The sequence below is a fragment of the Microbacterium candidum genome, assembly GCF_030315975.1.
GTDB lineage: Bacteria > Actinomycetota > Actinomycetes > Actinomycetales > Microbacteriaceae > Microbacterium > Microbacterium candidum.
In genome coordinates, this window is record NZ_JASXSZ010000002.1 from 114743 (window position 1) to 228113 (window position 113371).

The 113371-nt window shown below is 69.8% G+C and carries 112 protein-coding genes (2 of these 112 cut by a window edge); 17 read left to right on the plus strand and 95 right to left on the minus strand.

Annotated elements, in window-relative coordinates:
* Together QSV35_RS06905 and QSV35_RS06910 are read left to right on the plus strand one after the other, a co-directional pair.
* Positions 1–1479 carry the 3' portion of an alkaline phosphatase family protein gene (locus QSV35_RS06905; protein ID WP_286287929.1) on the plus strand. Its footprint begins 1326 nt before the window's first position, so 1479 of the gene's 2805 nt are visible here — the last part of the coding sequence; its start codon lies off the left edge, out of view; it ends in the stop codon at positions 1477–1479.
* Positions 1480–1669: 190 nt separating this feature from the next.
* Positions 1670–1921 carry a DUF4242 domain-containing protein gene (locus QSV35_RS06910; RefSeq protein WP_286287930.1) on the plus strand — a complete coding sequence of 84 codons (252 nt, stop codon included), beginning with the start codon at positions 1670–1672 and terminating at the stop codon, positions 1919–1921.
* Positions 1922–1980: 59 nt separating this feature from the next.
* On the opposite strand, the gene QSV35_RS06915 is transcribed toward QSV35_RS06910, so the two are convergent.
* Positions 1981–2898 carry an arylamine N-acetyltransferase family protein gene (locus QSV35_RS06915; protein ID WP_286287931.1) on the minus strand — a complete coding sequence of 306 codons (918 nt, stop codon included), beginning with the start codon at positions 2896–2898 and terminating at the stop codon, positions 1981–1983.
* A gap of 81 nt (positions 2899–2979) precedes the next feature.
* Here QSV35_RS06915 and QSV35_RS06920 point away from each other — a divergent pair, with 81 nt between their 5' ends.
* Both QSV35_RS06920 and QSV35_RS06925 read left to right on the plus strand, forming a co-directional pair.
* A complete protein-coding gene (locus tag QSV35_RS06920; protein WP_286287932.1) occupies positions 2980–5553 on the plus strand; it encodes an ATP-binding protein in 2574 nt (857 codons plus the stop codon).
* A 296-nt stretch (positions 5554–5849) separates the two neighbouring features.
* Positions 5850–6218, plus strand: coding sequence for a helix-turn-helix domain-containing protein (locus QSV35_RS06925; protein WP_419956821.1), 369 nt, complete (start codon positions 5850–5852; stop codon positions 6216–6218).
* 1 nt (position 6219) lies between these two features.
* Here the strand turns inward: QSV35_RS06925 and QSV35_RS06930 are convergent, their stop codons facing one another.
* Both QSV35_RS06930 and QSV35_RS06935 read right to left on the minus strand, forming a co-directional pair.
* Entirely contained in the window at positions 6220–6807 is a 588-nt protein-coding gene (locus QSV35_RS06930; protein ID WP_286287933.1) for a ClpP family protease, read from the minus strand.
* Positions 6804–7418 carry a ClpP family protease gene (locus tag QSV35_RS06935; RefSeq protein ID WP_286287934.1) on the minus strand — a complete coding sequence of 205 codons (615 nt, stop codon included), beginning with the start codon at positions 7416–7418 and terminating at the stop codon, positions 6804–6806. The genes QSV35_RS06930 and QSV35_RS06935 overlap by 4 nt, the downstream gene beginning before the upstream one ends.
* Before the next feature lie 321 nt (positions 7419–7739).
* On the opposite strand from QSV35_RS06935, the gene QSV35_RS06940 reads away from it, so the two are divergent.
* Positions 7740–8993, plus strand: a complete 1254-nt coding sequence (locus QSV35_RS06940; protein WP_286287935.1) for a DNA polymerase domain-containing protein — start codon at positions 7740–7742, stop codon at positions 8991–8993.
* Here the strand turns inward: QSV35_RS06940 and QSV35_RS06945 are convergent.
* Both QSV35_RS06945 and QSV35_RS06950 read right to left on the minus strand, forming a co-directional pair.
* Complete coding sequence (locus QSV35_RS06945; protein ID WP_286287936.1) at positions 8990–9679, minus strand: response regulator; 690 nt, start codon at positions 9677–9679, stop codon at positions 8990–8992. The two genes, QSV35_RS06940 and QSV35_RS06945, sit on opposite strands and share 4 nt — an antisense overlap.
* Positions 9676–10887: a sensor histidine kinase gene (locus QSV35_RS06950; RefSeq protein ID WP_286287937.1), complete on the minus strand. Its 1212-nt coding sequence runs from the start codon at positions 10885–10887 to the stop codon at positions 9676–9678. Before QSV35_RS06950 ends, QSV35_RS06945 begins: the two co-directional genes overlap by 4 nt.
* A 208-nt stretch (positions 10888–11095) precedes the next feature.
* Here QSV35_RS06950 and QSV35_RS06955 point away from each other — a divergent pair, with 208 nt between their 5' ends.
* The gene (locus QSV35_RS06955) at positions 11096–11797 is read left to right on the plus strand and encodes a hypothetical protein (protein WP_286287938.1); all 702 of its coding nucleotides are present in this window, start codon (positions 11096–11098) and stop codon (positions 11795–11797) included.
* 51 nt (positions 11798–11848) lie between these two features.
* Here the strand turns inward: QSV35_RS06955 and QSV35_RS06960 are convergent, their stop codons facing one another.
* The 15 genes from QSV35_RS06960 to groES form a co-directional block, all read right to left on the minus strand.
* Positions 11849–13417, minus strand: a complete 1569-nt coding sequence (locus tag QSV35_RS06960) for a glycosyltransferase (RefSeq protein WP_286287939.1) — start codon at positions 13415–13417, stop codon at positions 11849–11851.
* Between the two features lie 78 nt (positions 13418–13495).
* A complete protein-coding gene (gene guaA / locus QSV35_RS06965; RefSeq protein WP_286287940.1) occupies positions 13496–15082 on the minus strand; it encodes a glutamine-hydrolyzing GMP synthase in 1587 nt (528 codons plus the stop codon).
* The gene (locus tag QSV35_RS06970) at positions 15079–15621 is read right to left on the minus strand and encodes a DUF3817 domain-containing protein (RefSeq protein ID WP_286287941.1); all 543 of its coding nucleotides are present in this window, start codon (positions 15619–15621) and stop codon (positions 15079–15081) included. The genes guaA and QSV35_RS06970 overlap by 4 nt, the downstream gene beginning before the upstream one ends.
* A 40-nt stretch (positions 15622–15661) precedes the next feature.
* Positions 15662–16537 carry an SURF1 family protein gene (locus QSV35_RS06975; protein WP_286287942.1) on the minus strand — a complete coding sequence of 292 codons (876 nt, stop codon included), beginning with the start codon at positions 16535–16537 and terminating at the stop codon, positions 15662–15664.
* Positions 16537–17646, minus strand: coding sequence for a GuaB3 family IMP dehydrogenase-related protein (locus QSV35_RS06980; protein ID WP_286288458.1), 1110 nt, complete (start codon positions 17644–17646; stop codon positions 16537–16539). Before QSV35_RS06980 ends, QSV35_RS06975 begins: the two co-directional genes overlap by 1 nt.
* Positions 17647–17895: 249 nt before the next feature.
* On the minus strand, positions 17896–19608 hold the full coding sequence (locus tag QSV35_RS06985; RefSeq protein ID WP_286287943.1) for an ABC-F family ATP-binding cassette domain-containing protein: 1713 nt from the start codon (positions 19606–19608) through the stop codon (positions 17896–17898).
* 425 nt (positions 19609–20033) lie between these two features.
* Positions 20034–20525, minus strand: a complete 492-nt coding sequence (locus QSV35_RS06990; protein ID WP_286287944.1) for a hypothetical protein — start codon at positions 20523–20525, stop codon at positions 20034–20036.
* A 250-nt stretch (positions 20526–20775) separates the two neighbouring features.
* Positions 20776–21375 (minus strand): hypothetical protein, encoded by a 600-nt coding sequence (locus QSV35_RS06995; RefSeq protein ID WP_286287945.1) that lies wholly within the window; start codon positions 21373–21375, stop codon positions 20776–20778.
* A gap of 659 nt (positions 21376–22034) precedes the next feature.
* The gene (locus tag QSV35_RS07000) at positions 22035–23201 is read right to left on the minus strand and encodes a hypothetical protein (protein WP_286287946.1); all 1167 of its coding nucleotides are present in this window, start codon (positions 23199–23201) and stop codon (positions 22035–22037) included.
* 222 nt (positions 23202–23423) lie between these two features.
* Complete coding sequence (locus QSV35_RS07005; protein WP_286287947.1) at positions 23424–23813, minus strand: hypothetical protein; 390 nt, start codon at positions 23811–23813, stop codon at positions 23424–23426.
* Between the two features lie 199 nt (positions 23814–24012).
* Positions 24013–24432, minus strand: coding sequence for a type II toxin-antitoxin system VapC family toxin (locus tag QSV35_RS07010; protein WP_286287948.1), 420 nt, complete (start codon positions 24430–24432; stop codon positions 24013–24015).
* A complete protein-coding gene (locus QSV35_RS07015) occupies positions 24429–24668 on the minus strand; it encodes a type II toxin-antitoxin system prevent-host-death family antitoxin (protein WP_286287949.1) in 240 nt (79 codons plus the stop codon). The genes QSV35_RS07010 and QSV35_RS07015 overlap by 4 nt, the downstream gene beginning before the upstream one ends.
* A gap of 316 nt (positions 24669–24984) precedes the next feature.
* Positions 24985–26487 carry an IMP dehydrogenase gene (gene guaB, locus QSV35_RS07020; RefSeq protein ID WP_286287950.1) on the minus strand — a complete coding sequence of 501 codons (1503 nt, stop codon included), beginning with the start codon at positions 26485–26487 and terminating at the stop codon, positions 24985–24987.
* 177 nt (positions 26488–26664) lie between these two features.
* Complete coding sequence (gene rarD, locus QSV35_RS07025) at positions 26665–27579, minus strand: EamA family transporter RarD (RefSeq protein WP_286288459.1); 915 nt, start codon at positions 27577–27579, stop codon at positions 26665–26667.
* Positions 27580–27826: 247 nt separating this feature from the next.
* Positions 27827–28123 (minus strand): co-chaperone GroES, encoded by a 297-nt coding sequence (groES, locus tag QSV35_RS07030; RefSeq protein WP_286287951.1) that lies wholly within the window; start codon positions 28121–28123, stop codon positions 27827–27829.
* A 137-nt stretch (positions 28124–28260) separates the two neighbouring features.
* Here groES and QSV35_RS07035 point away from each other — a divergent pair, with 137 nt between their 5' ends.
* Positions 28261–29445, plus strand: coding sequence for a THUMP-like domain-containing protein (locus QSV35_RS07035; protein ID WP_286287952.1), 1185 nt, complete (start codon positions 28261–28263; stop codon positions 29443–29445).
* Between the two features lie 119 nt (positions 29446–29564).
* On the opposite strand, the gene QSV35_RS07040 is transcribed toward QSV35_RS07035, so the two are convergent.
* Genes QSV35_RS07040 through tsaB form a run of 4 tightly spaced genes read right to left on the minus strand, consistent with a single transcriptional unit; the run spans position 29565 to position 32456 of the window.
* Positions 29565–30248: a hypothetical protein gene (locus QSV35_RS07040; protein ID WP_286287953.1), complete on the minus strand. Its 684-nt coding sequence runs from the start codon at positions 30246–30248 to the stop codon at positions 29565–29567.
* Positions 30245–31306 carry a tRNA (adenosine(37)-N6)-threonylcarbamoyltransferase complex transferase subunit TsaD gene (gene tsaD / locus QSV35_RS07045; RefSeq protein ID WP_286287954.1) on the minus strand — a complete coding sequence of 354 codons (1062 nt, stop codon included), beginning with the start codon at positions 31304–31306 and terminating at the stop codon, positions 30245–30247. The genes QSV35_RS07040 and tsaD overlap by 4 nt, the downstream gene beginning before the upstream one ends.
* Positions 31297–31782: a ribosomal protein S18-alanine N-acetyltransferase gene (rimI, locus tag QSV35_RS07050; RefSeq protein WP_286287955.1), complete on the minus strand. Its 486-nt coding sequence runs from the start codon at positions 31780–31782 to the stop codon at positions 31297–31299. The genes tsaD and rimI overlap by 10 nt, the downstream gene beginning before the upstream one ends.
* Positions 31779–32456 carry a tRNA (adenosine(37)-N6)-threonylcarbamoyltransferase complex dimerization subunit type 1 TsaB gene (gene tsaB, locus QSV35_RS07055; protein ID WP_286287956.1) on the minus strand — a complete coding sequence of 226 codons (678 nt, stop codon included), beginning with the start codon at positions 32454–32456 and terminating at the stop codon, positions 31779–31781. The genes rimI and tsaB overlap by 4 nt, the downstream gene beginning before the upstream one ends.
* Before the next feature lie 88 nt (positions 32457–32544).
* Between tsaB and QSV35_RS07060 the strand changes: the two genes are divergently transcribed.
* Positions 32545–33708 (plus strand): hypothetical protein, encoded by a 1164-nt coding sequence (locus QSV35_RS07060; protein WP_286287957.1) that lies wholly within the window; start codon positions 32545–32547, stop codon positions 33706–33708.
* Between the two features lie 24 nt (positions 33709–33732).
* Here the strand turns inward: QSV35_RS07060 and QSV35_RS07065 are convergent, their stop codons facing one another.
* The 4 genes from QSV35_RS07065 to QSV35_RS07080 form a co-directional block, all read right to left on the minus strand.
* A complete protein-coding gene (locus QSV35_RS07065; protein ID WP_286287958.1) occupies positions 33733–35004 on the minus strand; it encodes an amidohydrolase in 1272 nt (423 codons plus the stop codon).
* A 129-nt stretch (positions 35005–35133) separates the two neighbouring features.
* The gene (gene tsaE, locus QSV35_RS07070) at positions 35134–35556 is read right to left on the minus strand and encodes a tRNA (adenosine(37)-N6)-threonylcarbamoyltransferase complex ATPase subunit type 1 TsaE (RefSeq protein WP_286288460.1); all 423 of its coding nucleotides are present in this window, start codon (positions 35554–35556) and stop codon (positions 35134–35136) included.
* 47 nt (positions 35557–35603) lie between these two features.
* Positions 35604–36653 (minus strand): alanine racemase, encoded by a 1050-nt coding sequence (gene alr, locus QSV35_RS07075; RefSeq protein WP_419956827.1) that lies wholly within the window; start codon positions 36651–36653, stop codon positions 35604–35606.
* Between the two features lie 56 nt (positions 36654–36709).
* Positions 36710–37066, minus strand: a complete 357-nt coding sequence (locus tag QSV35_RS07080) for a holo-ACP synthase (RefSeq protein ID WP_286288461.1) — start codon at positions 37064–37066, stop codon at positions 36710–36712.
* Positions 37067–37426: 360 nt separating this feature from the next.
* Between QSV35_RS07080 and QSV35_RS07085 the strand changes: the two genes are divergently transcribed.
* Positions 37427–38215 carry an endonuclease domain-containing protein gene (locus QSV35_RS07085; RefSeq protein WP_286287960.1) on the plus strand — a complete coding sequence of 263 codons (789 nt, stop codon included), beginning with the start codon at positions 37427–37429 and terminating at the stop codon, positions 38213–38215.
* Between the two features lie 225 nt (positions 38216–38440).
* Here the strand turns inward: QSV35_RS07085 and glmS are convergent, their stop codons facing one another.
* The 6 genes from glmS to QSV35_RS07115 all read right to left on the minus strand — a co-directional run bounded on the left by glmS (position 38441) and on the right by QSV35_RS07115 (position 44877).
* A complete protein-coding gene (glmS, locus tag QSV35_RS07090) occupies positions 38441–40294 on the minus strand; it encodes a glutamine--fructose-6-phosphate transaminase (isomerizing) (RefSeq protein ID WP_286287961.1) in 1854 nt (617 codons plus the stop codon).
* A gap of 69 nt (positions 40295–40363) precedes the next feature.
* On the minus strand, positions 40364–41317 hold the full coding sequence (coaA, locus tag QSV35_RS07095; protein WP_286287962.1) for a type I pantothenate kinase: 954 nt from the start codon (positions 41315–41317) through the stop codon (positions 40364–40366).
* Positions 41318–41443: 126 nt separating this feature from the next.
* The gene (locus QSV35_RS07100) at positions 41444–41617 is read right to left on the minus strand and encodes a hypothetical protein (protein WP_286287963.1); all 174 of its coding nucleotides are present in this window, start codon (positions 41615–41617) and stop codon (positions 41444–41446) included.
* 128 nt (positions 41618–41745) lie between these two features.
* Positions 41746–43287 carry a tripartite tricarboxylate transporter permease gene (locus tag QSV35_RS07105; protein WP_286287964.1) on the minus strand — a complete coding sequence of 514 codons (1542 nt, stop codon included), beginning with the start codon at positions 43285–43287 and terminating at the stop codon, positions 41746–41748.
* 7 nt (positions 43288–43294) lie between these two features.
* The gene (locus QSV35_RS07110; RefSeq protein ID WP_286287965.1) at positions 43295–43852 is read right to left on the minus strand and encodes a tripartite tricarboxylate transporter TctB family protein; all 558 of its coding nucleotides are present in this window, start codon (positions 43850–43852) and stop codon (positions 43295–43297) included.
* Between the two features lie 17 nt (positions 43853–43869).
* Positions 43870–44877, minus strand: a complete 1008-nt coding sequence (locus QSV35_RS07115) for a Bug family tripartite tricarboxylate transporter substrate binding protein (protein WP_286287966.1) — start codon at positions 44875–44877, stop codon at positions 43870–43872.
* Positions 44878–45046: 169 nt separating this feature from the next.
* On the opposite strand from QSV35_RS07115, the gene QSV35_RS07120 reads away from it, so the two are divergent.
* From QSV35_RS07120 to QSV35_RS07130, 3 genes are read left to right on the plus strand one after another with little or no spacing between them, the layout of a single operon-like run.
* Positions 45047–46624: an ATP-binding protein gene (locus QSV35_RS07120; protein ID WP_286288462.1), complete on the plus strand. Its 1578-nt coding sequence runs from the start codon at positions 45047–45049 to the stop codon at positions 46622–46624.
* Positions 46621–47304, plus strand: coding sequence for a response regulator (locus QSV35_RS07125; RefSeq protein WP_286287967.1), 684 nt, complete (start codon positions 46621–46623; stop codon positions 47302–47304). The genes QSV35_RS07120 and QSV35_RS07125 overlap by 4 nt, the downstream gene beginning before the upstream one ends.
* 17 nt (positions 47305–47321) lie before the next feature.
* Positions 47322–48254, plus strand: a complete 933-nt coding sequence (locus QSV35_RS07130) for a Ppx/GppA family phosphatase (RefSeq protein WP_286287968.1) — start codon at positions 47322–47324, stop codon at positions 48252–48254.
* 78 nt (positions 48255–48332) lie between these two features.
* Here QSV35_RS07130 and glmM read toward each other — a convergent pair whose 3' ends face one another.
* The 5 genes from glmM to QSV35_RS07155 form a co-directional block, all read right to left on the minus strand.
* The gene (glmM, locus tag QSV35_RS07135; protein ID WP_286287969.1) at positions 48333–49688 is read right to left on the minus strand and encodes a phosphoglucosamine mutase; all 1356 of its coding nucleotides are present in this window, start codon (positions 49686–49688) and stop codon (positions 48333–48335) included.
* Positions 49689–49696: 8 nt separating this feature from the next.
* Positions 49697–50170 carry a 30S ribosomal protein S9 gene (gene rpsI / locus QSV35_RS07140; RefSeq protein WP_286287970.1) on the minus strand — a complete coding sequence of 158 codons (474 nt, stop codon included), beginning with the start codon at positions 50168–50170 and terminating at the stop codon, positions 49697–49699.
* 26 nt (positions 50171–50196) lie between these two features.
* Positions 50197–50643: a 50S ribosomal protein L13 gene (gene rplM, locus QSV35_RS07145; protein ID WP_286287971.1), complete on the minus strand. Its 447-nt coding sequence runs from the start codon at positions 50641–50643 to the stop codon at positions 50197–50199.
* 243 nt (positions 50644–50886) lie between these two features.
* Positions 50887–51054, minus strand: a complete 168-nt coding sequence (locus QSV35_RS07150; RefSeq protein ID WP_286287972.1) for a hypothetical protein — start codon at positions 51052–51054, stop codon at positions 50887–50889.
* Between the two features lie 48 nt (positions 51055–51102).
* Positions 51103–51786, minus strand: a complete 684-nt coding sequence (locus tag QSV35_RS07155) for an endonuclease/exonuclease/phosphatase family protein (RefSeq protein ID WP_286287973.1) — start codon at positions 51784–51786, stop codon at positions 51103–51105.
* 92 nt (positions 51787–51878) lie between these two features.
* Here QSV35_RS07155 and QSV35_RS07160 point away from each other — a divergent pair, with 92 nt between their 5' ends.
* Entirely contained in the window at positions 51879–52319 is a 441-nt protein-coding gene (locus tag QSV35_RS07160) for a hypothetical protein (protein WP_286287974.1), read from the plus strand.
* Here QSV35_RS07160 and truA read toward each other — a convergent pair.
* Positions 52234–53079: a tRNA pseudouridine(38-40) synthase TruA gene (gene truA / locus QSV35_RS07165; protein WP_286287975.1), complete on the minus strand. Its 846-nt coding sequence runs from the start codon at positions 53077–53079 to the stop codon at positions 52234–52236. The two genes, QSV35_RS07160 and truA, sit on opposite strands and share 86 nt — an antisense overlap.
* Before the next feature lie 102 nt (positions 53080–53181).
* On the opposite strand from truA, the gene QSV35_RS07170 reads away from it, so the two are divergent.
* Together QSV35_RS07170 and QSV35_RS07175 are read left to right on the plus strand one after the other, a co-directional pair.
* Positions 53182–54351, plus strand: coding sequence for a glycosyltransferase (locus tag QSV35_RS07170; protein ID WP_286287976.1), 1170 nt, complete (start codon positions 53182–53184; stop codon positions 54349–54351).
* The gene (locus QSV35_RS07175) at positions 54348–55865 is read left to right on the plus strand and encodes a sugar transferase (protein WP_286287977.1); all 1518 of its coding nucleotides are present in this window, start codon (positions 54348–54350) and stop codon (positions 55863–55865) included. Before QSV35_RS07170 ends, QSV35_RS07175 begins: the two co-directional genes overlap by 4 nt.
* A gap of 141 nt (positions 55866–56006) precedes the next feature.
* On the opposite strand, the gene rplQ is transcribed toward QSV35_RS07175, so the two are convergent.
* The 44 genes from rplQ to QSV35_RS07395 form a co-directional block, all read right to left on the minus strand.
* Positions 56007–56657: a 50S ribosomal protein L17 gene (gene rplQ / locus QSV35_RS07180; RefSeq protein ID WP_286287978.1), complete on the minus strand. Its 651-nt coding sequence runs from the start codon at positions 56655–56657 to the stop codon at positions 56007–56009.
* Between the two features lie 77 nt (positions 56658–56734).
* Positions 56735–57724 (minus strand): DNA-directed RNA polymerase subunit alpha, encoded by a 990-nt coding sequence (locus QSV35_RS07185; RefSeq protein ID WP_286287979.1) that lies wholly within the window; start codon positions 57722–57724, stop codon positions 56735–56737.
* Positions 57725–57886: 162 nt separating this feature from the next.
* Positions 57887–58285 carry a 30S ribosomal protein S11 gene (gene rpsK / locus QSV35_RS07190; protein ID WP_029145883.1) on the minus strand — a complete coding sequence of 133 codons (399 nt, stop codon included), beginning with the start codon at positions 58283–58285 and terminating at the stop codon, positions 57887–57889.
* A gap of 34 nt (positions 58286–58319) precedes the next feature.
* On the minus strand, positions 58320–58700 hold the full coding sequence (gene rpsM, locus QSV35_RS07195; protein WP_286287980.1) for a 30S ribosomal protein S13: 381 nt from the start codon (positions 58698–58700) through the stop codon (positions 58320–58322).
* A gap of 186 nt (positions 58701–58886) precedes the next feature.
* A complete protein-coding gene (gene rpmJ / locus QSV35_RS07200) occupies positions 58887–59003 on the minus strand; it encodes a 50S ribosomal protein L36 (protein ID WP_005050492.1) in 117 nt (38 codons plus the stop codon).
* A gap of 81 nt (positions 59004–59084) precedes the next feature.
* Positions 59085–59306: a translation initiation factor IF-1 gene (gene infA, locus QSV35_RS07205; protein ID WP_013583992.1), complete on the minus strand. Its 222-nt coding sequence runs from the start codon at positions 59304–59306 to the stop codon at positions 59085–59087.
* Positions 59307–59465: 159 nt separating this feature from the next.
* On the minus strand, positions 59466–60899 hold the full coding sequence (locus tag QSV35_RS07210) for a choice-of-anchor A family protein (RefSeq protein ID WP_286287981.1): 1434 nt from the start codon (positions 60897–60899) through the stop codon (positions 59466–59468).
* 155 nt (positions 60900–61054) lie between these two features.
* Positions 61055–61669, minus strand: a complete 615-nt coding sequence (locus QSV35_RS07215) for a DsbA family protein (protein ID WP_286287982.1) — start codon at positions 61667–61669, stop codon at positions 61055–61057.
* Positions 61670–61838: 169 nt separating this feature from the next.
* On the minus strand, positions 61839–62522 hold the full coding sequence (locus QSV35_RS07220) for a DsbA family protein (protein ID WP_286287983.1): 684 nt from the start codon (positions 62520–62522) through the stop codon (positions 61839–61841).
* Between the two features lie 96 nt (positions 62523–62618).
* Positions 62619–63452, minus strand: coding sequence for a type I methionyl aminopeptidase (map, locus tag QSV35_RS07225; protein ID WP_286287984.1), 834 nt, complete (start codon positions 63450–63452; stop codon positions 62619–62621).
* Positions 63453–63467: 15 nt separating this feature from the next.
* The gene (locus QSV35_RS07230) at positions 63468–64073 is read right to left on the minus strand and encodes an adenylate kinase (protein ID WP_286287985.1); all 606 of its coding nucleotides are present in this window, start codon (positions 64071–64073) and stop codon (positions 63468–63470) included.
* Positions 64070–65398, minus strand: coding sequence for a preprotein translocase subunit SecY (gene secY, locus QSV35_RS07235; protein ID WP_286287986.1), 1329 nt, complete (start codon positions 65396–65398; stop codon positions 64070–64072). Before secY ends, QSV35_RS07230 begins: the two co-directional genes overlap by 4 nt.
* 158 nt (positions 65399–65556) lie before the next feature.
* The gene (gene rplO / locus QSV35_RS07240; RefSeq protein ID WP_286287987.1) at positions 65557–66117 is read right to left on the minus strand and encodes a 50S ribosomal protein L15; all 561 of its coding nucleotides are present in this window, start codon (positions 66115–66117) and stop codon (positions 65557–65559) included.
* Positions 66117–66302, minus strand: coding sequence for a 50S ribosomal protein L30 (gene rpmD, locus QSV35_RS07245; protein ID WP_106816569.1), 186 nt, complete (start codon positions 66300–66302; stop codon positions 66117–66119). The genes rplO and rpmD overlap by 1 nt, the downstream gene beginning before the upstream one ends.
* The gene (gene rpsE / locus QSV35_RS07250) at positions 66302–66997 is read right to left on the minus strand and encodes a 30S ribosomal protein S5 (RefSeq protein WP_419956822.1); all 696 of its coding nucleotides are present in this window, start codon (positions 66995–66997) and stop codon (positions 66302–66304) included. Before rpsE ends, rpmD begins: the two co-directional genes overlap by 1 nt.
* Entirely contained in the window at positions 66994–67353 is a 360-nt protein-coding gene (gene rplR / locus QSV35_RS07255) for a 50S ribosomal protein L18 (protein WP_286287988.1), read from the minus strand. The genes rpsE and rplR overlap by 4 nt, the downstream gene beginning before the upstream one ends.
* A 2-nt stretch (positions 67354–67355) precedes the next feature.
* Positions 67356–67892, minus strand: coding sequence for a 50S ribosomal protein L6 (gene rplF, locus QSV35_RS07260; RefSeq protein WP_286287989.1), 537 nt, complete (start codon positions 67890–67892; stop codon positions 67356–67358).
* A gap of 6 nt (positions 67893–67898) precedes the next feature.
* Positions 67899–68297: a 30S ribosomal protein S8 gene (gene rpsH, locus QSV35_RS07265; protein ID WP_286287990.1), complete on the minus strand. Its 399-nt coding sequence runs from the start codon at positions 68295–68297 to the stop codon at positions 67899–67901.
* A gap of 132 nt (positions 68298–68429) precedes the next feature.
* Complete coding sequence (gene rplE / locus QSV35_RS07270; RefSeq protein WP_286287991.1) at positions 68430–69020, minus strand: 50S ribosomal protein L5; 591 nt, start codon at positions 69018–69020, stop codon at positions 68430–68432.
* Positions 69020–69379, minus strand: coding sequence for a 50S ribosomal protein L24 (gene rplX, locus QSV35_RS07275; protein ID WP_286287993.1), 360 nt, complete (start codon positions 69377–69379; stop codon positions 69020–69022). Before rplX ends, rplE begins: the two co-directional genes overlap by 1 nt.
* A 2-nt stretch (positions 69380–69381) precedes the next feature.
* Positions 69382–69750 (minus strand): 50S ribosomal protein L14, encoded by a 369-nt coding sequence (gene rplN / locus QSV35_RS07280; RefSeq protein ID WP_286287994.1) that lies wholly within the window; start codon positions 69748–69750, stop codon positions 69382–69384.
* The gene (gene rpsQ, locus QSV35_RS07285; protein WP_286287995.1) at positions 69747–70073 is read right to left on the minus strand and encodes a 30S ribosomal protein S17; all 327 of its coding nucleotides are present in this window, start codon (positions 70071–70073) and stop codon (positions 69747–69749) included. Before rpsQ ends, rplN begins: the two co-directional genes overlap by 4 nt.
* Positions 70073–70390, minus strand: a complete 318-nt coding sequence (rpmC, locus tag QSV35_RS07290) for a 50S ribosomal protein L29 (protein WP_286287997.1) — start codon at positions 70388–70390, stop codon at positions 70073–70075. The genes rpsQ and rpmC overlap by 1 nt, the downstream gene beginning before the upstream one ends.
* Positions 70390–70809: a 50S ribosomal protein L16 gene (rplP, locus tag QSV35_RS07295; protein ID WP_029145865.1), complete on the minus strand. Its 420-nt coding sequence runs from the start codon at positions 70807–70809 to the stop codon at positions 70390–70392. Before rplP ends, rpmC begins: the two co-directional genes overlap by 1 nt.
* A complete protein-coding gene (gene rpsC / locus QSV35_RS07300; protein ID WP_286287998.1) occupies positions 70809–71579 on the minus strand; it encodes a 30S ribosomal protein S3 in 771 nt (256 codons plus the stop codon). Before rpsC ends, rplP begins: the two co-directional genes overlap by 1 nt.
* Positions 71579–71971 carry a 50S ribosomal protein L22 gene (rplV, locus tag QSV35_RS07305; protein ID WP_286287999.1) on the minus strand — a complete coding sequence of 131 codons (393 nt, stop codon included), beginning with the start codon at positions 71969–71971 and terminating at the stop codon, positions 71579–71581. Before rplV ends, rpsC begins: the two co-directional genes overlap by 1 nt.
* Before the next feature lie 26 nt (positions 71972–71997).
* Positions 71998–72279 carry a 30S ribosomal protein S19 gene (rpsS, locus tag QSV35_RS07310; protein WP_091703661.1) on the minus strand — a complete coding sequence of 94 codons (282 nt, stop codon included), beginning with the start codon at positions 72277–72279 and terminating at the stop codon, positions 71998–72000.
* Between the two features lie 12 nt (positions 72280–72291).
* On the minus strand, positions 72292–73131 hold the full coding sequence (gene rplB / locus QSV35_RS07315) for a 50S ribosomal protein L2 (protein ID WP_286288000.1): 840 nt from the start codon (positions 73129–73131) through the stop codon (positions 72292–72294).
* Between the two features lie 23 nt (positions 73132–73154).
* Complete coding sequence (gene rplW / locus QSV35_RS07320; protein ID WP_286288001.1) at positions 73155–73454, minus strand: 50S ribosomal protein L23; 300 nt, start codon at positions 73452–73454, stop codon at positions 73155–73157.
* Positions 73451–74113 (minus strand): 50S ribosomal protein L4, encoded by a 663-nt coding sequence (gene rplD / locus QSV35_RS07325; protein WP_286288002.1) that lies wholly within the window; start codon positions 74111–74113, stop codon positions 73451–73453. Before rplD ends, rplW begins: the two co-directional genes overlap by 4 nt.
* A 4-nt stretch (positions 74114–74117) precedes the next feature.
* Positions 74118–74777, minus strand: a complete 660-nt coding sequence (rplC, locus tag QSV35_RS07330) for a 50S ribosomal protein L3 (RefSeq protein ID WP_286288003.1) — start codon at positions 74775–74777, stop codon at positions 74118–74120.
* Positions 74778–74785: 8 nt separating this feature from the next.
* Positions 74786–75094: a 30S ribosomal protein S10 gene (rpsJ, locus tag QSV35_RS07335; RefSeq protein WP_045246810.1), complete on the minus strand. Its 309-nt coding sequence runs from the start codon at positions 75092–75094 to the stop codon at positions 74786–74788.
* Positions 75095–75607: 513 nt separating this feature from the next.
* Complete coding sequence (locus QSV35_RS07340; protein WP_286288004.1) at positions 75608–76690, minus strand: hypothetical protein; 1083 nt, start codon at positions 76688–76690, stop codon at positions 75608–75610.
* Between the two features lie 278 nt (positions 76691–76968).
* A complete protein-coding gene (locus QSV35_RS07345; protein ID WP_286288005.1) occupies positions 76969–78798 on the minus strand; it encodes a DUF4012 domain-containing protein in 1830 nt (609 codons plus the stop codon).
* Positions 78799–78918: 120 nt separating this feature from the next.
* Positions 78919–80112: an elongation factor Tu gene (gene tuf / locus QSV35_RS07350; protein WP_286288006.1), complete on the minus strand. Its 1194-nt coding sequence runs from the start codon at positions 80110–80112 to the stop codon at positions 78919–78921.
* Positions 80113–80284: 172 nt separating this feature from the next.
* Positions 80285–82399: an elongation factor G gene (fusA, locus tag QSV35_RS07355; RefSeq protein WP_286288007.1), complete on the minus strand. Its 2115-nt coding sequence runs from the start codon at positions 82397–82399 to the stop codon at positions 80285–80287.
* An 83-nt stretch (positions 82400–82482) separates the two neighbouring features.
* Positions 82483–82953: a 30S ribosomal protein S7 gene (rpsG, locus tag QSV35_RS07360; protein ID WP_286288008.1), complete on the minus strand. Its 471-nt coding sequence runs from the start codon at positions 82951–82953 to the stop codon at positions 82483–82485.
* Positions 82954–82958: 5 nt separating this feature from the next.
* The gene (gene rpsL, locus QSV35_RS07365; protein WP_286288009.1) at positions 82959–83327 is read right to left on the minus strand and encodes a 30S ribosomal protein S12; all 369 of its coding nucleotides are present in this window, start codon (positions 83325–83327) and stop codon (positions 82959–82961) included.
* A gap of 289 nt (positions 83328–83616) precedes the next feature.
* Positions 83617–84972: a DUF5684 domain-containing protein gene (locus QSV35_RS07370; protein ID WP_286288010.1), complete on the minus strand. Its 1356-nt coding sequence runs from the start codon at positions 84970–84972 to the stop codon at positions 83617–83619.
* A complete protein-coding gene (locus QSV35_RS07375) occupies positions 84969–87482 on the minus strand; it encodes a transglutaminase-like domain-containing protein (RefSeq protein WP_286288011.1) in 2514 nt (837 codons plus the stop codon). The genes QSV35_RS07370 and QSV35_RS07375 overlap by 4 nt, the downstream gene beginning before the upstream one ends.
* On the minus strand, positions 87479–88873 hold the full coding sequence (locus QSV35_RS07380; protein WP_286288012.1) for a DUF58 domain-containing protein: 1395 nt from the start codon (positions 88871–88873) through the stop codon (positions 87479–87481). The genes QSV35_RS07375 and QSV35_RS07380 overlap by 4 nt, the downstream gene beginning before the upstream one ends.
* On the minus strand, positions 88870–89847 hold the full coding sequence (locus QSV35_RS07385; RefSeq protein WP_286288013.1) for an AAA family ATPase: 978 nt from the start codon (positions 89845–89847) through the stop codon (positions 88870–88872). Before QSV35_RS07385 ends, QSV35_RS07380 begins: the two co-directional genes overlap by 4 nt.
* A 19-nt stretch (positions 89848–89866) precedes the next feature.
* Entirely contained in the window at positions 89867–95851 is a 5985-nt protein-coding gene (locus QSV35_RS07390) for an Ig-like domain-containing protein (protein WP_286288015.1), read from the minus strand.
* 41 nt (positions 95852–95892) lie between these two features.
* Complete coding sequence (locus QSV35_RS07395) at positions 95893–97023, minus strand: serine/threonine-protein kinase (protein WP_286288016.1); 1131 nt, start codon at positions 97021–97023, stop codon at positions 95893–95895.
* A gap of 144 nt (positions 97024–97167) precedes the next feature.
* Here QSV35_RS07395 and QSV35_RS07400 point away from each other — a divergent pair, with 144 nt between their 5' ends.
* Complete coding sequence (locus QSV35_RS07400; protein ID WP_286288017.1) at positions 97168–97833, plus strand: spermidine/putrescine ABC transporter substrate-binding protein; 666 nt, start codon at positions 97168–97170, stop codon at positions 97831–97833.
* Positions 97834–98029: 196 nt separating this feature from the next.
* On the opposite strand, the gene QSV35_RS07405 is transcribed toward QSV35_RS07400, so the two are convergent.
* The gene (locus QSV35_RS07405; RefSeq protein ID WP_286288018.1) at positions 98030–98509 is read right to left on the minus strand and encodes a hypothetical protein; all 480 of its coding nucleotides are present in this window, start codon (positions 98507–98509) and stop codon (positions 98030–98032) included.
* Between the two features lie 37 nt (positions 98510–98546).
* A complete protein-coding gene (locus QSV35_RS07410; RefSeq protein WP_286288019.1) occupies positions 98547–99551 on the minus strand; it encodes an ABC transporter in 1005 nt (334 codons plus the stop codon).
* Between the two features lie 149 nt (positions 99552–99700).
* On the opposite strand from QSV35_RS07410, the gene QSV35_RS07415 reads away from it, so the two are divergent.
* Complete coding sequence (locus QSV35_RS07415; RefSeq protein WP_286288020.1) at positions 99701–100297, plus strand: hypothetical protein; 597 nt, start codon at positions 99701–99703, stop codon at positions 100295–100297.
* A gap of 10 nt (positions 100298–100307) precedes the next feature.
* Here the strand turns inward: QSV35_RS07415 and QSV35_RS07420 are convergent, their stop codons facing one another.
* The 9 genes from QSV35_RS07420 to QSV35_RS07460 form a co-directional block, all read right to left on the minus strand.
* Positions 100308–100913: a hypothetical protein gene (locus QSV35_RS07420; protein WP_286288021.1), complete on the minus strand. Its 606-nt coding sequence runs from the start codon at positions 100911–100913 to the stop codon at positions 100308–100310.
* A gap of 167 nt (positions 100914–101080) precedes the next feature.
* Positions 101081–104956, minus strand: coding sequence for a DNA-directed RNA polymerase subunit beta' (rpoC, locus tag QSV35_RS07425; protein WP_286288022.1), 3876 nt, complete (start codon positions 104954–104956; stop codon positions 101081–101083).
* Positions 104957–105003: 47 nt separating this feature from the next.
* Positions 105004–108498, minus strand: coding sequence for a DNA-directed RNA polymerase subunit beta (gene rpoB / locus QSV35_RS07430; RefSeq protein ID WP_286288023.1), 3495 nt, complete (start codon positions 108496–108498; stop codon positions 105004–105006).
* A gap of 239 nt (positions 108499–108737) precedes the next feature.
* Positions 108738–109406 (minus strand): response regulator, encoded by a 669-nt coding sequence (locus QSV35_RS07435; protein WP_286288024.1) that lies wholly within the window; start codon positions 109404–109406, stop codon positions 108738–108740.
* Positions 109403–110611 carry a sensor histidine kinase gene (locus QSV35_RS07440; protein WP_286288025.1) on the minus strand — a complete coding sequence of 403 codons (1209 nt, stop codon included), beginning with the start codon at positions 110609–110611 and terminating at the stop codon, positions 109403–109405. The genes QSV35_RS07435 and QSV35_RS07440 overlap by 4 nt, the downstream gene beginning before the upstream one ends.
* Positions 110612–110618: 7 nt before the next feature.
* On the minus strand, positions 110619–111149 hold the full coding sequence (locus QSV35_RS07445) for a hypothetical protein (protein ID WP_286288026.1): 531 nt from the start codon (positions 111147–111149) through the stop codon (positions 110619–110621).
* A gap of 195 nt (positions 111150–111344) precedes the next feature.
* Positions 111345–111749, minus strand: coding sequence for a hypothetical protein (locus QSV35_RS07450; protein ID WP_286288027.1), 405 nt, complete (start codon positions 111747–111749; stop codon positions 111345–111347).
* Between the two features lies 1 nt (position 111750).
* Complete coding sequence (locus QSV35_RS07455) at positions 111751–112122, minus strand: hypothetical protein (RefSeq protein ID WP_286288028.1); 372 nt, start codon at positions 112120–112122, stop codon at positions 111751–111753.
* Positions 112123–112211: 89 nt separating this feature from the next.
* A protein-coding gene (locus QSV35_RS07460) for an Ig-like domain-containing protein (RefSeq protein WP_286288029.1) crosses the window boundary here: on the minus strand, positions 112212–113371 show its 3' portion. 760 nt of this gene lie beyond the right edge of the window; the window shows 1160 of its 1920 coding nt (coding positions 761–1920); the start codon falls outside the window, past its right edge — the gene reads right to left on this strand; its stop codon occupies positions 112212–112214.

Genomic DNA, 113371 nt, shown 5'->3' on the forward strand with positions numbered 1-113371 from the left:
CTGCCGAGCGACAAGGACATCGCGAAGTACACCGCGACGGTGTTCGCCCAGAACGGGTGGACCGACAACTCGGTGGAGCAGGCGAACGGCCAGAAGGCCGCCGCGGTGCCGGTGCCGGCCCGCATCGGCGACCCGTCGACGATCAAGCACGTGTTCCTGCTCGTCAAGGAGAACCGCACGTACGACCAGGTCTACGGTGACATGCCGCAGGGCAACGGCGACGCGTCCCTCGCGCAGTTCGGCGCGAAGGTGACCCCCAACCAGCACGCGCTCGCCGCGCAGTTCGGCCTGTACGACAACACGTACGACATCGGCACGAACTCGGCGGAGGGCCACAACTGGCTCATGCAGGGCGACAACCCCGCGTACACCGAGTCGAGCGCCGGCGAGTACACCCGCTCGTACGACACCGAGGACGACGTGCTCGGCCACCAGCGCTCCGGATTCCTCTGGACCGCCGTCCAGCAGGCCGGCGGCACGGCGCGAAACTTCGGCGAGTTCACGCAGTTCGAGACGAAGCCGTCGACGGCGTCGTGGCAGAACTACTACTGCACGACGAAGAGCGTCATGGCCGGGGGTGACCCCGCTCAGCTGACGGATCCGACGATCAAGCAGGACACCGAGTCGCCGATCCCGTCGCTCAACGCGATCACGAACCACGACTACCCGAAGTTCGACACCGCGATCCCGGACATCTACCGGTACGCGACGTGGAAGCAGGACTTCGAGAAGAACGGCCCGTCGTCGCTGAACATGATGTGGCTCTCGAGCGACCACACCGGTGGCACCGCCGACCCGGAGGCCCAGGTCGCCGACAACGACCTCGCCGTCGGCAAGATCGTCGACGAGATCTCGCACTCGAAGTACTGGGACAGCTCGGCGATCTTCGTGCTCGAGGACGACAGCCAGGACGGCGCCGACCACGTCGACGGCCACCGCTCGCCGGTGCAGGTCATCAGCCCGTGGGCGCAGCACGGCAAGACGGTGTCGACGTATTACTCGCAGATCTCGGCGGTCCGCACGATCGAGCAGATCCTCGGCGCGCAGCCGCTCAACGAGAAGGTCGCGGCGGCGACGCCCATGTTCGACGCGTTCTCCAAGAAGGCCGACAACACGCCCTACACCGCGGTCTCGAACCAGGTCCCGCTCACTGAGGGCGTCGTGACGGCACCCTCGTGCGGTCTGGACACGCTCGGTCAGACGGGAGCCGCAGCGGCGAAGGTGAACGCGGATGCGGCGGCCGCCGCATCCGTGCCCGCCAATGAGAAGGAGGTCGCCGCCAAGTGGGAGAAGTGGGCGCAGGGGCAGTCCCTCACCGGAAACGGCGCGATCCCCGACGAGGCGAACCCCGCACTCATGAACCGCTGGACCTGGTACCAGACCCACAACTGGACCACGCCCTACCCGGGCGACGGCAAGATCCTCCAGCCGCAGCAGGTCACGCCGTCCGCGGGCGGCCCGACCGACGCGGACGGCTGATCCGCCGGCCGCCGATGCGCTGATGCTGGTGCACTGACGCGCGAATCGGATGCGGATGCCCGGGGCCACGAGCCCCGGGCATCCGTGCATCTTCTTCCGAATATGGGTGGTTCGCCCCATGTGCCGGGCGGCGGTTCGGACTGGAATCGAAGGTGCGGCAGGAAGGCCGCTCCGACGAAAGGAACCCGACATGCCTCTCTTCATGGACGTGCACTCGCTCGACGGCCCCGTCACCGCGGCAGACGTCGCCGCCGCCCACGCCGCCGACCTCGCGCACCAGGATGCCTACGACGTCCACTACCTGCGCTACTGGGTCGACGAGGGCGGCGGCAAGATCTTCTGCCTCGTCGACGCGCCCGACTCCGAGGCGGCGATCACGGTGCATCGCGAGGCCCACGGACTCGTCGCGGACGAGATCCATCTCGTGAGCGAAGGCGCCTGAGTACGTCGCCGAACCTGTTCCGATGGCCCTGATCGGGCGTTCAACAGTCCGATAGGGGGCTAGGACGTCGAAGAGTCGTCCGCCGCCTGCCGCGCGGCCTGTGCGGCGCGCCATGCCTCCTCGGCGCGTTGCAGGCGGTCGAACAACGCCGCGCGCTCGGCGTCTCCGATGTCCGACAGGTCCAGCCGGAAGACATCCTCCGCGATCGCGAACCACTCCTCGGCGGACGTGACGACCCGTGTCGAGCGCCCGCCCGCGTCGTCGCGGGTCAGCTCGTCGTTGAGGATGAAGTCCGTACCGAGCGCATCGCGGCGGAAGAGCTCGCAGGTCTGGACGAACCCGGACTGCGGCGAGGTCGAGAGTTCGGCGTGATACCCGATGAAGTCCTCCCAGACGGCCGGTGCAAGCGTGAAGTCCATGCTGTGGAAGGTCGTCTGCACCGGATCCGTCAGGAACCGCCACGCGTCCGGCCCGACCTCCGGCAGCGCCTGCAGCCGGTAGGTGAACGGCCCCTGGACGTAGACGCCCTCCCGCAGCGGGATCGGCTCGTAGTGCGAGTTGGCCAGGCCGACGTCGATGGACCACCGCTCACCGTCGATCACGACGGTGAGCGCCATGTGGGTGCCGTACTGGTCGGGGGACGCCTTCGCGCGCTCGGCGCTGCCGTTGATCTGTCCGCGGTGGAGCGTGACGTCGTACCCGAGGGCGGTCAGCAGCGAGGCGAAGGCGTTGTTCAGGTTGAAGCAGTAGCCGCCTCGGCCCGCGAGGATGCGGTCGATGGATTCCTCCGGGCCGATGCCCTGAGGACGTCCGAGCTGGATGTCGATGTTCTCGAAGGCGATGCGCTCGACGTGCGCCCGGTGCAGTCGGCGCAGGGTGTCGAGTGTCGGCGGCCCGAGGGACTCCGGGGCATCGACGTCGAGCTTCGTCAGATAGGGCGCGACCCACGCGGGGCGGCTGGACGTCTCCGAGATCATGGCCTCGAAAGTCTAGGGCCTCCGAAGATCGGCGACCCGCACGCTCTAGCACTGCGCCGCGCGCGCGACGATGATGATCGCATGCTCGTCGAGCGCGAACGGCTCCTGGGGGACCTCGTCGCTGAGACAGACGACGCCGCGCGCATTGGCCGCGGCAGGCTCGTCTTCCTCGGCGGCGAGGCCGGCGTCGGGAAGACCGCGCTCGTCCGGGCCCTCGCGGACGCGGTCCGCGACCGCATGCCCGTCCGCGTCGGGCGTGCCGACAACGTCACGACGGCGGGCGCCCTCGCGCCGTTCAGCGAAGCGCTGCCGACGATCGACACGGCGGAGGGGGACCGCATCCGTCTGTTCCGTCGCATCCGGGATGCGCTGCAGGAGACGCCGAGCCTCCTGATCCTCGAGGACCTGCACTGGGCGGACGAGGCGACGCTCGACGCGCTGCGGTATCTCGGCCGACGGCTCGACGGGGTTCCCGCGCTCATCGTCGCCACCTATCGGGACGACGAGGTGGGGGCGCGGCATCCGCTCACCCGGCTGCTGGGCGATCTGGCGGCGGTCCCGGAGACGACCCGGATGCAGGTGCCGCCCCTCTCGATCGACGGGGTGGCCGCCCTGGCCGCGCATACGGACGTCGACCCCGTGCTGCTGCACGCACGCACCCGCGGAAACGCGTTCTTCGTGACCGAGGTGCTCGCCAGCGACAGCGAGTCGCTGCCGGCGACCGTGAGCGACGCGATCCTCGCGCGGGTCTCGGCTCTGGACGTGGCGGGTCAGGATGCGGCCGCGGCCGCCGCGGTGGTCGGGGCGGTGCTCGGCGCGCCTGCGGATCCAGCGCTCCTCGCCACGGTGGCCGGGCGGGATGTTGCCGCCGTCGACCAGTGTGCGGACGCCGGAGTGCTCGTCGCGGAGCGCGATGGCTTCGGGTTCCGGCACATCCTCGCCCGCGAGGCCGTCGAAGGAAGCCTCTCGGCCTCGCAGCGCAGGGAGCTGCACCGCCGCGCGCTCAGCGCCCTCGCGGAGCGCACACCCGACGACCACCGCACCCTCGCCCACCACGCCGCGGGCTGCGGAGACGATGCGGCAGCCGCGTGGCATGCAGCGCGGGCCGCCGAGCAGGCGGCCCGCCTCGGCGCCCACCGCGAGTCGGCCGAGCACGATCGCATGGCCTTGCGCCACGAGCTCGATCCCACTGCCCGCGCGGCGGTCTCCGTCGCCCTGTCATACGAGTGCTACCTGACCGACCAGCTGCCCGAGGCGATCGCGGCGCGCCAGCGCGCCCTCGAGCTGCACGAGGTCGCCGGGGACGCATCGAGCGTCGGCGACGACGAGCGATGGCTGTCTCGCCTGTCCTGGTTCCTCGGGCGGGGTGCGGATGCGGAGCGGTACGCGGCACGCGCGATCGCGACACTCGAGCCGCTCGCGCGCGACTCCCGGCTGGCCATGGCGTACAGCAACCTCGCCCAGCTGCGGATGCTCGCCAAGGACTCACCGGAGGCCGAGCGCTGGGGCGAGCAGGCGCTGCGGCTCGCACGGGAGCTCGGCGACGTCGAGATCGAGGTGCACGCCCTCAACAACCTCGGCACAGCGGCGATGGGCGCGGGCCGGGTGCCCGAGGGCGAGGCGCTCCTCACCCGGAGTCTCGACCTCGCGCTGTCCGCCGACATGCACGAACACGTCGCCCGCGCGTACACGAACCTCGGATGGCTCACGATGGAGCAGCACCGCTGCGCGGTGGCGCTCGCCCGGCTGGATGCCGGGATCGCATACTGCAACGAGCGCGACCTCGACTCGTGGGCGCGGTATATGCGATCCGGGCGCTGCCAGGTGCTCGCCGACATCGGTCGGTTCGACGATGCGCTCGCCGACGCGGCTGCCGTGCTCGACCACCCCGACACCGCGCCGATCTCGGCGATCCCGGCGGCGGCAGCGGCGGCGAGCATCCGGTCCCGGCGCGGTGAGGACCCTCGCGCGCAGCTCGAGAGCGCCGCCGCGCTCGCGGCGACGACGCGCGAGCTGCAGCGGGTGGGGCCGGTGGCGTGTGCCCTGGCGGAGGACGCGTGGCTGCGCGGGGACCTGGATGTCGTAGCCTCCGCCACCGACGTGGCGCTCGAGCTCGCCCTCGCACACGACGATCCGTGGATGACAGGAGAGCTCGCGTGGTGGCGGATGCTCGCCGGCATCCCCGCACCCGACGCTCCGATGGCGGAGCCGTTCGCGCTCATGATCGCGGGCTCGTCGGATGCCGCGGCGTCCGCGTGGGACGGACTGGGGAGCGCCGTGTGGGCCGCGTATGCGCGCGCGTTCTCCTCCGATGCGGCGACGGCCGCGGAGGCTGTCCGCACCTTCGACGCGCTGGGCGCATCCGCTGTGGTCACGGCGGTCCTCCGCACCCGCCACGAGCGCGGACTGCCGCTCCCCCGCCGCCCGCATGCGGCGACCCGCGCGCACCCGGGCCTGCTCACCGATCGCGAGCTCGACGTGCTCCGTCTGCTCGGCGAGGGCCTGTCCACGGCGCAGATCGCCGACCAGCTGGTCGTGTCGCCGCGCACCGTCGAGCATCATGTCTCCGCTGTGCTGCGCAAGCTCGGCGAGCCGACGCGCGCCCGGGCGGTCGCCGCCGCCCGGGCGCCGGGCGGCGCGCTCGCCGCATCCTGAGCTCAGACGTTCCGCAGGGAGCTCACCGCGTTTCGACTCGGTCGTTCCTCCCTCGCTCAACGACCCGCACGAGAGACGCATCCCTCGTGGTCGTTGAGCGAGCGAAGCGAGACGAAACGCAGCAACCCCCCGGTCGTCGAGCGAGCGAAGCGAGACGAAACGCAGAGGCTCACGAGAGGGAGCTCACCGCGTTTCGACTCGGTCGTCCCTCCCTCGCTCAACGACCGGCGCGACACACGTTCCGCCGTGAGCGGAACGGACAGACGGATGTCGCATCCCCGGCCTATCGTGACGACATGGCCGAGATCATCCCGTTCCCCGTCCGCGAGTCTGCGCCGGTACGCACGGCACCGGCCCGCACCGCCCCCGCGCCGGCGACACCGCATCCCTCTCCGACTCTGCCCGCGGTGGAGCCGCTGTGGCGGGTGGCCGTCGGCGATGTGCTGCGCACTGCCCGGCATGACCGCGGCGAACGCCTCGCCGACACCGCCCGGCGATCGGGCGTGTCGCCGCAGTACCTGTCGGAGATGGAACGCGGTCTCAAGGACCCGTCGAGCGAGATGATCGCCGCGGTCGCCGGAGCGCTCGAGCTGACCCTCGGAGATCTCACCCGCTCGGTGACCGAGCGGGTCTCCCCGCCGGCCGCGATGCTCCGAGCGGTGTGACTCACGCCCTCTCGAGCACGCGGTCGACGAGTCCGTAGGCCACGGCGTCCGTCGCCGTGAACACGCGGTCCCGGTCGGTGTCGGCACGCAGGCGCGCCGCATCCTGACCCGTGTGCCTGGCCAGCAGCTCCTCGACCTCCGCACGCACCCGTACGAGTTCGTCGGCCTGGAGGATGAGATCCGGGATCGCCCCGCGCCCCTGGCCCGCCGGCTGATGCAGGACCACCCGGGCGTGCGGCAGCACGGCGCGCTTCCCGGCCGCGCCGGCGGCGAGCATGACAGCCCCGACGCCGACGGCCTGTCCGATGCACGTGGTCGCGACATCCGGGCGCACGTGCTGCATCGTGTCGTACACGGCGAGCATCGCCGCCTCGTCGCCGCCCTCGCAGTTGATGTAGAGCTGGATGTCACGGTCAGGGCTGTCCGCATCGAGATGCAGCAGCTGCGCGATGAGCGCGTTCGCGACGCCTGCGTCGATCGCGGTGCCGAGATAGACGACCCGCTCGGAGAGCAGGTGCGAGTACACGTCCATGATGCGGTCGCCGCGCGGATCGCGGGCGATGACGTTGGGGATCGAGTAGGTGCTCATGCCGCCACTCCCAGCCCGGCCGGGCGCTTGCGCTGCGGCGAGACCTCGCCGAAGTCGGACACGATCGCATCGATGAACCCGTAGTCGAGGGCCTCGGATGCCGTGTACCAGCGGTCGTGCAGCGAGTCCTCGAAGATGCGCTCGATCGGCTGGCCGGTGTCCTCGGAGACGAGTCGCAGCACGGTGTCGCGCGTGTAGCGCAGGTCGTCGGCCTGCACCTCGACATCGACGACGGTGCCGCCGATCCCCGCCGAACCCTGGTGCATCAGGATCCGCGCGTGCGGCAGCGCTCGCCGTTTGCCCGGAGTGCCGGCGGAGAGGAGGAACTGCCCGGCGCTGCACGCGAGTCCGAGCGCGAGCGTCGCGACGTCGTTGGGGATGAGGCGCATGATGTCGCGGATCGCGAGCATCGATGGGACGGATCCGCCCGGCGAGTGGATCCAGAGGGCGATGTCGGATGCCGTATCCTCTGCCGCGAGGCCGAGCATCTGCGTCGCGAGGAGGGTGCCGTTGTCGTCATCCAGCACCCCGTCCAGGACGAGCACGCGCTGCTGGTACAGCTCGCGCCGCGCCTCCCCGCCGAACACGGGGATCTTCATTTCTTCTGCCATGGACCCACTGTCGCCCGGCCCGCGGCGGTGCGGGTCGGGTTCGTCCGCGCGCGGATCCGCCCGGCGAGGATCCGCTTCAGGCAGATCGACAGAGACCCAGATCGGGGCAGCCGTTCAAGCATGTCCCAGAACGTGCGAGCTGAGGCCGCCGCATCCCACACGTTCCGAGACGCCCCGCAGGCGGCAGCGTCAATCCAGTCGGCCCCCGCGGAGCATGTCCCACAAGAAGTGAGCTGAGGCCGCTACATCCCGCACCTTCTGGGACACGGCCGAGACGAGGATGCGGCGAATGGGTCGACGACCCCGAGTAGCCTGACCCTCATGGCAGGGCGAGCCGAGACGTTCCTCGACATCGACGGCCGCGAGGTGCGCGTGTCGCACCCCGACAAGGTCGTCTTCCCGCACGCGGGGCCGGATGGCGCCGGCATCACGAAGCTCGACATCGTCGAGTACTACGTCGCCGTCGCCGAAGGGGCGCTGCGCGGCGCCGGCGGACGGCCGATGGTGCTCAAGCGCTTCGTCAAGGGCATCGACGCGGAGCCGTTCTTCCAGAAGCGCGTCGGCGACCACCCCGACTTCATCGGCACCGCAGTGCTGAACTACGCCTCCGGCCGCTCGGCCGAGGAGGCGGTGGTGACGGATGCCGCGGGCCTCGCCTGGGTCGCGAACCTCGGATGCCTCGACCTCAACCCGCACGCCGTCAGGGCCGACGACCTCGAGCATCCGGACGAGCTGCGCGTCGACCTCGACCCGATGCCGGGCGTCGATTGGTCGCAGATCGTCGACACGGCCTTCGTCGCGCGCGAGGTGCTCGACGACCACGGCCTCGTCGGCTGGCCGAAGACGAGCGGATCGCGCGGGATGCACATCCTCGTCCGCATCCGCCCCGAGTGGGACTTCAAGGCGGTGCGCCTCGCGGCCGAGACGCTCGCGCGCGAGGTCGAGAACCGCGCACCCGGGCTCGCCACCGCCCGCTGGTGGAAGGAGGAGCGCGGCGAGAGCGTGTTCGTCGACTTCAACCAGAACGCGAAGGACCGGACCGTCGCATCCGCGTACTCGATCCGACCGCTCCAGGATGCGCGCGTGTCCACGCCTCTCGCGTGGGACGAGGTGCGGATGCGGCGGCCGGAGGAATTCACCCTCACGACCGTCCGGGAACGGTTCGCGGAGATCGGCGACCCGCACGCCGGGATCGATCGGGATGCCGGTTCCCTCGATGCGCTTCTGGCCCTGGCGAAGGAGCTCGGCCCCGCGGAGAAGCCGCCGCGTGCCGGCGACGGCTCGGGACGACGCGTCTCGACGATGCCGCTCATCGAGGTCGCTCGCACGAAGACGAAGCCCGAGGCGCTCGACGCGCTCGAGACGTGGAAGGCGTCGCACGCGGCGACCGCCGAGCTGCTGCAGCCCGCCGATGTGCTCGTCGACGGCATGCGCGGCTCGAGTTCGCTCTGGTACCGCGTGCGCATCAACCTGCAGCACGTTCCCGAGGACGAGCGACCCGCGCAGGAGGAGCTGATCGCCGACTACGACCCGTGGGCCGGCCGCACGTGGCCCGGCCGGGAGGACGGCGACTAGCGAGGCACCGCGCCCGGGTCCGCCCCGCCGACAGTCACGAGCCCGCTCTCGAACGCGAACACCACGGCCTGGACCCGGTCGCGGAGGCTCAGCTTCGCGAGCGCGCGGGAGAGGTACGTCTTGACCGTGGTCTCCCCGAGATAGAGGTGCGCCGCGATCTCCGCGTTGGAGCACCCCGCCGCGACTTCGCGCAGTACGTCGCGTTCCCGGTCGGTGAGGGATGCGGCGAGCGCCGCGAGCCGAGCGTCCGGCCGCGGTGCGCGCGCGAACGACTCGATCACCCGCACTGTGACGGCGGGGTCGAGCAGGGCGTTGCCGTCGGCCACACCGCGCACGGCCGCCAGCAGCTGCTCGGGCGGGGCGACCTTGAGGAGGAACCCGCTGACCCCGACGCGCAGCGCCCGCGCGAGGGTCTCGTCGTCGTCGAACGTCGTCAGCAGCACGACCTTCGTCTCGGTGTCGGCGACGATCGCCTGTGCGGCGGCGATGCCGTCCTGGCGCGGCATCCGGATGTCGAGCAGCACGATGTCCGGCCGAGTACGACGGACCATCGCGACGGCGTCGATGCCGTCCGCCGCCTCGCCGACGACCTCGAGGTCGGGCTGGTGCTCGAGCAGCATCCGCAGCCCCGCGCGGATCATCGCCTCGTCGTCGGCCAGGCCGATCCGGATCACCCGTTCGGTCATGCGCCGCCTCCGCTCGGCAGGACAGCCAGGACGCGCCAGCCACCGTCCGGCGTCGGGCCCGCCTCGAAGGCGCCGCCGACCAGCGACACCCGCTCGCGCATCCCGACGAGGCCGTGACCCGCGGCACTCGGATCCAGCCCCGACGCCGCGCGAGCCGGACCGTTGCGCACCTCGACCTCGACCCCGGAGGGCGACCAGCCGATCCGGACCTCGGCCGTCGCGCCGGGCGCGTGCCGCAGCACGTTCGTCAGTGACTCCTGCAGGACGCGGTAGGCCGACACGTCGACGGTGCGTGCCAGCGGCACCGGCTCGCCCTCCGAGCGCATGACGACGTCGAGGCCGGCCGCCCGCACCTCGTCGAGGAGCTCCTCGGCTCTGTCGAGCGACGGCGGACGCGATGTGGCGCCGTCATCGGCCGTACGGCGGAGGATGCCGACGGCACTGCGCAGTTCTGCGACCGACTCGCGGCCGAGCCGCTCGATCCCGAGCAGCATGTCGAGCTGCGGCGCATCCGCGGGCAGCGTCGACCGCACGGCTCCGACTTGCAGAGTCATGACGCTCACGGAGTGCGCGACGGAATCGTGGAGGTCGCGGGCGATCCGCTGGCGCTCCTCGGCGAGGACAGCCTGCTCGCGCGCCTCGCGCTCCGCATCCAGCGCCGCTGCGAGGCGTTCGGCGCGCACTGCCCGATTCCGCGCGCTCCTGGCCACGACACCCACCGCCCACGACGCCCACGCGAGCGACGAGAAGAACAGGTTCTCCCACACCGCGGCGCCGAGGTCCGGCGGAACGATCGTCGCTGCGTTCGGCCCCACCGCTGTCGCAGCTCGCGCGGCCGCCTCCACCGCTGCCCCGATCGCCACTCCGAGCGTCGCCATCACCTGCGCGGCCAGCGGCGCGATCCACGAGCGGCGCACATCCCGGCGGTAGCCGGCCCACCCGGGCAGCAGGAAGTACGCGAGGACGCCGACGCCCGTCGGGCCGTCCAGCCCGAGAGCCGTCGCGACCGGGAACAGCGCCGCCACGATCGTGCTGCCGGTGATCGGCGCGACCGCGGCGACGAGGGTTCCGACCACCACGAGAGCGAGGACGAGCATCGGGGCGCCCGGAGCCGATCGGAATCCCGGATCGAGCACGATCTCGAGTCCGCCGATGACGAGGAAGCCGGCTGCGGCGATGACCGGCGGCATCCATTCGCTGCGTTTCACGTCCCCTCCTCCCGCGCGCGATGGACTCCACGGTAGGGGATGCCTCCCGGCGGCCATGTCATCCGAAGGGATGACACGTGCGGCGCCGCTGTCGCCCACCGGGTCGGCCGGTCGGGCCGCAGGGAGGGTTCGGACGAGGGCGCTCGATTCCTACCGTTGTCCCGTCGCCATCCGAGGCGACTCACCGACCCGACTCGAAGGAGCTCGCATGTCCACCGAATCCGCCCAGCTCGAAAGCGCCCCGGCCCCGTCGTCGACGGCTCTGCGTCCGACCGCCCGCGCTCTCGCCGTCGCCGGCGGCGTCGCCCTGCTCGCCGGCCCTGCGCTCTTCTTCGCCGGCCTCGCCACCTCCCCCGTCCAGCTCGGGGAGGACAAGGCGAGCTACATCGACTCGCTCATGCGCGACCCCATGCTGACGCAGATCTCGGCGCTGCTGCTGCACTACGGCAACCTGCTGATGGGCCTCGGCGTGCTGGCGCTGCCGTGGCTCGTGCGGGACCGGCGCGGCGCGATCCCGGCGGTCATCGGCGCGTTCCTCGCCTCGCTCGCCCTGCTGGGCAACTCCGGTGCTCTGTTCGCGGACTGGATGCATCTCGAGCTCGGCCGAGCGCTCGGCGCCGCGGATGCCGCTCCGGTCAGCGCGGCGGTCTTCGCGCACCCGATGATGCAGCTGTCGTTCGGCATGGCGCCGCTCATCGCCGTCGGGCTCGTCCTCTCGGCGATCGGCCTCGTCCGGGCCGGCGTCGTCGGCTGGTGGACGATCCCCGCCGTCATCGTCGGCCAGCTCGGGCTGCTGTTCCTGCCGTACTCGATGCCGATCCTCCCGGCGCTCGGCACGCTGCCGATGCTCGCCGTGCTCGTCGTCGGCGGTCTGCGCGTGCTCGGACGGGTGCGCATCGCGCGCGGCTGACGTGTGCAAGTCCCGGCCCGGCGACGCAGGTCGCCGGGCCTTCTGCTGTCGTCAGCCTCGATGCGACGGCCGGGCCACCGCGTCGGCGATCGCCTGCGCGAGCAGGTCGCGCACCACGTCCGGCTCGAGCACGGCTGCGGCGTCGCGGGCACGGGCCGCCAGCGCGGCCCGCTGCTCGTCGTCACGCAGAAGCAGGATCACCGCGGCGGCGAGGGCGTCGATGTCGCCGGACGGCACCAGGGCACCCGCATCCCGGATCGTCTCGCGCGGTCCGTATCGGACGTCGTAGGACACGACCGGGATGCCGCGGGCCAGTGCCTCCGCCGTCGACAGGCCCTGCCCTTCGTAGGCGGGCGAGGCGAGGAACAGCGCGGCGCCGGCAAAGGCCGCATCCCGATCGTCGACATGACCGTGGAGCGTGACCTCGTCGGCCAGGCCGAGCTCGTCGATGAGGTCCTGCAGCGTCGCGCGGAGCGGGCCGTCGCCGTAGACGTCGAGGTGCGCGCCGGGGAGATCTGCGACCACGTCGACCCAGGCGCGGATGGCGTGGTCGACGCGCTTCTGCGCGGCCAGGCGATTGAGCATGACGACGTGGTGATTTCCGGTGGCTGAGGCCGTCGACGCGTCGCCGGGAATGTGCGGCGGCGAGTGCGACCCCTCGACAGGCTCGGGGACCGGACCGAGCTCGGGGACCGGATCGGGCTCGGGGACCGGATCGGGCTCGCGGACCGGATCGGGCCCGGGGACCGCATCGGGCTCGCGGACCGGATCGGGCCCGGGGACCGCATCGGGCTCGCGGACCGGATCGGGCCCGGGGACCGGATCAGGCTCGGGGAGCGATCGGCGATCGGGAACGGGCTCGACGGCGTTCGGCACCACGACGTACGTGTCGTGGGGCCCGAAGCGGGCGGAGACGTCCGCACGCTGCGCCGCCGTCGGCCACAGCACGGCGTCGAACGACCCGGCGACCTCGAACCAGCGGCGCCACAGCTCTCCGATGGGGCCATCCGGATCGTCGTACGGCGGCTCGAGGTGCGAGTTGTGGATCGTGTGGATGATCCGCACACCGGGGTCGTCCCAGTCGGCGATGAGCTCGCCGAGCTGCCGCGACTCGCACACGACCACGACGATCCGCTCCGGGGCATCCGCGCGGAGCCCGGCCACGATGTGCTCCAACCAGGCGCGATACAGCCCACGGAACCCGACCAGCACGCCCGCACCGTGGACGACGACCGCAGCCTCCGTGAGGTGCCAATCCGGGTTGCCGGGGATCACCGGGATGGACACGACATCGCCGATCGACCGGTACTCGACGCCCGGTGTCGGCGCTCCCTCGACCGCCGCGGATCGCAGCCACGAGGGGTCGGCGAGGGCCTCGTCGAAGAGATTCCGGAAGCGATCCGTGGATGCCGCATCCCCCCGCCGCACGAACTCCGCCCGCTGTTCGGCGTGCGCCTCGGGCGTGCCCGGGTCGAGCGTCAGCAGCGCCACTGCCCCAGCGCCCGCATCCTCGAGCAGCCGCGCCCGCGCGAGCGTCGCGACGGTGAACCCGCCATCGAGACCCGGGATCAGCCGGCTCGACAGCGAGACGTATGCGGCATCGGGCAGATCAGCGCTCACCGGTCCATCCTCCCCCACCGCGCTCTCCGACCGCAGACGACGGATGCCGCGGCCTCGCGGCCGCGGCATCCATTCGGTTCACTCCCACTCGATGGTCCCCGGGGGCTTCGACGTGACGTCGAGCACGACCCGGTTGACCTCGCTCACCTCGTTGGTGATGCGGTTCGAGATCTTGGAGAGCACGTCGTAGGGCAGGCGCGTCCAGTCGGCGGTCATCGCGTCCTCCGACGAGACCGGACGCAGCACGATCGGGTGGCCGTACGTGCGGCCATCGCCCTGGACGCCGACCGAACGGACGTCGGCGAGCAGCACGACCGGGCACTGCCAGATCTCCTGATCCAGGCCGGCCGCGGACAGCTCGAACCGCGCGATCGCGTCGGCTTCGCGCAGGATGTCGAGACGCTCGCGGGTCACCTCGCCGATGATGCGGATGCCGAGACCCGGGCCGGGGAACGGCTGGCGTCCGACGATCGCCTCGGGGATGCCGAGCTCGCGGCCGATCGCGCGGACCTCGTCCTTGAAGAGGGTGCGCAGCGGCTCGATGAGGTCGAAGTCGAGGTCGTCGGGGAGGCCCCCGACGTTGTGGTGCGACTTGATGTTCGCGGTGCCGGTGCCGCCACCGGACTCGACGACGTCCGGGTACAGGGTGCCCTGCACGAGGAACTTGATCGGCGCGCCGCCTTCGGCCTTGGCCTCCTCGACGAGGTCGCGCTGCACCTTCTCGAACGCGCGGATGAACTCGCGCCCGATGATCTTGCGCTTCTCCTCGGGGTCGGTGACGCCGGCGAGGTGGCCGAGGAAGGTGTCCGCGGCATCCACCGTGATCAGGCGCACGCCCGTCGAGGCGACGTAGTCCTTCTCGACCTGCTCGCGCTCGCCCTTGCGCAGGAGCCCGTGGTCGACGAAGACCGCGGTGAGCTGGTCGCCGATGGCCTTGTGCACGAGCGCCGTGGACACGGCGGAATCGACGCCGCCGGAGAGCGCAGAGATGACGCGCGCGTCGCCGACCTGCTCACGGATGCGCTCGACCTGCTCCGCGATGACGTTGCCGCTGTTCCAGTCGGCGGGAAGCCCTGCGGCCTTGTGCAGGAAGTTCTCGATGACCTGCTGGCCGTAGTCGGAGTGCTTGACCTCGGGGTGCCACTGCACGCCGTACAGGCGCTTCTCGTCGTTGCTGAACGCGGCGACCTCGGTCGCGCCCGTCCGGGCGTGGACCGTGAAGCCCTCGGGCGCGCGGGCGACCTGGTCGCCGTGGCTCATCCACACGTTCTGCTCGGTGGGCTGGCCGGCGAGGATGACGCCGCCGTCGTCGATGATCGTGGCATCCGTCGCGCCGTACTCGCGGAGTCCGGTGTTGGCGACCTGGCCGCCGAGGGTCTGGGCCATGATCTGGAAGCCGTAGCAGATGCCGAGGGTCGGGACGCCGAGCTCGAAGACCTCCGGGTCGAGGCGCGGAGCGCCTTCCTCGTAGACCGACGAGGGGCCGCCGGTGAGGATGAGCCCCACCGGGTTCTTCGCCGCGATGTCTGCCGCGGTCGCCTCGTGCGGGACGATCTCGCTGTAGACGCCGGCCTCGCGGACGCGCCGCGCGATCAGCTGCGCGTACTGCGCGCCGAAGTCGACGACGAGGACAGGGCGCTGCGAGGTCTCGGGCTGGTCGGTCATCGCACTCCTTCGGTCGCCGAGGAGCTCGCCCCGGCCTCATCGGTCCCCGAGTTCGTCGAGGCGGCCTGATCGGCCCCCGAGCCTGTCGAGGGGGCGGCTGCCTCTGTCGCCTCGCGGTCGGCGAGGTACTTCTTCACGTCGCGGGCGACGCGTGCCTCCATGATGAAGGACAGGAACGGCACGACACCGCCGAGCGCCAGCAGGATGAAGCGCGGGAACGGCCACCGCATGAGGCTCCACACGCGGAAGCACGAGAAGAGGTACACGACGTAGAACCAGCCGTGGACGACCAGGATCGACATCGAGACGTTGAGTCCGTCGCCCGACGACTCGGTGCCGCGGGGGCCCTCGATGACGGGCGCGAAGTACAGGAAACCGCCGGATCCGCCGAGGAACAGCTCGTATCCGAGGGCGTACTTGACGATCATCTCGGCGCACAGCAGAAGCAGGAACGTACCCGTGATCACCGAGCAGATCTGATAGAACTTCAGCGCGCCGCGGATCGCCGGGAATGAGGCGATCTTGGGGGCGGGAGGCATACCAACATCCTACCCGCCGCTGATTTCGGAGAATCCCGGGCTAACTCGGGTCTCCGCCGCCATCCGGTCCGGATTCCGTGGGATTCTCCGACTTCGGGATGCCGGCTGCCGCGGCCTCCTCGAGCTCTTCGATCTCCTTCTCCCACGCGTCCTTCGCGAGGCGGTACCAGAGGTAGAACGCGAAGCCCGCGAACACCGCCCACTCCGCCGCGTAGAAGAGGTTCAGCCAGTTCACGCCCTGGTGCTCCGACGGCGCCGGCGACGAGATCGCCTCGAGTCCGCCGAGGGGCTTCTCGCTCGTCAGGTACGGCCGGTAGACGTTCAGCCCCTTGACGTGGTGCCAGCGGCCGAGAAGCGCGGCCGGCGACATCGTCGTCAGCTCGTACGGCCGCGCCTCGGGCGGGGTCACGGGCCCCTCGTCGGAGATGAGGCGCCCGGTCACGTCCGCGGTGCCGCCGGAGGCGTTGAGCGCGGATGCGACGGAATCCGCCTTCGCGCGATCCGGCGTCCACCCCACCGCGACCGCGATGGAGGTCGGAGCCGCCGTGTCGGCGACACGCAGCTGACCGGTCACCCAGTAGCCCTCGACGTTGTCGTTGAAGCGTGAGGAGACCACGATGAAGTCGCCCGGAACCCACGAGCCCGAGACCGCGACCTTCTGCCCGACGAGTCGGTCGTCGAGGTACTCCCCCGGCTTCACGACGTCGGCGATCGGCTCCACGTGCTCGGTCGTGCTGGGCGCGACCGGTGCGGTGTCGATCGCCCGACCGAGCTGCCACTGGCCGAGCCACGCGAACACGCCGGCGACGACGAGGCACAGCAGGAGCATCGCGATCCAGCGCGGACGCACCATGACCTCGCGAAGGGTCGGCGGGAAGACCTGCTGCTGCGGGGCCGGCGCGGAAGGCTCTGTCATCAGTACGGCGCGACGACGACCTCGACGCGCTGGAACTCCTTCAGGTCGGAGTACCCGGTCGTGGCCATGGACTTCTTGAGCGCGCCGACGAGGTTCGCGGTGCCGTCGGCGACCTGCGCCGGGCCGTACAGGATCTCCTCGAGCGAGCCGACCTGGTCGACCGCGACGCGTCGGCCGCGCGGCAGGTGCGGGTGGTGCGCCTCGGCTCCCCAGTGGAAGCCACGGCCCGGGGCATCCGTCGCACGCGCGAGCGCGACGCCGAGCATGACGGCGTCCGCGCCCATGGCGACGGCCTTCACGACGTCGCCCGACGTGCCGACGCCGCCGTCGGCGATGACGTGCACGTAGCGCCCGCCCGACTCGTCGAGGTAGTCGCGACGCGCGCCTGCGACGTCGGCGACCGCGGTCGCCATCGGCGCGTGCAGACCGAGGGTCGCGCGGGTGGTGGATGCGGCGCCCCCGCCGAACCCGACGAGCACGCCCGCCGCGCCTGTGCGCATGAGGTGCAGCGCGGCGGTGTAGGTGGCCGCGCCGCCGACGATCACCGGGACGTCGAGGTCATAGATGAACTTCTTCAGGTTCAGAGGCTCCGCGACCGAGGAGACGTGCTCGGCGGAGACGGTGGTGCCGCGGATGACGAACAGGTCGACGCCGGCCGAGACGACCGTCTCGTACAGCTCCTGCGTGCGCTGCGGGGTGAGGGCACCGGCGACCGTGACCCCGGCGGCGCGGATCTCCGCGATGCGATCGCGGACGAGCTCGGGCTTGATCGGCTCGGCGTAGATCTCCTGCATCCGACGGGTGGCGTCCACCTCGTCGAGGCCGGCGATCTCGGCGAGGAGGGGCTCCGGGTCGTCGTAGCGGGTCCACAGGCCCTCGAGGTCGAGGACGCCGAGCGCGCCGAGCTGGCCGAGCATGATCGCCGTCTGCGGGCTCACGACCGAGTCCATGGGGGCGCCGAGCACCGGGGTGTCGAACGAGAACGCGTCGATGGTCCACGCCGTCGAGACGTCCTCCGGGTTGCGCGTGCGCCGCGAGGGCACGACGGCGATGTCGTCGAACGTGTAGGCCCGCCGCGCGCGCTTGCCGCGGCCGAGCTCGAGCTCCATGGTCACAGGTTCAGCCTACCCTCCGGCCTTATGCGTCCCTGAGACCCGTCGGTCGTTGAGCGAAGGGCGCTCTCGCGCGGCTCAGCGTCCGACAGATGGCTGCGCAACCCCGAGCCCCGCCGGTCGTTGAGCGAAGGGCGCTCTGGCGCCCGAGACGAAACGCAGTGATCGGACCTCGAACGCTCACCGCGTTTCGTCTCGGTCGTTCCTCCCCCGCTCAACGACCCGCGAACGGATGCGGAGCGCGGATCAGCGGGCACGCACGACGCGGGACTCGTCCCACACCGGCGCGTCGGACTCGTACACCCGCCCGTCCCCGCCGAACACGAGGAACCGGTCGAACGACTTGGCGAACCAGCGGTCGTGCGTCACTGCCATCACCGTCCCCTCGAAGCGGTCGAGGGCCTCCTCGAGCGCCTCTGCGGAGACGAGGTCGAGGTTGTCCGTCGGCTCGTCGAGGAGCAGGAGCGTCACGCCGGACAGCTCGAGCAGCAGGATCTGCAGGCGCGCCTGCTGCCCGCCGGACAGCGTCTCGAAGTTCTGCTCGGCCTGGTGGACGAGCCCGTACCGGTCGAGGGCGGAGGATGCGGCATCCCTCGGCATACCCGGGCGTTCCGCATCCCCGCGATGCAGGATCTCCAGGAGCGTGCGGCCGACGAACTCGGGATGCCGGTGGGTCTGTGCGAACCACCCCGGCACGACCCGCGCACCGAGCGACACGCGGCCCGTGTGCGGCACGGGCTCCAGGTCGGCGCCGACCGTGGTGATGTGGCCGAGCAGGGCATCCGGGTCCGTGCCGCCGCCCGCGAGCAGTCGCAGGAAGTGCGACTTGCCGGAGCCGTTCGAGCCGAGCACGGCGACGCGGTCGCCGAACCAGACCTCGAGGTCGAAGGGCTTCATGAGGCCCGTGAGCTCCAGTTGCTCAGCGACGACGACCCGCTTGCCGGTGCGCGATCCGCGCAGGCGCAGCTGGAGGTCCTGCTCCTTCGGGCGCTCCTCCGGGGGCCCCGCCTCCTCGAACTTGCGCAGACGCGTCTGCGCGGCGCGATAGCGCGAGGCGAACTCGTCACTGTTTGCCGCTTTCACGCGCAGCGTCGCCACGAGCGTCTTGATCTTGGCGTGCTGCTCGTCCCAGCGCCGGCGCAGCTCGTCGAGCCGCGCCATCCGGTCCTCGCGAGCCTGGTGGTAGGTCGCGAAGCCGCCGCCGTGCACCCACGCCGTGCTGCCGGCAGGGCCGACCTCCAGCGTGACGATGCGGTCCGCGGCGCGAGCGAGCAGTTCGCGATCGTGCGAGACGAGGAGGACGGTCTTGGATGTCGCACGCAGCTGATCTTCGAGCCAGCGCTTCCCCGGGACGTCCAGGTAGTTGTCCGGCTCGTCGAGCAGGAGCACCTCGTCGGGTCCGCGCAGCAGCGCCTCGAGCGCCAGCCGCTTCTGCTCGCCGCCCGACAGCGTCTCGAGGTCGCGGAACCTCGCGCGCTCGAACGGGATGCCGAGGGCAGCGACCGTGCACGCATCCCACACGGTCTCGTGCTCGTAGCCGCCGGCGTCCGCGTAGTCCGCGATGGCGGAGGCATAGCGCAGCTGGGTGTCGATGTCGTCGCGCTCGATGAGTGCGTCCTCGGAGGCCTCGAGCTCCTCAGCGGCGGCCTTGATGCGGTCGGGTGCGACCGACACGAGCAGGTCGTGGACGGTCTCGCCGGCACGGCCATGGCCGACGAACTGGTCCATGACGCCGAGCCCGCCGCCGATCGAGATGGCTCCGGAGTCGGGCTTCTCGCCGATCTCGTCTGAGGCGCCTGCGGCGCGGCGGATGATTCGCAGCAGCGTCGTCTTGCCCGCGCCGTTCGCGCCGATGAGGGCGGTCGTGCGCCCCTCGGAGACGCGGAACGTCACCTCATCCAGCAGGGGCCGGCCATCCGGCAGCCCGAACGACACGGCGGCCACATCGATGTACCCCACGGCGCAGCATCCTTCCGCCCCGCTTCGTCCATCGAATGTGCAGAGCCGATCAGACTACCGCATCCGGCGCGCATCCGCTCGTCCGTCACAATCCGAGCCCGCGACCACACATCGTGACGGACGAACGCCGCCGCAGACCGGACCGATGTTAGGGATGAGTTGAAGATGTGCATCTCACCGGTGACTTGTCCACCCGGTGTCCAGCGGGACATCTCGTGGCGTTGACTGGTTCTGCTGGGCACCGTCTCCGGGATGGGTGACGTTCAGATCGCGTGTTCCAGTTGACGCCCCCCGTCACCGGGCATTTCATCGGGCGGGTCTTACGGGCATCCCAGCCCGCTAAGTCTCGTGACCTGCGGTCGGCCTCTCATCCTGCGCGCGAGAGGACCGGCTTTCGCACGGCAATCGACGGGCTCGGGCGCCCATCAGCAGGTGAGAATCTTTGCCAGGTCCAAGTCCTGGTAATAGACCGGTTCACCGCCGCCCCAGAAGATGCGCAGTCGACTGCCGCTGTCGACGTCTCCCGGCCGTCCACGTAATAACAGAACGACCCTTGAGGGTCGATCCCGAGGGACTTTCGAGCCGAGCCAGACCTTGTCCACGTTCTTCGTCATGGCTTCGAGGACCTTGTCGCCCGGCGGCGCTTTCGTTGTGAACGGAGCGGCACCGGATCCGAGCAGGTCATCGCCCGTGATCATCACGTGTGGTGCGTCCTGAAGTTTGTATCCGACGATCAGTGGGTCCCACCCGAGGACATCACGCCCGCGAACTTCGAACTGGACCAGCGCGTCGCCGCTGGAAGGTTCGACTGAGCAGGTCGACGTCTGGAGATCAACGTCTAGGCCCTTGGAAGGGGAAGCACCGACGTATGGCCCGCAACTGGTGAGTCCGAGCGCGAGGAACGGGACCAGCATCACCCATGCCCACGGTTGCCTCTTCACATGAGAAACATGTCAGAGGGTCAGCAATCCGAAGTTAGGATCGGCCGATCTGACCGCTAATCGTTACGAGAGGCTCGACGGGAACCCGCTTCGTGGGCGCCGCCACCACTGCTACACCGCGTCTTGCCCCGGATCTGCAATGCGTCTCACGGCTTGTGCGACGCGCGTAGGACAACCCACCTGCGCACCCGTTTTCTCTGGGAATGTGAGCGCCGGCCGGGGTCTTTTAGGGGATGTCGCGCGGGTCGCGTTCTGAGAACGGCGGCTCGGGATCATCCGGGTCATGAGGTACCCCGGGCCAGAACGTTCGTTTGATCTCTCCGAAGCTGGCGTAATGACCGAGCACCCATGGCGTGCCGTCAACATCGGGGCCCGACCGCGTGTTCACTGTCTTGACCGGTTCCGTGGCTTTTGGTTCGCGGAGGCGGACGACCCCGTCCGTCGGGGACGCGACCACCGTCATGTCGGCGAGAGCTGCGCTTCCGGGCGGTCCGAGCACCACCGACTTGCCGGTGGCCATCGCCAGCTTCGACATGAACGATGCCACACGCGCCCAGGAGCGCTCGTTCTGCACGAGGTCGATTCCGACCTCGAAGTCGACACCGCAGCCGAGCTCGGGCTGCGACCAGAACGACATCGGGATCGGCAAGCCCCGCACGAGGAGCGCCGTGACGCCGGTCGACATGTGTGCATCCGCGGATACCCACCGCTCGTCGACGAGCGCACCAAATGCCCGGCTCTGCGTGTCGTGATCTGCGTCGACGATCTGGCCGGTCGCGACGCCAGGTCCGCCGAGACTGCTCACAAGGTTGCGCCAATGCCACACGGGTCTCACCTTTCGAACGCGAAGCCCACCGCTCTGCAATCCGCCCGCGAACAGGCGCTGCGAATCACCGCGGTACGGGTTCGCCGCGGGGCGTCAGCGAGGAATCGCCTTCAAGTAGACATCACCAACGCTCACCAAAGTCGCATCGCCGCGCGCCAAGGGACCGCTTAGGGACTGAGGAGAGACGGCACCCCCTGGCCGTTGCATGATCGGATCGAGTGGGGACCCATGCAGCATCTCCGCGTGAGTGGACTTGTAGTCAGAATGCCGGCTCAGGAGAGCGAGCCGAACATGTCAAACAGAAGCCAAAGTACGACGAACGGCGCTCGGATGATGAATAGAACCTGCTTGCGCCTGGGCAGATCCGCCCACCTAATCTTTTGCGTGTTCTTGTATGGCGCCGGCGGTAAGAGGTCCTCCGGTGCGGCCTTCTTCGTCATGAAGGCACCCCGGCAGCTGCCACGCCTTCGGCGTCGAACATCGATCTCAACTGCGCTTCATCCACCCTGGCCTCCAACAGCCACACAACCCGTGATGATCATCTCAGTGATGAGGTTCGAGTCCTGTGCAACCAACGACAACAGGCACGATGCCCGATCGCCATGAGAGCGCTCGAGATTCGTCGGGTTGAGCGCCGACCTGCGTCGAGAGGGGACGGTTTACGGGTTACGAAAGGGCGGGTGCGGCGGAAGGTCGAAACGCTCCTGAATGCGGTATAGCAGTGTCTCGAAGTCACGAACGGCGAGGGCTCTCGCTTTGTCTGGGTCCTCCGGGATCGAGTCCACCGGGCGGTAGCGCACCGCGGTGAGACGATCGCTCGCTTTCCGGATCGTCGTCTTCCATCTATCGCCGTCGTACCACAGCGGTAGATAGGCCTCGGAGACTCCGACCAAGCGCCACCACTCCGTCCACTCGAGGTTCTCGGTCATCGAGGTGTGCAGCTGATCTGCGCGCTCGTCATACACCTCGGTCCGGTCCGACGTCGGCCCCGACCCGCCGAGCAGAACGATTTCCGGGGTTCCCCGCTTCACCACCACGGGTAGCGGGACTGGTGGCGGCCCGCCGTCGCCGTTGTTCCGGCGGGGTTCGATAGTCGGCTCGGTTGTCGTGATGGCACCGTTGGTCGGATCGGCGGTGACCACGACGTCCTGCCAGTCCCAATACGACCCGGTCGAGAATGTGAGGCGGCCGGTGTCGTCCCAGCGCATCGATCGTGCCGCACGATCGAATGACTTCTGAGAGTTCCAGCCGCGCACCAGCTCTGTGATCGTGACGGTCCCGGTGGCCGCCTCGGTGAACTCTGCCGACAGCCGACCGTACCCGTCATCCACAAGTTCACCGCGCAGCCGGGCCACCACCCGGCGGTCGCGTCGCTGCTTCACAGGCCCGACCCAGCGATACTCGAACGTGGTACTCCGGGCTCTGTCCATCGCGGCGGTGATCAGGGACGCATTCCACCCGCGCAGTTCGGCCAGTCGGAGAACACCCGTCTCGACGGCGGCAGCCACTAGCCCCGCACGAACCGATGCCTCCAAGTTGTGGAAGCCGCGCGGCACATACACGTGACCAACCTCCAAGCTGCTGCGCTGCTCGACGACGGACACTTCCAGATCAGGCGCCTCACCGGGAAGAGCGAAGAATCGGACCTGCGACGACCTCGCTTCGACCGGCTCAGAACTCAATTCCCGGCTGAAGGATTCGCATACCCGGACCGACGTGCGAAGGAACGAGTCGACCTCCTTCGTTGCCGTACCGTCCAGGGTCTCCCACAGCTGATCCGGCGCACCCATTCCCGGCCACACCCACACCATGCGCAGCGCGGGCACTGTCAACGCATCCCCGAGCCGAATCGCGACGACACTCCTGCGTTATCGGGTCCACTCATGGGCAGATGCTAACGAAACCAGAACCGGGCGGCGAAACAGGACCAACTCTCAAAGGACCGCGCTCTCAAGGATCGACGAGCGTACAGGCCGCCGGCTCTGCGTGTTGCAACGGTCTTGCGATGTGGGGCGCGGAAGCGCGTGTCGACATACGCGCGGCGGTGCTCAAGCCCGACGTGGGAATCCGTACATTGCCGGGTTGGCAAGGACCGAATCGACTGTCGCCGTGGCCTGGCCCTCGTCGAGCCGGACTTGACGGAGGATGTCGATAGCGACAGCTCGGTGGCGTTCGTTGATCGCGGTGTCCCATTCGTCTAAGAACCTCGCGACGAATAGTCGCTCGTTGACGGTCATGGCCGCGTACTCTTCGCGGCGGTTCCAGACCTGCTCGAATTCGGTGTCGGAGATGTTCCACGGCATCCACTCGTCGGGATCGTCGAACGCTGCCTGTCCGAGCTGTCCGAAGTGGTCCTCCAGGCGTGCTAGGTCGTAGCGGAGCGTGGGGCCATTCTCGTAGAGCTCGATCTGTCGTGAGGCGAAGTCGTCATCTCCCACTTCGAAGTAGTACGTCGCAGGGCCCCATCGAGCGAAGTCGTCGCCGCGAGATTAGTCCCAGGGTCGCTTGTAGTACCGAGTCGCCACAGGCACAGCATCACATTGCTGAGGCGCCCTCGTCTACGAATTGCCCGACCGGGCGCGCGAGCGCGCCAGCGAACGCACGAGGATCCGTCAGCGGGCCAGCGCGTGTGGTCCGTCACGCCTCCCATGGATTGAAGACCGCTACGCCCGTCGGTTCGAAATCGGAAACGTTCCTGGTTGCGACGGTCAGACCGTGGACGAGCGCCGTCGCGGCAATGTAGGTGTCGCGTTCCGGTCGGGGATCGGGGACGTGCATGCGCGCGGCGAGCTGGGCGACCTCCCGATCGACCGGAAGGATCCGTCCGGCGAAGGCGTCGAGCACGACCTCGTCGAACCAGCGCCGCAGCGTTGCTGCTTGGGCTCTGTCTCGGCGCTCGGCTTGCACGATTCCGAGCTCCACCTCGAACACGGTGATCGCGCTGAGGAACTGGAGGTCGGCGTCGAGTGTCCCGCCCCATGCAGCGACGTTCCGGTCGATGCGAGTCACGCTCTTGCGCAGCTCGCTGACGACGTTCGTGTCCAGGAGGTAGCTCACAACTCGGCCGCCCGCGGCAGGGCGCGCGAGACCACCGGCTCGAGGTCGATGTCATCCTTCGCCTGAAGGAGACCCGTCAAGCTCCGCCGTGCGCGAATCGCTCGATACTCGCTGATCGACAGGAGCACGTATGCCGGGTTGCCCCGGTCGGTGATCACGACAGGCCCGTCATCCGCGGCCCGCTTGGCCGCGCTCACATCCTGGTTGAACGAGCGTGCGCTGATTGTCGTTGCCATCAGGTCCCCCTTCCACCACGCAAATGTAGGTACGTATCTACGTTACCACGATGCACACATCCCGGACCGCTCGTCTGCACGAAGATGGATCCCATCACGGGCAGGTCGACGGTGGAGGAGTTCGCCACGTACGGACAACAACACCGGCCGCCCGGGCACGGACAAGTCGCATCCCGCTTGGCGCCCCACTCCGGATATCGCCGTCGGTGAGTCGCCGGACCTCCCGGACCGGGCGGATGTCTGTGGGCGCTCCCTGCAACCGAGGAAACGCAGCGGCCGCGACATCCATCGGATGCCGCGGCCTTCATCGCGATTCCTACTTCTTGTAGTTGGGCGCCTCGACGACGATCTGCACGTCGTGCGGGTGGGATTCCTTCAGGCCCGCGGCGGTGATGCGGACGAAGCGGCCCTTGACCTTGAGCTCCTCGACGGTGCGGGCGCCGACGTAGAACATCGACTGACGCAGGCCGCCGACGAGCTGGTACGCGACGGCCGAGACAGGCCCGCGGTACGCGACCTGGCCCTCGATGCCCTCGGGGATCAGCTTGTCGTCGCTCGGGACATCCGCCTGGAAGTAGCGGTCCTTCGAGTACGACGTCTTCTTGCCGCGCGTCTGCAGCGCGCCGAGCGAACCCATACCGCGGTACTGCTTGAACTGCTTGCCGGCCTGGAAGACGATCTCCCCCGGGCTCTCGTCGGTGCCCGCGAAGAGCGACCCGATCATGACCGCGTCCGCGCCGGCGACGAGCGCCTTCGCGATGTCGCCCGAGTACTGCAGTCCGCCGTCGGCGATGACCGGGACCCCGGCGGGACGGGCGGCGAGGGATGCCTCGTACACGGCGGTGACCTGGGGCACGCCGACACCCGCGACGACGCGCGTGGTGCAGATGGAGCCCGGCCCGACGCCGACCTTGACGGCATCCACGCCTGCGTCGATGAGCGCCTGCGCCCCCTCGCGGGTCGCGACGTTGCCGCCGATGACGTCGATGTGGTCGAACGTCGGGTCGGCCTTGATGCGCTTGACGATGTCGATCACGCCGGCGGACTGGCCGTTGGCGGTGTCGACGACCAGGACGTCGACGCCCGCGTCGCGGAGCGCCTCGGCGCGCTGCCAGGCGTCGCCGAAGAAACCGATCGCCGCTCCGACCCGGAGGCGACCCTGCTCGTCCTTGGTGGCGAGCGGGTACTTCTCGCTCTTGTCGAAGTCCTTGATGGTGATGAGGCCGGCCAGCTTGCCGTCGTCGTCGATGAGCGGCAGCTTCTCGACGCGATGCTTGGCGAACTTCGCGATGACCTCGCCGGCGCCGATGCCGACGTGGCCGGTGACGAGGTTCTCGCTCGTCATGACGTCCTTGACGAACGTCGACTTGCGCTCAAAGCCGGAGACGAAGCGCATGTCGCGGTTCGTGATGATGCCGACGAGGTGACCGTCGCCGTCGATGACGGGGAGGCCCGAGACGCGGTACTGCGCGCACAGCCGGTCGACCTCGTCGACGGTGGCGTCCGGCGTCGTCGTGATCGGGTCGGAGATCATGCCCGACTCGCTGCGCTTGACGCGGTCCACCATCGAGGCCTGATCCTCGACGGAGACGTTCCGGTGGATGATGCCCAGCCCGCCCTCGCGCGCGATCGCGATCGCCATGCGCGCCTCGGTCACGGTGTCCATCGCGCTCGAAATGAGCGGCGTGGCGACCGTGATGCGTCGCGTCACGCGCGACGACGTGTCGGCTTCGCTGGGGATGACGTCCGTGTGCCCCGGCAGGAGCAGGACGTCGTCGTAGGTGAGACCGACGAAACCGAACGGGTCAGGCTGCTCCATATGGATACCTCCGGGAGGCCGCGGTGGAGGTGGTTCCCGCGGCGGGTGGGACGACGACGACCAGGGCGCGGGAGGGTGCGCCCGCGTGTGAAAAGTCTAAGCGCGCTGCCTGAGCGTTTCATTCCCGCGCCCGTCACCAGAGCACCACCAGTCGCGCCGGGTCACGTCGCCGAGCCCTCAGACCGCCGCACGCTCCCGTCGCGCGGTGCGCAGCGAGTCGACGATGAGGAGGATGAGGGCCACCCAGACGAGGCCGAAGCCGATCCAGCGCGCCGGCGGCATCGGCTCCTTCAGGATCGCCACCCCGACGATGAACTGCATGATCGGCGTCACGAACTGCAGGAGGCCGACGACCGTCAGCGGCACCCGGCGGGCGCCCGATGCGAACAGCAGGAGCGGCACCGCGGTGACGACGCCGGCGAGCAGGACGAGCACCGCGTGCCAGGCGCCGTACCCGAAGATGGTGAGGCCCGACGTCACGCCGACGACGATGAGCTCGACGATCGCGATCGGCAGCAGCCAGAAGGATTCGAGCGTCAGCCCGCTGACCGCATCCACCGCCGGACCGACGCGCTTCTTCACCAGCCCGTACAGGCCGAACGAGAAGGCGAGGATGAGCGCGATCCACGGCACCTCGCCGTATGCGACGACGCTCACGACCACGGCAAGGACCACGATGCCGATCGCGACCCACTGCATCACGTCGATGCGCTCGCGCAGGACGAGGACGCCCAGCAGCACCGTCACGATCGGGTTGATGAAGTAGCCGAGGCTCGTCTCGATGACGTTTCCGGAGAGCGTGCCGACGAGGTATGTCTGCCAGTTGACATAGATCAGGATGCCGGCGAGGGCCGTCAAACCGAGCAGCCGCGGCTGTCGGAGGATCGCCCGGAGCTTGCCCCACGTACGTGTGACGGTCAGCAGCAGCAGGCAGAAGACGAACGACAGGATGATGCGCCACGCGACGATCTCCCACGGACCTGTGGGCGCGAGCAGCAGGAAGTACAGCGGGAAGACACCCCACAGCAGGTACGCCGTGAAGGTGTAGATGATGCCGCGCCGCCGCTCACGGTCGGACGCGACGACCGGCACGCCGCCGGTGCCGAGCACCTCGGTGCTCTCCGTCAGCGCATCCACGCGAGTCTCGTCGCGCGCCCCCTCGGGCGGGGGCGACGATTCCGGGCGACTCACCGTGCCAGCCTACGCGCGGTCGACGCGGCACTGGCCGCAGGCTTCCGCATCCCTGTCGCGCGCTCCCGGGGCTTTCGCACTCGCGCCCGGGAATGCACGAAGACCCGGATGCGCGGCATCCGGGTCTTCGAGAAGCAGGTGTCGCCGATCAGCGGACGACGACCGCCAGCACGTCGCGCGCCGACAGGACGAGGAACTCGTCGCCGCCGAACTTGACCTCGGTGCCGCCGTACTTGCTGTAGATCACGCGGTCGCCCACGGCGACGTCGAGCGGGATGCGGTTGCCGTTGTCGTCGATGCGGCCGGGGCCTACGGCCACGACCTCGCCCTCCTGGGGCTTCTCCTTGGCGGTGTCGGGGATGACCAGACCGCTCGCGGTGGTCTGCTCGGCCTCGACCTGCTTGATGACAATGCGGTCCTCGAGCGGCTTGATGGAAACCGACACGGTGTACCTCTTCCTTCTTGGAGTGAAGACTCGTTAGCACTCAGCGCATGCGAGTGCTGATCAAAGTCTAGGACGGGCACTGGCACTCATGCAACGCGAGTGCCAATTCTGCGTCACGCATCCGTAGGCTGGACGACGTGGAGATGAGCGAGCTGAGAGCCCTGCTGACCCCGGAGGGGCTGGCGCTCCTGGACGAGACGCGGGCAGCCGGCATCCCGGATGTCGCGCGCGCCGTGTCCCGGCTGCGCGCGGCGGGGCACTCCGCCGACCTCGTCTCGGCCGTCGTCGGGCAGGCGCGCCTGCGCGAGAAGGCGGTCGCGAAGTTCGGGCCGTTCGCATCCCGGATGCTGTTCACCCGCGCGGGGCTCGAGCAGGCCACGCGTCTCGAGGTGTCCGCCCGGCATGCGGGACGGTTCCGTTCAGCAGGGCTGCAGAGCGTGGCGGACCTTGGATGCGGCATCGGCGGCGACTCGCTCGGCTTCGCCGGGATAGGCCTGCGCGTGCACGCCGTGGATGCCGACGAGGTCACCGCCGCGATCGCCGCCTACAACCTGGCTCCCTTCGGCGACGCCGTGTCGGTCGCGCACGGGCGCGCGGAGGACGCCGACTTGTCCGGGGTGGATGCCGCCTGGCTCGACCCCGCGCGACGCACGGCCGGGCACACCGAGACCTCGCGGGTCTCCGCGGCGGACTACACGCCGTCGCTCGACTGGGCGTTCGACCTCGCGGGCAGGCTTCCGACCGGCGTGAAGCTCGGCCCTGCGTTCGACCGCGACCTCATTCCGCAGGATGTCGAGGCCCAGTGGATCGGCGTCGACGGCTCGACGATCGAGCTCGTGCTGTGGTCGCGAGAGCTGGCACGGCCCGGCGTCCGTCGTGCCGCGCTCGTCGTCCGCGGCGCGGCCGCCCATGAGCTGACCGCGCAGGAGGATGCTGCGGACGAGCCTGAGCGCGAGCTCGGCGCGTTCGTCCACGAGCCCGACGGCGCCGTCATCCGCGCCCGCCTCATCGGCGATGTCGCGCGGTCGCTGCAGGCGGGCATGGTCGCGCCCGGCATCGCGTATCTCACCGGGGATGCGGCGCTGACGTCGCCGTTCGTCTCGAGCTTCCGCGTGCGCGAGACGCTGCCCGCCGACGTCCGTGGGCTTGCCCGCGCCCTGAAGGAGCGCGGCATCGGGCGCCTCGAGATCAAGAAGCGCGGCGTCGACGTCGACCCCGCGAAGCTGCGCACGTCGCTGAAGCTGAAGGGCGACGAAGAGGCGACCCTCATCCTCACCCGGGTGGGCGGGAAGCACCTCGCAATCCTCGCCGACCGCGTCTGAGCGGCTCGCCGCGTTTCGACTCGCTGCGCTCGCTCAACGACCCGCGGGGACCACATACCTGCGGGTCGTTGAGCGAGCGAGGAACGAGCGAGACGAAACGCAGATGGCCCCGCCGAGGATCAGCTGCCGGCGAAGGCGCCCTGCGTGGCAGCGAACACCAGCCATCCGGCGCTGTAGAGGATCGACACCGCAGCGAGCACGATCGCCCAGATCGCCATCGCACGCGCCTCGTCACGTCGGAGCGAAACAACCCCCGCGATGATGCCGACGATGCCGAGGAGGAAGCCCCAGCCGACGAGGAACGACACCAGCAGCCCGACGATCGCGAACCCGAGCGCCCATGCCGCGAAGCGCACGCGCGGCGACGGCTGTGCCCACTCCGCGGGGGTGTAATCGAGTGCGTCCTCCGTGCCGGGCTCGATCGGCGCCGACTGGATCGTCACTCCGACCGGGCCGGTCAACTCGCGCGAGAAACCGCCACGGTGGGCACCCGGAAGGGATGCGGCATCCATCGTCGGAGCGAGGTCGGAAGCCGGGGGCGCGACACCGCTCGCCGGACCCTGGCCGTTCTCGCCGTTGCGGACGATCGGCTCCGCCGACGCATCGGCGCCAGCATCCTCATCCGATTCGTTCTCTGCCTCGATCTCACCCGCGCCGTCGCCGGCTACGGAATCTCCGGGCGCCGCTGCGCCCGAATCCGATCCGGACGGAGCGCGGGCCTGGCCAGCAGCGTGGCGGGCATCCTCTGCCGGTTCAGTCGCCTCTTCCCCGGGACTCTCGCCGACCGGCTCGGGCACGCTCACGGCACGGCCACCGTCTCGGCGACCTGGATCTCCGTCACCGGCAGGGTCGAGTCGGCGCCGAACTCGAGGGTCGAGGGACGACGACCGGAGGCGATCAGCTCGGCCGCGAGGCCGGCGATCATGGCGCCGTTGTCGGTGCACAGACTGAGCGGCGGGATCCGCACGGTCACGCCGGCAGCCGCCCCGCGTTCGAGCGCGACGTCACGCAGACGCTTGTTGGCGATGACGCCGCCGCCGAGGAGCAGCCGCGGCACGCCGTAGTCGGCGCACGCCGCGAGCGCCTTCGTCACGAGGACGTCGACGACCGCTTCGCGGAAGGATGCCGCGACGTCCGCGACCGGGAGCTCGCCGTCGTGCTGCTCGGTCCAGCGGGCGACAGCGGTCTTCAGACCGGAGAAGGAGAAGTCGTAGCGATGCTTGTCGAGGTCGCTCGCGCGCGACAGGCCGCGGGGGAAGCGGATGGCGTTCGGGTCGCCCGTTGCGGCGGCCCGGTCGATCTCGGGGCCGCCCGGGTACGGCAGGCCGAGCAGCCGCGCGACCTTGTCGAAGGCCTCGCCGGCCGCGTCGTCCACGGTCTCGCCGAGGAGTTCGACATCCGTCGTGAGGTCGCGCACGAGCAGGAGCGACGTGTGCCCGCCGCTCACGAGGAGCGCGACGGTCGGAAGCACGATCTCGTCGCCGGTCAGCAGATCGGCCGCGATGTGCCCGACGAGGTGGTTGACGGCGTACAGGGGCTTGCCGAGCGACACCGCGAGCGCCTTCGCCGCGCCGATGCCGACCATGAGCGCGCCGGCCAGTCCCGGGCCGCTCGTCACCGCGACGGCGTCGAGGTCCTCCAGCGCGACGCCCGACTCGGCGAGCGCGGCCTCGATGGACGGCTGCAGCTCCTCCAGGTGCGCGCGGGCTGCGACCTCCGGCACGACGCCGCCGTAGCGGGCGTGCTCGTCCATGCTGGAGGCGATGGTGTTGGACAGCAGCGTGCGGCCGCGCACGATCCCGATTCCGGTCTCGTCGCAGCTCGTCTCGATGCCGAGAACCAGCGGTTCGCTCACGTGCACACTCCTCCATCCGCCGTCGCCGCATGCGCCCAGGCGCGCAGGTCGAGCCGCATGACGACGGCGTCCACGTCGTCGGGCTGGTAGTAGCGCGGACGACGGCCCATCTCCGCGAATCCCTCGGACTCGTACAGCGCCTGCGCCACCGGGTTGTCGGCACGCACCTCGAGGAACACCTCGGCCGCTCCGCGCTCCTGAGCGGCGTTCAGGAGGTCGCGCAGCAGCGCTCGGCCCCTCCCCCGGCCGCGCGCGGCGGCGTCGATCGCGATCGTCTGGATGTCGGCATCCTTCGCCCGGCGCGGCGCGCGCACGCCCCCGTATCCGACGATGCGCCCCGCCTGTTCGGCGACGACGTACGTGTTGTGGGGCGAGGCGAGCTCCTCGCGCATCATCGCCTCGGACCACGCGTCGGTCGGGAAGGATGCGCGCTCGAGCGCCATGATCGCGCCCAGGTCGTCCGCCGTGGCCGCGCGGGTCATGCGCTCACCTTCTTCGGGCCGGCGGGGAGAGTGACATCGGGCGAGCGGAGGTAGAGCGCGTCGGAGGGGCCGATCGAGCGGCCCGCGGCGAGGGCGCGGGATGCAGCGAGCCCGATGAGCGCCGCGGGAACGGCGTGCGCGTCCAGGCGCAGAGCGCCGAGTTCGGCGAGACGCGCGTCGAGGTCGTCGCGCGGGATGAGCGCCGGCTCCGTCGCGCGGACCGGCAGGCCGTCGGCATCCATCCCGTCGTAGACCGTGTAGGCGAACTCGCGACGGCGCGCGTCGGTGACGACGGCGAATCGGACGTCCTCCTCCACGACCATCGCGGCCTGAAGGAGTCTCCCGAGCGCGACGGCGTCGTGGCTCACGACGGGGACGACCGGGATGCCGCGCCCCAGCGCGAACGCGCGCGCTGCAGCGATGCCGACCCGCAATCCCGTGAACGGTCCGGGACCCATGCCGGCGGCGACATACGAGATCTCGGTGTCGTCGGAGAGCGCGGTCACGCCGAGAGCCGGCGTGACGGCGGCGGTCTCGAGCGCCCGCGCGATGAGCGTGCCGATGACCTCCGCGTGGCCCAGCGGGTTGTCGCTCGATTCATCCGCGCGGACCACGCCGTCGGCGTCGACGACCGCGACGCTCGTGCCGACCGAGGTGTCGATGCCGAGGATCATGCCTTCCAGGGTAGTCGGGGCGTCTGGGCACCCGGCGAGCCGACGGAACGCCTTCCCTCGCCGAGCGGACGGTCGTAATGTCGGGCGCGTGCGGTCCACGAGCAGGCGAGGACGGGCGGCGCTGATCGCCGCCGTGTGCCTGCTCGCCCTCACGGCGTGCACGAACGTGTCGCCCCCGCCGCCGTCGACCAACCCCACTGCCGTCGCGCCGACGCACATGAGCGCGGGGTGGACAGAGATCGCCGCCCCCGCGCCCGGCGCCCGCGTGCTGACGATGGTGGCGACCGGTCGGACGCTCCTCGCCTTCGGCTCGGTTCCGACAGGCGCCGCCCGGGCACCCGCCGCGTGGACGACCACCGATCTCGGAACGTGGACGCGTCTGGAGACCCACGCCGTCACGGCCTACGGCGAGGTCGCGCAGTTCATCATGGGGGCGGATGCCGACGGGCGCGTCGTCGCGTTCGGGCAGGCGTACGGCGGCGCACACAGCAATCCGAGGCCGACGACGTGGGCGGGCGACCTCCACCGCCTCGACGAGCACGAGCAGCCGTACACGCTGTTCGGCGGCGAGGACGCGATCGGCGTCACGGCGATGGCATCCTCGGGCGGCATCGCCCTGATCTCGGGCGCTTGGGACGGGCCGCACGGCTACGGCGCCGCCGTCTGGCTGACGAAGGACGGCGTCCGCTGGACGAGGATCGCCGACGCGCCCGGACTCTCCTCCGCTCCGGGCGAGCAGACGTTCGCCAACTCCGCATCCTGGGTCGCGGACGGCTTCGTGCTCGCCGGGTCCGTCATGAGCGCAGGAACCACGAAGCCGCTCGTCTGGCGCTCACCCGACGGCATCCATTGGACGCGCTCCGCTCTCTCGTCGCCGACGGATGCGGCAGCCCTCGCCTCCGCGTGCGGCACCGCGGGCTGCACGACCGTCGGCGCCACGCTCGCCGCCTCGCAGCAGCTGCGGTGCTGGCGCACCGACACCGCCGGTACGCAGACCGCGCAGTCATCCGGTCCGGGTCACGGACTCATCGACGTCACACAGGTCGTGCTGTTCGGAGATCGCGCCCTCGTCGTCGGTTCGATCGACCACGTCGCGACGCTGTGGTCGGTCGGCGCCGACTGCTCGGGATGGTCCGCGATCCCGACGCCGGCGAGGTCAGAGGATGCCGCGGCCGCCGTCCTCGGCGGCCACCTGATCCTGGCGACCACCGGCCCCGACGCCAGCCGGCTCTGGACGGCGCCGACCGGCTGACCCGACTCCGCGCGGGCGCCTCCCTCAGACGCCGAGGAGTTCGAGCATCGCGTAGGACGCGATGCGGGCACCCATCGGGATCGCGGCGAGGTCGACGTAGAACTCCGGACTGTGCTGCGTGTACGGATAGTCCTTGCCCTGCACCCGGGCCTCCGCGAAGACGTCGGGATCGACGACTCCGACCATGAGATACGTGAAGTCGATGTCGTCGTGCGGCCCCTTGAGGAGGTGGGCGTCCTCGGAGCCCAGCTGAGCCGGGAACTGCCGGACGACCGAAAGCTCGCCGAGCGCCCCCGCGAACGCGTCCGCGAGACGGGTCGACAGCGCGGGGGTGTTCACGAGCGGGGTCGATCCGCCCTTCATCGTGTACACCGGCATCCGGTCGTCGGTCACCTGGTAGGTGCGGACGATGCCGTCGGTGACGTCGTGGATGCCGCGCAGCATCCGCTCCCGCACCGCGGGTTCGAACCAGCGCAGATTGAGCTTGAGGAGCGCTTCGTCCGGGATCACGTTGTTGTCCGCCCCGGCGTGGATCGCGCCGACGGTGAGCACCGCCGTCGCGCTCGGATCGATCATGCGAGCGACGATCGACTGGTACTGCACGATCGCCTCGGCCGCCATCGCGATGGGGTCCTTGGAGCGATGCGGCGAGGATCCGTGCCCTCCGGCACCGCGGATGAGGACGTCGAGCTGGTCGGTGCCCGCCATCAGGGTTCCGCCCGCGCACACGAGGGTGCCGACGGGCATCGGCGCCGTGTGCATCCCGATCATCTGGTCAGGCACCGGCACGATGTCGTAGAGCCCGCCCTCCACCATGGCCTTCGCCCCGGTGATCGGCTCCTCCGCCGGCTGCCCGACGAGCACGGCCGTACCGGCCCACAGGTCGGTGCGCTCCGCGAGCAGCTGCGCCATCGACAGCATCCAGGTCACGTGGGCGTCGTGGCCGCACTGGTGGGCGACCGGGCTCTCCGTGCCGTCCGGACGGACGACGCGCACAGTGCTCGCGTACGGGCGGCCGGACGCCTCCGCGACGGCATTGGCATCCATGTCGGCGCGGTACAGGACGGTCGGTCCATCGCCGTTGCGGAGGACTCCGACGACACCGGTGACCCCGATGCCGGTCGTGACGGAGTATCCGAGCTCGCGCAGCCGGTCGGCGACGACGGCGGCGGTGCGCTCCTCCATGAACCCGAGTTCGGGATGCCGGTGGAGGTCGATGAACCTCTCCACGTCGGCGTCGGTGTGCTCGGCGATCGCAGCGTCGATGGCGGCGATCGCGGTCGAGGTCAGGGCCATCCTCACTCCTCTGATCCGCGCGGCGGTGCGCGGCTTCAGCGTATCCCCCGATCAGGCGCTCACCATCTGATCATCCTGCGGCATCAGATGGTGAGGCGACTCCGAGGGGCCATCAGATCCGGAAAGAGGTCAGGGCCGGCGGGTGATCGTCACGATGCGCGGGGAGTCGGCATCCAGCTCCTCATCGGCGTCGGCCGGACGGGCCGCATCCCGGTCGAGCTCGACCTCCCACCACCGCTCGCGGAGGCCGTCGATCATCCCGCGACCCCACTCGACGACGACGACCGAGTTGTCGACGTCGATGTCGAGGTCGTCGAGCTCCGCGGCCGAGCCGAGCCGGTACGCGTCGACGTGGACGAGCGGCGCCCCGCCGATGAGGGAGGGATGCGTCCGCGCGATCACGAACGTCGGGCTCTGCACCGGCCCGCGCACGCCGAGGCCGGCGGCGAGGCCGCGGGTGAGCGTCGTCTTGCCCGCCCCGAGCGGGCCGGTCAGCACGACGAGATCGCCGGGATGCAGCATCCGCCCCATCCGCTCGCCGAGCGCCTCCATCGCGTCCGGCGTGGCGATCTCGTGACGGCCCTGCAGCTCGCCGAGGCTCACGACCGCACCTGCCGGCGTGGCACGCGCGGGCCGATGCGCGTCACGATCTCGTAGTTGATCGTGGACGCCGCATCCGCCCACTCCTCCGCCCCCGGTGCGCCGAGCGTCGGATCGCCGAAGAGCACCACAGGGTCGCCGACGTGCACGGGGGTGTCGCCCACGTCGACCACGAACTGGTCCATCGCCACACGTCCGGCGACCGTGAAGCGCTGGCGGCCGATGACGACGGGGCCGGTGCCCGAGGCCTGCCGCGGGATGCCGTCGGCGTAGCCCACCGGGACGAGCGCGAGCGTCGTCTCGCGGTCGGTCGTGTACGTGTAGCCGTAGGAGACGCCGTGGCCTGCCTCCACGCGCCGCACGGCCGCGACTTCGCTGCGGAGCGTCATCGCGGGGCGCAGCCCGAGGTCGCTCGACGTGCGGTCGGCGAACGGCGACAGCCCGTACAGACCGATGCCGATGCGCACGCAGTCCAGGCGCGACTCGGGCAGGTCGATCGCGGCGTGCGTGGCGGCGATGTGCCGCAGGCTGGGGTGAATGCCGAGGCGAGCCGCCTCATCCACGCCCTCGAGGAAGGCCGCGAGCGCCCCTCGGTCGTCGTCGGGCGACGTGTTGGAGAGGTGGCTGAAGAGGCCCACGATGCGCAGCCGGCCGATGCGTTCGAGGCGCGCAGCCTCGGAGAAGACCGCGGCATAGTCGGCGGGCGGGATGCCGTTGCGCCCGAGCCCCGTCTCGAGCTTCAGGTGCACGCCGACGGCGTACTCGGAGGATGCGGCGGCGGCCGCCGCCTGCAGCTGGTCCATCGTCGAGACGCCGATCTCCACACCGGCGGCGGCGGCTTCGGAGAACGTCTGCCCCGGAGCGTGCAGCCACGCGACGATCGGGGCGTCGATCCCTCCGCGGCGCAGGGCCAGCGCCTCGGTGACGTCAGTGACGCCGAGGCGGGTCGCGCCGCCGGCGATCGCCGCGGCGGCCGAACGGACGGCGCCGTGCCCGTACCCGTCGGCCTTGACGACCGCCATGACGTCGACGCCGGTGAGGCGACGCATCTGCCGGGTGTTCTCCTCGATGGCGCTGACGTCGATGAGCGCTTCGCGCAGGACGCTCACGGGGCGCCCTCGGCGATCACGTACGCGGTCGCGAGCCCCGCGTCATGCGAGAGCGACAGATGGAGCGTGTGGATGCCGCGTTCCGCGACGACCGCGGCGGTCGAGCCGCTGAGGGCGAAGACGGGCTTGCCCGACGGCTCGGAGCCGATCTCGATCTCGGTCCAGTGCACGCCGTCCGACCCTCCGAGTGCCTTGATGAGCGCCTCCTTCGCCGCGTACCGGGCCGCGAGCGAGTGCGGCTTCAGCAGACGCTCCGCGTCGGAGAACAGTCTCTCGAGCAGCTTCGGCGTGCGCGCGATCAGCGCCTCGAACCGCGGGATGTCGACGAGGTCGACACCGATCCCGATGATCATGTCGCCTCCCGCTCCGCTCACCCGGTTCCCGAGCCGCATCCGGTCCCCGAGCTCGTCGAGGGGCGGCATCCTCGACCCTATCGCGGGCGTGCCGCTCCTCCCCTCGCGAGCTCCCGCCGCAGGTCCCGCTGCCCGCTGCACGGATGGCAAGAGAATCCACGCCTGGCGACCGCATCCATCGAGAATCTCTCGCCATCCGTACAACTTCTCGCCAGCGGTTCGTGGAGATGTTCTCCACAGACTGGGAACCGGCGGCGGCCCATCCACAGGTTCTCGGAAAGACGGTCATCGGACACGTTCGCCGACGACGATCGGAACATGCTCTCGCCGCGATCCGTCATACACGCGCGGGGAGGTGTCATGCGAGGCAGACACCTCGCCTCCTACGGCTTCACGCGGCGCGAGCTCGCCGACACCGTCGCGCACGGCGAGATCCGCCGCATCCGTCCCGGCGTCTTCGCAACGCCGACCGCTGACATCGACGTCGTCGCGGCCGCGGCGCATGGCGGTTCGCTGACGTGCGCGCGTGCGCTCCGCGCGCACGGGGTCTGGGTGCAGGAGGACGACGAGCATCCGCATGTGTGGCTCGGCGCTTCGGGGCGCAGCCACACACACACGGGTTGCGCCTGCGTGGAGCACTACCGGCCGGGAACGATGCATCTCGGCGTGACGGAGGTCGAGCAGGCTCTCATCCACTCATACGGATGTCACGGCGCGGAGTTCTTCCTCGCAGCGTTCGAGTCGGCCTGGAACCGCCGACTGATCGGCGCGAGCGCGATTCGCCGCATCCGCGCCGCCCTTCCACACGGGGCGCGCTGGCTCGTCGACTTCGCACGATCGGATGCCGACAGCGGACTCGAGTCGATTATCCGGCTTCGGCTGTATCTGCAGGGCATCTCCGTCGAAACCCAGGTGACACTGCCCGATGTGGGACGCGTGGACTTCGTGGTCGCGGGGCGAGTGATCCTCGAAGCCGACGGGCGGGAGAACCATGACAACCCGACGAACCGACATCGCGATCTCAGACGGGATGCTGCTGCATCCGCGCTCGGTTTCGAAACCTTGCGGTTCGACTACGCGATGATCATCCACGACTGGCCGACGGTCCTGACTGCGATCCTCGCCGCGCTCGCCCGTGCGCGGCCCTGACCGCCCGTCGATACGCGCCGACGCGCGCATGGGCCCTTACGGATGGCGAGAGAATCCACGCCGGGCGACCGCATCTACGCACAATGTCTCGCCATCCGTACAATCTCTCGCCATCCGTCCCTCGAGACGAGGTCGGAGCCTGAGAGAGGCCGGGACAGCGACAGGCCGGGCCAGCGAGAGGCCGGAGTCTGGGAGGGGCCGGGCCGAAGGCCGGGCCGGCAGCGCCTACTCGACGGTGACCGACTTCGCGAGGTTGCGGGGCTGGTCGACGTCGAGACCGCGCGCGTTCGCGAGGCCCATCGCGAAGATGTGGAGCGGGACGACGGCGAGGAGCGGCTCGAACAGGGCGCCGGCGAGCGGGATGTGCAGCACCTCGTCCGCGAACGGGAGGACTGCCGCATCCCCCTCCTCCGCGACCACGATGACGCGCGCGCCGCGGGCCTGGATCTCCTGAATGTTGGAGACGACCTTCGCGTGCAGGAGCGCGGAGTGGCGGGGCGACGGCACGAGCACGAAGACGGGCTGGCCGGGCTCCACGAGCGCGATCGGGCCGTGCTTCAGCTCGCCGGCGGCGAAGCCCTCGGCGTGGATGTAGGAGATCTCCTTGAGCTTGAGCGCACCCTCGAGCGCGATCGGGTAACCGACGTTGCGGCCGAGGAACAGCACCGAACGGGTGTCCGCCATCCAGTGCGCGAGCTGCTCGATGTGCGCCTGCTCGGTCTCCAGCACCCGCTGGATCTTCCCAGGGATCGCCTCGAGCTCACGGACGTGCTCGGCCGCCTCGACGGCGGAGACCGTGCCGCGGATGCGGCCGATGTGCAGCGCGAGGAGGTACTGCGCGGTGATCTGCGCGACGAACGCCTTCGTCGAGGCGACCGCGACCTCGGGGCCGGCGTGCGTGTAGACGACGGCATCCGATTCGCGCGGGATGGTGGCCCCCTGCGTGTTGCAGATCGACAGCGTCTTCGCCCCGCGCTCCCGCGCGTACTTGACGGCCATCAGGGTGTCCATCGTCTCGCCGGACTGGCTGATCGAGACGATCAGGGTGTCCGGGCCGATCACGGGCTCGCGGTAGCGGAACTCGTGCGCGAGTTCGACGTCCACCGGCACGCGGGCCCACTGCTCGAGCGCGTATTTGCCGACCTGGCCCGCGTACGCCGCGGTGCCGCACGCGATGATCACGATGCGCGACAGCCCGGCGAAGAGGTCGTCCAGGCCCTCGAGCTCGGGGATCACGACGGCGCCGTCCTGGATGCGGCCGCGCAGCGTGTTGGCGACGGCCTCGGGCTCCTCGGACACCTCCTTGGCCATGAACGACGGCCAGCCGCCCTTCTCGGCGGCGGCCGCATCCCACGTCACTTCGAAGGGCTCGGGCTGCACGGGGTTGCCGTCGAAGTCGGTGACCTCGACGCCCTCGGGCGTGATGGCGACGATCTCGTCCTGGCCGATCGCGAGGGCATTGCGGGTGTGCTCGACGAACGCGGCGACGTCCGAGCCGAGGAAGTTCTCTCCATCGCCGAGGCCGATCACGAGCGGCGAGTTGCGGCGCGCGCCCACGACGAGGCCCGGGTGGTCCTGGTGGACGGCGAGGAGCGTGAATGCGCCCTCCAGCTGCCGCACGGTCGCGCGGAACGCGGCGCCGAGGTCGCCGCCGGCCTCGCGGTACTCGCGGCCGAGGAGAACGGCGGCGACCTCCGTATCGGTCTCACTGCGGAACTCGTAGCCTTCGGAGAGCAGATCGGCCTTGAGCGCCGCGAAGTTCTCGATGATGCCGTTGTGGATGACGGCGAGCTTGTCGTCGTCCGCGAGGTGCGGGTGCGCGTTCAGATCCGTGGGGCCGCCGTGGGTCGCCCAGCGGGTGTGGCCGATGCCGGTGGTGCCGTCGGGCATCGGGGCGCCCTTGAGGTCCTCGCGCAGCACGCCGAGCTTGCCCGCGCGCTTGCGCATGTCGAGCGCGCCGTCACCGTCGATGACGGCGATGCCCGCCGAGTCGTACCCGCGGTACTCCAGACGGGCGAGGCCCGAGAGGAGGATGCTCTGGCTCTGACGGGGGCCGACGTATCCGACGATTCCACACATGCCATCAAGGGTAGGCGGAGGCGATTGGGAGGCCCCCGAACAAACCCCGGCGTTGGTGGGACCGGCTCGTTACAACTTGCGGAGCAGGACGCTTTCGACCTTGTGGTTCGCGGCCTTGCGCAGGATGAGGGATGCACGGTGCCGGGTCGGCAGCACGTTCTCCTCGAGGTTCGGGAGGTTGATGTCGTTCCAGAAGCCCATGGCCCGCTCGACGGCCTCCTCGTCGCTGAGCTCGGCGAAGACACGGAAGAACGACGTCGGGTTGGCGAACGCGCTCTCGCGCAGCGCGAGGAAGCGGTCGACGTACCACTGCGCGATGTGGTCGGCATCCGCATCCACGTAGACCGAGAAGTCGAACAGGTCACTGACGGCGATGTCGTTCGGCGAGGGCGGCGGCTGCAGGACGTTCAGGCCTTCGACGATGACGACGTCCGGGCGGCGGACCGTCGTGTGCGCATCCGGGATGATGTCGTACCGCACGTGCGAGTACACCGGCGCGTGCACCTCGGGATCTCCGGACTTCACGGCCGTGAGGAACTCGACGAGGGCGCGGCGGTCGTAGGACTCGGGGAAGCCCTTGCGGTCCATGAGTCCGCGCCGTTCGAGCTCCGCGTTCGGGAGCAGGAAGCCGTCGGTCGTGACGAGCTCGACCCGCGGGGTGTCGGACCACCGGCTCATGAGCTCACGCAGGAGGCGCGCGATCGTGGACTTCCCGACGGCGACGGATCCCGCGACGGCGACCACGAAGGGCGTCGTGACGTCCGGCTCGCCGAGGAACGCGCTGGTGTCCTCGCCGAGTCGCTTCGTGGACTTGGCATACAGGGACAGCAGCCTCGAAAGCGGCAGGTAGACCTCCCGCACCTCGTCGAGGTCGAGGCGGTCCCCGAGGCCGCGGATCTGCACGACCTCCGTCTCGCTGAGCGGCTGCGTCATCCCTGCGGCCAGGCGCGCCCAGTCGCCCCGGTCGATCGATCGGTAGAGCTGCGGCACGGCGGCGGTGCCGGCGGAGAGGTCTGCGGACATCGCCGCTCATCGTACCCGGCCGGACGTAGCACACACGCACCCGCCCGCTCTCGGGGCCCCGGACAGCGGCGAGCCCGCATCCGGTCCACGCGGATCGGATGCGGGCTCGCCGGTCGGAGGCGTGCGTCAGCGCGAGGCGAACAGTCGCGAGAAGAAGCCCGCGCGGGCCGGCGACTCGTCGGCGGTGTGTCCGTTGCACCACTGGGATGCCGGGACGCCCCGACGGACCTCACCGACGTGCTGACCGCATCCGGCCCACGTCGTCTTTCCACACGTCTTGCAGGACACTGCTCGACACATCTTCGCCTCCTGGTTTGCGCTCTTCGGGTGAGCAGGACCAGTATACCCCCGGGGGTATACTGGTCCTGTCAGCATGTCCTCAGGAAGCAGCGGACGCCTCGCCGAGGCGCCGACATCCCGCTCCCCGCTCAGGCGTCGACGCGCTCCGCCTCGATCTCCGAGATGTCGAGCGCATCCTCGTAGCGCCGCTGCCGGCGCTTGAGCCACAGACCCCCGACGATGAGGACCACGAGCACCGCGTAAGCCGTCGCCGCGAACGGGTGCATCACGAGCGACACGAGGCTCCCCTCGCTCAGCTGCAGGGCCTTGCGCAGCTGCTCCTCGCCCATCGGGCCGAGGATCATCCCGACCACGAGCGGCGCGACCGGATACCCGTAGCGGCGCATGAAGAAGCCGAGCACCCCGATGACGAGCAGGATCAGGACATCGACGGGCTGGAAGTTGACGGCGAACGCGCCCAGCACGGCGAACGTCATGATCCCCGCGTAGAGGTAGGGCCGCGGGATCCGCAGCACCCGCGCCCACATCCCGACCAGCGGCAGGTTCAGGATGATGAGGATGACGTTGCCGATGTACAGCGACGCGATGAGCGCCCACACGAGCTCCGGCTGGCTCTGGAAGAGCCGCGGACCGGGCTGGATGCCGTACGACTGGAAGGCCGAGAGGATGATCGCCGCCGTCGCCGTCGTCGGCAGCCCGAGTGTGAGCAGCGGCACGAGGACCCCGGCCGCGGCCGCGTTGTTCGCCGATTCGGGGCCGGCGACGCCCTCGATCGCGCCCTGGCCGAACTCCTTCTTGTGGCGCGACAGCTTGCGCTCGGCCGCGTATGAGAGGAAGGTCGCGACATCCGCGCCGCCCGCGGGGATCGTGCCGATCGGGAAGCCGATCGCCGTTCCGCGCAGCCACGGCGCCCACGAGCGCTTCCAGTCCTTCCGGCCCATCGAATGCCGCCAGGACTGCGCCATGGGAATGACGTCCACGGGGCCGTGGCGGAGGCGGGCGGCGATGTACAGCGTCTCGCCGACCGCGAAGAGGCCGACCGCGACGAGCACGACGTCGACGCCGTCCGCGAGCGGGAGCAGGCCGAACGTGTACCGCGCCTGCCCGGAGAGCAGGTCGGTGCCGATGAGCCCGAGGAAGAGGCCGAGACCGAGCGAGGCGAGCCCGCGCGACACGGATGAGCCGAGCAGCGCGCCGACCGTCACGAACGCCACCACGATGAGCGCGACGTAGTCCGCGGGGCCCAGGGTCACCGCGAACGACGCGAGCACCGGGGCGAGGAGCGTCAGCCCGACGGTCGCGATGGTGCCCGCCACGAACGATCCGATGGCCGCGGTCGCGAGCGCGGTCGCGGCCCTGCCCGCCTTGGCCATCTTGTTGCCCTCGATGGCGGTGATGATGGATGCCGATTCCCCGGGCGTGTTCAGCAGGATCGACGTGGTCGACCCGCCGTACATCCCGCCGTAGTAGATGCCGGCGAACGTGATGAGCGCCGCGGTGGGGTCGAGCGAATAGGTGAGCGGGAGCAGCAGGGCGACGGTCATCGCCGGGCCGATGCCGGGCAGCACGCCGACGGCCGTGCCGATCAGGACGCCGATGAAGGCGAACAGGAGGTACTGCCACTGCAGCGCGGTGGCGAAGCCCTCCAACAAGAGGTTCAGATTGTCCATTGCGAACTCAGATAAGAGCGGAGATCCACCCGAACAGGGGACCTGCGGGAAGGGAGAGGCCGAGCAGTTCGCCGAAGACGACCTGCACGACGAGCGCGAGCACGAAGCCCACAAGGAAGCCGAGCCACCAGCGGCGGGTGCCGAGCGTCCACGCCACACCGCCGAAGAGGAGCGTGGCCGCGGGCGTCCAGCCGATCGGCGTGAGGAGAAGCAGGAACGCGACGACGAGCCCGACGATCTTCGCCAGGGTCATCCAGTCGGTCTTCGCGTTCGGGTCGAGGTCCTCGCTCTCATCCGGGGTGCCGTAACGACCGCGCAGCACCCCGACGAGGATCACCGCGCCGGCCGCGAGCAGCAGGACCGACACGAACGCGGGGAACACGGTGGGCCCCACCCTGGCGCCCGCGGGCACACGGGTCGTGAACACGCCGACGAGCGTGACCACGCCCACCACCAGGACGACGAGCGCGAAGATCAGCTCGCCGCGGCGGCGCGGGTGGGCGGCCGCGGTGCCGGCAGCGCCCCCGTCGCCGGGGGCGGTGCCCTCCTCGGATGAGGAGGGCACCGCGGCATCCGGGTTCGTCACTGCACGAGCCCGATGTTCTTGAGGGTCTTCGTGACGTCGGTGACGTTCTCCTTCACGAAGGCGCCGAATTCGTCTCCGGCGAGGAACGCGTCGGTCCACGCCTTCTCCTTCAGCACGGCCTTCCACGCGTCCGAAGCCGCGAAGTCCGTCGCGAGCTTCGTCAGCGCCGCCTTCTGCGCGGCCGTGATGCCGCCCGGGGCGAGGACGCCGCGCCAGTTGGTCAGCACGACGTCGTAGCCGGCATCCGTGATCGTCGGGACGTCGGGAAGGAGCGGGGATGCCTCGTCCGAGCTGACCGCGAGCGCGCGCAGCGACCCGTCCTTGACGAACTCGGCGAACTCGCCGACGCCCGAGATGCCCGCCTTGGCGTTGCCGCCGAGGAGCATCGTGACGGCCTCGCCGCCGCCGGAGTTCGGGACGTAGTTGAGCTTCTCGGCGATGTCGGCCTGCTCGAGCCCCGCCTTGCCGAGCAGGAGGCCCGCGAGGATGTGGTCCGCGCCGCCGGCGGAGCCGCCGGTGATCGTGACCTTCTGGCCGTCCTTCTCGACGCCCTGCATGAGGTCTTTCAGGGTCTTGTACGGCGAGTCCTTCGGGACGACGACGACGAGCGGCTCCTCGGTGAGCCGCGCGATCGGGGTCGTGTCGGCGATGCGGCTGGCCGAGGCGTTGAGCTCCTGCGCGCCGACCATCACGAGACCGGTGACCATGAGCGTGTGCGGGTCCTTCTCATTGGCGAGCTTCGCGAGGCCCACCGTGCCGCCGGCTCCGCCGATGTTGGTGACCGGCGCCGAGCCGACGAGCTTCTCATCGACGACGACCTTGCTGATGGCACGGCCGGTCTGGTCCCACCCGCCGCCGGGGTCGGCCGGGACGATGATCTGGACGTCTTTGACCGTGTCGGCGGCGGCTCCTCCCGTCGATGCGGGGGTCTGCTGGCCCGAGCAACCGGTCAGGGCCAGCGCGGCCGCGGCGACGACGGCCGCGGTGATCGCGAGCTTCCTCATTCCACTCCTCCTCGAGTGCCGCGGAGGTCCGTTCCTCCGCGTTGCTGTTCCAGCGAGGCTAGGGATGCCGCGAGCGCCGCCGAGGGTTCGGAAACTAACGGTCGGGTTCGGTAACTATTGGTCGCGATCGGCTCCCAGGAGGCCTGCCTACACTCGTGAGGTGCCATCGATGTCACTGCGTGCGCAGCTGCTCGTCCTGCAGGCGCTCATCGTGCTCGTGGCCACCGTTCTCACCGGCACGATCGCCGCGAGCCTGCACGCGACGGCGATCCGCGAAGCGTACAAGGACCGCCTCATCGGGGTCGCGCAGTCGATGGCGCGGCTGCCCGCGGTGGTCGACGCTCTGGACGACGCGGATCCCGCATCCGTCGTCCAGCCGATCGCCGAAGTCATCCGCAAGGCGTCCGACGTCACGTACGTCGTGGTGACGGATGCCGACGGCATCCGTCTTTCGCATCCTGATCCCGCGCGCATCGGCGAGAAGGTGTCCACGGACCCGTCGGTGCCCCTCGGCGGGCAGACGTACGTCGGCACGCAGCGCGGCACGCTCGGCGAGTCGTGGCGCGTGAAGGTCCCGATCTTCCAGCCCGGAACGTCTCAGGTCATCGGCACCGTGTCGGTCGGCGTGCTGGAGTCGCAGCTGAACTCCGACTTCCTGGAGGGGATCCCGTGGCTCCTCCTGGCGATGGCCGGTTCCGCGGTGGTCGGGGTGTTCGGCGCGGCCTGGGTGACCTCGATCGTGCGCCGCCGCATCTTCCGCCTGGAGCCTGCCGAGATCGCCACGCTCGTCGAGCAGCAGGAGACGATGCTCCACCGCATCGGCGAGGGCGTCGTCACGGTCGGCGCCGACGGCGTCATCACCGTGGTCAACGACGCCGCCGTCCGCCTGCTCGGCCGCGACGACCTCGTCGGCCGCCGCGCGGACGAGGTGCTGGAGCCGACGCTGCTCGAGGTGCTGCACCGTGGCGAGCCCGACGGTCAGCTGGCCCTCGCCGGCGAGCGCGTCCTCATCGCACGCAGTACGGGCGCGCGCCTCGACGGCACCCCCGTCGACGCGACGCTGCTGATCCGCGACCACACCGAGCTGCATGCCGCCCTCCGCGAGATGGATGGCGAGAAGTCGCTCACCGAGGGGCTGCGCGCGCAGGCGCACGAATTCGCGAACACCATGCACGTCGTGTCATGGCTCGTCGAGACCGGCGACCGCGACGAGGCGCTGGCGTACATCGCGTCGGTGACCGGCGGCGGCGCGCTCGCCGGCGGAAGCGCGGCGCTCCTGGGTGAGCCCGAGCTCGCCGCCCTCCTCGCCGTGAAGACCGCGCAGGCGCGGGAGCTCGGCATCGCCCTCGACGTCGAGGACGCCGCGGGGCCGCTCGATCTGCCCCGGGGCCTCGGCCCCGATCTCGTCACGCTCGTCGGCAATGTCGTCGACAACGCGATGGAGGCGTGCGGCGCGGGCGACCGCATCCTCGTCCGCGCGGAATGCCACGGCGGCGCGCTCGTGCTGCTCGTCGACGACGACGGCCCCGGCGTGCCGGCGGCGGACCGCGTGCGCGTGTTCGTCTCGGGGGTCAGCACGAAGACGACGGATGCGGCGGGCCCGCACCGGCGCGGCATCGGCCTCGCCCTCGTCCAGCGAGTGGCGCGGCGCCGTGGCGGCACGGCGGTCGTCGCCGAGTCCCCGTTCGGCGGCGCGCGCGTGCGGATCGAGCTGCCGCTCCCCGTCCCCGCCGAGGCCGCGCCGTGACGCTGCGCACCGTCATCGTCGAGGACGAACCCGCCGTCGCGCGACTCCACAAGCGCTTCCTCGAGGCGCAGGGCACCTGCACGGTCGTCGCGGTCGCCGCCACCGGACCCGCCGCCGTCGCCCTGATCGCCCAGCTCGAGCCCGACCTCGTGCTCCTCGATATCCACCTCCCGGGCATGTCGGGTCTCGACGTGCTGCGAGCGGTGCGTGCCGGCCGCGGACCGCAGCCCGAGTTCATCGCCGTCACCGCGGCGCGCGACTTCGACAGCGTGCGGGATGCGCGCCTCGCCGGCGTGCGCCATTACCTCGTGAAGCCGTTCGCGCCGGGAGACCTCGCCGACCGGATCGACGACGTCGCGCGCGATCTCGCCGGCGCGCGCTCCGGCGCGCTGGATCAGTCCGAGATCGATTCGCTCATCCGTGCGACCGCTCCGATCCCGGTGCTGCCGAAGGGGCTCAGCATCGAGACGCTCGCCGCCGTGCGCACAGCCGTGGCATCCGCGCCGTGGTCGTCCGCCGCCGACATCGGCGGACTCGCCGGGGTGTCGCGCGTCAGCGCCCGGCGGTATCTGGAGTACCTCACCGCCACCGGCGAAGTGCTGCGCCGCCTCGACTATGCGACGAGCGGACGCCCGGGAGCGCGCTACGGCCCGTCATCCACAGCGCAGCGGGAGGGCTGAGCCGGTACGCTTCCTCCGTGCGCCTCGGAGTTCTCGACATCGGATCGAACACCGTCCACCTGCTCGTCGCGGACGTCCGCCCTGGCGGCCGCCCCCTCGCGACGACGAGCCAGCGCACGGTGCTCCGCCTCATGCGCTTCGTCCAGCCGGACGGCTCCATCAGCCAGACGGGCATCCAGGGCCTGGTGGATGCGGTGGCCCAGGCCCGCGAGATCGCCCGCGCGGAGCGTGTCGACGAGCTGCTCGCGACGGCCACCTCCGCGGTGCGCGAGGCGACCAACGGCGACGCGGTGATCGCCCGCATCGAGGAGACCCTCGGCCAGCCGCTGCAGGTCCTCGGCGGCGAGGCGGAGGCGCAGTACACGTTCCTCGCGGTACGCCGCTGGTTCGGCTGGTCGGCCGGGCAGATCCTGCTGTTCGACATCGGCGGCGGCTCGCTGGAGCTCGCGTCCGGTCCCGACGAGCTGCCGGAGGTCGCTGCATCCGTCCCCCTCGGCGCGGGGCGCATGACGATCCAGTTCCTCCCACACGACCCGCCCGGCGAGGACCCCGTCGAAGCGCTGCGCGAGCACGCGCGCGCCGTGCTCGCACCGGCCGTGGCGACATTCGACTCGCAGTCCCGGCCGGATCACGTCGTCGGGTCGTCGAAGGCGATCCGCTCCCTCGCCCGGCTCGCGGGCTATCCGGTCCCCGGCTGGAGCGGCATCGAGCGCATGCTGCTCCCCCGCGCCTCGCTCGGCTCGTGGATCCCCCGTCTCGCGCGGATCCCCGCATCCGCCCGTCAAGAGCTCCCGGGCATCACGCCCGACCGCACGTTCCAGATCGTCGCCGGCGCGGTCGTGCTGCACGAGGCGATGCTGGCGATGGACGTCGACGAGCTCGAGGTGTCGCCGTGGGCGCTCCGCGAGGGTGTGCTCCTGCGCTACATCGAGTCGCTCGCCTGGTCGTAGACCGGCACGCTCGTGACTGAGGGACGGTAGAGAGAACGCCGCCGCCCCGAAGGGCGGCGGCGTCCTCGTCTGCGATTCTCAGAGAGCGATGCGCTGGCGCACGACGTCGGCGAGGCGGTGGGCGATGCCGTCGGCGATCTCCTGATCGGCGGCCTCCACCATGACCCGGACGAGCGGCTCGGTGCCGCTCGGGCGCAGCAGCACGCGCCCGGACACGCCGAGCTCGGCCGTCGCCTGGGCGACCGCCTCCTGCACGCCCTCGTCGCCCACGCGTGCACGGTCGACGCCCTTGACGTTCACGAGGATCTGCGGATACACCGTCATGATCGACGCGAGCTCCGCCAGCGACTTCTTCTGCCGCGCCATCTCGGACAGCAGGTGCAGACCCGTCAGGAGCCCGTCGCCGGTCGTGGCGTACTCGCTCATGATGACGTGCCCGGACTGCTCGCCGCCGAGGGCGAACCCGCCCTCGTTCATGCGCTCGAGCACATAGCGGTCGCCCACCGCCGTCTGCTCGACGCGGATGCCGTGGGCCTCCATCGCCTTGTGCAGTCCGAGGTTGCTCATGACGGTCGCGACGAGCGTGTCGTCCGTGAGGTGCCCGCGCTCCTTCATCGCGACCGCGATGATCGCCATGATCTGGTCGCCGTCGACGATGTTGCCGTCCGCATCCACCGCGAGGCAGCGGTCGGCGTCTCCGTCGTGGGCGATCCCGACGTCCGCCCCGATGCGCACGACGTGCTCGGCGAGGGACGCGAGGTGCGTCGATCCGACGCCGTCGTTGATGTTGACGCCGTCCGGGTCCGCGCCGATGACGGTGACGCGCGCGCCCGCATCGCGGAACGTCTCGGGAGAGACGCCGGATGCGGCGCCGTTCGCGCAGTCGAGGACGACGTGGATGCCGTCGAGACGGTGCGGCAGCGAGCCGAGCAGATGCACGACGTACCGGTCTTCGGCGTCGGCGAACCGGCGGATGCGGCCGACGTCCGGGCCGGTCGGCAGCAGCTTCGGCCCGGCCATGGCGTGCTCGATGCGCTGCTCGACGATGTCCGGGAGCTTGACGCCGCCGCGGGCGAAGATCTTGATGCCGTTGTCGGGCGCCGGGTTGTGCGATGCGGACACCATGACGCCGAAGTCGGCGTCGCGGTCGCCCACGAGGAACGCGGCGGCGGGCGTCGGGAGCACCCCCGCGTCGAGCACATCGACGCCGGATGCCGCCAGCCCGGCCGAGACGGCCGCCGAGAGGAACTCGCCGGAGATGCGCGGATCGCGCGCGACGACGGCGGTGAGGCGCTTGCCTGCGGCCTTGCGAGCCTCGGCAGAACGGCCCTGGCCCAGGACGACGGCAGTCGCCTGGGCCAGGGTGAGCGCGAGATCGGCGGTGAGGGGGCCGTTGGCCAGTCCCCGCACCCCATCCGTGCCGAAGAGGGGCATCGGGTCGATCAGCGCTTCGAGTACTGAGGAGCCTTGCGGGCCTTCTTGAGACCAGCCTTCTTGCGCTCCTTGACGCGAGCGTCGCGCGAGAGGAAGCCGGCCTTCTTGAGGGTCGGGCGGTTGTTCTCGACGTCGATCTCGTTCAGCGCACGGGCGATGCCGAGGCGGAGCGCACCTGCCTGGCCCGAGGGGCCGCCGCCCTGGATGCGGGCGATGACGTCGTAGGCGCCGGTGAGGTTGAGCACCGTGAACGGGTCGGTCACGAGCTGCTGGTGCAGCTTGTTCGGGAAGTAGTCCTCGAACGTGCGGCCGTTGATCGTGATCGTGCCCGAGCCGGGGACGAGACGAACGCGCGCGATGGCCTGCTTGCGGCGGCCGACGGCCGAACCGGGCACGCTGAGCACGGGGCGCTCGACGACGACGGCAGCCTGGTCGGCCGGCGTCTCGGTGGAGTAAGAGGTGGTCTCTTCGATGTCTGCCACGAGTGTGTCCTTATTCTTGACGGCGCTTACTGGGCGACCTGGTCGAAGGTGTACGTCTTGGGCTGCTGCGCGGCGTGCGGGTGCTCAGCACCGGCGTACACCTTCAGCTTCGACAGCTGCTGGCGGCCCAGGCTGTTCTTGGGGAGCATGCCGCGGACGGCCTTCTCGACGGCGCGGACCGGGTTCTTCTCGAGGAGCTCGGCGTAGTTGACGGCCTTGAGACCGCCCGGGTAGCCGGAGTGGCGGTACGCCATCTTCTTCTGGAGCTTCTGACCCGTCAGCGCGACCTTGTCGGCGTTGACGATGACGACGAAGTCGCCGGTGTCGATGTGGTTCGCGAAGGTCGGCTTGTGCTTGCCGCGGAGGAGGGCGGCGGCGTGCGAGGCGAGGCGTCCGAGGACGACGTCGGTCGCATCGATGACCAGCCACTCGCGCTGGGTCTCGCCAGCCTTCGGGGTGTAGGTGCGCGTCACGATAGTGCTGCTTTCTTGATCGAACGGAGAGGTTCGTGAATCCCACTCCGGGGTGGTTCCGCCGTTGGTCCCCGGCCGGTTCCCCGAGATTTCCTCGGATCCCCGCCCGGTCCCCGAGCTTGTCGAGGGGTGGAACACGCCAGTGGAGGGCTCACGTTCGCGGTGTCACGCCAGCAGGGCGCGGACACCAAAGAGAAAGCTTACGCGAAGAAGGATGCAGACGCCAATCGACGCTGCGCGGGCTTACTTGCGGAGCGAGTGGCGCGAGGCGTGGATCGGGATGCCCAGCCCGACGCAGACCGCGAGCAGACCCAGGATGAAGAACAGCGCCTGGAACGGAACCAGCGAGAACGACAGGCCCATGAGGATGATCCCGCCGACGAACAGGATCAGGCAGACGATGAACATCATGGGAGGACTCCTCGGGTCGGTGCTCCCCCAGCCTACCGTCACGCAGGGTCAGACGACGGCGCGCTCCACGAGCTCCGCGGTCACCAGGATCGGCAGGTGATCGCTGAGCCCCTGCGGGAGCGTGCGCACCCGGTCGATCTCGAACCCGAAGGACGTCGCGAAGTCGTAGTGCCCGCGGAAGAACCGGTAGCGCGTGTACGTGTGGGCGTCGCTCAGCGTGAGCTCGTACCCCTGCTCGCGCACCTTCTGCCCGAGGTTCTCCTTGAAGACCGGATAGTTGTAGTCGCCGACCATGAGCGCGGGAAGACCCGGGCCGAGCTCCTCGAGCTCGGCGAGCGCCGAGCGGATCTGGTGCCGGCGCAGGGAGTTCAGCGCGGTCAGGGGGGCCGCGTGGAAGGACGCGACGATGATCTCGCGCCCCGCGTCGATGTCGTGCAGGCGCACGCCGAGCATCCGCTCCTCCGCGGGCTTGAGCACCCGGTCGTGCATCGACTTCTTCAGCGCCATCGACCGCACCTCGAGCGCGCGGTACGTGTTCTCGCGGTAGTACACGGCAAGACCGAGGCGGTTGCGCTGAGTCGAGTCCGCGAGCCGCAGCCCGGCGATCTCGAACGGCATGTCGGTCGTGTCGCACTCCTGCAGGCACAGGATGTCGGCGCCGTGCGCCTCGACGATCGCCGCGAGTTCGCTCGCGGCGCGATGTTTGCGCAGGTTGTACGAAATGACCCTCATGCCGACTCCCACACTACGTGGGAACGCGTCGCTGGGAACGCGTTCCCGAGGGGACCCATAGCCGTCGTCCATCGACGGCAGAGGAGGAAGAGATGAGCCGTATGGACAGCCACGCCCGGGAAGCGGTCACGGCGGCGCGCGAGGCGCGCGAGCAGGCCGAGCGGACCCTGCGGGCGAGCCGTCACGCACGGAACACCGCGGCGCGCGCGCTCGAGCACGACATCTATCCGATGACGATCGACGAGGACGAGCGCGCCCGACGGCGTGTCGCCGTATACGAGGCGGACGCCCTCGTCGCGGTCCACGTCGAGACGGTCCGTCGTGCGCGGGTCATCGAGGACGCCGCGATCGCTCTCGTCGCCGCCGTCACCGGAACCGACCGCAGCGAGAAGGCGATCGCGTCCTCGATCGTCGACATCCTCGGCGGTCGCGTGCCGGTGCCCGCGCTCAGTCGATCTCTCGTCGAGCACGAGTCTGTTCGGCTCGCGTCGCGAGCAGTTCGTCGGCCGGGTACCCGACCTCAGCGAGCGTGAGCCCGCGGGCGGCGAGCACCTTGAAGTCGCTCGTGCGCTCCCCCGCATCGCGCAGGAGCGCCACGTCGGCGACATCGAGCCTGCCCTCGCCGACCGCGGCGCACGCGCCGACGAGCGCGCGCACCATGGAGTGGCAGAAGGCGTCCGCACGCACGTTCGCGACGAGCACGCCGTGGTCGTCGCGCCGCCAGTCGAACTCGAGGAGGGTACGGATCGTCGTCGCCTCCTCGCGCGGCTTGCAGTAGGCGGCGAAGTCGTGCAGGCCGATGAGGCTGCGGGCGGCCGCATCCATCGCCTCGACGTCCAGACGTCCGCGCACCGTCGTCGTGCGGTGCCGCTCGAGCGGGTCGTAGCCGGCGATCTCGTCCGCCATCCGGTACTCGTAGCGGCGCCAGATCGCGGAGAAGCGGGCGTCGAAGCCGTCCGGCGCGCGCCGGGTGCGGGAGACGGTGACGTCCGAATAGGCACCCACGACACCGCGGATGCGGGCGGCGAGCGCCTCGATCGGATCGTGCCCCGCCGCATCCTTCCGTCGCGGCGCGAGCCGCAGCTCCTGCTCCTCCGTCACGTCGAGGTGCGCGACCTGGTCGAGCGCATGCACGCCCGCGTCGGTGCGGCCCGCGACGACGAGCTGAGGGCTCCCGCCGAGGATGCGGGTCAGCCCCTCTTCGAGGGTGCCCTGCACGGTGCGCAGGCCCGGCTGGCGGGCCCAGCCGCGGAAATGCGACCCGTCGTAGGCGATGTCGAGACGGATCCGCATTCTCTCAGGTTATCCCGATGTCGAATCCGCGATCGGGCGGGTAGACTCGCGAACAGAACGCACTCTGGGGCTTGTGCGTCCGGCAGCTGTACCGCATGTGGGATGTGGTTTCAGTGCGTCGGAATCATCGTCGTGTCCCCAGGGGTCTGCTGGGGAGGCGGTACGTTTGTGGGCTCTATCGTCGTTGCTCACGACTATTTGACACAGCGTGGTGGGGCTGAGCGAGTGGCGCTCGAGCTCACATCGCAGCTGCACACGACACAGGTCGTCACGTCGGTCTATCGTGCCGATCGGACGTTCGCGGGGTTCGCGGACCTCGCCGTCATGCAATCGCGCTCGCACGTCGTGCAGGCGTTCGGGGAGGACCCGAGGCGCGCACTGCCGTTCCTCGCGTCGGCCTGGTCGCACATGACGCCGATCGATGCCGAGGCCGTCGTGTGCAGCAGTTCAGGCTGGGCGCACGGCGTGCCCGTGTCAGCCGGTACGCGCAAGATCGTGTACTGTCACAACCCCGCTCGCTGGCTCTATCAGTCCGACGACTATCTGCGAGGCCGAGGCGCGCCCGCGCGCGCCGCGATGACCGCGCTCGGGCCGGGGCTCCGCCGCTGGGACCAGCACGCCGCCGCATCCGCCGACGTCTATGTGGCGAACTCGACGAGCGTGGCCGCGCGGATCCGCAGCGTGTACGGACGCGATGCCGAGGTCGTGCACCCCCCTGTCTCGATCGACGTCGCCGGGGCGCAGCATCCTGTCGACGATGTCGAGCCGGGCTTCTTCCTGACCATCGCCCGCGCCCGCGGCTACAAGGGGACGCGTGCGCTGTGCGACGCCTTCGCGCGCATGCCCGGCAAGCGTCTCGTCGTCGTCGGCATGCCGGCGACGGCGGCGCTGCCGCCGAATGTGACCGCGCTCGGCGTCGTCGACGACGCCGTCGTGCGCTGGCTGTACGCCAACGCCCGCGCGCTGGTGTCGGTGTCGCACGAGGACTTCGGCCTGACGCCCATCGAGGCGAACGCGTTCGGAACCCCGGCGCTGGTCCTGCGCGCCGGCGGCTTCCTGGACACGACGCTGCGCGGCGAGTCGGGCGACTTCATCGCCGACGACTCCCCCGAAGCCGTCATCGCCGCCGTTCAGGGGTTCTCCGACGACTGGGACCGTTCGTCGGTCGCCGCGACGGCGGAGCGCTTCTCCTCTGTCGCGTTCGGCGCCCGCATGCGTGAGATCGTCGTCGCGTCGTCCACGCGCGCCCGGCCGCGGATGGTGATCGCATGACCGCCAGCGAGCCTCTCCTCGGGCTGCGCCGCAGCGCCCTCGCCGCCTCGCACGCGTCTCGCGTGCGCGCACCGCGCTCGGCCTGGCAGCAGCGACTCACCCACCGCCTCTGGGTCTCGGACCTGCTGATCCTGACCGGGGTCACGTTCGGCACCCAGCTCGCGTGGTTCGGATTCGCCGACAGCGAGGTCGTCACCCGCTCCGACACGCCGTTCAACGGCATCCCGTACTGGATGTTCTCGTCGATCCTCGTGGTCGCATGGATGTGGTGCCTGTCGCTGACCGATGCGCGCGGCGCGCGCGTGGTCGGGGTGGGGAGCCTCGAGTACGTGCGCATCGTGTCGGCGAGCTTCCGACTCTTCGGGACGATCGCCATCCTGGCCTTCATCTTCCATGTCGACGTCGCACGCGGATATCTGCTCATCGCACTGCCGGTCGGCGTCGGCGTGCTCGCGCTCTCGCGCTGGGTCTGGCGGCGCTGGCTCGTGCGTCGCCGGACGGCGGGCGAGTATTCGGCGCAGGCGGTGCTCGTGGGATCGACGGCCTCCGTCCGCCACATCGCACGTGAGCTGGCGTCCTCGCCCGACGCCGGCTATCACGTCGTCGGCGTCTGCGTCGACGACCGTGTCATCGGCAGCACGCTCGCCCGCGACTGCGACGTGCCCGTCCTCGGCGACTTCGAAGCGATCGAACGCGTCATGGCCAGCACCGGCGCCGACACGGTGATCGTGACCAGCGGGCACGACCTTCCGCCCGAGCGCGTGAAGCGGCTGTCGTGGGGCCTGGAGGCCGGACGCCAGAGCCTCGTGCTGGCGCCCAGCATCATCGACATCGCCGGCCCGCGCCTGCACACGCGACCGGTCGCCGGCCTGCCGCTGATCCACGTGGAGACGCCGCGCTTCAACCCGGGCCAGCGCATCGCGAAACGATCGTTCGACCTCGTGCTGTCGAGCTTGCTCATCCTCATCCTGAGCCCGCTCCTGCTGGCGCTCGCGATCGCCGTGCGGTTCTCCAGCGACGGCCCCGCGCTGTTCACGCAGACGCGCGTCGGGCACAACGGCCAGTCGTTCCGGATGATCAAGTTCCGGTCGATGGTACCGGATGCCGAGGCCCTGCTGCCCGACCTCGTCGCCCGTCGCGACGCCGGCAACGAGGTCCTCTTCAAGCTCATCGACGACCCGCGGGTGACGCCGCTCGGGCGCTTCATGCGCCGCTACAGCCTCGACGAGCTGCCGCAGCTGTTCAACGTCTTCCTCGGCAGCATGTCGCTCGTCGGGCCGCGTCCCTCGCTCCCGAGCGAGGTGTCGAAGTATGCCGACCACGTGCACCGCCGCTTCATGGTGAAGCCGGGAGTCACCGGCGCCTGGCAGGTGGGCGGGCGATCGACTCTCACGTGGCAGGAGTCCGTGCGCCTCGATCTCTCCTACGTCGAGAACTGGTCCCTCGCCGGCGACGTCGTCATCATGCTGAAGACGTTCCGGGCGGTCATGGCTCCGGGAGGCACAGCTTCCTGAGTCGTTTCCCCCACCCGCACGGAGCCGTGCGTCCCCCAGCGCGGCAGGCCCGCAGCGCAGAAAGCCCCCAACGCGGAGAGCCTGCCAAAGCGGAAGGCCCGCATCCCCCAAGGGATGCGGGCCTTCTCGCGGTTGAGGGGATTACGCCTTGTCGGCGTCCTCGACGGCTTCGACAGCCTCGGCGTCCGCCTCAGCGGCGACCTCGTCGGCGGCGTCGGCGATCTCAGCGGCGACCTCGGCCTCCTCAGCGGCCTCTTCGGCGGCCTCGACGGCCTCCGCAGCAGCCTCGGCGGCGATGACGGCCTCGGCGGCCGCCTCTTCGGCGACCTCGTCAGCGGCCTCCGCAACGACCTCGGCCTCGACGGCCTCGACGACGGCCTCTTCGGCCTTCGCAGCCTTGTCGGCCTTCTTCGCGGGCTTCGCCTTCGGGGTGACGGGCTCGAGGACGAGCTCGATCACGGCCATGGGCGCGTTGTCGCCCTTGCGGTTGCCGATCTTCGTGATGCGGGTGTAGCCGCCCTCACGGTGCTCGACCAGCGGCGCGATCTCGGCGAAGAGGACGTGCACCGCCTCCTTGTTGCCGAGGACCGACAGCACGCGACGGCGCGCGTGCAGGTCGCCGCGCTTGCCGAACGTCACGAGACGCTCGGCGAGCGGACGCAGGCGCTTGGCCTTGGTCTCGGTCGTGGTGATGCGCTTGTGGATGAACAGGGCCGAGGCCAGGTTCGCCAGCAGCAGACGCTCGTGGGCGGGGCCGCCTCCGAGGCGGGGACCCTTCGTGGGCTTGGGCATTCTCAGTTACTCCAGGTGTATAAAGTCGGTACACGCGCCGCTGTCTTCAACCGACAGTCGCGATGTGTGGACACTGCTCAGACGGTCTCGTCGTCGTATCCGCCGTAGAAGTGCGCGCCGTCGAACCCGGGGACCGAGTCCTTCAGCGACAGCCCGAGCGAGATGAGCTTGTCGCGCACCTCGTCGACCGACTTCTGACCGAAGTTGCGGATGTTCATGAGCTGCGTCTCCGACAGGGCGACGAGCTCGCTGACCGTGTTGATGCCCTCGCGCTTGAGGCAGTTGTACGAACGGACCGACAGGTCGAGGTCCTCGATCGGCATGGACAGCTCGTTCGAGAGGACGGTCTCGACCGGCGCCGGGCCGATCTCGATGCCCTCGGCCTCGACGTTGAGCTCGCGCGCCAGACCGAACAGCTCGGTCAGGGTGCGGCCGGCCGACGCCACCGCGTCGCGGGGGGCGATCGAGGGCTTCGTCTCGACGTCCAGGACGAGCTTGTCGAAGTCGGTGCGCTCGCCGGCACGCGTCGCGTCGACGCGGTAGCTGACCTTGAGCACCGGCGAGTAGATCGAGTCGATCGGGATCTGACCGGCCTCGGCGTACTCGTTGCGGTTCTGCGTGGCCGAGACGTAGCCGCGGCCGCGCTCGATCGTGAGCTCGAGCTCGAAGCGGGCCGAGTCGTTGAGCGTCGCGATGACGAGCTCGGGGTTGCGGACCTCGACACCCGCCGGAGCGGAGATGTCGGCGGCCGTGACCTCGCCCGCACCCGTCTTGCGCAGGTACGCGGTGATGGGCTCGTCGCGCTCGCTGGAGACGACCAGCTGCTTGATGTTGAGGATGATCTCGGTGACATCCTCCTTCACACCCGGGATGGTGCTGAACTCGTGCAGCACGCCGTCGATGCGGATGCTGGTGACGGCGGCGCCGGGGATCGACGACAGGAGGCTGCGGCGCAGCGCGTTGCCGATCGTGTAGCCGAAGCCGGGCTCGAGCGGCTCGATGACGAACCGGCTGCGGAACTCCCCGATCTTCTCCTCGGTCAGAGTGGGACGCTGTGCGATGAGCACTATGGTTCCTTTCGATCACGTGCCCGCTATATGACACGTGCTGTGGGTGAGGTGTTGAGTTGTTGATCCGGATGCCTCGACGCTTCGACAGGCTCAGCGACCAGGCATCCGCGAAGACACGCGTGTGCCGGGACGCTCCCTGAGGAGCATCCCGGCGACGGATCAGACGCGGCGGCGCTTGGGCGGGCGGCAGCCGTTGTGCGCCTGCGGCGTGACGTCCTGGATCGAACCCACCTCGAGGCCGGCGGCCTGCAGCGAGCGGATCGCGGTCTCGCGGCCCGAGCCCGGGCCCTTCACGAAGACGTCGACCTTCTTGACGCCGTGCTCCGCAGCCTGGCGGGCGGCCGACTCGGCGGCCATGCCTGCGGCGTACGGGGTCGACTTGCGCGAGCCCTTGAAGCCCACGCCACCCGAGGACGCCCAGCTGATGACGGCGCCCGACGGGTCGGTGATCGAGACGATCGTGTTGTTGAACGTCGACTTGATGTGGGCCTGGCCCAGCGCGATGTTCTTCTTCTCCTTGCGGCGCGGCTTGCGCGCAGCGGTCTTGGCCTGTGCCATGAGTCTTCTTCTCTCCTAAACCTTCACGCGCCGCTTACTTGCGGCCGGCCTTCTTCTTGCCGGCGACCGTGCGCTTCGGGCCCTTGCGGGTGCGCGCGTTGGTCTTGGTGCGCTGGCCGCGCACGGGGAGGCCACGGCGGTGACGCAGGCCCTCGTAGGAGCCGATCTCGACCTTGCGGCGGATGTCGGCGGCCACCTCGCGGCGGAGGTCGCCCTCGACCTTGTAGTTGCCCTCGATGTAATCGCGCAGCGCGACGAGCTGGTCGTCGGTGAGGTCCTTCACGCGGATGCTCTCGTCGATCTCCGTCTGCTTGAGGATCTCGATCGAGCGGGTACGGCCGATGCCGTAGATGTAGGTCAGGGCGATGACCACGCGCTTGTCGCGCGGGATGTCGACGCCGGCGAGACGTGCCATGCGGCTCTCCTAGGAGTGTCGTGGAGGTGTGGAACAGGATCGGTGCCCGGGCCTCCGCCCCGAGGTGTCCCCCATCCCGAAACGGTCCCCGAGCTTGTCGAGGGGTCGCGGGGCGGGTTCTGATCCTGCTGGTTGTTTCGTGTTGAGTTGTGCGAACGGGATGCGGCGGAGTCCGCCGCATCCGGTTCAGCCCTGGCGCTGCTTGTGACGCGGGTTGCTCTTGCAGATGACCATCACGCGGCCGTGGCGGCGGATGACCTTGCAGTGGTCACAAATGGGCTTGACGCTGGGGTTGACCTTCATGTCTTTTCCTTATCGCTGTCTTCGCCGGGCGGGCGCGGCTCTTCTCGGAACCGATGCCCGGGGCGTTACTTCCCGACCGGTCTAGCGGTAGCGGTAGACGATGCGTCCGCGCGTGAGGTCGTAGGGGCTGAGCTCCACGACCACGCGGTCCTCCGGAATGATGCGGATGTAGTTCTGCCGCATCTTGCCGGAGATCGTGGCGAGCACCTTGTGTCCGTTGGTCAGCTCAACGCGGAACATCGCGTTGGGCAGCGCCTCGGACACTGTGCCCTCGATCTCGATGACACCGTCTTTCTTGGCCATAGCCTCGCTATCGCTTCTGCAGACCGGTCGGTCTGCGGTGGATGGATGGGTTCAGTGTTCCGCCTTGCCTGGACACGCCGAAGCAGGCGCAAAGCACCAAAGATCAAGTGTACGTGATAGTGGATGCCGCGGCAACTCGGGCCGCGGCATCCATCGTCGTCAGGCCTTGCGACGGCGCGCCGTGAGCCAGAGGGCGAACCCTCCGCCGACGAGGAGCGCGATGCCCGCCGGGACCAGCCACACCGCGACGGTGCCGCCGGTGCTGGCGAGGGATGCCGACTCCGCTGCCGCCGCCGGGGCCGTGGTGGCCGCGGCGGGGGTGTCGACCGGCGCGGCGGGCTGGTTCGGCACGACAGCGCCACCGGGCACCTCGGGCGTCTCGGGCTGCACGGGGACTTCGGGCGTCTCGGGCCGCACCGGGACCTCGGGCTGTGCCGGCGTCGCCGGCTGGACGGTGCAGCTGAGCACACCCGTGTTGAACGGATAGTTGTGCAGCTCGTTGCCGACGCCGTCCATGACGATCGAGCCGTTGGTCATGATGCGCCCGTTCGTGCTCGCCGTGATCGTGAGCGTCGGGGCGGGGTCCGCCGGGTTGACGTGCGGAACGAGGACCGAGCCGAGGATCTGCGAGGTGCCGCCGAGCGTCACATCCGTCGCGTCCGCGAAGTTCCAGATCGTGCGCTGAGCGAGCTTGCCGTACAGCGGCGAGGCGAAGTCGTCGGCGCGCACGCCGTCGTCGGAGAAGTAGGTCGGCGCCCAGGCGACGGGCGCGGCGCCGACGACGTTGACGATGACGGACTGCGCGCCCGCCGGGATGCCGACGAAGTGCACCTCGCTCGTCGCAGCGAGCGTGGCTCCGCTCACGGTGAAGACCTGCGGGTCCGCCGCGGCGTTCGTCGACGTGAGCGTCAGAACGCTGCCCGCCGCCGCCGTGCCCGTTGCCGCACGGGCGCCGAAGTCGGCCGAGAGGGCCGTGAGGGTGTCACCCCACCCGGCCCACGGCGCGGTCGCGGCGACGCCCTGCTTCTCGGTCAGCGTGCCGCCGTTCATGAAGTAGGGCGTCACGTCACCGGGCCCGGCGTATGTCGGGGCGGTGCTTCCGCCCACCCGCACGTCCCCGCCGGTGGTGGCTGGCGACCCGCCGTCGGTCGCGCCGGCGCCGACGTCGATGTGCGCGGTGCCCGGGTTGCCGATGGCGAGGTTCCCGCCCACGGCGAGCATGACCGAGCCGGCCGACGGCCAGACGCCCGATCCGACGCCGGCGGTGCCGATGTTGAACACGCCTGCCTCGCGACCGATCGTCGCGTTCCGCCCGACGACGAGGAGCCCCTCGACCTCGGCGGCGTTCGCGCCGCTGGTGAAATCGCGGCCCGCGTACACGGCGACGCCGTTGTCGGTCCAGGTCGACGCGTGGCTGTTGGTCGCGCCGGGGATCGTGCCGGGCGGGCACACGTTCTGCTGGCTTGCATCGGTGGCGGCGGACGCCGCTCCCGCGGCTGCCAGCACGGAGCCGAGCCCCAAGGCGGTGGCGACTCCAATGCCGGCGGCGAGCACCGCGGGTCGTTTCAGGGCGCGACGGCGCGACGAATTCATGTGGTTCCTTCCCCCAAGGAGCCGGTCGGGTACCGGCCGAGCGCGCGAGCGCGCGCTGTATTTGTTAATCGTACTGCGTTATTTGGGTGGAACCTGCGAGACGACACGAAGAGGGGTGGATGCCGTGGCATCCACCCCTCTTCGCAGGCTTCGGGTTACTTGAGGCGCCCGATGATGTCCGTCTGCGGGTCCATCGTGACGGCGATGAGCTTGTCGTTGACGAGCACGGTCGGCGTTCCCGTCGTGCCCTGCGGCAGCTGCGTCGACTGCGCGAACTTCTGGTAGGTGTGCGTCTTGATCTCCTTCTCGAGATCGCTCGTCATGTTCACGCCGGCGTTCTTCGCGACGTCGATGATCTGCTGGTCCGACAGCCCGGCGGATCCCTCCTCCGGCTGGTTCGCGTACATCGCCTGCAGGAAGTCGTAGGCATGCGCATAGTCGTGGATCGCGATCGAGTACATGGCGGATGCTGCGCGGCTCGAATAGCCCGCGGGGTTCGAGCGAGTGTCCAGGACACCCATCGGGAACACCTCGAGCGAGGTCTTCCCCTCGTCGATCTTCTGCTTGATCGTGGGACCGACCGACTGCTCGAACTGATTGCAGTACGGGCACAGGAAGTCGACGTAGGTCGTCACGCTGTTCTGCGTCGAATCGCCGAACGTGATCGCGCCCGCACTCGTGATGTGAGCGCCGGCCGGCGTCGCGCCCGGACTGTTCGCCGTGCTGTTCATCAGGACGACCAGCGCCGTGACGCCAATGAGAACTACCACGACGGCAATGCTGATCCAGACTGCGAACCAGTTCGTCTTCTTGACCGCGGTCGCCATGCCACTCCGTCCCCGTACGTACGTGGTCTCCATCATCCATGACTCTGACGCGCCGGCCCGACACGAAGAGGGGTGGATGCCGTGGCATCCACCCCTCTTCGCAGGCTTCGGGTTACTTGAGGCGCCCGATGATGTCCGTCTGCGGGTCGCCCGTGAGGCTGACCTGCGTGCCGTTGACCACGATGGTCGGGGTGCCCGTCGCGCCCTGCGGCAGCTGCTGGGACTGGACGTACTTCTGGTACTTGTTCGACAGGATCTCGCTCTGGAGCGCCGGCGTCATGTCGACGCCTGCGTTCTTCGCGATGTCGACGATCTGCTGATCGGTGAGGCCCGGGCCGGTCTCTGCCGGCTGGTTGGCGTACAGCGCCTGCATGAAGTCGTACGCGTGGGCGTAGTCGTGGATCGTGACTGAGTACATCGCCGATCCGGCACGGCTCGAGTAGTTGTTCGCACGGGGAGAACCATCGGGGTTCGCATCGAGGATGGCGACCGGCTGCACCTGCAGCACCGTCTTGCCCGCGTCGACCTGCGCCTTGATCGCGGAGCCCTCCGCCTTCTCGAACTGGTTGCAGATGGGGCAGAGGAAGTCGATGTACGTCGTGACGTTGTTGGTCTTGGAGTCGCCGAAGACGATCCCGCCCGTGTCGGTGATGTGGGAGCCGACGGGCTTCGTGCCCGTGTCCACCGGCTTGTTGTTCATCATGATGACCAGCACGGTGACGGCGCCGAGCACCACCACGACGGCGATGCTGACCCAGATCGCGAACCAGTTCGTCTTCTTGGCTGCGGTTGCCATGTACGTCTCTCCATTCAGGCGTATGTAGAAGTCATCATCCCCGAGATCCCTTTGCCGATCCCGTGAGCGACCTGAAGGCCGCGTAACGAATGCGTGTCAGTCCAACGGCTGCGGCACGACGCCGAACGGCGCGAGCCCGGCCGCTCCCCCGTCGGGGGCCGTGAGCACCCAGATGCCGTTCTCGTGAACCGCGACGGAGTGCTCCCAGTGCGACCCGTCCGAGCCGTCCACCGTCGAGACCGTCCAGTCGTCGTCCTCGACGAGCGTCGCCTCGGAACCGGCGACGACCATCGGCTCGATCGCGATGGCGAGTCCTGGGCGCACCTCGGGGCCGGCGTCGGGCACGCGGTAGTTGAAAAGCGACGGCGATTCGTGCATCTTGCGGCCGATGCCGTGTCCGACGTAGTCGCGCAGGATGCCGTAGCCGTGACCCGCTCCGACGATCGCATCCTCGATGGCGCCGCTCACATCGCCGAGGTGCTTCGCGGTGGCAAGCGCCGCGATGCCCGCCCAGAGCGACCGCTCGGTCACGCGGGAGAGCTCCTCGCGGGCGGCGACGAGTTCGGGACGGGAGTCATCCGGCACCACGATCGTGATGGCCGAGTCGCCGTTCCAGCCCTTGAACTCGGCTCCCGCGTCGATCGAGACGATATCGCCGGGCTCGAGCGCGCGGTCACCGGGGATGCCGTGCACCACCTGCTCGTTGACGGACGTGCACACGGTGTGCCGGTAGCCGCGGACCATCTGGAAGTTGGACAGCGCGCCACGGCCCGTGATGACCGCGGAGGCCGCGGCATCCAGCTCCAGAGTCGTGACGCCGGGCGCCACGAGCGCGCGGACGGCGTCGAGCGCGGCCGCCGTGATCAGGCCAGGCTCCACCATGGCGCGCAGCTGCGCGGGCGACTTGTAGATCGAACGGCGGAAGCCCATGACGGGAGACCGGCGTCAGGCCGCGGCGCGGCGCACGAGCCCGCGCGCCTCGAGGGCGGACACGATGCGGTCCGTGATCTCGTCGAGCGTGCCGACACCGTCGATCTCGTCGACGATGCCCCGCTCGCGGTAGACGTCGAGGATCGGCGCGGTCTCGTTCTCGTAGATCGAGAGGCGGTGCGCGATGGCGCCCGGGGTGTCGTCGGCGCGGCCCTGCTCCTTCGCACGCACCGAGATGCGGGCGATGCTCTCGTCGCGCGGGACGCTCAGCTCGATGACCGCCGTCAGCTGCACGCCGCCCTCGTCGAGGAATCCGTCGAGGTCGGCCACCTGGCCGAGGTTGCGCGGGTAGCCGTCGAGGAGGAACCCGTGTGCCGCATCCGCCTGGCCGATGCGGTCGCGCACGACCTCACCGGTGAGCGCGTCGGGCACGAGGTCGCCGGCCTGGATGATCGCCTGCACCCGCTTGCCGAGCTCCGTTCCGCCGTTGATGTTGGCGCGGAAGACGTCACCCGTCGAGATCGCCGGGATGCCGAACATCTCCGCGATGCGGGCGCCCTGCGTTCCCTTGCCGGAGCCCTGCGGCCCGACGATCAGCAGACGTGCGGGGGTGCCTGTCATCGAAGAAGCCCTTCGTAGTGCCGCTGCTGCAGCTGCGAGTCGATCTGCTTCACGGTCTCGAGGCCCACACCGACCATGATGAGGATCGAGGTGCCGCCGAACGGGAAGTTCTGGTTCGCGCTCACCGTCGCCAGCGCGATGAGCGGGATCAGCGCCACGAGGCCCAGATAGATCGAACCCGGAAGCGTGATGCGCGTCAGCACGTAGTCGAGGTACTCGGCCGTCGGGCGACCCGCACGGATGCCCGGGATGAAGCCGCCGTACTTCTTCATGTTGTCGGCGACCTCGACGGGGTTGAACGTGATGGCCACGTAGAAGTACGTGAACCCGACGATCAGCAGGAAGTAGAGGAGCCAGTACAGCGGGTGGTCGCCCTTGGTGAGGTAGTTCGTGACCCACACGACCCACGCCTGCGGCGTCTCGCCGGCCTTCGGCTGGTTGAACTGCGCGATGAGGGCGGGGATGTAGAGCACCGACGAGGCGAAGATGACCGGCACGACACCCGCCATGTTGACCTTGATCGGGATGTACGTGTTGGTGCCGCCGTAGGTGCGGCGCCCCACCATCCGCTTCGCGTACTGCACCGGGATGCGCCGCTGCGACTGCTCGACGAAGACGATGAGGGACACGATCACGATGCCGATCAGGATCACGAGGAGGAAGACCTCGAAGCCCTTCGCCTGCCAGATCGCGAGCATCGCGGCCGGGAAGGACGCGGCGATCGACGTGAAGATGAGGATCGACATGCCGTTGCCGACGCCCTTCTCCGTGACGAGCTCGGCGAACCACATGATGAGGCCGGTGCCGGCGGTCATCGTGAGGATCATGAGGAGCATCGCCCACCAGGCGTCGTTGGTGACGAGCTGGTCGCACGCCGGGACGCCCTGGATGCCGAAGAGCTGGCTGCCGCCGGCGCGCGCGACGGTGACGAGTGTCGTCGACTGCAGCAGCGCGAGGGCGATCGTGAGGTAGCGCGTGTACTGCGTCAGCTTGGCCTGGCCGGCCTGACCCTCTTTGTAAAGGGTCTCGAAATGCGGGATGACCACGCGCAGCAGCTGGATGATGATCGTCGCCGTGATGTACGGCATGACGCCCAGCGCGAAGATCGAGAGGTGCAGCAGCGCACCGCCCGAGAAGAGGTTGACGAGCGAGAGCAGGCCGGTGGCGCCGCCACTGGCAGCCAGACACTGCTGCACGTTCTGGAAGTCGACGAACGGCGTCGGAACGTGCGCGCCGAGGCGGTAGATGGCGATGATCGCCAGGGTGAAGCCGATCTTCCGCCGCAGGTCGGGAGTGCGGAAGACCCGCGCGATGGCGCTGAACAAGAGGATTCCTCCAGGGGGGATGCCGGCGCGGAGCAAATCGTCATGCAGGGCGCACAGACAACCAGCGTAACCCAGGGCGGGGCATACCACCGCACAGGTCTCCGCAGCCGGATATGACAGCAGGGGCCGGGAGGATTCCCCCGGCCCCTGCCATTCGATTACTTGACGGTGCCGCCTGCGGCGACGATCTTCTCCTCGGCGGAACCCGAGACCTTGTCGACCGTCACGTTGAGCTTGACCGAGATGTCGCCGGTGCCGAGCACCTTGACCTTCTCGTTCTTGCGGACCGCGCCCTTCGCGACCAGGTCGCTGACGGTGACGTCGCCACCGGTCGGGTACAGCTCGGCGAGCTTCTCGAGGTTGACCACCTGGTACTCGACGCGGAACGGGTTCTTGAACCCGCGCAGCTTCGGAGTGCGCATGTGGAGCGGCATCTGGCCGCCCTCGAAGCCGACCTTCACCTGGTAGCGGGCCTTGGTGCCCTTGGTGCCACGGCCGGCGGTCTTGCCCTTCGAGCCCTCACCGCGACCGACACGGGTCTTCGCGGTGTTGGCGCCGGGGACCGGACGCAGGTGGTGCACCTTCAGGACGCCGGGGCGGGACGCCGGGGCATCCTTCTTCGCGGCAGCCTTCGCCGGAGCCTTCTTGGCGGCCGGCTTCTTGGCGGCGGGCTTCTCGGTCGCGACGGCCTCGACCGTCTCGTCCTTCTTGTCAGCCATTAGTCGATCTCCTCAACCTTCACGAGGTGTGCGACGGTCCGGACGTAGCCGCGCGTCTGCGCGTCGTCGGGACGGACGACGGAGTCGCCGATCCGCTTCAGACCGAGCGAACGCAGCGTGTCGCGCTGGTTCTGCTTCTCGCTCACCTTGGACTTGATCTGCGTGACCTTCAGACGCGCAGCCATCAGACACCTGCCTTCTGCTCGCGCGCCGCTGCGGCCGCTTCGGCCTCGGCGCGGATGAGACGTGCGGGCGCGACCTGGTCGAACTCGAGGCCACGGCGCGCGGCGACCGCACGCGGCTCCTCGAGCTGCTTCAGGGCCTCGACGGTCGCGTGCACGATGTTGATCGTGTTCGACGAGCCGAGGGACTTCGACAGGACGTCGTGGATGCCGGCGCACTCGAGCACGGCACGCACGGGACCGCCCGCGATGACACCGGTACCGGCGGCAGCCGGACGCAGCAGGACGACGCCTGCAGCGGCCTCACCCTGCACCGGGTGCGGGATGGTGGAGCCGGCGCGCGGGACGCGGAAGAAGTTGCGCTTGGCCTCTTCGACGCCCTTCGAGATCGCCAGCGGCACCTCACGGGCCTTGCCGTAGCCGACGCCGACGACGCCGTTGCCATCGCCCACGACGACGAGCGCCGTGAAGCTGAAGCGACGACCGCCCTTGACGACCTTCGACACGCGGTTGATGGTGACGACGCGCTCGAGGAACTGGCTCTCGTTGCGGTCGCGCGAACCGCGGTCGCGGTTGGGGTTGCGCTCGCGCCCGCCGCGGCGGGGCTCGCGCTCGCCCTGCGCCTGCTCGGGCGCAGCAGCCTGCTCGGTGGCAGTCACTTCGGTCTCCACATTCTGGTTCTGCGTTGCGTCGCTCACAGGTTCAGTCCTCCCTCACGCGCGCCATCGGCGATGGCGGCGACGCGACCGGCGTAGCGGTTGCCACCGCGGTCGAACACGACATCCGTGATGCCGGCGGCCTTGGCGCGCTCGGCGACCAGCTCGCCGACCTTGCGGGCCTTGGCGGTCTTGTCACCCTCGAACGAGCGAAGGTCGGCCTCGAGCGTCGACGCGGAGGCGACGGTGTGGCCCTTGCTGTCGTCGACGAGCTGCACGAAGACGTGACGCGACGAACGGTTGACGACGAGACGCGGACGCGACTCGGTGCCGACGATCTTCTTGCGAAGGCGGGCGTGACGACGCGCGCGGGCGTCGGACTTCGACTTCACAGCCATGGTTACTTACCAGCCTTTCCGGCCTTGCGACGCACGACCTCGCCGGCGTAGCGCACGCCCTTGCCCTTGTACGGCTCGGGCTTGCGGATCTTGCGGATGTTCGCAGCCGCCTCGCCGACGGCCTGCTTCGAGATGCCGCTGACGGTGAGCTTGTTGTTGCCCTCGACCGTCAGGGTGATGCCGGCCGGCGGCTCGACCAGGACCGGGTGCGAGAAGCCGAGCGCGAACTCGACCGCCGAACCCTTCTGGGCGACGCGGTAACCGGTGCCGACGACCTCGAGGCCCTTGGTGTAGCCCTGGGTCACGCCGATGATGTCGTTGTTGATCAGGGTGCGGGTAAGACCGTGCAGCGAACGCGAGGAGCGCTCGTCGTCGGGACGGGTCACGACGACCTGGCCCTCTTCGATCTTGACCTCGATGGGGCGCGCCACGGTGAGCGAGAGCTCGCCCTTGGGGCCCTTGACGGAGACGTCCTGGCCGTCGACCGAGACGGTCACTCCGGCGGGGATGTCAATGGGAAGACGTCCGATACGAGACATGAATCGTCACCACACGTAGGCGAGAACTTCTCCGCCCACGCCCTTCGACTCGGCCTGACGGTCGGTGAGAAGACCGGAGGAGGTGGACAGGATGGCGACGCCGAGGCCACCCAGGACCTTGGGGATCTCCGTGGACTTCGCGTACACGCGGAGACCGGGCTTGGAGACGCGCTTGATGCCGGCGATCGACCGCTCGCGGTTCGGGCCGTACTTCAGCGTCAGCGTGAGGTTCTGGCCGACGCGGGCGTCGGTCACCTCCCACGTCGCGATGTAGCCCTCCTGCTTGAGGATCTCGGCGATGTGCGTCTTGAGCTTCGAGCTCGGCAGCGTCACGGAGTCGTGGTGCGCCGAGTTCGCGTTGCGCAGACGGGTCAGCATGTCTGCGACCGGGTCTGTCATCGTCATGATGGTGTTCCTTCGTTCATGAGGTTTCGGCAGCCGTTACGCGACTGACGACCTGCAATGAGATGCCATATTCAGTTGTGGTGACACAGGGATGCCTGGCTTTGCGGCCAGGCATCCCTCCATTGTGTCAGATCAGACCTGAGCGTCGTCCGCACGGAACGGGAAGCCCAGGTGGCGCAGCAGGGCGCGACCCTCGGCATCCGTCGTCGCCGACGTCACGATCGTGATGTCGAAGCCGCGGACGCGGTCGATCTTGTCCTGGTTGATCTCGTGGAAGACCGACTGCTCCTGCAGGCCGAAGGTGTAGTTGCCGTGACCGTCGAACTGCTTGCCCGACAGACCGCGGAAGTCGCGGATGCGGGGCAGCGCCAGGTTGACGAGGCGGTCGACGAACTCCCACGCGCGGTCGCCGCGGAGGGTGACGTGCGCGCCGATGGCCTGGCCCTCACGCAGCTTGAACTGCGCGATGGACTTGCGGGCCTTGGTGACGACCGGCTTCTGGCCGGTGATCTTGGTGAGGTCGTCGACCGCACCATCGATCACCTTGCTGTCGCGCGCGGCCTCGCCGACACCCGTGTTCACGACGACCTTCACCAGGCCCGGGATCTGCATGACGTTCGGGTAGCCGAACTCCTCCTGCAGAGCCTTCTTGATGTCGGTGTTGTACTTCTGCTTCAGGCGGGGCTGGATCTTGCCAGCCTCCACGGCAGCGGTGGTGCTCATCAGAGGTCCTTGCCTGACTTCTTGGCGTAACGCACGCGGACGGTGCGCTTCTTGCCGTCCTTGATCTGCTCCTCCACGCGGTGGCCCACGCGGGTCGCCTTCTTCGTCGACGGGTCGACGAGGGCGACGTTGGAGATGTGGATGGGAGCCTCGAACGTCTCGATGCCGCCCGTCTTCGTGCCGCGCTGGGTCTGGCCGACGCGGTTGTGACGAGTCGCGTAGTTGACGCCCTCGACGATCACGCGGTTCTGCTCGGCGAGGATCTCGAGGACCTTGCCCTGCTTGCCGCGGTCGCCGCCTTTGTCCTGCTTACGACCGGTGATGACGACCACGAGGTCGCCCTTCTTGATGTTCGCCATGTTCAGATCACCTCAGGAGCCAGCGAGACGATCTTCATGAACCGCTTGTCGCGCAGCTCACGGCCGACCGGTCCGAAGATGCGGGTGCCGCGGGGCTCCCCGTCGTTCTTCAGGATGACGGCGGCGTTCTCGTCGAACTTGATGTATGAGCCGTCGGCGCGACGCGTCTGCTTGACGGTGCGCACGACGACAGCCTTGACGACATCGCCCTTCTTGACGTTGCCGCCCGGGATGGCGTCCTTGACGGTCGCCACGATGATGTCGCCCAGACCCGCGTACCGACGGTTCGAACCGCCGAGCACGCGAATGGTGAGCAGCTCCTTGGCGCCGGTGTTGTCGGCGACCTTGAGCCGGGATTCAGTCTGGATCACTTCGCCTTCTCCAGGATCTCGACCAGACGCCAGCGCTTCGTGGCGCTCAGCGGGCGGGTCTCGTTGATGAGGACGAGGTCGCCGATGCCGGCGCTGTTGGTCTCGTCGTGCGCCTTGACCTTCGACGTGCGGCGGATGACCTTGCCGTAAAGCGGGTGCTTCACGCGGTCCTCGACCTCGACGACGATCGTCTTGTCCATCTTGTCGCTCACGACGTAGCCGCGGCGGGCCTTGCGGTAACCGCGAGCGTTCTCGTCACGGACGTCGTGCTCGGCGTGCTCGTGGCCGGTCGCCTCGGCGACCTTCTTCTCTGCAGCGGCCATCACTCAGCCTCCTCCTGCGCGGCGGGAGCCTCGGCGTCCGCCTTCTTCGTCTTCTTCGCCTTCGCGGCCTTGGCCGGCGCCTCCACAGCGGCGGGCGTGGCACGGATGCCCAGCTCGCGCTCGCGGATCACCGTGTACAGCCGCGCGATGTCGCGCTTGACCGCACGGATGCGGCCGTGGCTCTCGAGCTGGCCGGTGGCCGACTGGAAGCGCAGGTTGAACAGCTCCTCCTTGGCCTTGCGCAGCTCCTCGACGAGGCGCTGGTCTTCGAACGTGTCGAGCTCGCTCGTGGCGAGCTCCTTGGTGCCGATCGCCATTACGCGTCGCCCTCCTCGCGCTTGATGATGCGTGCCTTCAGGGGCAGCTTGTGGATGGCTCGGGTGAGGGCCTCGCGAGCGAGCTGCTCGTTGACGCCCGCGACCTCGAAGAGGACGCGACCCGGCTTGACGTTTGCGACCCACCACTCCGGCGAGCCCTTACCGGAACCCATGCGGGTTTCGGCCGGCTTCTTCGTGAGCGGACGGTCCGGGTAGATGTTGATCCACACCTTGCCGCCACGCTTGATGTGACGCGTCATGGCGATACGAGCGGACTCGATCTGACGGTTGGTCACGTAAGCGGGCGTGAGGGCCTGGATGCCGAACTCGCCGAACGACACCTTGGTGCCGCCGGTGGCCTGGCCCGAGCGGCCCGGGTGGTGCTGCTTGCGGTACTTGACCTTGCGGGGGATGAGCATTACGCCGACGCTCCTTCTGCCACGGGGGCCTCGTTGCGGCGGTCGCCGCGGTCGCCACGCGGGCCGCCGCGACGGTCGTCACGACGACGGTCGGACTTCGGCGCGTTGGCCTGCTCGCGAGCGAGCTCCTTGTTCGTGAGGTCGCCCTTGTAGATCCAGACCTTCACGCCGATGCGGCCGAAGGTGGTCTTCGCCTCGTAGAAGCCGTAGTCGATGTTCGCGCGCAGCGTGTGCAGCGGCACACGACCCTCGCGGTAGAACTCCGAGCGGCTCATCTCGGCGCCGCCGAGGCGGCCGGAGACCTGGATGCGAACGCCCTTGGCGCCGGCGCGCTGAGCGCCCTGCAGGCCCTTGCGCATCGCGCGGCGGAAGGCCACGCGGGCGCTGAGCTGCTCGGCGATGCCCTGGGCGACCAGCTGAGCGTCGGCCTCGGGGTTCTTGACCTCGAGGATGTTCAGCTGGATCTGCTTGCCCGTGAGCTTCTCGAGGTCGGCACGGATGCGCTCGGCCTCGGCGCCGCGGCGGCCGATCACGATGCCCGGACGGGCGGTGTGGATGTCGACGCGGACGCGGTCACGCGTGCGCTCGATCTCGATGTTGCTGACGCCGGCCCGGTCGAGCTGGGTCTGCAGGAGCTTCCGGATCTTGATGTCCTCGGCGACGTAGTCGGCGTAACGCTGGCCCGGCTTGGTCGAGTCCGAGAACCACCGCGACACGTGGTCCGTGGTGATGCCGAGGCGGAAGCCGTACGGGTTGACCTTCTGTCCCATTACTTGCTCGCCTTCTTGTTCTTGGCGCCGGCCTCGGCCAGCTCCGGCGTCGCGAGCTGCACCGTGATGTGGCTCGTGCGCTTCTTGATCTGGAACGCGCGACCCTGGGCGCGGGGCTGGAAGCGCTTGAGCGTCGTCCCCTCGTCCACGAAGGCGTTCTTCACGAAGAGGTCGCGCTCATCCAGGTACTCGCCGGCCGCATCGGCCTTGACACGAGCGTTCGCGATCGCCGACTCCACGAGCTTGTAGATCGGGTCGCTGGCGCTCTGCTGCGCGAACTTCAGGATGGCGAGGGCCTCTTCGGCCTGCTTGCCCTTGATGAGAGCGACGACACGACGAGCCTTCTGAGGGGTCACGCGGATGTGTCGCACGCGTGCGATGGACTCCACCATTTCTCTCTCCTCTATGCGTCGCCGCGTCAGCGGCGACGGCCCTTCTTGTCGTCCTTCTCGTGGCCGCGGAAGGTGCGGGTGGGCGCGAATTCGCCCAGCTTGTGGCCGACCATGGTCTCGGACACGAACACGGGGATGTGCTTGCGTCCGTCGTGCACGGCGATGGTGTGTCCCAGCATGGCGGGGACGATCATCGAACGGCGCGACCAGGTCTTGATGACGTTCTTGGTGCCGGCTTCGTTCTGGACGACGACCTTGCGAAGCAGGTGCTCGTCGACGAAGGGGCCCTTCTTAAGGCTGCGAGGCATCTTCCTCTACTCCTACTTCCGCTTCTTGCCGGCGTTGCGACGACGGACGATGTACTTGTCGCTTTCCTTGTTCGCGTGGCGGGTGCGGCCTTCGGCCTGACCCCACGGCGAAACCGGGTGACGACCACCGGACGTCTTGCCCTCACCACCACCGTGCGGGTGGTCGACCGGGTTCATGGCGACACCGCGGACGGTCGGGCGGACGCCCTTCCAGCGCTTGCGGCCGGCCTTGCCCCAGTTGATGTTCGACTGCTCGGCGTTGCCGACCTCGCCGACGGTCGCGCGGCAGCGCGCGTCGACGTTGCGGATCTCGCCCGACGGCAGACGGAGCTGCGCGAACGGGCCGTCCTTCGCCACGAGGCGGACGGACGCGCCGGCCGAACGCGCCATCTTCGCGCCGCCGCCGGGACGGAGCTCGATGGCGTGGATGACGGTACCGGTCGGGATGTTGCGCAGCGGCAGGTTGTTGCCGGGCTTGATGTCGGCCGAGGGGCCCGACTCGACGATGTCGCCCTGCTGCAGCTTGTTCGGCGCGATGATGTAGCGCTTCTCGCCGTCGAAGTAGTGCAGGAGCGCGATGCGCGCGGTGCGGTTGGGGTCGTACTCGATGTGCGCGACCTTGGCGTCGATGCCGTCCTTGTCATTGCGACGGAAGTCGATGACGCGGTACTGACGCTTGTGGCCACCACCGATGTGACGCGTGGTGATGCGGCCCTGGTTGTTGCGGCCACCGGTCTTCGACAGGGGGCGCAGCAGCGACTTCTCGGGCGTCGATCGCGTGATCTCGGCGAAGTCGGCGACCGACGAGCCACGACGACCGGGGGTCGTCGGCTTGTACTTGCGAATTGCCATTTCTTAGTCCTCTATCCCGACCGTCAGCCGACTGCCGTGAAGATGTCGATCGTGCCCGACTTCAGCGTGACGATCGCGCGCTTGGTGTCCTTGCGCTTGCCGATGCCGAAGCGGGTGCGACGGGCCTTGCCGACGCGGTTGATCGTGTTGACGGATGCGACCTTGACGCCGAAGATCTTCTCGATCGCGAGCTTGATCTCGGTCTTGTTCGAGCGGGGGTCCACCAGGAAGGTGTACTTGCCCTCGTCGATCAGGCCGTAGCTCTTCTCGGAGACGACCGGCTTCAGGATGATGTCGCGCGGGTCCTTGTTAACGGCGGTCATGCCGAGACCTCCTCGGTGGCGGCGCTCTTCGACGCGACGAAGCGGTCGAACGCGGCCTTGGTGAAGACGATGTCGTCGGAGACGAGAACGTCGTAGGCGTTGAGCTGGCCGACCTCGAGCACGTGGACGTAGCCGAGGTTGCGAACGCTCTTGAGCGTCAGCTCGTCGTCGCGCTCGATGACCACGAGGACGTTCTTCGCGGGGGCGAGCTGGGCGAGGACCGCGGCAGCGGCCTTCGTCGAGGGGGCGCCGTCGATGCCGAAGCCGTCGACGATGTGCAGGCGCTCGCCGCGGGTACGGTCGCTGAGCGCGCCCAGGAGCGCGGCCGCGATCATCTTCTTGGGCGTGCGCTGGCCGTAGTCGCGCGGCTTCGGGCCGTGGACGATGCCACCACCGGTCATGTGCGGCGCGCGGATCGAGCCCTGGCGGGCGTTACCCGTGCCCTTCTGCTTGAAGGGCTTGCGGCCGGCGCCGGAGACCTCGCCACGACGCTTGGTCGAGTGCGTGCCCTGGCGAGCCGCCGCGAGCTGCGCGACGACGACCTGGTGGATGAGCGGGATGTTCGTCTTGACGTCGAACAGCGCGGCGGGCAGCTCCACGGAGCCGGCCTTCTTGCCGTCTGCCTTCACGACGTCGAGCGCGAGAGTCGAGTCAGCCATGAGATCAGGCACCCTTCACTGCGTTGCGGACGTAGACGATGCGGCCGCGCGCACCGGGGACGGCGCCCTTGACGAGCAGCAGGCCCTTCTCGGCGTCGACGGCGTGCACCGTGAGGTTGAGGACGGTCACGCGCTCGCCACCCATACGGCCGGCCATGCGCATGCCCTTGAACACGCGGCTCGGGGTCGACGAGGCGCCGATCGAACCGGGCTTGCGGTGGTTGCGGTGCGCACCGTGCGAGGCGGAGACGCCCTTGAAGTTGTGGCGCTTCATGACACCCGCGGTGCCCTTGCCCTTGCTCGTGCCGACGACGTCGACGAGCTGGCCGGCCTCGAAGGTGCCGTCCACGGTGAGCTCCTGGCCCAGCGCGTAGTCGCCGGCGTCCGCGGTGCGGATCTCGGTGACGTGGCGGCGCGGCGTGACGCCGGCGGCCTCGAAGTGACCGGTGAGGGGCTGGGTGACCTTGCGGGGGTCGATCTGGCCCGACGCGATCTGGACGGCGTTGTAGCCGTCCTTCTCGGGGGTGCGGACCTGGGTGACCACGTTCGGGGCGACCTGGATGACGGTGACGGGAACGAGCTTGCCGTTCTCGTTCCACACCTGGGTCATGCCGAGCTTGGTGCCGAGGAGGCCCTTGGAAATCTTGGAGTTGATGTCAGCCATGTCGAACCTCAGAGCTTGATCTCGATGTTGACATCGGCCGGCAGGTCGAGACGCATCAGCGAGTCGACAGCCTTGGGCGTCGGGTCGATGATGTCGATCAGACGCTTGTGGGTGCGCATCTCGAAGTGCTCGCGGCTGTCCTTGTACTTGTGCGGCGACCGGATGACGACCACGACGTTCTTCTCGGTCGGAAGGGGCACGGGGCCCACGACGGTCGCGCCTGCGCGGGTCACGGTGTCGACGATCTTGCGGGCCGACGAATCGAGCCCTGCGTGGTCGTACGACTTCAGGCGAATGCGGATCTTCTGTCCCGCCATTGTCTGCTCTCTCTCTTCTCGCGTCTTACGTCTTCACGCATCGGACGCACGTCGGTGCGTTGCACGCACCGGGGCACTTCTCTCCTCAATCCGTCCCGGCCGGTCCCCGAGCTTGTCGAGGGGGCGGGAGGCGGAGGGATGCTGCACCGCTGTTCTGCTGTCAAACCGGAAGCTCTCGCCTCCGGCTCCGCCCTCGCTGCACGCACGCGTGCGAACCGGTCTCCCGGATCGTTCGAGGGGGGATGTCGCTGTTCTGCTGCCCGCGGCCTAGGACATCGCGCTCGCGCGCCGCCTATGCACTGCCCTGGCAGTGATCCCGTGCACGCCGAAGCGGCGCAGGAATGTGGAACCTCACTAGTGTACGTGCACCCCGGGCGTGTCGCAAACTCGGGCGTGTCGCGGTCCGGAGGACCCGGCGCTTTCCCAGCCCGCGGGTCGATGGATGCCGCGGCGGACGCGGAGAGGGCGGCCGCGCCGTGCGCGACCGCCCTCTCCTGCTGTGGTGCTACCGGATCACTCGGTGCCGGCGCGACGGCGGCGGTAGCCCGCGATCGCGACGATGGCGATGCCCGCGGCGAGGGCCGCGGCACCGGACACGACGACGATCGGGCTGACGCCCGTTCCACCCGTCGTTGCGAGGTCGCCGGTCGCCGCCGGAGCGGCAGCCGGGGTCGGGATCGCCGACGACGTCGGCGTCCCCTTCGGATCGACGACGGGGACCTCGCCCGGCACGAGCGCGCAGGCGCCGACCTCCTCCTGCGTCAGGTCGCGCGTGCGCGTCTCGGTCTTCGCCGTGGTCGTGGGCGCACCCTCCGACGGAGTCGTCGTCGTGGTGACGACGCGCGTCTGGGTCACCGTGGTGTCGCCGCAGGCCCACTTCGCGTCGGTCCACTTGCCGTACGTCACCGTGACGGTCGGCGGAGGCGTCTCGCTCGTGCAGCTCTCGACCTCAGTAGGCGTGAGCGGCTGGTGCGTGATGACCGGCTCGCCGGACACGGGGGCGCCGAGGACCCACTTCAGGGATGCGGCATCCCACACCCAATCCGCGGTCGTCGTCGTGGTCGTGATGGTCCGGTCGGCGCCGCACGCGAAGGTCGTGACGACCTTGTCCGTCGACACCGGCTCCGGCTTCGGCGGCTGCACGACGGTCGTCGCGGGGCCTGCACAGGCGATCCAGTGCGAGACGACCGCCTGCTGTCCCCCGTTGTTGACAGGCGACGCGTATGCGACGCCGGTCTTCGGACTGTCGACGACGTCGTTCCAGACGTTGCCGGCCTTGATGATGAGCGCGGTCCACTGCTGGCCCGCAGGCGGCGCATCGAGCGTCACCGACTTCCCCGTCTCGGAGACGGTGACCTTGCCGAGGCTCGACTCCCCCTTGACGCACGTTGCGCCCGGGTAGACGCGTTCCCAGTACTCGACGTGGTTCGTCTCCTGCGTCCACGGCTTCATGACGCCGGTCTGTCCTTCGAGCGAGACCGGTGCCGAGTCTTTCGCCGATGCGCTGACGGTGACCAGCGGCGTCACGACGAGTGCCGCAGCGATCAGAGCGCCCGCAAGGGCTTTGAACATGGTTTTCGGGCGTGCTTCAGACACGACGAAACCTCCCCAGATTTCTTCGCGCTCCGATACCGTTCCCAGCGGTACGCGAAGACGCGACGTTTCATCGACGCGTCAGAGCGCCGATCTTCCCAGCGACGTGCAGAGCACGCCGTTCTTCCCAGCGACGCGCGGAGCACGCCGTTCACTGCAGCTGCGACACATGGCGCAGACGAAGCCGCCCGTTCGGGTGGACGACGGGGACGGAGAACCGCCCTTCGGACAACCTTATCGAGCGCTGAAGGTGATTCGCCAATCGTTGGCGGAATCGCCCGTCACTTCATGAGGGCAGTGCAGCTGTCCGCGATCGTGACCGGGGTGTCGGATGCGGTCGGGGTGTGCCGGAGCTCGAGCGGGCCGAGAGGTCCGTCGGGGAGCTGGACCGTGTACGAGACCGTCCGGCTCTTCCCCTGGCGCACCCCGATCATCTCGCTGACGGCGGTGTTGCTCTTCTCGACGCCGGAGCGTCCGAGCGATCTCACGTCGCCCGTGCCCGGCTCGACGGAGACGATCTTCGCGCCGGGCGGCGCGAAGAAAAGAACGTTCAGCATCATGTCGCGATTCGAGAAGCCGTAGCTCCCGTTGCGCAGACCGAGCACATACGCGCTGAGCGTGCTGCCCGGAACGGAGCTCTGCAACGTCATCGTGACGGTCGCCGTCCGCTTGCCCGCGTCGCACGTCGCGGAGATCGACGACTTCAGGTAGTACTCGAGCTTGCCGACGGAGTAGTCGTTGAGATAGATCCCCAGCTGGGTCTTCTCCTTGTTGTCGGCGCGCAGCGCGCCGTCCAGGCCGTACTGCGCGACGAGGGCCTGTTCGTCGGGACGGTCGAAGGAGAGGTAGACCCGCTGGTCGTTCGCAGCCTTCTGGAGCACCGCCAGCATCTTCAGCGGATCCCACGTCGGCGTCATGAGGTGTGTGAACGCACGGGATGCGACGTCGGCGAAGAATCGATCGGAGTCCGCGCCCATGGGATATCTCGCGTAGGAGTCGCTGAGCACGGCCTTGACCGCGTTGTCGGACGTGATCTGTGTGCCGTCTCCGGCGGTGAACGGACCTGCCACGGAGAGGGCGTCCGCGAGGACCATCGGGTCGATGGACATCACGCCGTCGAACTTCGATCCGTTCGTGTGCTGCCAGAGGTTCTGGAACAGCTCCGCCGTGGTCGGGAAGTCGGGCGTCATCGTGAAGTCCTGCGAGTGCCGATCCATCGTGGCGGGATACAGGGCGAGCGTCTCCGCCGGAAGCGAGGTGAAGGCCACGTTCTGCTTCCCGGCCTGGTAGAAGGTCGCGGAGCTCGCCTGGTCCATCAGCGCGAACTTGCCCTGGTCGACGGTGAGGATCATGCTCGCGGCGGGGTTGCCGCCCGTCGCGCGGATCTCGGCGTTGTTCTGGAAGATGATGAGGTACGTCCGGGGACCGTCGCCTCCTGCCATCTTCAGCAGCGTCGGCATGAGCTTCTGCACGCTCTGGAGCGCGGGACCGGTCTGGTCGATGAGCGTCAGGACCTGTCCGATTGCATCGTCGACGACGGGCAGCAGGTTCTTGCGGTCGATCCCGGCGATCTTCTGCTCGGCCTGCGCGAATGCGCCGTTGAGAGTCGGCAGGTCCTTCATCGCATCCTGGAACGGTGCGAGGTTGAACCCCCCGCCCACGAGCTTGATCTTGTCGGGCTGCAGGTTCGTGAGGAGCTTCATGCCGACCGGCACCGCGTCCTTCACGAGGATGTTGGTCGCCTCCGTCACGCCGCGGACCGCGGCGACGTTCTGCCCGACGAACGGCACCCGCGATCCGATCGACCACAACGGGCCCTGCACGGTCTTGTCCGCGTGCGTCGTCGCCGCGAGAGCGCGCGCCGACGAAGCCTGGATGGCGGCCTGGTCGCCCATCTTCACTTGCAGCGACATGAGCCCGAGCTCGTGCTTCGCTGTGGCGAGGTCGGCCTCGACGGACTTCGCCTGCTTGTAGAGCTGGTACGTCATCGCCCCGGCGACCGCTGCGAGGGCAAGCAGGAGCACGAAGGAGCCCGCGAGGATCCAGGGCCAGCGTCGGCGTCGGCGGCGAGGCGCATCCCCAGTCGCCTCGCGCCCGTTCTCAGAGGACACCCCTCGATGCTACGGGTTCGGTCCTGACATCGCGCCGTGAGCCAGGGCAGGGGATGCCGCAAGACGACGCAGAGGGCCCCGCATCCTCTCGGATGCAGGGCCCTCTGGAAGTCGCAGGACTTACTTGATGATCTTCGTCACCGTGCCGGCGCCGACGGTGCGGCCACCCTCACGGATCGCGAAGCCGAGGCCCTCCTCCATGGCGATCGGCTGGATCAGCTCGACCGTCATGTCGGTGGTGTCGCCGGGCATGACCATCTCGGTGCCCTCGGGCAGCGTGATGACGCCGGTGACGTCGGTGGTGCGGAAGTAGAACTGCGGGCGGTAGTTCGTGTAGAAGGGGTTGTGGCGGCCGCCCTCCTCCTTCGACAGGATGTACGCCGTGCCGTCGAAGTTGGTGTGCGGGGTGACCGAACCCGGCTTCACGACGACCTGGCCGCGCTCGACGTCGTCACGCTTGGTGCCGCGCAGGAGCAGACCACAGTTCTCGCCGGCCCAGGCCTCGTCGAGCTGCTTGTGGAACATCTCGATACCGGTGACGATCGTCTTCTGCGTCGGGCGCAGACCCACGATCTCGACCTCGGAGTTGATCGCGAGGGTGCCGCGCTCGGCGCGGCCCGTGACGACCGTGCCACGGCCGGTGATGGTGAAGACGTCCTCGATGGGCATGAGGAACGGCTTGTCCTTGTCGCGCACCGGGTCCGGGATCGACTCGTCGACGGCGTCCATGAGGTCGAGGATGGACTGCGTCCACTTCTCGTCACCCTCGAGGGCCTTCAGGCCCGAGACGCGGACGACCGGCGCGTTGTCGCCGTCGAAGTCCTGCGACGAGAGCAGCTCGCGGACCTCGAGCTCGACGAGCTCCAGGATCTCCTCGTCGTCGACCATGTCCGACTTGTTCAGCGCGACCAGCAGGTAGGGGACGCCGACCTGCTTGGCGAGCAGCACGTGCTCACGCGTCTGAGCCATCGGGCCGTCGGTGGCGGCGACCACGAGGATCGCGCCGTCCATCTGAGCGGCACCGGTGATCATGTTCTTGATGTAGTCGGCGTGACCCGGGGCGTCGACGTGGGCGTAGTGACGCTTCGGGGTCTCGTACTCGACGTGCGAGATGTTGATCGTGATGCCGCGCTGGCGCTCCTCGGGAGCCGAGTCGATCGACGCGAAGTCGCGCTGGACGTTGGTGGCCGACGGGTACTTGTCGGCGAGCACCTTCGAGATGGCGGCGGTGAGCGTCGTCTTGCCGTGGTCGACGTGACCGATCGTTCCGATGTTGACGTGCGGCTTGGTCCGCTCGAACTTGGCCTTGGCCACTTGGTCCTCCTCAGGACGTTCGTGTAGACGATCCGGGCACTGGTTTGCGACCGGTTCGCTACGGGGATTTCTCTAGCTTAGTAGAGGGTTCTGGTGAAGCAGTGTGAAGTTGTGTGACCGGGGGCCCCTCGACGAGCTCGGGGACCGAGGTGAGGGAACCCCCGGCGGACGATCACTCGCCCTTGGTCTTCTGGATGATCTCGTCTGCCACCGCGCGCGGGACCTCGGCGTAGCTGTCGAACTCCATGGAGTAGACGGCACGGCCGGAGGTCTTCGAACGCAGGTCGCCGATGTAGCCGAACATCTCGGACAGCGGCACGAGGGCACGCACGACCTTGACGCCCTGGGCGTCCTCCATCGACTGGATCTGGCCACGGCGGCTGTTCAGGTCGCCGATGACGTCGCCCATGTACTCCTCGGGCGTACGCACCTCGACGGCCATGAGCGGCTCGAGGATGACCGGGTTCGCCTTGCGGACGGCCTCCTTGAAGCCCATCGAGCCGGCGATCTTGAAGGCCATCTCCGAGGAGTCGACGTCGTGCGACGCGCCGTCCATGAGGATCGCCTTCACACCGACCATCGGGTAGCCCGCGAGGACACCGACGTTCATCGCGTCCTGGAAGCCCTGGTTGGTCGGCTCGATGTACTCGCGCGGGATGCGGCCACCGCTGACCTTGTTCTCGAACTCGTACGTCTTGTCGGCCGTGACCTCGAGGGGCTCGAGCGCGAACTGGATCTTCGCGAACTGGCCCGAACCACCGGTCTGCTTCTTGTGCGTGTAGTCGTGACGCTCGACGGTCTTGCGGATCGTCTCGCGGTACGCGACCTGCGGCTTGCCGACGTTGGCCTCGACCTTGAACTCGCGCTTCATGCGGTCCACGAGGATGTCGAGGTGCAGCTCGCCCATGCCCTTGATGACCGTCTGGCCGGTCTCGGCGTTCTGCTCGACGCGGAACGTCGGGTCCTCTTCGGCGAGCTTCTGGATCGCGAGACCCAGCTTCTCCTGGTCGGCCTTGGTCTTCGGCTCGATGGCGACCTCGATGACCGGCTCCGGGAACGTCATCGACTCGAGGACGACCTGGTTGGCGGCATCCGACAGGGTGTCACCCGTCGTGGTGTCCTTGAGGCCGATGACCGCGTAGATGTGGCCCGCGGTGACCGAGTCGACCGGCATCTCCTTGTTGGCGTGCATCTGGAAGATCTTCCCGATGCGCTCCTTCTTGCCCTTGGTCGCGTTGACGATCTGCGCGCCGGAGTCGAGGTGGCCCGAGTACACGCGGATGTAGGTCAGACGGCCGAAGAACGGGTGCGTCACGATCTTGAACGCGAGGGCCGTGAACGGCTCCTCACGGTCGGCGTGGCGCTCGATGATGATCTCTTCGTTCTTCGGGTCCTTCGCCTCGATGGCGGGGACGTCGAGAGGCGACGGCAGGTAGTCCACGACCGCGTCGAGCATCGGCTGCACACCGCGGTTCTTGAACGCCGAGCCGCAGAGAACCGGGTAGAGCTCGCCCGCGACGGTCATCTTGCGGATGGCGCCCTTGATCTCGGCGACCGTGAGCTCCTCACCGCCGAAGTGCTTCTCGAGGAGCTCCTCGTCGGACTCCGCGACCGCCTCGAGCAGCTGCTCGCGGTACTCGGCGGCCTTGTCGGCAAGGTCGGCCGGGATCTCCTGGATCTCGTACTTCGCACCCATGGTCACGTCGCCCTTGGCGTCGCCGGGCCACACGAGGGCACGCATCTCGACGAGGTCGACGACGCCGACGAAGTCGCTCTCCGAGCCGATCGGCAGCTGCAGCACGAGCGGCTTGGCCTTCAGGCGGTTGACGATGGTGTCGACCGTGAAGTAGAAGTCGGCACCCAGCTTGTCCATCTTGTTGACGAAGCAGATGCGCGGGACGTCGTACTTGTCGGCCTGGCGCCACACGGTCTCGGACTGGGGCTCGACGCCCTCCTTGCCGTCGAACACCGCGACGGCGCCGTCGAGGACGCGCAGCGAGCGCTCGACCTCGACCGTGAAGTCGACGTGGCCGGGGGTGTCGATGATGTTGATCTGGTTCTTGTTCCAGAAACAGGTGACGGCGGCCGACGTGATCGTGATGCCGCGCTCCTGCTCCTGCTCCATCCAGTCGGTGGTGGCAGCGCCGTCGTGCGTTTCGCCGATCTTGTGGTTGACGCCCGTGTAGAACAGGATGCGCTCGGTCGTCGTCGTCTTGCCGGCATCGATGTGCGCCATGATGCCGATGTTGCGGACCTTGTTGAGGTCGGTGAGCACTTCTTGTGCCACGGGGTGTCTTCCTTACGTTTCGTGTGAAAGTCCGAGGGATGCCGGCCGGAGAGGTCGTCTCCGGCCGGCATCCGGGTCGCTGATTACCAGCGGTAGTGAGCGAACGCGCGGTTCGACTCGGCCATCTTGTGCGTGTCTTCGCGGCGCTTCACCGCGGCACCCAGGCCGTTCGAGGCATCCAGGATCTCGTTCTGGAGGCGCTCGGTCATCGTCTTCTCGCGACGGCCCTTCGCGTAGCTGACGAGCCAGCGGAGGGCGAGCGTGTTGGCGCGGTGAGGCTTGACCTCGACCGGCACCTGGTAGGTCGAACCACCGACGCGGCGGCTCTTGACCTCGAGGGTCGGGCGGACGTTGTCGAGCGCCTTCTTGAGCGTGGCGACGGCGTCCTGGCCGTTCTTGGCCTCGACGCCGGCGAGGGCGCCGTAGACGATCGACTCGGCGAGCGACTTCTTGCCGTCGACGAGGATCTTGTTGACGAGCTGGCTCACGATCGGAGCGCCGTAAACCGGGTCGTTGGCGACCGGACGCTTCGGAGCGGGTCCCTTGCGAGGCATCTGACTCAGCCCTTCTTCGCGCCGTAGCGGCTGCGAGCCTGCTTGCGGTTCTTCACGGCCTGCGTGTCGAGCGCACCACGGATGATCTTGTAGCGGACACCGGGGAGGTCCTTCACACGACCGCCGCGGACGAGCACCAGCGAGTGCTCCTGCAGGTTGTGGCCCTCACCGGGGATGTAGGCCGTGACCTCGGTGCCGTTGCGGAGCTTGACACGGGCGACCTTGCGCATCGCCGAGTTCGGCTTCTTCGGGGTGGTGGTGTACACGCGGGTGCACACGCCGGCCTGCTGCGGGTTCGACTTCAGTGCGGGCGCCTTGGTCTTCGAGACCTTGGGCGACCGGCCCTTGCGAACCAACTGCTGAATGGTTGGCACGTTCTCTCCTATTTCGTGCTGCACGGTGACAGCGTCGTGGTTTCACCACAGATCCACCCGCGCGCAGGCTCGCGCTCATGAGGGTGGATATGCCGTGGGGGTGACCTGTTCGCAGGTCGTTCCCTGAGATGAGGCGCTTCTGCGACGTCATCCATGCCGGGGCACAGCGGACGGCGCGCTTGCGCACACGAAGTCAATGATACGCGTGCTCGGGCGTGTCGGCAAACGAGCGGCGGGATGGGGGTGCTACGCGCCCCGCGACCCGGCCGGCGCGCTGCGGATCAGCGGGTCAGGCGTCGACACGCGTGAGCCGCAGCTCCGCGTCGCCGAGGAGGAACCCCGCGCCGATCGGTCCGCTCCCGCCCTCGGCGAGCTCGGTCTCCCCTCCGTCGGCGGCGAGCACGGCGACGCCGTTCGTGGAGGCGAGGTCGGTGATCGTCCAGACGTCGTCACGACGCTCGAGGCGCGCGTGGGTCTTCGACATCGTGCGGGTCTCGTCCGCGATCGGGACGAGTTGCGCGTTCGGGAACCGCGGATCCTCGGCGGGACGGCGGCCCACGATGACGACGTCCGACGTCAGGTGGATGGGCGCCCCGAGCGGCGGAGTGAGCACCCAGCGCGGGCGGCGGCGCGGGGCGATGATCGTCTCGTCCGAGAACCCGTCGTCGGGGACCTCCGGCTCCGACCGCTGCGCCGAGACCGACGAGCGCGCCGACATCGGCGAGCCGAGCGCCGGCGCCCCCACCACGGCGGAGATCTCGCCGGACGTGTCGGTGAGATCGGCCGGGTCTGCCGGTTGCGCCCACGGACTCGACGAGCGCGTCGGGATGGGCGCGGTCGGGACGCTGCTGATGGGCGCGCGACGCGGACCGGGAGCGGCGGCGGACGACGTCGTCCCGACGATCTGCGCGTCGTCGGAGTCCTCGTCGAGATCAGCGTCGTGCGACGACTCCGGCGCCGACGCGGCGCGGGGCGCGAAGGCAGGGGCGGGAGGTGCGAAGGGCATGGCCGGCTGCTCGGTCGGCGGCTCGCTCGTGGAGGATTCCGCAGGCGGAGTGAACGCGGCGTCGCTCGGCGCCGACGGGCTGAACGCCGAGACGGGCGCCGCGGCCGGGGACGGCACGGCGGAGGCGGGCGCGACGGAAGCGGGCGCGGCCGGGACGGGCGCGGCCGGCGCGGGGGGCGCCGGTGAGAACGAGAGCGCGGGCGCACCGGCATCCGTCCCGCCGATGCGGGCGTCGAGATCAGCGTTGGCCGTCCTCATCGAGCCGCGGCCGGGGCCGCCGAGCCAGCGCGCCGGACCCCACGCGAGAACGCTGAACCACACCAGGGTGAGGAGCACCGCGAGCACCGTCATGCCGGCGCCGAAGCCGAACGAGACGTTGATGCGGTAGTAGGCCATGATCGAGACCACGAGGAGGGCGATCCAGCCGATCACCGGGATGAGGGCCAGCAGGATGAACCATCCGGAGTACCCGCCGAGCTCGAGCAGGGTGAAGCCGTTGAGGAATGGCACCCAGGCCTTCCACCCCTTCTCCCGCGCCTTCCGGAAGACGGTGGAGAGCGCGAGACCCATCCAGACGTAGGCGGCCACGCCGACTACGAGGTCGACGGTGAGGGCCGCGGTGTAGGCGGAATCGTTCATGTCGTCGGACGCCGAGTCTCGGCGTCGTCTCCTCTCGGGTCCGGCGCGGTGCGTCGGGGACGCACGAATGAAGACAACGATACGGCCGCGCGGAGCCGGCGCCACACCGAGTGACGTGCGCCGAGCGCCCGGCGCTCGGCATCGACGATGCTCCAGAACGCCGCGGCGTCCGCGGCATCCGGCTCGGCGTCCGAGAAGACCGCGCGGTCGGCGTCCGTGGCGAGCGCGGTCGCTCCCGCGGTGGGGATCAGGGATGCGGCGACCTCCATGCGGGTGCGCGCGCCGGGGCGCGGCATCCCGTAGTCGACGGCCGTGTCGACGAACTCGTCCCATCCGCCGCTGAACCGCGAGCGCGTCTCGCCGGCGCGGCGCCGCCCGCGCCGGCGCCCCGCCTTCGTGGCGATGACCGCGAGGAACGGCCCCGCCAGGATCGCGAGGACGAGAGCCGCCCCGCCCGCGATGCGCAGCGCCGCCCACAGCGACTCGAAGTCGGGGCCGTCGTCGCGCTGCGCGTCGGAGTTCGCGGCGTCGTGCTGCGCGGGGTCGGGCGGCACGACCTCGTGGGCCGTCTCGGGACGGACTTCGGTCGGGTTCTCCGGGTCGCGTTCGCGCAGGGTCGTGGCGTCGAGGCCGTTCTCGTGCTGAGGGGTGGCGTCGACCGCGACCCACGTACCGTCGCGGTCCTGCACCTCGGTCCACGCGGAGAGGTCTCCACCCGTGCACACCCCTCCCCCGCAGGCGGGGAGGTCGTTGCCCGTCAGCCGGACGCCGACGACCACGCGGGCCGGGAATCCGAGGGCCTGGGCGACGAGGGATGCGGCGACCGCGAACTGCTCGTCATCACCCACCGCGGCTACAAGAGAGGCATCGGCAGACGATCCGTCCGCCGCCTGCGTTGCGGCGGCCTGGTTCGCGCGATCGAGGAGTGCGCGGAACAGCGCGTCGACGCGGGCCAGCGAGTGCCCTGCGGTGCTCGGCTGGAAGACGTAGTCGGCGCCGAGCGGCTTCTCCCAGGCGGCGCCGGTCTCGGGCACCGCGAGCGCGTGGCTGAGATAGCCGCGAGCGCGCAGACGGTCGATCAAGGTCTTGAGGCCGGTGCCGTCGTGCGCGACGCGCTGGCGCGAGATCCAGTCGGTGACGCTCTGCGGCAGGGCGACGGCGGGTCTCGCCCCGGACGATTCGAGCGACTCCAGCGCTCGGGGTGCCGTCACGGTCGCGGTGAGGTCGTAGACGTCTCCCTCGCGCAGCGTCGCCGTGTCGACCGCGCCGGCCGTCGCCGCGGAGTAGTAGAACGCGTCGGCGAGGCCGCCGGCATCCTTCGACCCGGTGAAATCGACGCGCTCGAGCGAGCCGAACGTCGGCAGCCAGATGCCGCGGAGTCCGGCGATGTCGATGCGGACGGTCGACGGCGTGCCGGGATCGGGCTGCCGCGCGTCGGCGACGCGGGTGAAGAGCCCCCCGTCGGCCGCCACCCGGTACTCCGTGCCGTCGTAGTCGGTGAGCGTCGCGATGCGGATGCGGTCGGGCATCGGCCCGGACACGGCGTCGACGCTGAAGAGCGGTCGGGAGAAGGAGGCGTCGGCGAAGTGCGTGCGGTAGTCGCTGAGCGGGCTGACCGATCGGCGGATGACCTCCTCGGGGCCCGTCGCGCTGCGCAGCACCTCGCGCGTGCGGCCTTCCGCGACGAGCGGCGTCAGCGCGCTGCCCGCGACGACCGAGACCACGACCATCGTGGTCGCGAGCGCGGCGCGCCGGGCGCCGGCGGCCGAGCCCCGTCGCGCCACCCGCACCCCGCTCGCGTCCGCCGCCCGCAGCAGCGCCGCGCGGCGCAGTTCGCGCGTCCGCCACGACAGCCACGCCACGGAGACCATGAGGACGAGCGCTCCGACGAAGAGCTCGCGCGGCGCGGGGACGGCGAGCGGTCCGAGCCGGATCGTCGCGCTCGCGACGGGGGCACCGAAGAGGAGGCCGAACGCGGACATCGCGATGGCGGGCGCCGTCGCCCACGTGCTCGCCGCATCCGGCCGCCACGCGAGGGTCAGCGCACCGAGTGTGCCGACGAACAGCACGGCGAGCACGGGGACGAGGAGGTCCCGGTACGACCCCACGGGAAGGTCGACGGTCAGGAGGTCCTTGAATCCCGTCGACACTCCGGTCGCCGTCGCGCGGAGCGAGTCGAGGACGCCCGCCGGCGTCGGCTCCGGCGGCACGGCCACGACGATCGAGAGGACGGCGAAGAGCCCCGCCGCGGCGAGGACGGTCGCCCATGCGGGCCAGCACAGCACCCGGGCGACCGCCGCCAGCAGGAACGCCCCGGCGACGCCGGCGACGGCGACCCGCAGATAGGCGGGCGCGCCCTGCGCCCCGTGGGTGAGGACGCCGTAGATCGGCGCCGCGGCGAAGGCCGCGAGGGCCGCGCAGACGAGGACGTACAGGCTCCCCATCCCGACGATCCTCCCGCGCAGCCGCGACAGGTCGAGGCGGGGCGTCCGCGTCGCCGGGGCGGTCACGTCTGCGCTCCCCGCGCGAGGAGGCCGGCGAGGTCGTCGAGCACGCCGACCGTCAGCACCGTCAGGGCGCCCGTCGGTCGGCGGCGCGGGTGCGCGCGCTCGTCGCACACCACCGCGACGACCGCGGTGTCGATCGGGAACGCGAGGGCGGCGCGGCGCAGGCGCTCGACGGAGACGGTCGATCCGCACACGATGAACGCGAGCGAGAGGTCGGGCATCGTCTCCACGACGAGCCGGCAGACGTCCTCCAGCGGCATCGTCCGCTCGAGCGCGGAGACCTGCGAGAAGCCGTCGAGGAGCGTGCGGGGCGTCGGCGCGGAGAGCGACCGGATGGCCCGCATCCGCCCCTGGGCGACGCGCGGGATCTCCGCTCCGGACACGACATCGAGGTCGCGTCCCTCCCGCACCGCCTGCACGGAGAGGGATGCGGCGACCGACACCGCGAGCTCGAACTCGCCGTCGGCCGTCTGCTCTGAGCGGGGGTCGCCCCAGAAGTAGTCGCGCTCCGCGAGGCTCAGGACGACCGCCAGTCGCGAGCGCAGCGACTCCTCGAACTGACGGACCATCAGCTGCCCGGTCTTCGCCGTGGACTTCCAGTGGATCTGACGCCGCGCATCCCCCGGGACGTACTCGCGGATGGCGTGGAAGGAGATGTCGGAATCGACCAGGCGCCTGCTCGCGCTGCCTTCGAGGTCTCGGACGAGACCGGCGCTCGTGGCCGGCACGGCGACCGTGCGGGGGTGGACGTACAGCTCGTGCATCTCGTCCCACTCGCGTTCGCGGCGCACGAGCCCGACCGGGTCGGTGCGGATCGTCACCGCAGGTCCGACCGGGATCACGCCACGGCGGAGCGCCGGGATCGACACGGTCCGCGACAGCCGCTGACCCGGTCGCAGCAAGGGGACCGCCACCTCGACGAGCCCGTCGCCGATCGGCAGGTCGACGCGTCCGGGCAGCGCCGTCGTGCGCGCGGCGTTGCGGACCCGCAGCTCGGCATCGACGCTCGTGCCGGCGACGACCCGATCGTGCGCGACGTGCAGCGCCACGTCGTACCCCCGCGCCCCGAACAGGAACGGCACCGAGAGGATGAGGAGCACGAGCGCCGAGAGGGCCGCGACGATCGCCTCGACCCACCCGAAGGCGAGGCCCGCGGCAAGGCCCGCCGTCACCGCGACGATCACGAGCCATCCCGCCGGGGCGACCGTCGCGCCGACCTCACGGGCGCCGCGCGCGGCCGCATCCGTCCCCCGGCCCCACGCCGCCGCGACCGCGATCGCCGCGCGCACGAGCGGGGCACGGCGCGCCGTCACGCGGGCGTGCACCGTCGTCTCGGCGACGGCCGTGCGTCCGGCCGTCGTCGTGCGGGTCGTGGGAGCGGTGGGGATCGTCATCCGCGTTCAGACACGCTTTCGCGATGCGTCGGCGGCGCGACGTCGAGGAGGACGCGGCCGACGACGGCCTCCGGCGTCACGCCGTCGAACTCGGCCTCGGGATGCAGGATCAGCCGGTGCGACAGCACCGCGGTCGCGAGCGCCTTCACGTCGTCGGGCGTCGCGTACGTGCGGCCCTGGGACGCCGCCCGCGCGCGCGTCGCGCGGGTGAGCGCGAGGGCACCCCGGATGCTGACCCCCAGGCGCACCTGCTCGGCCGAGCGAGTCGCATCCACCATCCGCGCGATGTAGTCGAGGACCAGCGGATCGACGTAGACCTCCTGGGCGAGCTCCGCCATTCCGACGAGGGCGTCCGGGGTGATGACGGCCGCCAGATCGGCGGTCGGGATCGCCGCTCCGCCGAGGATGCGGAGCGTCGCGGCGTGGTCGGGGTAGCCGAGCGAGGTGCGCAGGAGGAATCGGTCGAGCTGCGCCTCCGGGAGCCGATACGTGCCCGCCTGCTCGACGGGGTTCTGCGTCGCGATCACGAGGAACGGGCTGCCGACCGGGCGGGTGATCGCGTCGACCGTGACGCGACCCTCCTCCATGACCTCGAGGAGGGCGGCCTGCGTCTTCGGGCTCGCCCGGTTGATCTCGTCGGCGAGGACGACGTTCGCGAACACGGGGCCCGCGTGGAACTCGAACTCCCCTGTCTTCTGGTCGTACACGGTGATGCCGGTGATGTCGCCGGGCAGCAGATCGGGGGTGAACTGGATGCGGGTGTTCGTGCCCTCCACGGACTGCGCGAGGGCGCGTGCGAGCGAGGTCTTGCCGGTGCCGGGGACGTCCTCCAGCAGCACGTGGCCTTCGCTCAGCATCGCCGTGAGGACGAGCTCGACGACGTGGCGCTTGCCGATCACCGACTGCTCGACGTTGTCGGCGAGCTGCCGGAAGGTCTGGGCGAACCAGGTGGCCTGCTCCTGGGCGATGGTCATCAGTGCTCCGTGGGGTGTGTCAGGGGGTCGGATTCGGGTTCGGGCTCTGCCCGGAGTTCGGGTCGCACGTGCCGCCGAACGTGGCCGCCGCGGGTGCGAGGCCCCAGTTCTGCGCGGTCCAGTCGACGGTGACGGCGAGCCCTGCGACGCGCACGGCGCCGACCGGCACGTCGCCGCTCGCAGGGATCGTCAGCTGCTTGCCCTTGGCGTCGTAGTAGGCGACCGCGGTGCGGTCCACGGTGATCGCGGCGAGGCCGGAGCTCGTGGCGCTCGCGCCCGTCGACGACGTCGACACCCCGAGCGGGGAGCCGCCGACGCACACGGACACCGACCACTTCGCCCACACCTGGTACGGCGCGCTCCCGGCTCGCGCGGTCACCGGCACCCACGCGGTCTGTGTGCCGAGCGTGCTGTTGACGAATCGCACCTGGATACCCGGGTCGCGGTCGAAGACGGGCGACGGCGGGGAGTTCGCCGCGACCCAGCCCTGGAAGTCGGGCGCGCTGTTGTGCGGCACGGGCTGCGCCGAGGTCGGCGCATCCCTGATGAGCCACTGCGCGATGCCCTGGCCGATCTGCGGGGCGGGAGCGACTTGGAAGGTGTACCCGCTGGGCGGCTGCGTCTGCACCGCGTTGATCGACGCCGTCGTCTCGACGCGGCCGAACATCTGCCCCTGGAACCAGGACTCGGCGCACAGCCGGAACGTGTACCTCGACCCGGCCGGGAGCGAGCGGAACACCGCGGTCGAGCCGGTCGCCGACACCTCGCACGTCTGGCCGTCACGGACGATGCCGTACTGGGTCGTCGCGCCGTCGCCGCCCTGGGCGGCCGTGCCCGACGCCGTGACGTCGACGGTGTCGTCGGCGTTCGAGGTCATCGACAGGTTCAGCTGCGGAGACGTGGGCGCTCCGATGCCGTTCGCGTACACGGTGCGCGAGGCCCCCGACGGCGACCCGCCGAGGCCCGGCGGCAAGCCGAAGCGCGAGTAAGGCGTGACAGTGATCGGCGTCGGGGAGTTGGAGCCGACACGGTACTGCGCGACGGTCACCGCCGTGTCGCTGCGGCGCACCTGCACCTGGGTCGTGTCGCCGGTCGGACTCGTGATCTGCAGCGACCCGGTCTGGCTCGGGTCGATGCCGGAGATCGTCAGCGACACGATGCCGCCGGCTCCCGAGGTGACGACCGGCGACGCGGTCACATCGGCGGGTGCGCCCGGTGTCGCGTACGCCCACGCCGTGGTGGTGACGGCGCTGCGCGATTCGCCGACGTCGTTGACCGCGGTGGCCGCATATGTCCGCTCCTCGCCGTTGGGAGCCGAGATCGGCGGGCAGACTCCGGAAGGCGAGCACGTCGCGACGACCTGTCCGAGGTAGCGGATCGCGAAGCCCGTCAGCGCCGGGTAGGCCAGGCGCGCATCCCCCGGGTCGACGCGGAGCGTCACGGTGCCGTCGGCGTACGCCGTCTGCGTGAGCGCGGCCGGCGCCTTCGGGAAGCCCTGCAGATCGAGGAGGATCTGTCCGTCGCGTTCGCCCGCCGTCACCCGGCCCTGGGCGTCTCGGAGGACGAAGGATGCCGCGCACGTCTGGCCCGGCGCATCCGGACTCCACGACGCCTGGATGCTGTTCGCCGACGCCGGGGCGAAGGTGACCCCGACGCACGAGGCCGACGCACTCGCGGAGACGACCTGCAGCGGGGTGTGCGGCAGCGGGTTCACCTCGCCCGTCGCGCCGACGACGGAGAACGTGCACGACGCCCCGGTGCCCTCGGAGCAGCGCGCGGTCGCGGTGCCGCCCTGCGGCAGCGTGCTGGGAGCCGCGCCCACGCGCAGCACGAGACGAGCGGGAGCGACGCCGGGGTGACTCGTGACCGAGATGACCGCGGCATCCTCTGCCCCCGGCACCGCCGAATCCGATCCCGTGACGGTGAGCACCGTGCCCTTCAGCACGACGGTGAACGACGGCCCGGGCGGCGTCACCGCGTAGGCGATGTGCTCCCAGTCGGTGCGCCCCTGCCACGACGTCATCGTCTTCAGGTCGTACGTGACCGTCTCCCCCGGGCCCACCACGACCGCGGCGGCGCGCAGTTCCGGCTGCGGCGCGAGCGCGCGGATGCGGATCGGCACGGAGAGGTAGCTCCAGTCCGGGTGCCCGGAGCCGATCCCGACGACGCGGACGGGCACGATGCACGCGTCCTGCCACGGCGCGCCCTCGCCCGCGTCGTAGCGGATCGTGGTGCCGCCGGTGCGGACGCAGGCCGCGCCCTTGCGCGCACCGCTCGGCGCGACGTCGGCGCCCACCTCGAGCCGTCCGCCGGGCGGGATGCCGACGAGGGATGCCATGTCCCACGACACCGACGACTTCTCCGCGACGTCGGGGAAGCGCGCATCCGGCTTCAGTGCGAGCGTCACGTCGTCGATGCCCGGGATGCGCAGGAAGCCGTACGTGGTCACGGTCGCGCCGGAGGCAGCCGTGCCGGTGAGGGCGAAGGGGATGACCCGGGCCGGCGCGGTCGCAGGCCCTCGCAGGCGCGTCCCCTCGACCGTCACGCCGTCGGGCGACCCCCACAGGCTGAGCGTGAGGCGGCGCACGTCACCGCCCGACCACGACACCTTCCCCGCGACGACGTCGACCCCCGTGGTGAAGCGGTCGCGGTTCTCGGCGGTCAGCACCGTGTCGGTGACGATCGGATAGTCGGGAACGGCGTCGCGTACGACCTTGACGACGATGAGACCGCGCGCCGTGTTGCCCGTCGAGCTCTGCACGTCGTAGAGGAAGGACATCGTCCCCGGCGACAGTCCGGCCGAGATCTCGATGTCCGTGCGCGACATCGTGCCCAGCAGCGCCTTCTCGCGCGCGTACTCCGGGTTCGGGGACCCGTCGATGAGGGTCTCCGGGACGTCCGGGCGGACGGCGACGAGATGCAGCGTGCCGCCGGTCGGGTCGACGTCGTTCGCGAGGGGGCTCACCCTCGCGACGTTGGTCGCGCCGGTCTGGATCTCGACGTAATCGGTGAACGTGACCGGGCTCGGGTTGGCCTGGGCATCCAGCACGCCCACGCGCGCGGTCGCGGTGCCCGTCATCCCTTCGCTGTCGACGACCTGGTACGTGAACGACACCTGCCCGTGGAATCCGGGGACGCTCGCGTACACGAGCGACTCGCCGTCCGCCGACAGGGTCGCGGAACCGCTCGAGGGCTGTGTGAGCACGCGGTCGAGGGAGACCGCGTCGCCGTCGGGGTCGACGCCGAAGGAGGTGAACGGGATGGTCGTCGTCTCGCCGCTGAGCACCCGGCCCTCGAGCGTCCGCGGGCGCGGCGCCCTGTTGTCCTTGTCGGAGATGACCGTCACGTGCACGGTGGCGGTGTCCGCGAGCGCCGGATTCCCGGCCGCGTAGATGGAGTAGTCGACGCGGTACTCGCCGGGGGTCGACGGGGCGAGGTAGCGCAGCATCCGCCCCGCCGCGAACGCGAGCGCGGTGGATGTCGACGAGTGCACGGATGCCGGGTTCAGTGTCACCGTCCCGCCCGCGGCGGCGACGTCGTTGTCGAGCACCGGGATGTCGACCTGCGCACCGGCGCGGACGACCACATTGTCGTCGACCGCGATGGGCGCGAGCTCGGGCGCGGGCGGCAGCAGCGTGACGCTCGCCTCGCCCTCGATGCGCGCGCCCTGGTCCTCCGTCCCGTCGGAGACGACGTAACGGACCGTGCCGAGGGCGCCCGGCTCCCCGGTCGACGTCGTGCCCGTGATGCGCAGGTAGCGCTGGCCGACGACATCGACGGACAGGCTCGCACCCGGCTCTGCCGTCGTGCGGATGTCGCTCAGGAGCAGCACGCGGTGCGTGGGGTTGGTCACCGCCGCCAGCACGTCGACCGTGACGTCCTGCGTGGGGTGGACGAACGCCACCACGGGCGCCGTCGCGAGCTGGGCGGGCGCGCCCTTCGGCAGGAGTGTCACCCGTACCGTCGCGCTCGCGTCGGTGATGCCGTCGGACACCGTATACCCGATGCGGTATATGCCCGGCGCATCCGCGGTGAGATCGAAGGTGGTCGCCCCGGCTGTGGGTACGGCCTGGGCACGAGCGTCGTCGAGCACGTGGACGGCGGTGAGCGTCAGCCGTCCCTGCGTGCCGGTCACGTGAGGGGCGACGTCGATCGTGAGACCGCCGCCCTGGGTGTCGGTGACAGCGAAGGAGGATGCGGCGATCCGGGGCTGCGGCGCGATGCGCACGGCGAGCTGCTTGGTGGATGTGCGCCCGTGCGTGTCCGCGACGGTGACCGTGAGTTCGACGATCTGCGGAGCCGTCTGCGACGCATCCGGGTACTGGTAGACGACCTGTCCCGCCGGCGTCGCGGCGACCGAACCGGCGCCCGACGGGTTGTCGACCGACTCGAGCAGCAGCGGGTCCCCGTCCGGGTCGACCCATCCGTCGAGGACCGGCACCGAGACGGTGCCGCCGGGGGCGACCTCGGGAGACGGCCACGTCGCGAGGCATCCGGGCACCCCGCACCATTGCGGAGCGGTGTCCTGCCCGTCCGGAACGACGGTGAGGGTCACGGTCGTGGGCTGCGAGTACAGGCCTCCTCCCTGCGCCGTTCCGTCCGTGACGCGGTAGTGGAAGGTCGCGGTGCCCTGCGCACCGGGGGCGACCTGCACGGCGAGCCGCTGCCCGTTGTCGGTGATGGTCAGCGATCCGAAGCCCGGGTCGAGCCCGGTCACGCTCGCCGGATCGATGCTCAGCACATCCTCGTTGGGGTCGTGGTCGTTCAGCAGCACCGGCAGGGTCGCGAGGCGCCCTGCGCGCACGCCGAACCGGTCGGGCTCGGCGACGGGCGGGCGCGGGTCGATGACGACGCTCGCCTTCTCCGCCGTCTGCTGCGTCTGCGGCGTGCGGCGCTCGTCGAGACTCCAGTCCTGGCTCGACGGCAGCAGCGCTCCCGTGCGCCCGTTCCACACCCACCCGCTGCGGGTCTCATTCAGGATGAGACTCGACGCGGAGGCGCTGAACACCGGCTTGCGGTCGCCGTCGAGCGTCGCCGAGCCGTAGGACAGCTCCGACTCCCCCGCATCCGATCGCCACAACGTGCCGGAGGTGCGCCCGAGCCAGGCCGCGTGCACGATGCCGTCGAACACCACCGGCCGTGCGGGGGTGCCGAGATCGCGCGTGCCGCCGCCGGCCGCCCGCGTGGGCTTCGACCCGTCCACGGGGAGCCGGATGAGTCCGGCGTCGTCGGCGACCCAGGCCGCCTCGCCCTGCGACGAGGCCCGCGCGGGGGCGACGTCGCCGACGAGGGCGAGGGATGCGGGACCGTCGGCGCCGCGCCGCCATGTATGACGACCGTCAGAATCGATGAGGAACCACACGCCGTCGGTCGCGGTGAGGGCGAGCGTCGCGCCGGATGCCGGGGGCAGCGGCACGCGGTCGCGTCCCTGCACCTGGCCCGAGCCGATCGCATACCGCTCGACGACGTGATCGGACGGCGAATAGGCGAACAGCGTCCCGCTGTCATCGAGGGCGATCGCGGCGGCCGTAAGGGGCTTGGCATCCGCGCCCCCGACCTGCACGGGTGCCGCTCCCCCGAGGACGCCCGCCCAGACGGTGCCGCTGTCGGTGCGGTACGCGACCCACTGGCCGGCGGTGGCGACCTCAACGGTGCCCGGCGGGGTCGACGGCGCCGCACGCAGTGCCTCGTCGTCGAGGTTCGCGGGAAGGGACGCGTCGATGCGGGTGAGCTTGCCGAAGCTCTCCGAGAACAGGAACGCGCTGTCATCGGTCTGCGCGACCGCCGACGGGTTGGCGACCTCGCGCACGGTGTCGAGCTCGCCGATCGCGGTGTTGACGCGCGCGTAGTGGCGACCCGAGCCGGTCTGGAGCGCCCAGACCGCCGTCTCGGCGGGCGGCGTGCGCTTGGCGTCGAGACCTGGCCACACGACGCTCACGACGACGACGGACGCGATGACCGCTGCGCCCGCGATGAACGCCGCGATGGTTCCCCGGCGGCTCATCCGATCCACCGCCCGGTCGCTCGACCCCGCCGCCCGGTCATTCAGCCCACCGCCTGCAGCCACACGGCGATCGCAGCGCCGATCGCGAGGACGAAGCCGGCGGCGGCGACGACGGCCCACGGCCAGACGGGCTTGCCCGCCGGCGTCGGCGTCACGGTCGTCGCATCCTCGTCGCGCGCCTGGCTCGCGACCCCCGCCGGCTCGCTCGTACGACGGGAGGTCGTATGCTCGACGGTCGAGCGGATGGCGCGGGGCGATGCATCAGCGAAGTCCACCTTCGCCGCTTCCGGAGCCCATTCGTCCACCGCGACCTCGATGGGGGTCTGGGCGAGCCCGAGCACGCGCTGCACGTCGCGCAGCGCTTCCGCGAACGCGAGCGCCGTCGGGTAGCGGTCGGCGGGGTCGCGTGCGAGGGACGCCGCGAGGACGGCCTGCAGCTCGTCGGGGACATCGGGGCGCGGGATGCGGGGATACGCGGCGCGCAGGATGCGGCGGCGCAGCTGGTCGCGGGAGTTCTGTCCCGCCTCCGGCCGCTCGAACGGGCTGTGTCCGGCGAGCAGCGAGTAGACCGTCGCGCCGAGGCTCCACACCTCGCTCGCCACGGTGCCGGGCGTGTCCTCCGACACCACCTCGGGCGCGCTCCACGGCACGCTCATCGCCAGGATCTCGTCGCCCTTCGTGGGGGTGAGCGCGGCCGAGATGCCGAAGTCTGCGAGCACCGGCACCCCGAAGCTCGTGATGAGGATGTTGCTCGGCTTGACGTCGCGGTGGATGAGCCCGGCTCGGTGCGCTGACTCCAGCGCGCTCGCCATCTTCACGCCGATCGACAGCACCTCGTCGACGGGGATGCGCTCGTGCCGGTACCGCTGCGCGAGCGAGCCGGGGCAGAACTCCATGACGATGTAGGCGCGCCCGTCGGCGGAGATCCCCGCCTGGTAGACGGTCACGATCGACGGGTGCGCGGACAGGTGCGCGAGGACGTCGGCCTCGGAGTTGAACATCCGCAGCAGTTCGGGGTCGCGCACATCGCTCGGAAGCACCTTCACGGCCACCGCGCGCCGGGGCATGTCCTGCTCGTAGAGGAAGACGTCGGCGAAGCCTCCCGATCCGAGCGGCCGCACGTAGGCGAGCCCTGGCAGGACCGGGGGCGTGGACGGGAGTCGTTTCGGCATCGAACCCCCGACATGCGTGCTGGTTGCGCCCCAGCGGACCATGGCGGGGCCCGACCATGGTAACAAGCGCGCCTGACGCGGTGAATCCGGCGGTGGATGGCGCAGTTCCGCGATCTGACGCAGCCCGCGGGCTACCGTTGTCCTGTGGAGCGTTCGCTCGATACCCAGGTCAGCCAGGCCGTCGACGCCTGGCTGCGCTGGCTGCCCCGCTGGCAGCCCGCGACCCACCGCGGCCGTGTCGCGCCCTGCCGGCTGTGTCTCGGCTCCCCGGTGCTGTCGGCCGCAGGACTCGGGGCCGATGTCCCGCACGCGGTGCAGCACGGTCTCTCCGTGCGCGTGAAGACGATCGTGGACCGCGCCGTCGCGGACTACACGTCGCGCAACCTCCCCATGCTGCAGGCCGAGCTCGACCAGCAGGCCGCGCGCAATCGCGCACGCAGCTACCGTCCGGCCGAAGACCTCGACCCCGAGTTCGAAGGACTCCCGCTCGATCCCGACCCGGTTCCCGGTGCGCCGTTCCTCTTCACCCTCTCCGGCCTCGCGGCGGAGGCGGACGCGGATGTCCCGGCCCTCCCGCCGCTGACCGAGGAGGCGAAGGCGGCGCTCCGGCAGGAGGTGGGCCTCGCCGACGACTACGCCAACATGGTGGGGCGCGAGATCTGCTCGGTCTTGCTGCACCACCGCCTCCGCATCCAGACGGCCGTCGCCGAATACGTCGAGCCGCAGATCTCGGCGATGCTCGAGGAGCTCACGCGCTCCCTCGACGCACCGTTCGATCCCGGCGCCGACGGCGGGTTCGACGGGCTCTGATCCGCACTCTCCTCGTCGAGCTTCCGCACGCGGCGCCGACAGCGTCGAGGGTCTCCGAGCCCGGCCCCCCTCGCCGACTTGCGGCAAATGGCGGGATACGTGTGGGCGATTCGCGCATTTCGCCGCAAGTGGGCGACGGACCGTCGTCACTGCGGGCGCTGCGCGCATTCGACGGCACGTGGACGACGGGGTGTCGTCACTGCGGGCGCTTCTCCCACGGCCAGCGCGGACGCCCCGCATGCGTGCGCACCAGGGCGATGCCCGCCCAGCCGGCGATGAGCGCCGCGCCGAACACAACGGCGCCGTACCAGGTCGTAGCGAGGTGCCCCACCGTGCCGATCGCCGCTGCCGGGTCGGCGCCGACGATCATGGCGACCAGCCCGACCCCGACGAGATACGCGAGGAAGGTCACGAGGGCGACGATCAGCGCACCCCAGAACGACGGATGCGGCACCCGCACGAACGCCCACAGGGTGATCGCGAACGCGGCCGCCGCGAAGACGGGCCCGAAGATGCCGGGATACTGCCCGAAGCCCGGCGTCGAGATGACGTCGGTGTTGGTGGCGAGGCTCGTCATCCCGAGGCCGAAGATCAGCAGGGCGACGAAGCCGAGCAGGGAGAAGGCCAGCGCGACGGGCGGTCGCACCGGCCCCGCGCTGCGCGCGTCACCGGCCATGACGCCAGCCTAGGCGCATGGGCACGGCTCCGTGGGCCTACGGCACGACGAGCTGCGGGCCCGCCTCGAGCGTGCGCTCGTACTCGCGCTGCGCCTCCAGATTCTGCGCCGTGACCCGCTTCCCGCGGGCCGCAGCCCATCCGCCGAACCACATCGTGAGCTCCCGCGCGATGATGAACGAGGAGACGCCCATCAACGTCAGGAACAGCGTGTTCACGTTCATGCGCGCCACGTCGGCCGAGGTGAGCAGCCAGAACTGGCCGTTGGTCACGGTGAGGATGCCGCCGAGCGCATATCCGCCCCACGTGATGAAGCCGACGAGCAGACCCCAGATCGCCCAGTGCGCCCAGCGGCCGCGATTGATGATCGCGCCGAGCAGCCAGAAGGCGAAGAAGAACACGACGACGGGCGTCCAGAGGGCCCACGAACCGAGCAGGTTGAGGAGCTGCTGCACGTAGCCGTCGGTACTGCCGTGGTCCATCAGGAACCACTTCGCCGACAGCACACCGACGAACAGCACCGCGAACGCGGCGGCGGCGACGAGCCCGATGCCGCCGGCGGCGGCGCGGTTGCCCCGGGGGCGGGGCGATTCGGGCGCCTGCACGAAGATCGGCTGCGGCGTCGGCGGATACGCGACGGTCGCAGCTGCCGCGGCGGCTGCTGCGGGCTCGGCCTGCGCAGCCGCAGGCTCGCTCGCGGTGACGGCTGCCGCCTCGGCCGCGGGCTCTGCAGCAGCGGGCTCGGTCGCAGCCGGCTCCGGCGCGGGCGTGGCCGCCGGTGTGTAGGCGAGGGATGCGGCCTCCGGCGACTCCCACGGGTCGGGCTCGGCGGCAGGCGCGCCACCGGTGCTCGCGGGCTCGGATGCGGTGGGCTCTTCGTCGGGGGTCGCGTTGTCGGCGGATGCCGACTCGGAGGAATCGGATGCGGCGCCCGCTCCGGCGGCGGCGGCGGATGCCAGCCCCTCGTGGGCGCTGCCGACGACGTCGTCGACGCCGTTCGGCTCTTCGATCGGCTCGCCGACGGGCGGCTGGGGGTCGCTCATTGCGGTGCTCCTCACGCGGGGAATGGCCTTCCCGCACGTGCGAGGGTAGTACGCGGCCCCGACACCGTCCCGGAGGCGTGCCGCGCGAGTGCGCAACCCGCCGGTCCCCTTCCGTCCCGGCGGAAGACGGATGCGGATACGGTGAGGCCATGCAAGGGCGCATCGGACTGCGGGCGGCCATGACCGCGGCATCCATCCTGATCGTGGCTTTCGCCGTCGTGCTCGTCAGCTGCGCGCCCGAGCCGTCGCCCGCGAAGCCCGGCGCGGCGGTCACGTCCTCGACCTCTCCGCGGGCGACATCCACGTCGACGCCCACACCCAGCCCGTCGACGACCGCGATCGCGATGCCGACGGACTGCCGCGCCATCCTGTCGTCCGGGGTCCTCGCGCAGCTGAAGGACGTCCCGCTGAACGATCCGGCGTTCGGGAAGTCGGGTGTCGTCGACGGCGGCCTCGTGTGCATCTGGGGCTCCCCGAAGGCCGACACCACGAACCTCACGACGAAGATCACGCGCGTCGCCCGGGGCGCTGCGCTCGACATGCTGAACGGCCTCGTGGCGCAGGGATTCACCTGCTACACGCCCGATCAGGGCACGCGCTGCGAGAAGACCTGGCCGGACCCCCACTACCCCGTCACCGACGGCCGGACGCTGTTCTGGCGGGACGGCATCCTCATCGACACGACGTTCTCGAATCTCGCACCGACCGGGTACACGGGAAGCATCGTGGCGCACGTCTTCGCGTGACGCCGCAGGGTCAGGGCGTGGCCGCGGGCCAGAGCCGCGCGATCAGCTGGTCGCTGTAGCCGGGCGGATGCCACTCCACCTCGGTGGTGGACAGCCACATCCCGCCGCGGACCACCTCGTCCTCATTCGTCGTGCCCGCCGACTTCGTGCACCGGATGCCGTCCCCGAGCGGCGTGCACGCGAACCCCGCCGCGGCGAGCGCCGGCTGCGCGATGGCCGCCGCGGTCGGATCGACGGCGGCGAGCGTGGTCGTCACCGTGCCGCCCCCGCTGTTGCGCCACGCGCAGGTCATCCGCACCTGGGGCTTCAGCCCGTCGCGTACGGCCGCGACGGAGACCGACGGCGGAGCCGTCGACTGGGCGAGCACCACCTGCGGGTTCCAGCCCAGCTCGATCCACAGGATCCCCGGGTAGAGCGTGCGGCAGTCGTCGGTCAGCTCCTTCTGCGGGGGCGCCCCGCCCGCCTGCGGTGCCGACAGGGCGTTGCGGAGCGTGTTCCCGGCGAACGCGATCACCGACGGGACCGCGGGCGCAGCGAGATAGGCCAGCCCCGCGACGACCCCCGCACACAGGAGCCCCGCGGGCCAGGCGATCCAGCCGTTCCGGCCCCCGATCATGCACCCCACCCCCACTTCCCAAGGTAGGCCGCGCTGAGGGCGTCGGGGTCGCGGCGCGCCCGCGCGAATGTGCGGATGCGCGCGCATGGCCGGGAACGCCGAAGACCCCCGGCGGAGCCGGGGGTCTTCGGGTCGAGCGTCAGGATGCCTCGCGGCATCCATCACTCTCAGTTGTAGGTGCCGGGCGTGAAGTCGTCCGTCGAGAAGCTGTCGAAGTCGACGAAGCTCAGGTCGGCCTCGGAGTAGGCACCGTCGGACGCGAAGATGCGGTTGGGGTACCGCTCGCTCTTGGCCTCCTCCGTCGCCTCGACCGTGACGTTGCGGTACTTCGCAAGCCCGGTTCCGGCGGGGATCAGCTTTCCGATGATGACGTTCTCCTTGAGGCCCACGAGCGGGTCGCTCTTGCCCTCCATCGCGGCCTGCGTCAGGACGCGCGTCGTCTCCTGGAACGACGCGGCCGACAGCCACGACTCGGTCGCGAGCGACGCCTTCGTGATACCCATCAGCTCCGGACGACCCGACGCGGGGCGCTTGCCCTCGGCGACCGCCTGGCGGTTGTAGTCGATGAAACGACGCGAGTCGACGAGCTCACCCGGGAGGAGAGTCGTGTCGCCGTGGTCGACGACCGTGACCTTGCGCAGCATCTGGCGCACGATGACCTCGATGTGCTTGTCGTGGATCGGCACACCCTGCGAGCGGTAGACGCCCTGCACGCCGCCCACGAGGTACTTCTGGACCTCGCGAGCACCCTGCACGCGCATGATCTCCTTCGGGTCGAGCGTGCCGACCTGGAGGGGCTGACCGACCGAGACGTGCTGCCCGTCCTCGACGAGGAGGGTGGCACGACGCAGCACGGGGTAGACGTGCGGCTCGTCGCCGTTGTCCGGGGTCAGGATGACCTTGCGCGCCTTGTCGGTCTCCTCGATCGTGATGCGTCCGTCGGACTCGGCGATCGGGGAGGCGCCCTTCGGCGTGCGGGCCTCGAACAGCTCCTGGACGCGCGGCAGACCCTGCGTGATGTCCTCGGCCGAGGCCGAACCACCGGTGTGGAAGGTGCGCATCGTCAGCTGCGTGCCGGGCTCACCGATCGACTGGGCCGCGATGATGCCGACCGCCTCGCCGATGTCCACGGTCTTGCCGGTCGCGAGCGACCGGCCGTAGCACTGCGCGCAGACGCCGACGGCGGACTCGCACGTGAGGACCGAGCGGACCTTGATCGACTCGACGCCCGCCTCGACGAGCTTGTCGATCAGGACGTCGCCGACATCCTGGCCGGCGTCGGCGAGCACGTTGCCCGCCGCATCCACGACCTCGGCGGCCAGGGTGCGTGCGAACACCGAGTTCTCGACGTTCGCGTCCTTGACGAGCGTGCCGTCAAGACCCGGAGCGGCGATCGTGAACTCGAGGCCCTTCGTGGTGCCGCAGTCGTCCTCGCGGATGATGACATCCTGCGAGACGTCGACCAGACGACGCGTGAGGTAGCCCGAGTCGGCCGTACGGAGGGCCGTGTCGGCCAGACCCTTACGGGCACCGTGCGTCGCGATGAAGTACTCCGCCACCGACAGGCCCTCGCGGTACGAGGAGATGATCGGACGGGGGATGATCTCACCCTTGGGGTTGTTCACCAGGCCTCGCATACCCGCGATGTTGCGGATCTGCAGCCAGTTACCACGGGCGCCGGAGGACACCATGCGGTTGATGGTGTTGTCGGCCGGGAAGTTGGCGCGCATCGCCTTCTGGACCTCGTCGGTCGCCTCGGTCCAGATCTTGATGAGCTCCTGGCGACGCTCGGCGTCGGTCGTGAGACCCTTCTCGTACTGAGACTGGACCTTCGCGGCCTGCTTCTCGTAGCCCGCGACGATCTCGCCCTTGTTCGGCGGCGTGAGGATGTCGCTGAGCGCAACGGTCACACCCGAACGGGTCGCCCAGTGGAAGCCGGCGTCCTTGATGCGGTCGAGGGATGCCGCGACCTCCACCTTCGGGTACTCCTCGGCGAGCTTGTTGACGATCTGCGACAGCTTGCCCTTGTCGGCCTGCTCGCGGACGAACGGGTAGCCCTTGGGGAGCGTGTCGTTGAAGATCGCCTGGCCGAGCGAGGCGTCCACGAGACCGTGGCGCTCATAGCCCTCGGGGGCGTCGCCCTCGAGGAACGTGAGACCCGGGATGCGGATGCGGACCTTGGCCTGCAGGTCGAGGGTGCCCTCGTCCTTCGCCAGGATCGCCTCGCCGACCGAGCCGAACACGCGACCCTCACCGGCTGCGCCCTCCTTGACCGTGGTCAGGTGGTGCAGACCGATGATCATGTCCTGCGAGGGCAGGGTCACCGGGCGGCCGTCCGACGGCTTCAGGATGTTGTTCGACGCCAGCATCAGGATGCGGGCCTCGGCCTGGGCCTCGACCGACAGCGGCAGGTGGACGGCCATCTGGTCGCCGTCGAAGTCCGCGTTGAAGGCGGCGCAGACGAGCGGGTGCAGCTGGATCGCCTTGCCCTCGACGAGCTGCGGCTCGAAGGCCTGGATGCCGAGGCGGTGCAGCGTGGGCGCACGGTTCAGCAGAACCGGACGCTCGCGGATGATCTCCTCGAGCACGTCCCAGACCTCGGGACGCATGCGCTCGACGGCGCGCTTGGCGGCCTTGATGTTCTGCGAGTGACCGAGGTCGATCAGGCGCTTGATCACGAACGGCTTGAACAGCTCGATCGCCATGGTCTTCGGCAGACCGCACTGGTGGAGCTTCAGCTGCGGGCCGACGATGATGACCGAACGGCCCGAGTAGTCGACGCGCTTGCCGAGCAGGTTCTGACGGAAGCGGCCCTGCTTGCCCTTGAGCATGTCAGACAGCGACTTCAGCGCGCGGTTGCCGGTGCCCGTGACGGGGCGACCGCGGCGGCCGTTGTCGAACAGGGCGTCGACGGCCTCCTGCAGCATCCGCTTCTCGTTGTTGACGATGATCTCGGGGGCACCGAGGTCGATCAGGCGACGGAGACGGTTGTTGCGGTTGATGACGCGGCGGTACAGGTCATTCAGGTCGGAGGTCGCGAAGCGGCCGCCGTCGAGCTGGACCATCGGACGAAGCTCCGGCGGGATCACCGGGACGACGTCGAGCACCATCGAGGCCGGGCTCATGCCGGTCGAGAGGAAGGAGTTGACGACCTTGAGGCGCTTGATCGCACGGATCTTGCGCTGGCCCTTGCCCTCCGAGATCTGCAGGTGCAGGTTCTCGGCCTCGCCGGCCAGGTCGAACGCCTCCAGGCGACGCTTGATCGCCTCGGCGCCCATGTGGGCCTCGAAGTACTGGCCGAAGCGGTCCTGCAGCTCGTGGAACACGTCGTCCTCGGGCTTGAGGGCGCCGACCTCGAGGTTGCGGAAGTCCTCCCACACGCGCTCGAGCTTGGCGATCTGCTCGTCCGCGTTCTTGCGGATGCCGGCCATCTCCTTCTCGGCGGCGTCCTTGACCTTCTTCTTCTGGTCGGCCTTGGCGCCTTCCGCCTCGAGGGCGGCGAGCTCCTCCTCCAGCTTCGCCAGACGCGTCGCGATGCGCGCGTCACGGCGGTCGGCGAGGTTCTTCATCTCGAGACGGAGGTTGTTCTCGTGCGTCGGGAGGTCGCGGTGGCGCGCCTCGTCGTCGACCGAGATGACCATGTACGCGGCGAAGTAGATGACCTTCTCGAGGTCCTTGGGCGCCATGTCGAGCAGGTACCCGAGGCGCGAGGGCACGCCCTTGAAGTACCAGATGTGCGTCACGGGCGCGGCGAGCTCGATGTGGCCCATGCGCTCACGGCGGACGGAGGACTTGGTGACCTCCACGCCGCAGCGCTCGCAGACGATGCCCTTGAAGCGGACGCGCTTGTACTTGCCGCAGGCGCACTCCCAGTCGCGGGACGGTCCGAAGATCTGCTCTCCGAAGAGGCCGTCCTTCTCGGGCTTCAGCGTGCGGTAGTTGATGGTCTCGGGCTTCTTGACCTCGCCGTAGGACCAGCGACGGATGTCGTCGGCGGTGGCCAGGCCGATGCGAAGCTCATCGAAAGTAGTTGACTCGAGCACTAGTTCTCAGTTCTCCTGTGTCGGAATTCTGTCGTTGCCTGGTCGGATCAGATCTCGTCGATGGACGAGGACTCGAAACGGCTGGAGATGTTGATGCCGAGCTCTTCCGCAGCACGGAAGGCGTCGTCGTCGGTGTCGCGGAGGTTCACCGGGGTGCCGTCGGCCGAGAGGACCTCGACGTTCAGGCACAGCGACTGCATCTCCTTCATGAGCACCTTGAACGACTCCGGGATGCCGGGCTCCTGGATGTTCTCGCCCTTGACGATGGCCTCGTAGACCTTCACGCGGCCGAGGATGTCGTCGGACTTGATCGTGAGGAGCTCCTGCAGCGCGTACGCGGCGCCGTAGGCCTCGAGGGCCCACACCTCCATCTCACCGAAGCGCTGACCGCCGAACTGCGCCTTACCACCGAGCGGCTGCTGGGTGATCATCGAGTACGGACCGGTCGATCGGGCGTGGATCTTGTCGTCCACGAGGTGGTGCAGCTTCAGGATGTACATGTAGCCGACCGAGATGGGCGCCGGGAACGGCTCGCCGGAGCGGCCGTCGAACAGCAGCGTCTTGCCGGTGCGGTCGATCAGGCGCTCGCCGTCGCGCGTGGGGAGCGTCGAGTCGAGCAGACCGGCGATCTCCTCCTCGTGCGCGCCGTCGAACACCGGGGTGGCGACCTTGGTGTTCGGCGCGGCCTCGCGGGCGCTCTCCGGAAGGAGCTTCGCCCACTCCGGGCTGCCGTCGACCTTCCAGCCCTGCTTCGCGACCCACCCGAGGTGGGTCTCGAGCACCTGGCCGAAGTTCATTCGACCCGGGATGCCGAGCGGGTTCAGGACGACGTCGACCGGCGTGCCGTCGGCGAGGAACGGCATGTCCTCGACCGGCAGGATCTTCGCGATGACGCCCTTGTTGCCGTGACGGCCGGCGAGCTTGTCACCCTCGGTGATCTTGCGCTTCTGGGCGATGTAGACCACGACGCGGCGGTTGACGCCCGAGCCGAGCTCGTCGTCGCCCTCCTCGGCGTTGAACTCCTTGACCGCGATGATCGTGCCCTGCTCGCCGTGCGGCACCTTCAGGGACGTGTCGCGGACCTCGCGGCTCTTCTCGTTGAAGATCGCGCGGAGCAGACGCTCTTCCGCCGACAGCTCGGTCTCGCCCTTCGGCGTGACCTTGCCGACGAGGATGTCGCCGGGACGCACCTCGGCGCCGATGCGGACGATGCCGCGCTCGTCGAGGTCCTTCAGGAGCTCCGGGCTGACGTTGGGGAGGTCACGGGTGATCTCCTCCTTGCCGAGCTTCGTGTCGCGCGCATCCACCTCGTACTCCTCGATGTGGATCGACGAGAGCACGTCGTCCTTCACGAGGTTCTGGCTGAGGATGATGGCGTCCTCGAAGTTGTGGCCCTCCCACGTCATGAACGCGACGAGGAGGTTCTTGCCGAGCGCGAGCTCGCCGTTCTCCGTCGCCGGGCCGTCGGCGATGACCTCGCCGGCCTCGATGCGGTCGCCCGCCGAGACGATGACGCGCTGGTTGTAGCTCGTGCCCTGGTTGGAGCGGTCGAACTTGCGCAGGAAGTAGTCCTGCGTGCCACCCTCGTCGAGCTGGACGGTCACGACGTCGGCCGAGACCTCCACGACGACGCCCGACTTCTGCGCGGTGACGACGTCACCGGCGTCGATGGCCGCGAAGCCCTCCATACCGGTGCCGACGACCGGCGACTCGGAACGGAGGAGCGGAACGGCCTGGCGCTGCATGTTCGCACCCATGAGGGCGCGGTTGGCGTCGTCGTGCTCGAGGAACGGGATGAGCGAGGTCGCGACCGACACCATCTGGCGCGGCGAGACGTCCATGTAGCCGATCTCCTCCGTGTGGAAGAGGTCGACCTCGCCGCCGTTGCCACGACGGGCGAGCACGCGGTCGTTGACGAACTTGCCGCTCTTGTCGAGCTCGGCACCGGCCTGGGCGACGATGTAGTCGTTCTCCTCGGACGCGGTGAGGTAGTCGATGTTGTCGGTGACGTGACCGTCGACGACACGGCGGTACGGCGTCTCGATGAAGCCGAACGCGTTGATGCGCGCGAACGACGCGAGCGAGCCGATCAGACCGATGTTCGGGCCTTCCGGCGTCTCGATCGGGCACATGCGGCCGTAGTGCGACGGGTGGACGTCGCGCACCTCGACGCCGGCACGCTCACGCGACAGACCGCCGGGGCCCAGCGCCGACAGGCGGCGCTTGTGGGTCAGACCCGCGAGCGGGTTGTTCTGGTCCATGAACTGCGACAGCTGCGACGTTCCGAAGAACTCCTTGATCGCGGCGACGACGGGGCGCACGTTGATCAGGGTCTGCGGCGTGATCGCCTCGATGTCCTGCGTGGTCATGCGCTCGCGCACGACGCGCTCCATGCGCGACAGGCCCGTGCGGACCTGGTTCTGGATGAGCTCGCCGACCGCGCGGATGCGGCGGTTGCCGAAGTTGTCGATGTCGTCGACGTCGAGACGGATCTCGGCGGGCTTGCCGCTGCGGACGCCGTCGTACGAGACGTCGCCGCGGTGAAGGCGCACGAGGTACTTGATCGTCGCGACGATGTCCTCGACCGTGAGCACCGAGTCGGTGAGCGGCTTGTCGAGGCCGAGCTTCTGGTTGATCTTGTACCGGCCGACCTTGGCGAGGTCGTAGCGCTTCGGGTTGAAGTAGAAGTTGTCGAGGAGCGCACGCGCGGCCTCGGCGGCGACCTGCTCGCCCGGACGGAGCTTGCGGTAGATGTCGCGGAGCGCGTCCTCCTTGGTGAGGATCGTGTCCTTCGCGAGGGTCTCCTCGATCGACTCGAAGCCGTCGAACTCGGCGCGGATGTCCTCGGTGGTGAGGCCCAGGGCCTTGAGGAAGACGGTCACCGACTGCTTGCGCTTGCGGTCGATGCGGACACCGACCTGGTCGCGCTTGTCGATCTCGAACTCGAGCCAGGCGCCGCGGCTCGGGATGACGCGCGCGGAGATGATGTCCTTGTCGCTCGTCTTGTCGGCGACGCGGTCGAAGTAGACGCCGGGCGAGCGCACGAGCTGGGACACGACGACACGCTCGGTGCCGTTGATGATGAAGGTGCCCTTCTCGGTCTGCAGCGGGAAGTCGCCCATGAACACGGTCTGGGTCTTGATCTCACCCGTCTGGTGGTTCATGAACTCGGCCTCGACGTACAGCGGGGCGGCGTAGGTCTTGCCGCGCTCCTTGCACTCGTCGATCGAGTACTTCTCCGGCTCGAGGTAGGGGTTGGTGAAGCTCAGCTGCATCGTCTCGCTGAGGTCTTCGATCGGGGAGATCTCCTCGAAGATCTCCTCGAGGCCGCTCTTCTCCGGGACGTCCGTGCGGCCGGCGGCCTTCGCCTCGGCGACGCGGGCCTTCCACACGTCGTTGCCGACGAGCCAGTCGAACGACTCGGTCTGCAGCGCGAGCAGGTCCGGGACCGTGAGTGTGTCGGAGATCTTGGCGAACGAGAGGCGGGATGCTCCGCGGCCGTTCTTGGGGGTGGGGGTGGATGCGGTGGGCGCAGCAGCCAAGGGGATAACCTCCATGGGCCCCGGGGGGCTCGAGTTCCTTGTCGTGGGTGGACTGCTCGTTCATCCCCGTGGCCCGCGCGTCACACCTCGCCGTGAAGCGAGGGAGCGCAGGCACCAGCCGACCACCATTTGAGGGCAGGGGGAATCCAAGAGCGCAAAGACCTAATATACGCCCGATGACGCGCCGTGTCCAGTCGGATCCTTGACGAGTTTCGGAAGCGGGGGCATAATGCCCCGGTTCAGCCGACCGCGTCGCGGGCGAGCGCGACCGCCTCCTCGCGCGTGCGCACCCCGAGCTTCGCGAAGATCGCGTTGATGTGCGTCTTCACGGTCGAGACGCCGATGTACAGGCGCTCGGCGATCTCGCGGTTGCCGAGCCCGTCCGCCGCGAGCGCCAGCACCTCCGCTTCGCGCGCGGTGAGCTCCGGGTACCGGCGGGTCACGGCATCCGTCGTCGTCGGGTGCGCCTCGGGAGGCGGGGCGGCGAGCGCCCCCATCACGAGTTCGCGGGCCTCGGCGCCGAGGATGGACTGGCCGCGTGCGACCGCCCGCACGGCCGCGGCGAGCTCGGCGCGGCCGGCGTCCTTCGTGAGATACCCCTTCGCGCCGGCGCGGAGCGCGGCGAGGATCGAGTCGTCGTCGGCGTACGTCGTCAGCACGAGCACCGCCGCATCCGGGACGTCGGCCCGCAGCTGCGCCGTCGCCGCGACGCCGTCGAGGACGGGCATGCGCAGATCCATCAGGACGACGTCCGGATGCTCCTGCACGGCGAGCGCGACGGCTTCGCGGCCGTCCGCCGCCTCGCCGACGATCACCACGTCCGGCAAGAGCCCGAGAACCGTGACGAGCCCGTCGCGGATGATCGCCTGATCGTCGGCGACGAGCACGCGGATGGTCCCGTCGGTCATGCGTCCGACCTCCCCTGGATCGGCGGCTGCGGCTGCGGCGCCGGGGCTCGTGGCCCGGTCCGGGCTTCCGCGGTCAGGGTGAACACGCCGTCCGCTTCGGCCGTCGTCACGGAGCCGCCGAGCGCGAGCGCGGCGAACCTCTCCCCCATGCCGACGAGGCCGTATCCACCGCCCTGCGTCGCCGCCCTGCCCTGCGTCGCTGCCGCGCTCGCCGGCGCGCCGGTCACCGGGTTCTCGACGGAGAGGGCGACCGCGTCGGCGGACCAGACGAGCCCAACCGTCACGGGCGCGCCGGGCGCATGGCGGCGCGCGTTGCTCAGCGCCTCCTGCAGTGCGCGCTGGAGTGCGACGGCGACGTCGGCCGGCACAGCCGACGACTCTCCGCTGGTCGTGAAGTCGACCTCCCCGCCGAGCGAGCGATGCGCCGCGACGAGATCGTCGAGGCTCGCGCGCAGCTCGCCCGGAATGACGTCGGGCTCGTCGTGAACCCCGCTCGGCGCTCGCAGCGCTGCGACGGCCCTTCGGGCTTCGCCGAGGCCCGATCCCGCCAGCTCCCGCGCGGAGACGACGCGGGCATGCGCGGACGTCGCATCCCCCGCCTCCAGGAGCGCGTCGGCGGCGTCCAGCTGGATGACGAGCCCGCCCAGGGTGTGCGCGAGGACGTCGTGCAGGTCGCGGGCGATCGCGATGCGCGCCGCTTCCTCCCGGACGGCGATCTCGCGTTCGGCGAGCAGTGCCTCGCGCTGCTGCGCGCGGCGGATCTGGCGCCGGCTGAACCCCGCGAGGAAGCCCAGCACGACTGCGGCGAGGAGGGCGATGAGGGACAGCACGGGGACGGGATGCGTGACGGCACCCACCGCGACGAGTCCGAGCGCGACGAGCGCAGAGCCCGCGCTCACCGGGAGCGGGACCGACTCGTCCGACACGAGGAGCGAGATGCACACCGCGGCGGGCACGACGGCAGTCCCCTCGGTCCCGGCCGCAGCGATCGCCCCGGCGGCCGCGCCGAAGAACGTCAGGACGAGGGCGACCCGTCGCCATCCCGCCATCGCCGCCAGGGTGCGCAGGACCCACGCGACGGTCGCCGCGATCCCGAGCCACACCGCCCACGCCGGACGGTCGGGCTGCGCGAGGATGCCCCACGCCACGAACGCGGCGCCCACGAGAGTGAGCGCCGCGCCGAGAGGTGTTGGCCGGGGGTTCACGCAACCATCATGCATCCGCGTGCCGCACGACTCGCGGCATCCCCTGGGCTCCGGCCGATGCGCGCAGGCGGTCGACCCGGACGCCGATGACGCCGGCGCGGGCGATGCGGTTCGCGGCGAGGAGCAGGATGATGACGCCGGTCGTCGTCACGGCGTGCGCCCCGAGGCCGTTCGCGAGGACGTCGATGCCGATGCGGACGGCGATGACGACGAGCCAGAGTGCGAGTCCCCACCATCCCGTGCGGCTCTCGAACTGCGCGACGCCGGCGGCATCGTCGGTGCGGCGGAAGTGCGCGATCGCACCCATCCAGGCGCCGACGCCGAGCGAGATGACGACCTCGACGGCGAGGACGGCCGCGTCGAGGCCCGTGAACGCCGAGCCCTGGCGGATGAGGAGGTAGAGGCCCACCGCGGCCATGACGACGGGCATGCGCCACAGGGTCGCCGCGGAGGCGATGCGCCATGTCATCTGGCGGTAGCAGACGAAGGCGAGGATGACGACGGCGAGGAGCACGTTGCCGATGATCTGAAGGTCCATGGCTCGAGCTTCGCTCCCGCGCCGGGAGGAGCGCGTCCTCCCCGGGTGGAGATGCGGGTGGAGATCGTGCGGGCTCCGGGTGGAGGCCTCCCGGTGGAGAGCGTGGGATGAAGAAAGCGCCCGCCGGATCCCCAGAATCCGACGGGCGCCTTCGGTGTCCGGCTCGCCCCAGCGCCGGACGTCACACGGGGGCGCTCAGAGGCCCCACTCCACGCGCACCGTGCCGGGTGCGCCCGGGACGATGCTCACGGGGAGCTCTGCGCCGGGCTGGATCCGGCCCATCTCCACCGGCGACACCTGCTCGATGCGCGTGACCGGCATCGGCACGCCGCCCGGCATCCGTACGTGCAGGTCGAGTTCGACGAGAAGGTCCATGCCGAGCGCCATCGGCAGCGGCCGGGCGGCGACGACGCCGGCCGTCGTGCGGAGGCGCTGAGCATCCTGTGCCGATGTGGTCGCGACCGGGGCCGCGGCAGCCATCAGACGGCCCGCGTCCGCCATGGATGCCTGTGCCGCCGCCATGGTGGCCCCGACATCCATCCGGCTGCGCATCCCGTCCGCCTGCGTCGTGAGGTTCGCAAGGTCGCCGAAGAAGCCCACGTCACACCCCCGCGTAGATCTCGTTGAAGCGGCGGCCGACACCGCGATCGACGCGGATGCGCTCGCCCCAGCCGGCCTGCGCGGCCGCCCAGGAGGCGCCGTCCACCCCGAAGCCCGCCGCGACGATCTCGAGCTTCGACTCGTCGTACCCATACGCCGCGATGCCCTTGACGATGCGCGCGTAGCGGTCGAGGTCGACCCCCGCGATCGGCTCGAGCGCGCCCGGCGCGGGTTCTGCGGTCATCGGCGGCTGCACCGCCATCTGCTGCTGATACGTCGCCGCCTGCGCCTGGAGCCGGCCGGCCTGGTCGATGAGGCCGGGAGCGGCCTGCACCATCGTGCGCATGTCCTTGAGATCGGAGAAGAGTCCCATTGTCGTGCCTTTCTGTCGGTGTTCGTGCGTTCGTTTCGAGGGAGGGCGGTGGATGCCGCGGCCCCTGTCCGCGGCACCCACCCGGTGGTTCAGCGGCGCTGCCGGCGGAGTCGTGCGGCCGCCGCGAGGAGCATGCCGAAGGCTGTCGCGGCCATGCCGGCGAGGAAGACGCCCGAGAGGTCGGGGGCGCCGGTCTGGGCGAGCGCCTCGGCACGAGCCGTCGTGGTGGGCGTCGGCGTCACCGCGGGCTGCGGGTCGCCGGCCGGCTCCCGGTCGCCCGACGGCTCCGGGTCCGGGTTCACCGACGGCGTCGGGTCCGGAGTCGGCTCGGGGTCGCCCGGCTGACCGCCGCCCTCACCGCCCGGCTGGCAGGCGTGCGGGTCGAGCGGGTCTTCTTCGCACGCGGGTGCGACCACGTGGATCGTCACCGTCGCGCCCGCCTTCAGCGTGCCGTCCGAGATCGTGTAGTCGAACGTGTCCGTTCCCGAGAAGCCGAAGACGGGCGTGTAGTGGAACGTGCCGTCGGACGCCCACGTGAGCGTGCCGTGCGCGGGCTTTCCGGCGTCGGTCACCGTGATCGGGTCGCCGTCGGGATCGGAATCGTTCGCGAGCAGCTCGCCCGCCTTCGAGTCGTACGCGGCGTTCCAGACGGTGTGCACGACGTCATCGATCGCGACGGGCGACTGCTCGACCTTGCCGGGCTGCCTGACGAAGATGTGCTCCGTGGCCGTGCCCGTGAGCTGCCCGTCGCTGATCGTGAAGGCGAACTCGTCGTCCCCCACGAACCCGGAATCGGGGACGTAGGCGAACCGGCCGTCGGGACCCCAGGAGACGACCTTGCCGTGCGAGGGCGCGCCGACCGCGGAGACCGTGATGGGGTCGCCGTCGGGATCTTCGGCGTAGGTGAGGAGGCCGGGCGTGCCCATGAGGATCGTGGTGTCCTTGTCCACGACCGACGTGAGGTCGGACGGGACGGGGGCGTGGTTCAGCTGCGGCCCTCCCGGAGGCAGCGAAGGCCCCGACGGCGGGACGATCCCGTCGCTCATGTCGAACCCCGCCTCGCCGACGGCGCATCCGCCCGCCGTGCAGACCTGGTAGCGGAACCACTGGTGGTTGTAGGCATCGATGCCCGGCGTGAGCAGGAACGAGCCGTCCATCTGGAGCTTCACGGCGCCCGCGAAGTCGGGCGAGGTGCCGACGACGGTCATCGACGTCACGGCCTGACCCTTGAGATCGTCATTCGCGAGCA

What these genes read in the sequence shown, in the direction of transcription:
- QSV35_RS06910 (WP_286287930.1), top strand. Translation starts at nt 1,670, where the DNA reads ATGCCTCTCTTCATGGACGTGCACTCGCTCGACGGCCCCGTCACCGCG.
- QSV35_RS06915 (WP_286287931.1), bottom strand. Translation starts at nt 2,898, where the DNA reads ATGATCTCGGAGACGTCCAGCCGCCCCGCGTGGGTCGCGCCCTATCTG.
- QSV35_RS06920 (WP_286287932.1), top strand. Translation starts at nt 2,980, where the DNA reads ATGCTCGTCGAGCGCGAACGGCTCCTGGGGGACCTCGTCGCTGAGACA.
- QSV35_RS06925 (WP_419956821.1), top strand. Translation starts at nt 5,850, where the DNA reads ATGGCCGAGATCATCCCGTTCCCCGTCCGCGAGTCTGCGCCGGTACGC.
- QSV35_RS06930 (WP_286287933.1), bottom strand. Translation starts at nt 6,807, where the DNA reads ATGAGCACCTACTCGATCCCCAACGTCATCGCCCGCGATCCGCGCGGC.
- QSV35_RS06935 (WP_286287934.1), bottom strand. Translation starts at nt 7,418, where the DNA reads ATGGCAGAAGAAATGAAGATCCCCGTGTTCGGCGGGGAGGCGCGGCGC.
- QSV35_RS06940 (WP_286287935.1), top strand. Translation starts at nt 7,740, where the DNA reads ATGGCAGGGCGAGCCGAGACGTTCCTCGACATCGACGGCCGCGAGGTG.
- QSV35_RS06945 (WP_286287936.1), bottom strand. Translation starts at nt 9,679, where the DNA reads ATGACCGAACGGGTGATCCGGATCGGCCTGGCCGACGACGAGGCGATG.
- QSV35_RS06955 (WP_286287938.1), top strand. Translation starts at nt 11,096, where the DNA reads ATGTCCACCGAATCCGCCCAGCTCGAAAGCGCCCCGGCCCCGTCGTCG.
- guaA (WP_286287940.1), bottom strand. Translation starts at nt 15,082, where the DNA reads ATGACCGACCAGCCCGAGACCTCGCAGCGCCCTGTCCTCGTCGTCGAC.
- QSV35_RS06970 (WP_286287941.1), bottom strand. Translation starts at nt 15,621, where the DNA reads ATGCCTCCCGCCCCCAAGATCGCCTCATTCCCGGCGATCCGCGGCGCG.
- QSV35_RS06975 (WP_286287942.1), bottom strand. Translation starts at nt 16,537, where the DNA reads ATGACAGAGCCTTCCGCGCCGGCCCCGCAGCAGCAGGTCTTCCCGCCG.
- QSV35_RS06980 (WP_286288458.1), bottom strand. Translation starts at nt 17,646, where the DNA reads ATGGAGCTCGAGCTCGGCCGCGGCAAGCGCGCGCGGCGGGCCTACACG.
- QSV35_RS07015 (WP_286287949.1), bottom strand. Translation starts at nt 24,668, where the DNA reads ATGGCAACGACAATCAGCGCACGCTCGTTCAACCAGGATGTGAGCGCG.
- guaB (WP_286287950.1), bottom strand. Translation starts at nt 26,487, where the DNA reads ATGGAGCAGCCTGACCCGTTCGGTTTCGTCGGTCTCACCTACGACGAC.
- rimI (WP_286287955.1), bottom strand. Translation starts at nt 31,782, where the DNA reads ATGACCCGCGCGGCCACGGCGGACGACCTGGGCGCGATCATGGCGCTC.
- tsaB (WP_286287956.1), bottom strand. Translation starts at nt 32,456, where the DNA reads ATGATCCTCGGCATCGACACCTCGGTCGGCACGAGCGTCGCGGTCGTC.
- QSV35_RS07065 (WP_286287958.1), bottom strand. Translation starts at nt 35,004, where the DNA reads ATGGCCCTGACCTCGACCGCGATCGCCGCCATCGACGCTGCGATCGCC.
- tsaE (WP_286288460.1), bottom strand. Translation starts at nt 35,556, where the DNA reads ATGGAGGCGCTCGGCGAGCGGATGGGGCGGATGCTGCATCCCGGCGAT.
- alr (WP_419956827.1), bottom strand. Translation starts at nt 36,653, where the DNA reads ATGCGTCGCCTCACCGGCGTCGACGTCATGGCGGTCGTCAAGGCCGAC.
- QSV35_RS07080 (WP_286288461.1), bottom strand. Translation starts at nt 37,066, where the DNA reads ATGATCATCGGGATCGGTGTCGACCTCGTCGACATCCCGCGGTTCGAG.
- QSV35_RS07085 (WP_286287960.1), top strand. Translation starts at nt 37,427, where the DNA reads ATGCGAGGCAGACACCTCGCCTCCTACGGCTTCACGCGGCGCGAGCTC.
- glmS (WP_286287961.1), bottom strand. Translation starts at nt 40,294, where the DNA reads ATGTGTGGAATCGTCGGATACGTCGGCCCCCGTCAGAGCCAGAGCATC.
- coaA (WP_286287962.1), bottom strand. Translation starts at nt 41,317, where the DNA reads ATGTCCGCAGACCTCTCCGCCGGCACCGCCGCCGTGCCGCAGCTCTAC.
- QSV35_RS07100 (WP_286287963.1), bottom strand. Translation starts at nt 41,617, where the DNA reads ATGTGTCGAGCAGTGTCCTGCAAGACGTGTGGAAAGACGACGTGGGCC.
- QSV35_RS07105 (WP_286287964.1), bottom strand. Translation starts at nt 43,287, where the DNA reads ATGGACAATCTGAACCTCTTGTTGGAGGGCTTCGCCACCGCGCTGCAG.
- QSV35_RS07115 (WP_286287966.1), bottom strand. Translation starts at nt 44,877, where the DNA reads ATGAGGAAGCTCGCGATCACCGCGGCCGTCGTCGCCGCGGCCGCGCTG.
- QSV35_RS07120 (WP_286288462.1), top strand. Translation starts at nt 45,047, where the DNA reads ATGTCACTGCGTGCGCAGCTGCTCGTCCTGCAGGCGCTCATCGTGCTC.
- glmM (WP_286287969.1), bottom strand. Translation starts at nt 49,688, where the DNA reads ATGCCCCTCTTCGGCACGGATGGGGTGCGGGGACTGGCCAACGGCCCC.
- QSV35_RS07150 (WP_286287972.1), bottom strand. Translation starts at nt 51,054, where the DNA reads ATGATGTTCATCGTCTGCCTGATCCTGTTCGTCGGCGGGATCATCCTC.
- QSV35_RS07155 (WP_286287973.1), bottom strand. Translation starts at nt 51,786, where the DNA reads ATGAGGGTCATTTCGTACAACCTGCGCAAACATCGCGCCGCGAGCGAA.
- QSV35_RS07160 (WP_286287974.1), top strand. Translation starts at nt 51,879, where the DNA reads ATGAGCCGTATGGACAGCCACGCCCGGGAAGCGGTCACGGCGGCGCGC.
- truA (WP_286287975.1), bottom strand. Translation starts at nt 53,079, where the DNA reads ATGCGGATCCGTCTCGACATCGCCTACGACGGGTCGCATTTCCGCGGC.
- QSV35_RS07170 (WP_286287976.1), top strand. Translation starts at nt 53,182, where the DNA reads ATGTGGTTTCAGTGCGTCGGAATCATCGTCGTGTCCCCAGGGGTCTGC.
- QSV35_RS07175 (WP_286287977.1), top strand. Translation starts at nt 54,348, where the DNA reads ATGACCGCCAGCGAGCCTCTCCTCGGGCTGCGCCGCAGCGCCCTCGCC.
- rplQ (WP_286287978.1), bottom strand. Translation starts at nt 56,657, where the DNA reads ATGCCCAAGCCCACGAAGGGTCCCCGCCTCGGAGGCGGCCCCGCCCAC.
- rpsK (WP_029145883.1), bottom strand. Translation starts at nt 58,285, where the DNA reads ATGGCACAGGCCAAGACCGCTGCGCGCAAGCCGCGCCGCAAGGAGAAG.
- rpsM (WP_286287980.1), bottom strand. Translation starts at nt 58,700, where the DNA reads ATGGCACGTCTCGCCGGCGTCGACATCCCGCGCGACAAGCGCGTGGTC.
- rpmJ (WP_005050492.1), bottom strand. Translation starts at nt 59,003, where the DNA reads ATGAAGGTCAACCCCAGCGTCAAGCCCATTTGTGACCACTGCAAGGTC.
- infA (WP_013583992.1), bottom strand. Translation starts at nt 59,306, where the DNA reads ATGGCCAAGAAAGACGGTGTCATCGAGATCGAGGGCACAGTGTCCGAG.
- QSV35_RS07210 (WP_286287981.1), bottom strand. Translation starts at nt 60,899, where the DNA reads ATGAATTCGTCGCGCCGTCGCGCCCTGAAACGACCCGCGGTGCTCGCC.
- QSV35_RS07220 (WP_286287983.1), bottom strand. Translation starts at nt 62,522, where the DNA reads ATGGCAACCGCAGCCAAGAAGACGAACTGGTTCGCGATCTGGGTCAGC.
- map (WP_286287984.1), bottom strand. Translation starts at nt 63,452, where the DNA reads ATGGGCTTCCGCCGTTCGATCTACAAGTCGCCCGCGCAGCTGCGCGCC.
- QSV35_RS07230 (WP_286287985.1), bottom strand. Translation starts at nt 64,073, where the DNA reads ATGACAGGCACCCCCGCACGTCTGCTGATCGTCGGGCCGCAGGGCTCC.
- rplO (WP_286287987.1), bottom strand. Translation starts at nt 66,117, where the DNA reads ATGGCTGACAAGAAGGACGAGACGGTCGAGGCCGTCGCGACCGAGAAG.
- rpmD (WP_106816569.1), bottom strand. Translation starts at nt 66,302, where the DNA reads ATGGCTGCGCGTCTGAAGGTCACGCAGATCAAGTCCAAGGTGAGCGAG.
- rplR (WP_286287988.1), bottom strand. Translation starts at nt 67,353, where the DNA reads ATGGCTGTGAAGTCGAAGTCCGACGCCCGCGCGCGTCGTCACGCCCGC.
- rplF (WP_286287989.1), bottom strand. Translation starts at nt 67,892, where the DNA reads ATGTCTCGTATCGGACGTCTTCCCATTGACATCCCCGCCGGAGTGACC.
- rpsH (WP_286287990.1), bottom strand. Translation starts at nt 68,297, where the DNA reads ATGACGATGACAGACCCGGTCGCAGACATGCTGACCCGTCTGCGCAAC.
- rplE (WP_286287991.1), bottom strand. Translation starts at nt 69,020, where the DNA reads ATGAGCACCACCGCTGCCGTGGAGGCTGGCAAGATCCAGCCCCGCCTG.
- rplX (WP_286287993.1), bottom strand. Translation starts at nt 69,379, where the DNA reads ATGGCGAACATCAAGAAGGGCGACCTCGTGGTCGTCATCACCGGTCGT.
- rpsQ (WP_286287995.1), bottom strand. Translation starts at nt 70,073, where the DNA reads ATGGCCGCTGCAGAGAAGAAGGTCGCCGAGGCGACCGGCCACGAGCAC.
- rpmC (WP_286287997.1), bottom strand. Translation starts at nt 70,390, where the DNA reads ATGGCGATCGGCACCAAGGAGCTCGCCACGAGCGAGCTCGACACGTTC.
- rplP (WP_029145865.1), bottom strand. Translation starts at nt 70,809, where the DNA reads ATGCTCATCCCCCGCAAGGTCAAGTACCGCAAGCAGCACCACCCGGGC.
- rpsC (WP_286287998.1), bottom strand. Translation starts at nt 71,579, where the DNA reads ATGGGACAGAAGGTCAACCCGTACGGCTTCCGCCTCGGCATCACCACG.
- rplV (WP_286287999.1), bottom strand. Translation starts at nt 71,971, where the DNA reads ATGGTGGAGTCCATCGCACGCGTGCGACACATCCGCGTGACCCCTCAG.
- rpsS (WP_091703661.1), bottom strand. Translation starts at nt 72,279, where the DNA reads ATGCCTCGCAGCCTTAAGAAGGGCCCCTTCGTCGACGAGCACCTGCTT.
- rplB (WP_286288000.1), bottom strand. Translation starts at nt 73,131, where the DNA reads ATGGCAATTCGCAAGTACAAGCCGACGACCCCCGGTCGTCGTGGCTCG.
- rplW (WP_286288001.1), bottom strand. Translation starts at nt 73,454, where the DNA reads ATGACCGCCGTTAACAAGGACCCGCGCGACATCATCCTGAAGCCGGTC.
- rplD (WP_286288002.1), bottom strand. Translation starts at nt 74,113, where the DNA reads ATGGCTGACTCGACTCTCGCGCTCGACGTCGTGAAGGCAGACGGCAAG.
- rplC (WP_286288003.1), bottom strand. Translation starts at nt 74,777, where the DNA reads ATGGCTGACATCAACTCCAAGATTTCCAAGGGCCTCCTCGGCACCAAG.
- rpsJ (WP_045246810.1), bottom strand. Translation starts at nt 75,094, where the DNA reads ATGGCGGGACAGAAGATCCGCATTCGCCTGAAGTCGTACGACCACGCA.
- rpsG (WP_286288008.1), bottom strand. Translation starts at nt 82,953, where the DNA reads ATGCCTCGCAAGGGACCCGCTCCGAAGCGTCCGGTCGCCAACGACCCG.
- QSV35_RS07370 (WP_286288010.1), bottom strand. Translation starts at nt 84,972, where the DNA reads ATGAACGATTCCGCCTACACCGCGGCCCTCACCGTCGACCTCGTAGTC.
- QSV35_RS07380 (WP_286288012.1), bottom strand. Translation starts at nt 88,873, where the DNA reads ATGACGATCCCCACCGCTCCCACGACCCGCACGACGACGGCCGGACGC.
- QSV35_RS07385 (WP_286288013.1), bottom strand. Translation starts at nt 89,847, where the DNA reads ATGACCATCGCCCAGGAGCAGGCCACCTGGTTCGCCCAGACCTTCCGG.
- QSV35_RS07390 (WP_286288015.1), bottom strand. Translation starts at nt 95,851, where the DNA reads ATGAGCCGCCGGGGAACCATCGCGGCGTTCATCGCGGGCGCAGCGGTC.
- QSV35_RS07395 (WP_286288016.1), bottom strand. Translation starts at nt 97,023, where the DNA reads ATGCCGAAACGACTCCCGTCCACGCCCCCGGTCCTGCCAGGGCTCGCC.
- QSV35_RS07405 (WP_286288018.1), bottom strand. Translation starts at nt 98,509, where the DNA reads ATGGCCGGTGACGCGCGCAGCGCGGGGCCGGTGCGACCGCCCGTCGCG.
- QSV35_RS07410 (WP_286288019.1), bottom strand. Translation starts at nt 99,551, where the DNA reads ATGAGCGACCCCCAGCCGCCCGTCGGCGAGCCGATCGAAGAGCCGAAC.
- QSV35_RS07415 (WP_286288020.1), top strand. Translation starts at nt 99,701, where the DNA reads ATGCAAGGGCGCATCGGACTGCGGGCGGCCATGACCGCGGCATCCATC.
- QSV35_RS07420 (WP_286288021.1), bottom strand. Translation starts at nt 100,913, where the DNA reads ATGATCGGGGGCCGGAACGGCTGGATCGCCTGGCCCGCGGGGCTCCTG.
- QSV35_RS07435 (WP_286288024.1), bottom strand. Translation starts at nt 109,406, where the DNA reads ATGACCGACGGGACCATCCGCGTGCTCGTCGCCGACGATCAGGCGATC.
- QSV35_RS07445 (WP_286288026.1), bottom strand. Translation starts at nt 111,149, where the DNA reads ATGGACCTTCAGATCATCGGCAACGTGCTCCTCGCCGTCGTCATCCTC.
- QSV35_RS07455 (WP_286288028.1), bottom strand. Translation starts at nt 112,122, where the DNA reads ATGGGACTCTTCTCCGATCTCAAGGACATGCGCACGATGGTGCAGGCC.